The organism is Streptomyces sp. Rer75, assembly GCF_013414305.1.
GTDB classification, from domain to species: domain Bacteria; phylum Actinomycetota; class Actinomycetes; order Streptomycetales; family Streptomycetaceae; genus Streptomyces; species Streptomyces himastatinicus.
Window position 1 is genome coordinate 8,823,223 of the sequence record NZ_CP058693.1, and the last position, 115,343, is coordinate 8,938,565.

General features: G+C 72.5%; 59 protein-coding genes and 7 pseudogenes (2 of these 66 only partly in view). 39 read left to right on the plus strand and 27 right to left on the minus strand.

Annotation, left to right across the window (positions count from 1 at the left end; translation table 11 throughout):
* The 6 genes in view from HYQ63_RS37785 to HYQ63_RS37810 are tightly spaced (at most 35 nt apart) and all read right to left on the minus strand, a layout consistent with a single transcriptional unit that may run on beyond the window.
* Nucleotides 1-483: the 5' portion of an ABC transporter ATP-binding protein gene (locus tag HYQ63_RS37785; protein ID WP_179938181.1), read on the minus strand. It extends 375 nt beyond the left edge of the window; 483 of the gene's 858 nt are visible here — the first part of the coding sequence; it begins with the start codon at nt 481-483; its stop codon lies off the left edge, out of view.
* Nucleotides 480-1,481, minus strand: a complete 1,002-nt coding sequence (locus HYQ63_RS37790) for an ABC transporter ATP-binding protein (protein ID WP_179938182.1) — start codon at nt 1,479-1,481, stop codon at nt 480-482. Before HYQ63_RS37790 ends, HYQ63_RS37785 begins: the two co-directional genes overlap by 4 nt.
* Before the next feature lie 6 nt (nt 1,482-1,487).
* Nucleotides 1,488-2,339, minus strand: a complete 852-nt coding sequence (locus HYQ63_RS37795) for an ABC transporter permease (protein ID WP_179938183.1) — start codon at nt 2,337-2,339, stop codon at nt 1,488-1,490.
* Entirely contained in the window at nt 2,336-3,310 is a 975-nt protein-coding gene (locus tag HYQ63_RS37800) for an ABC transporter permease (protein WP_179938184.1), read from the minus strand. The genes HYQ63_RS37795 and HYQ63_RS37800 overlap by 4 nt, the downstream gene beginning before the upstream one ends.
* Before the next feature lie 4 nt (nt 3,311-3,314).
* Complete coding sequence (locus tag HYQ63_RS37805; RefSeq protein WP_179938185.1) at nt 3,315-4,964, minus strand: ABC transporter substrate-binding protein; 1,650 nt, start codon at nt 4,962-4,964, stop codon at nt 3,315-3,317.
* Between the two features lie 35 nt (nt 4,965-4,999).
* Complete coding sequence (locus HYQ63_RS37810) at nt 5,000-6,175, minus strand: C45 family peptidase (RefSeq protein ID WP_179938186.1); 1,176 nt, start codon at nt 6,173-6,175, stop codon at nt 5,000-5,002.
* A 114-nt stretch (nt 6,176-6,289) separates the two neighbouring features.
* On the opposite strand from HYQ63_RS37810, the gene HYQ63_RS37815 reads away from it, so the two are divergent.
* The 8 genes from HYQ63_RS37815 (at nt 6,290) to HYQ63_RS37850 (ending at nt 13,949) form a co-directional block, all read left to right on the plus strand.
* Nucleotides 6,290-7,192: a MurR/RpiR family transcriptional regulator gene (locus HYQ63_RS37815; protein WP_179938187.1), complete on the plus strand. Its 903-nt coding sequence runs from the start codon at nt 6,290-6,292 to the stop codon at nt 7,190-7,192.
* A 24-nt stretch (nt 7,193-7,216) separates the two neighbouring features.
* The gene (locus HYQ63_RS37820; protein ID WP_179938188.1) at nt 7,217-8,065 is read left to right on the plus strand and encodes a polysaccharide deacetylase; all 849 of its coding nucleotides are present in this window, start codon (nt 7,217-7,219) and stop codon (nt 8,063-8,065) included.
* Between the two features lies 1 nt (nt 8,066).
* Complete coding sequence (locus HYQ63_RS44085) at nt 8,067-9,143, plus strand: polysaccharide deacetylase family protein (RefSeq protein ID WP_218929611.1); 1,077 nt, start codon at nt 8,067-8,069, stop codon at nt 9,141-9,143.
* A gap of 10 nt (nt 9,144-9,153) precedes the next feature.
* Nucleotides 9,154-9,756: a TetR/AcrR family transcriptional regulator gene (locus tag HYQ63_RS37830; protein ID WP_257232402.1), complete on the plus strand. Its 603-nt coding sequence runs from the start codon at nt 9,154-9,156 to the stop codon at nt 9,754-9,756.
* Nucleotides 9,757-10,058: 302 nt separating this feature from the next.
* Complete coding sequence (locus HYQ63_RS37835) at nt 10,059-11,444, plus strand: MFS transporter (RefSeq protein WP_179938189.1); 1,386 nt, start codon at nt 10,059-10,061, stop codon at nt 11,442-11,444.
* A 39-nt stretch (nt 11,445-11,483) separates the two neighbouring features.
* Nucleotides 11,484-12,578 carry a Gfo/Idh/MocA family protein gene (locus HYQ63_RS37840; protein WP_179938190.1) on the plus strand — a complete coding sequence of 365 codons (1,095 nt, stop codon included), beginning with the start codon at nt 11,484-11,486 and terminating at the stop codon, nt 12,576-12,578.
* Between the two features lie 14 nt (nt 12,579-12,592).
* Nucleotides 12,593-13,399, plus strand: a complete 807-nt coding sequence (locus HYQ63_RS37845; RefSeq protein WP_179938191.1) for a sugar phosphate isomerase/epimerase — start codon at nt 12,593-12,595, stop codon at nt 13,397-13,399.
* 49 nt (nt 13,400-13,448) lie between these two features.
* Entirely contained in the window at nt 13,449-13,949 is a 501-nt protein-coding gene (locus HYQ63_RS37850; protein WP_179938192.1) for a type II 3-dehydroquinate dehydratase, read from the plus strand.
* Here HYQ63_RS37850 and HYQ63_RS37855 read toward each other — a convergent pair.
* Complete coding sequence (locus tag HYQ63_RS37855) at nt 13,899-14,300, minus strand: hypothetical protein (RefSeq protein ID WP_179938193.1); 402 nt, start codon at nt 14,298-14,300, stop codon at nt 13,899-13,901. The genes HYQ63_RS37850 and HYQ63_RS37855 overlap by 51 nt on opposite strands.
* A 140-nt stretch (nt 14,301-14,440) precedes the next feature.
* On the opposite strand from HYQ63_RS37855, the gene HYQ63_RS37860 reads away from it, so the two are divergent.
* Nucleotides 14,441-15,046 carry a dihydrofolate reductase family protein gene (locus HYQ63_RS37860; protein ID WP_179938194.1) on the plus strand — a complete coding sequence of 202 codons (606 nt, stop codon included), beginning with the start codon at nt 14,441-14,443 and terminating at the stop codon, nt 15,044-15,046.
* A 70-nt stretch (nt 15,047-15,116) separates the two neighbouring features.
* Here HYQ63_RS37860 and HYQ63_RS37865 read toward each other — a convergent pair whose 3' ends face one another.
* Entirely contained in the window at nt 15,117-15,617 is a 501-nt protein-coding gene (locus tag HYQ63_RS37865; RefSeq protein WP_179938195.1) for a hypothetical protein, read from the minus strand.
* A 121-nt stretch (nt 15,618-15,738) separates the two neighbouring features.
* Here HYQ63_RS37865 and HYQ63_RS46205 point away from each other — a divergent pair.
* Nucleotides 15,739-15,816, plus strand: a pseudogene (locus HYQ63_RS46205) (cupin); the annotation flags it as partial.
* Here the strand turns inward: HYQ63_RS46205 and HYQ63_RS37870 are convergent.
* From HYQ63_RS37870 to HYQ63_RS37880, 4 genes and pseudogenes are all read right to left on the minus strand, one after another.
* Nucleotides 15,786-16,799 carry an MsnO8 family LLM class oxidoreductase gene (locus HYQ63_RS37870; RefSeq protein WP_179938196.1) on the minus strand — a complete coding sequence of 338 codons (1,014 nt, stop codon included), beginning with the start codon at nt 16,797-16,799 and terminating at the stop codon, nt 15,786-15,788. The pseudogene HYQ63_RS46205 and the gene HYQ63_RS37870 sit on opposite strands and share 31 nt — an antisense overlap.
* Before the next feature lie 80 nt (nt 16,800-16,879).
* Nucleotides 16,880-17,002 (minus strand): annotated as a pseudogene (locus HYQ63_RS45265) (short-chain dehydrogenase); the annotation flags it as partial.
* 8 nt (nt 17,003-17,010) lie between these two features.
* Entirely contained in the window at nt 17,011-19,797 is a 2,787-nt protein-coding gene (locus HYQ63_RS37875) for an ABC transporter substrate-binding protein (RefSeq protein ID WP_179938197.1), read from the minus strand.
* A 2-nt stretch (nt 19,798-19,799) separates the two neighbouring features.
* Nucleotides 19,800-20,210, minus strand: coding sequence for a hypothetical protein (locus HYQ63_RS37880; protein ID WP_179938198.1), 411 nt, complete (start codon nt 20,208-20,210; stop codon nt 19,800-19,802).
* 290 nt (nt 20,211-20,500) lie between these two features.
* Here HYQ63_RS37880 and helR point away from each other — a divergent pair, with 290 nt between their 5' ends.
* On the plus strand, nt 20,501-22,684 hold the full coding sequence (gene helR / locus HYQ63_RS37885) for an RNA polymerase recycling motor ATPase HelR (protein WP_179938199.1): 2,184 nt from the start codon (nt 20,501-20,503) through the stop codon (nt 22,682-22,684).
* Here helR and HYQ63_RS37890 read toward each other — a convergent pair.
* On the minus strand, nt 22,674-23,462 hold the full coding sequence (locus HYQ63_RS37890) for a helix-turn-helix transcriptional regulator (RefSeq protein WP_179938200.1): 789 nt from the start codon (nt 23,460-23,462) through the stop codon (nt 22,674-22,676). The two genes, helR and HYQ63_RS37890, sit on opposite strands and share 11 nt — an antisense overlap.
* A 54-nt stretch (nt 23,463-23,516) precedes the next feature.
* On the opposite strand from HYQ63_RS37890, the gene HYQ63_RS37895 reads away from it, so the two are divergent.
* Nucleotides 23,517-24,746 (plus strand): MFS transporter, encoded by a 1,230-nt coding sequence (locus HYQ63_RS37895; protein WP_179938201.1) that lies wholly within the window; start codon nt 23,517-23,519, stop codon nt 24,744-24,746.
* On the opposite strand, the gene HYQ63_RS37900 is transcribed toward HYQ63_RS37895, so the two are convergent.
* Nucleotides 24,661-24,909, minus strand: a complete 249-nt coding sequence (locus tag HYQ63_RS37900; RefSeq protein WP_179938202.1) for a helix-turn-helix transcriptional regulator — start codon at nt 24,907-24,909, stop codon at nt 24,661-24,663. The genes HYQ63_RS37895 and HYQ63_RS37900 overlap by 86 nt on opposite strands.
* Entirely contained in the window at nt 24,909-25,406 is a 498-nt protein-coding gene (locus tag HYQ63_RS37905) for a DUF2975 domain-containing protein (RefSeq protein ID WP_179938203.1), read from the minus strand. The genes HYQ63_RS37900 and HYQ63_RS37905 overlap by 1 nt, the downstream gene beginning before the upstream one ends.
* Nucleotides 25,407-25,580: 174 nt before the next feature.
* On the opposite strand from HYQ63_RS37905, the gene HYQ63_RS37910 reads away from it, so the two are divergent.
* From HYQ63_RS37910 to HYQ63_RS37950, 9 genes are all read left to right on the plus strand, one after another.
* Entirely contained in the window at nt 25,581-26,972 is a 1,392-nt protein-coding gene (locus HYQ63_RS37910) for an APC family permease (protein WP_179938204.1), read from the plus strand.
* Complete coding sequence (locus tag HYQ63_RS37915; protein WP_179938205.1) at nt 26,969-27,571, plus strand: TetR/AcrR family transcriptional regulator; 603 nt, start codon at nt 26,969-26,971, stop codon at nt 27,569-27,571. The genes HYQ63_RS37910 and HYQ63_RS37915 overlap by 4 nt, the downstream gene beginning before the upstream one ends.
* A gap of 50 nt (nt 27,572-27,621) precedes the next feature.
* Nucleotides 27,622-29,439: an NAD(P)/FAD-dependent oxidoreductase gene (locus tag HYQ63_RS37920; protein WP_179938206.1), complete on the plus strand. Its 1,818-nt coding sequence runs from the start codon at nt 27,622-27,624 to the stop codon at nt 29,437-29,439.
* On the plus strand, nt 29,436-31,073 hold the full coding sequence (locus HYQ63_RS37925) for an SMP-30/gluconolactonase/LRE family protein (RefSeq protein ID WP_179938207.1): 1,638 nt from the start codon (nt 29,436-29,438) through the stop codon (nt 31,071-31,073). Before HYQ63_RS37920 ends, HYQ63_RS37925 begins: the two co-directional genes overlap by 4 nt.
* 33 nt (nt 31,074-31,106) lie before the next feature.
* Nucleotides 31,107-31,874 (plus strand): SDR family NAD(P)-dependent oxidoreductase, encoded by a 768-nt coding sequence (locus tag HYQ63_RS37930; protein WP_179938208.1) that lies wholly within the window; start codon nt 31,107-31,109, stop codon nt 31,872-31,874.
* 159 nt (nt 31,875-32,033) lie between these two features.
* Nucleotides 32,034-32,681, plus strand: a complete 648-nt coding sequence (locus tag HYQ63_RS37935) for a TetR/AcrR family transcriptional regulator (protein ID WP_179938209.1) — start codon at nt 32,034-32,036, stop codon at nt 32,679-32,681.
* A 254-nt stretch (nt 32,682-32,935) separates the two neighbouring features.
* Entirely contained in the window at nt 32,936-33,136 is a 201-nt protein-coding gene (locus tag HYQ63_RS37940; protein WP_179938210.1) for a ferredoxin, read from the plus strand.
* Complete coding sequence (locus HYQ63_RS37945; RefSeq protein WP_257232403.1) at nt 33,133-34,338, plus strand: NAD(P)/FAD-dependent oxidoreductase; 1,206 nt, start codon at nt 33,133-33,135, stop codon at nt 34,336-34,338. The genes HYQ63_RS37940 and HYQ63_RS37945 overlap by 4 nt, the downstream gene beginning before the upstream one ends.
* The gene (locus HYQ63_RS37950; protein WP_179938211.1) at nt 34,335-35,609 is read left to right on the plus strand and encodes a cytochrome P450; all 1,275 of its coding nucleotides are present in this window, start codon (nt 34,335-34,337) and stop codon (nt 35,607-35,609) included. Before HYQ63_RS37945 ends, HYQ63_RS37950 begins: the two co-directional genes overlap by 4 nt.
* A gap of 16 nt (nt 35,610-35,625) precedes the next feature.
* Here the strand turns inward: HYQ63_RS37950 and HYQ63_RS37955 are convergent, their stop codons facing one another.
* The gene (locus HYQ63_RS37955; RefSeq protein ID WP_179938212.1) at nt 35,626-36,495 is read right to left on the minus strand and encodes a glycoside hydrolase family 16 protein; all 870 of its coding nucleotides are present in this window, start codon (nt 36,493-36,495) and stop codon (nt 35,626-35,628) included.
* 347 nt (nt 36,496-36,842) lie between these two features.
* Here HYQ63_RS37955 and HYQ63_RS37960 point away from each other — a divergent pair, with 347 nt between their 5' ends.
* Nucleotides 36,843-40,670, plus strand: a complete 3,828-nt coding sequence (locus HYQ63_RS37960; RefSeq protein ID WP_179938213.1) for a WD40 repeat domain-containing protein — start codon at nt 36,843-36,845, stop codon at nt 40,668-40,670.
* Between the two features lie 16 nt (nt 40,671-40,686).
* Here the strand turns inward: HYQ63_RS37960 and HYQ63_RS37965 are convergent, their stop codons facing one another.
* On the minus strand, nt 40,687-41,589 hold the full coding sequence (locus HYQ63_RS37965) for a hypothetical protein (RefSeq protein WP_179938214.1): 903 nt from the start codon (nt 41,587-41,589) through the stop codon (nt 40,687-40,689).
* Nucleotides 41,590-41,834: 245 nt separating this feature from the next.
* Here HYQ63_RS37965 and HYQ63_RS37970 point away from each other — a divergent pair, with 245 nt between their 5' ends.
* Nucleotides 41,835-43,085 carry an amidohydrolase gene (locus HYQ63_RS37970; RefSeq protein WP_179938215.1) on the plus strand — a complete coding sequence of 417 codons (1,251 nt, stop codon included), beginning with the start codon at nt 41,835-41,837 and terminating at the stop codon, nt 43,083-43,085.
* Between the two features lie 20 nt (nt 43,086-43,105).
* On the opposite strand, the gene HYQ63_RS45270 is transcribed toward HYQ63_RS37970, so the two are convergent.
* Both HYQ63_RS45270 and HYQ63_RS45275 read right to left on the minus strand, forming a co-directional pair.
* Nucleotides 43,106-43,642, minus strand: coding sequence for an amidase family protein (locus tag HYQ63_RS45270; RefSeq protein WP_257232404.1), 537 nt, complete (start codon nt 43,640-43,642; stop codon nt 43,106-43,108).
* Nucleotides 43,600-44,253 carry an amidase gene (locus tag HYQ63_RS45275; RefSeq protein ID WP_257232405.1) on the minus strand — a complete coding sequence of 218 codons (654 nt, stop codon included), beginning with the start codon at nt 44,251-44,253 and terminating at the stop codon, nt 43,600-43,602. The genes HYQ63_RS45270 and HYQ63_RS45275 overlap by 43 nt, the downstream gene beginning before the upstream one ends.
* A gap of 786 nt (nt 44,254-45,039) precedes the next feature.
* Here HYQ63_RS45275 and HYQ63_RS37985 point away from each other — a divergent pair.
* Nucleotides 45,040-46,311 carry a PHB depolymerase family esterase gene (locus HYQ63_RS37985; RefSeq protein ID WP_373689235.1) on the plus strand — a complete coding sequence of 424 codons (1,272 nt, stop codon included), beginning with the start codon at nt 45,040-45,042 and terminating at the stop codon, nt 46,309-46,311.
* Between the two features lie 180 nt (nt 46,312-46,491).
* Nucleotides 46,492-47,280 (plus strand): 2-keto-4-pentenoate hydratase, encoded by a 789-nt coding sequence (locus HYQ63_RS37990; RefSeq protein ID WP_179938216.1) that lies wholly within the window; start codon nt 46,492-46,494, stop codon nt 47,278-47,280.
* A 195-nt stretch (nt 47,281-47,475) separates the two neighbouring features.
* On the opposite strand, the gene HYQ63_RS37995 is transcribed toward HYQ63_RS37990, so the two are convergent.
* Nucleotides 47,476-48,063 carry a tellurite resistance TerB family protein gene (locus HYQ63_RS37995; protein WP_179940946.1) on the minus strand — a complete coding sequence of 196 codons (588 nt, stop codon included), beginning with the start codon at nt 48,061-48,063 and terminating at the stop codon, nt 47,476-47,478.
* A 164-nt stretch (nt 48,064-48,227) separates the two neighbouring features.
* On the opposite strand from HYQ63_RS37995, the gene HYQ63_RS38000 reads away from it, so the two are divergent.
* The 7 genes and pseudogenes from HYQ63_RS38000 (at nt 48,228) to HYQ63_RS38030 (ending at nt 82,530) form a co-directional block, all read left to right on the plus strand.
* Nucleotides 48,228-48,668, plus strand: coding sequence for a GNAT family N-acetyltransferase (locus HYQ63_RS38000; protein ID WP_179938217.1), 441 nt, complete (start codon nt 48,228-48,230; stop codon nt 48,666-48,668).
* 49 nt (nt 48,669-48,717) lie between these two features.
* Nucleotides 48,718-53,730: an SDR family NAD(P)-dependent oxidoreductase gene (locus tag HYQ63_RS38005; RefSeq protein WP_373689179.1), complete on the plus strand. Its 5,013-nt coding sequence runs from the start codon at nt 48,718-48,720 to the stop codon at nt 53,728-53,730.
* 40 nt (nt 53,731-53,770) lie between these two features.
* Nucleotides 53,771-64,042 carry a type I polyketide synthase gene (locus HYQ63_RS38010; protein WP_257232407.1) on the plus strand — a complete coding sequence of 3,424 codons (10,272 nt, stop codon included), beginning with the start codon at nt 53,771-53,773 and terminating at the stop codon, nt 64,040-64,042.
* A gap of 34 nt (nt 64,043-64,076) precedes the next feature.
* Nucleotides 64,077-70,025, plus strand: a pseudogene (locus tag HYQ63_RS38015) (type I polyketide synthase); the annotation flags it as partial.
* Nucleotides 70,026-70,126: 101 nt separating this feature from the next.
* Entirely contained in the window at nt 70,127-71,062 is a 936-nt protein-coding gene (locus tag HYQ63_RS38020) for a proline iminopeptidase-family hydrolase (protein ID WP_179938220.1), read from the plus strand.
* 7 nt (nt 71,063-71,069) lie between these two features.
* Nucleotides 71,070-81,206, plus strand: a pseudogene (locus HYQ63_RS38025) (SDR family NAD(P)-dependent oxidoreductase); the annotation flags it as partial.
* Between the two features lie 85 nt (nt 81,207-81,291).
* A complete protein-coding gene (locus HYQ63_RS38030; RefSeq protein WP_257232408.1) occupies nt 81,292-82,530 on the plus strand; it encodes a cytochrome P450 in 1,239 nt (412 codons plus the stop codon).
* 117 nt (nt 82,531-82,647) lie between these two features.
* Here the strand turns inward: HYQ63_RS38030 and HYQ63_RS38035 are convergent, their stop codons facing one another.
* A complete protein-coding gene (locus tag HYQ63_RS38035) occupies nt 82,648-84,228 on the minus strand; it encodes an MFS transporter (RefSeq protein ID WP_179938222.1) in 1,581 nt (526 codons plus the stop codon).
* 86 nt (nt 84,229-84,314) lie between these two features.
* Here HYQ63_RS38035 and HYQ63_RS38040 point away from each other — a divergent pair, with 86 nt between their 5' ends.
* On the plus strand, nt 84,315-84,911 hold the full coding sequence (locus HYQ63_RS38040) for a TetR/AcrR family transcriptional regulator (RefSeq protein WP_179938223.1): 597 nt from the start codon (nt 84,315-84,317) through the stop codon (nt 84,909-84,911).
* 37 nt (nt 84,912-84,948) lie between these two features.
* Here the strand turns inward: HYQ63_RS38040 and HYQ63_RS38045 are convergent, their stop codons facing one another.
* Nucleotides 84,949-86,466 (minus strand): AMP-binding protein, encoded by a 1,518-nt coding sequence (locus tag HYQ63_RS38045; RefSeq protein ID WP_179938224.1) that lies wholly within the window; start codon nt 86,464-86,466, stop codon nt 84,949-84,951.
* A gap of 133 nt (nt 86,467-86,599) precedes the next feature.
* On the opposite strand from HYQ63_RS38045, the gene HYQ63_RS38050 reads away from it, so the two are divergent.
* Complete coding sequence (locus tag HYQ63_RS38050; RefSeq protein ID WP_123107321.1) at nt 86,600-86,836, plus strand: acyl carrier protein; 237 nt, start codon at nt 86,600-86,602, stop codon at nt 86,834-86,836.
* Between the two features lie 35 nt (nt 86,837-86,871).
* On the opposite strand, the gene HYQ63_RS38055 is transcribed toward HYQ63_RS38050, so the two are convergent.
* Entirely contained in the window at nt 86,872-87,813 is a 942-nt protein-coding gene (locus tag HYQ63_RS38055) for an ACP S-malonyltransferase (RefSeq protein ID WP_179938225.1), read from the minus strand.
* Between the two features lie 222 nt (nt 87,814-88,035).
* Here HYQ63_RS38055 and HYQ63_RS38060 point away from each other — a divergent pair, with 222 nt between their 5' ends.
* The 5 genes from HYQ63_RS38060 to thiO all read left to right on the plus strand — a co-directional run bounded on the left by HYQ63_RS38060 (nt 88,036) and on the right by thiO (nt 104,089).
* The gene (locus HYQ63_RS38060) at nt 88,036-89,634 is read left to right on the plus strand and encodes an AMP-binding protein (RefSeq protein WP_179938226.1); all 1,599 of its coding nucleotides are present in this window, start codon (nt 88,036-88,038) and stop codon (nt 89,632-89,634) included.
* Nucleotides 89,635-89,699: 65 nt separating this feature from the next.
* Nucleotides 89,700-100,313, plus strand: coding sequence for a type I polyketide synthase (locus tag HYQ63_RS45280; protein WP_257232409.1), 10,614 nt, complete (start codon nt 89,700-89,702; stop codon nt 100,311-100,313).
* The gene (locus tag HYQ63_RS38105) at nt 100,310-100,873 is read left to right on the plus strand and encodes an FcoT family thioesterase (RefSeq protein WP_179938227.1); all 564 of its coding nucleotides are present in this window, start codon (nt 100,310-100,312) and stop codon (nt 100,871-100,873) included. Before HYQ63_RS45280 ends, HYQ63_RS38105 begins: the two co-directional genes overlap by 4 nt.
* 28 nt (nt 100,874-100,901) lie before the next feature.
* Nucleotides 100,902-102,995, plus strand: coding sequence for a type I polyketide synthase (locus HYQ63_RS38110; RefSeq protein ID WP_179938228.1), 2,094 nt, complete (start codon nt 100,902-100,904; stop codon nt 102,993-102,995).
* On the plus strand, nt 102,992-104,089 hold the full coding sequence (thiO, locus tag HYQ63_RS38115) for a glycine oxidase ThiO (RefSeq protein ID WP_179938229.1): 1,098 nt from the start codon (nt 102,992-102,994) through the stop codon (nt 104,087-104,089). Before HYQ63_RS38110 ends, thiO begins: the two co-directional genes overlap by 4 nt.
* Nucleotides 104,090-104,159: 70 nt before the next feature.
* On the opposite strand, the pseudogene HYQ63_RS38120 reads toward thiO, so the two are convergent.
* The 4 genes and pseudogenes from HYQ63_RS38120 to HYQ63_RS38125 form a co-directional block, all read right to left on the minus strand.
* Nucleotides 104,160-107,237 (minus strand): annotated as a pseudogene (locus HYQ63_RS38120) (type I polyketide synthase); the annotation flags it as partial.
* A gap of 29 nt (nt 107,238-107,266) precedes the next feature.
* Complete coding sequence (locus HYQ63_RS45290; protein WP_373689236.1) at nt 107,267-111,247, minus strand: SDR family NAD(P)-dependent oxidoreductase; 3,981 nt, start codon at nt 111,245-111,247, stop codon at nt 107,267-107,269.
* Nucleotides 111,248-111,565, minus strand: a pseudogene (locus tag HYQ63_RS46210) (hypothetical protein); the annotation flags it as partial.
* Nucleotides 111,466-115,343: pseudogene (locus tag HYQ63_RS38125) on the minus strand (type I polyketide synthase); its annotated part runs 11,053 nt beyond the window's last position; the annotation flags it as partial. The pseudogenes HYQ63_RS46210 and HYQ63_RS38125, both read right to left, overlap by 100 nt.

The window sequence follows — 115,343 nt, forward strand, 5'->3', positions numbered from 1 at the left end:
CCCCCGCGGCCGGGCGTCGGCCTCCCGTCGGCCCAGGCCCACCTGGTCGAGGAGTTCGTCGACCCGCGTGGTGGCGGCCTGGCCCTGGTGCCGCCCGTGCAGCCGCAGCGCCCCGTGCAGACACTGGCGCGCCGTCAGGCGCGGGTCGAGGGACACATACGGGTCCTGGAACACGATCTGGATCTCGCGGGCGCGCCGCAGCCGTTCCGCCCTGCGCCCGGCCGGGCCGCGCGGCCTTCCGCCGCCGCGTCCGCCGGGGGTCCGCTCCCGCCCGTTCACGGTGATCGTGCCCGCGTCCGGCCGTACGAGGTCCACCAGCATGCGGGCGACCGTGGTCTTGCCGGAGCCGGACTCACCGACGATGCCCAGGGAGCCGCCCGCGGGGACGGTGAACGAGACCGTGTCCACGGCCGTCGTCCGGCCGCCGTCCGGGAGGGCGTAGCTCTTGCACAGGCCCTCGACGACGAGTGCGGGGGTGGTCATGTGCTGCTCCTCGTGACGAGTTCCAGTCGGCGGCACGCCGCGAACTCCTGCTCGGCGGACGCCCCGCCGCCGAACGGGATCGCCACCGGGGCCCAGGTGTCGCACTCCGGCTCGGCCTCCGGGCAGCGCGGGGAGAAGGGGCAGCCGGTGAGGGCGTCGGACAGGGATGACGGTCGGCCGGGGATGGGGCGCGGTTCGCGGTCCCTGCCCAGGGTGGGCGAGCACTCCAGCAGGCCGCGGGTGTAGGGGTGCCGCGGGTCGGCGAACAGCCCCCGGGCGGGCTGGTGTTCCACCACGTGGCCCGCGTACATCACGTACACGCGGTCGCAGTAGGCGGCCGCGAGCGGCAGGTCGTGGGTGATGAACAGGGTCCCGAGGCCGCTGCCGGACTCCCGCCGCTCGGCCTGGATGCCGCGCAGCAGCGCCAGCACCTCCGCCTGGGTGGTGGCGTCCAGCGCGCTCGTCGCCTCGTCGGCGAGGAGGAGGTCGGGTTCGGTGCACAGCGCGGCGGCGATCACGACGCGCTGGAGCATGCCGCCGGACAGCTCGTGCGGGCGCTGCCGCATCCGGCGTTCCGGGTCGGGCAGGCCCACGGCGGCGAGCAGCTCCGTCGCCTTCGCCACCGCCGCGCGCTTCGGCAGGCCCAGGACCCGGGTGAGCGGTTCGGTGAGGAAGTCGCCGATCCGGCGCACCGGGTTCATCGCGGAACGCGGGTCCTGGAAGATCATGGAGACGGTGCGGGACCGGTGCGCGCGCAGCCGCGCGGGGTCCATGGCGAGCACGTCCTCGCCGTCCACCCGCACGGAGCCGGAGGCGTGCGCGTGCTCGGGGAGCAGGCGCAGCACGGCCCGTGCCGTGGTGGACTTGCCGGAGCCCGACTCGCCGACCAGGCCGACCACTTCACCCCGGTCGATCCGCAGCGACACCCCGCTGAGCAGTGGCCGGGCGGCGGCACCGGCGGGCAGCCGGAGGGTGAGATCTTCGATGTCCAGCAGCATGGCCGGCTACCTCCCGTGGCCGAGGCGGTCCGAGACCCAGACCCCGACGATGTTGAAGGCCACCACGACGGCGGCGATGGCCGTGCCCGGTACGAGGGCGGGCAGCAGCGCTCCCTGCACCACGGCGTCCTGCCCTTCCTGCACCATCAGCCCCCAGTCGATCGAGGGCGATCCGGCGCCGAAGCCCAGATAGCTGAGGGCGGCCAGGCTCATCAGCCCCTCGCCGAAGAGCACCACGAGGTACCCGATGAGCGCACCGGACAGATTGGGCACGAGGTGCCGTACGCAGATCCGCGCCCCGCTCATGCCCTGGACCCGGTAGGCGTCGATGTACGGCTGGGAGCGCTCGGCGAGGGCGACACTGCGGGTGTAGCGCGCGATCGTGGGCGCGTACGCGAGCCCCAGGGCGAGGATCGACGTGGTGAGCCCGTCGCCGAAGACCGCGATCACCAGGACGACGAACAGCAGGCCCGGGAAGGCGTACATCACATCGGTCACGCGCGAGAGCAAGGTGTCCACCCAGCCGCCCCGCCAGGCCGCCACCGTGCCCATCGTGACGCCGAGCACCGCGGCCAGGGCGAGCAGCGCCAGCGGGGCCAGCAGGCTCGACCGTGCGCCGTACAGGACCCGGGACAGCAGATCCTGTCCCGAGGCGTCGGTGCCCAGCGGGTGCTGTGACGTCGTCCCCGCGAGCGAGGCCGACAGGTCGACCGCGTCGGGCGCGTGGGGTGCGAGCAGGGGTGCGCACACCGCCGCCACCACGACCAGGGCGAGGAAGCCGCCCGCGACGACCACCTGGAGCGGGCGGCGGGCCCGTATCGTCACCGGGACCAGGGCCCCGGCCGTCACCGTCGTCATGCGGTCTTCACCCTCTTTGTCGTGCTCCGCTTGGTACCCCGTGAGACCCGGGGGTCGATCAGGGGATGGACCAGGTCGACCAGCGTCGTCACCACCACATAGCCGATGACCATCAGCAGCAGCACCGCCTGGGTCACCGGGAAGTCATGCGTACTGATCGCGCTCACCAGCAGCGAGCCGACCCCGCTGAGGCCGAAGGCCGTCTCGACCACGACCGTTCCGGCGAGCATGCCCGCCATGACCAGCCCGCACATGGTGACGATCGGGCCGAGCGCGTTGCGCAGCACATGCCGGACGACGATCTGCCGCTCCGCCATCCCGGAGGCCCGGGCGGCCTCCACGTGGTCGGAGGCGTACGCCTCGGCCATCGCCTGCCGGGTGACCCGGCTGATCACCGCGAGCGCTCCGAGGGCCAGGGCGAACGCGGGGAGCGTCAAGTGGTGCAGCCGGCCGGTGAACCCCTCGCCCTGGCCGGTCACCGGGAACCAGCCCAGCCGCACCCCGAACAGCGACACCAGCGCGATGGCCGCGACGAACGAGGGGACCGACGCGGCGAGCGTGGTGCCCCCGACGACGGCCGAGTCCACCCAGCCGCGGCGCAGCGCCGCCAGGACACCGGAGCCGACGCCCAGGATCACGAAGAACACCGTGGCGTAGGCGACGAGTTCCAGGGTGGTGGGCAGCCGCGCGCCGATCAGGTCCGCGACGTGGTCGCGGTACTGGAACGACCGGCCCAGGTCACCCTGGGCGCTGTCCCACAGCCACCGTCCGTACTGCACGACGAGCGGCTCGTCGAGGTGGTATTGCGCGCGGACCGCCGCGAGCTTCTCCGGGGTGAGTTCCTGACGGCTGCCGGAGAGGAGGACGGCGGGGTCTCCCGGGGCGGCGTAGGCGGCGGCGAAGATGACGAACGACGCGGCGAACAGCGTGGCGAGCAGGCCGGCGAGCCGGCGCGGCAGTCCGCGGAGCATGGCGTCAGCCCCTCTTCGTACCGAGGTCGGCGGCCCACGGGTAGTACAGCGACACCATGGACGCCGGGGGACCGGTGTACTTCTCGCCGAGCACCATCACCGACGGCACCTGCACCAGCGGGATCCACACCGCGTTGTCCGCGAACTTCTTCTGCGCGTCGATGATGAGGTCCGCGCGCTCGCGGTCGTCGAGCGTCTGCTGCGCCTTGGCGACGAGCGCGTCGTAGCCGCGGTCCGCGTAGCCGAGCCAGTTGTTGGCGTTGCCGCTCATGCCGTTGTCGTAGAAGCCCACCGGGTCGGCCTTGGAGATGTACCAGTCGACCGGAATCAGATCGAAGCCCTTGCGCGCCTTCGGGTCGGAGAAGAACTCCCCGTACTGGCTCGGCGGGATGGTCTTGACGGTCACCTTCAGCCCGATCTTCTGGGCCGCGCCGCGCACCGCGTTGGTGATGACCGTCTGGATGTCGGTGCCGTCGTTGGACACCACGACCGGCTCCCCGGGCTCACCCGCCTGCTCGACCAGCTTCTTCGCCCGCGCGATGTCGTCCCCGGACGGCGACGCCGCGTACGCGGTGGACTTCTCCAGGTCCTTCTGCGCTTGTCGGAACGCGGCCTTCTGGTACCCCCACGCACCCGGGCCCACCGGGGTGGCCCATGGCTCGGCGAGGCCGCTGAAGCCGGACGTGGAGATCCCCTTGCGGTCCATGGCCAGCGACAGCGCCTCGCGCAGCCGGGCGTCCTTCAGCGCACCGCCGTCGGTGGGGACCAGCGACCAGGCGGTGGTGGACTGCCCGTAGTAGGCGCGCACGCCCTTCTTCTCGGCCAGCACGGCGGCGGGGCCGGTGGCCGTCAGATAGGCGCCGTCCGCGGCTCCGGTGGACAGGGCGTTGACCAGCGCGCTGCCGGAGGCCCAGCGGAAGACGACCTGCTGGGTGAGCGGGCGGACCTTGGTGTCCCAGTAGTTCGCGGCGCGCTCGATGGTGAGGGAGGAGCCGGAGTCCCACTTCTTCACCCGGTACGGCCCGGTGCAGGCGTCGGGGTGGCCGGGGGTGCCGAAGTCGTCGCCCTGCCGCTCGACCACCGTGCGCTCCATGATGATCCCGGCGTCACCGGCCAGGGCCTTCATGAACAGCGCGCTGGGCTTCTTGAACGTGATGGTGACCTGGGACGGGCCGGTCTTGGCGATCGTGTCGACGTCCTCGTACTCGTCCGACTCGGACATCTCCGGCCGGGCGTGCCGCTTGAGGCTCCACACCACGTCGTCGGCCGTCATCCGGGCGCCGTCGTGGAAGGTGACGTCGTCGCGGAGGGTGAGGACGAGCTTCTTGCCGCCCGCGTACTCGGCCTTCTTCGCGAGGTGCGGTGCGGTGGTGAGGTCCGGCCGCAGCTGGAGCAGCCGCTCGCACACATTGGCCAGCACGGTGCGGGTGCTGCTGCCGCCCTGGCTGTCCATGTCGAGCGTGCCGGGCTCGTTCTCCACGAGCCAGTTCACGGTGGCGGCGGAGCCGGACGCCTTGGCGGTGGTGTCGGTGAGTTCGATCTCGGCGACGTCGGCGGTGGCGCCGCCGCCCCCGGAGGGCGCCCCGGAGCACCCGGCGGTGAACAGCAGCGCCCCCGCGACGCCGGCTGCGATGGTGAGTTGCGTGGTTCTCATGGCAGGCCCTCCGGTGGTTCGGAAGATGAGGGGAGTCAGCGCGGCGCGTGCGGGCCGTCGTAGAGGTTCCAGGGCAGGTGCTGGTATGCGCGGTCGCAGGGCGTGCCGGGGGTCACGTAGTAATCACCGGTGGTCAGGTCCACGCAGGAGGACAGCAGCGTCATCCACTGTTTGACCTCGGGCTGCCGGGGGTCGGGGTGGGTGCACAGCCCCTCGGGGTGGCCGAGGTGGTCGGACATGGCCTGGTGGATGAGCTTGCGGGACTGGTCCGGCGCGGTGGCCCCGCGCAGCTGGCGCAACCCCGCCTCGGCCCGGGGCACCCGGATCAGGGAGTCGGAGGACCCGGGACGGTATCCGGCGGCGAGCTGGACCGGGACGGTGGCCTGGTAGTGGTTGCCGTGGACGAGCAGCCCGTCGTCCGGATACAGCCAGCCGTGTGCGCCCGGTGTGGTCTCCAGGTCGACGGCGAAGCCTTCGCGGCAGGTCAGCAGGGCGTTGCTGGCGATGTGGCCGCGGGTGCGGCACAGCACGTCGACCGCCGCGCTGATCGACTCGCTGTCCAGCACCCGGCGGCGGATCACGGTCTGCGGCAGACCGATGGCGTCGTCGAACCGGCCGCCCAGGCCGTTGGCGTTGAGGGCGACGCCCGCGGAGTTGGCGCCCTGGCGGCCGATCTGGCCCGCCTCGACCTGCATGATCACGGTGGGCCGCGGGGGCTGGACGATCCGCAGCATCAGGAGGGTGTCCGAGGTGCCCGCCCGCCAGTCCCAGTTCTGGCCGCAGTACACATGGCCGTCGCCGCTCGCCTCGCCCAGGACGGCGAAGGAGGTGCATCCGTCGGCCGCCGCTTCCTTCGCCTCCGCCACGTCTCCCGGGGTGCCCTCGCTGCCGCGCATCCGGGCGAAGGTCTGGTCGTAGAGGATCTCGCCGCGGGCGTTCAGCGCGAGGACGTCCAGCAGCCCGACTCCCGCACCCTCGGCGATCCCGCGCATCTCCTCGACCAGATCGGGCGCGTAGCCGCGCACCGGCTCCAGCCAGCGCTCGGCGCGCGCGGTGACCTGGTCCCAGGTCAGCCCCGACGATTCGCCGAAGGCCTCCTCGTAGTAGGTGAGCGCCGCGCCGAGCCGCGTCCGCGCCGCCTCGCCGTACTGGCGGCCACGCTCGGCGGGCGGACCGGAGATCTCGATGATCGGGATGGTGCCGGCTGTCATGGCGCTCCTGTGTGCCGAGGACTCATGAGGCTGTAATGTTCGTTTCAGAAATTCCGGTTTCTGGAATGATGAGACCAGATGGTAATGACCACTACAGGGAAGTCAATAGCTGTAATGAGCGAATCGGATGAGGCGACCGGGGTGACGCGCCTGCACACCGCGGTCCGCGACATGTGGGGGGAGCTGTCCGCCTCGGAGCGCGAGGTGGCCCAGTACCTGGTGAGCGCCCCGCCGGAAAACCTGCTCTTCGCGAGCGCCCAGGAGCTGGGCGCGGCCAGCGGCACCAGCAACGCCACCGTCGTCCGCGCCCTCCAGCGCCTCGGCTACGCGGGCCTGCCCGCCCTCAAGCGGGAACTCGCCTCCGGCTTCACCTCCGCCACCGCCCCCGAGGAGCGGCTGAAGCAGCGCATCGCCCATGTCGGCCACGACCTGGAGCAGATCAAGGACCGGGTCTTCGACGAGGCCGTGGAGCGTCTCGACCAGTGCCGCCGCCTGCTGGAGTCCGAGGTGTTCGAGCAGGCGGTCCGGATGCTGGCCGACGCGCGCGAAGTGGTCGCGTACGGCGTCGGCGCCTCCGAACTCGCCGCCCGCCACGTGGTGCTGAAGCTGCGCCGGGCCGGGCGCCGGGCGCGCTTCATCGGCGCCACCGGCTTCACCATGGCCGACGAACTGCTCGACCTCGGCCGCGGGGACGCCGTGGTGATCCTCCACCCCGGCCGCCGGCTGCGGGAGTTCACCGTGCTCACCGAGCGGGCGCGGGCCGTCGGCGCGAGAGTCCTGCTGGTGACCGACGTGCCCAAGGGCCCCCTCGCCCGCCACGCCGACGTGGTGATCAGCGCCCCGCACACCCCCACCGGCATCACCGCCGAGTCCCTGCCGGGCATCGTCGTGATGGACACCCTCGTCCTGGCCCTCGCCTCGCTGGACGAGCCCCGCGCCGTCGAAGCCTCCCACCAGCTCACCGTGTTGCGCGGGCAGCTCATCGACCGGGCCGAGCCCAAACAGCGCAAGGGCTGATCACCTCACGGATCGGAACCGCGAATGTCTGACGAATCGCCGCCCGTCTGGCCGGGCGGGGCGCGCTGCGCCGTCATGCTCAGCTTCGACGTGGACGGCCCCACCCTGTGGGTGGACGACCGCGCCACCGGGCGGTGCGACGACGCGCGGGGCTTCTCCATCGGTGCGTACGGGCCCTGGCGGGGCACCCCGCGCCTGCTGGACCTGCTGGACGACCGTGCCTTGCCCGCCACCTTCTTCGTCCCGGGCAAGATCGTGGAACACTGGCCCGCCGTGGCGAAGGACATCGCCGCGTCCGGCCATGAGATCGGCCACCACGGCTGGATGCACGAGACCTTCTACGACCATCCCCGCTCGGCCCAGCGTGACATCATCGCCCGCAGCCAGGACCTGCTGGAACGCACCACCGGGGGCCGTGCGGTGGGGTTCCGCAGCCCGAGCGGCGACATCGCCGCCGACACCCCGGCGCTCCTGGCGGAGCTGGGGTTCTCGTACTCCAGCTCCATGCGCGGCGACGACCGCCCGTACCGCTGGGAGATCGACGGCCGTCCCACCGACCTGATCGAGATCCCCGCGCACTGGGAGCTGGACGACTACCAGCAGTTCGTCTACAACGAGTCCCCGCCCGAGCCGCAGGGACTGGACCGCATCGCCAGCACCCTCGCCACCTTCGACAACTGGCGCCGCGAGTTCGACGGCTACCACCGTTGGGGGCTGTGCTACGTGCTGATGCTGCACCCCCAGGTCATCGGCAAACCCCAACGGGTGCGCGCCCTGGGCCGCCTGCTGGATCACATGGGACGCCAGGGGGACGTCTGGTTCGCCACCGGTGCCCAGATCGCCGACTGGTGGCGATCGCGGAGCGTGGTCTGACATGACGACGGACAAGCCGGTCATGGCGACGGACACGCCCGCACCCGGCATCGGCGGCCCCCGGCGGCGGCAACCGCGCCCCCGCTGGCCGGAGGGCGCACGCTGCGCGGTGGTGCTGACGTTCACCCTCGACGCCGAGCTGTTCTGGCTCCGGCTCCACCCGTCCGCCCGGCAGCGGCCCAAGACGCTGTCCCTGGGGACGTACGGGATACGCCGCGGCGTCCCGCGGCTGCTCGACCTGCTGGACGCCTACGCCCTGCCCGCCACCTGGTTCGTCCCCGAACACACCGCCACGCACCACCGCCTAGCGGTCAGGCGGATAGCCGCCGCGGGGCACGAGATCGCGGCCGCGGCACCCCCGGTCCCCGGCCGGACACCGGACGGGGGCGTCCGGGGCACGTGGTCGCGCACGGCCGCCTCGCTGGAGGCGGTGACCGGGGTCCGGCCGACCGGACTGCGCGCCGCGCCCGGGGTGTTGGGCGACGGGCATGCGGCGCTCCTCGACGAGCTGGGCTTCCGCTGGTCCTCGTCCACCCACGGCGACGACCGCCCCCACCTGCTGTGGTCCGGCGGACGGCCCACATCGGTCCTGGAGGTGCCGTGGCAGTGGGAGTACGCCGACCACCCGTACTTCCTCTACAACGGCGCACCCGTGGCGTTCCCGCCCGGCGAATCCCGCATCGCGGCCTACCGGGATGTCCTGGAGGACTGGAAGGACTCCTTCGACGCGTACCGGGACCACGGCCTGTGCTGGGTCCTGGCCCTCGGCCCGCAGTCCGTCGGCAAGCCGGGGCGGGCGCTGATGCTCGTGGAACTGCTGGACCACATCCGGGCGTACGGGGACGTCTGGTTCGCCACCGCGGGCCAGGTGGCCGAGCACTGGCGGCGGACAGCCGACCCGGGCCCGGAACCGGCGGGCCACCCGGAGCGGGTGAGGGCGGGCTGGCCGTCCCCGCCCGGCACCGAGGGTAGGCTCGACCCCGGTCACATGGGCGCGCGGACCGAGCGCACGGATGGCGAGGAGCGGGATGGCTGTCACCGAACCGGGCGGGCAGAACCGGGCCCGGGGTCGACGTAATCCTGAGCAGGTGAAGGCGGACATCCTCGCCGTGGCCACGGCGGAGTTCGCGGAGCGCGGTCTCGGGGCCGCGAGCGTGAACGAGATCGCCGCCAAGACCGCCACGACCAAGCGGATGATCTACTACTACTTCACCAGCAAGGAAGGTCTGTACACGGCCGTGCTGGAGCGGTCGTACCGGCAGATGGCCGAGACGCTGCTGCGCGAAGTGGGGCCCGCGGACCTCGACCCCGTCGCGGCCCTGCGGCGGCTCGCGGAGAAGACCTTCGACCACCACGACACGCATCGCGAGTACGTCCGTCTCGTGGTCGGCGAGAACATGCTGCACGGGGCCTACATCCGCCGCTCCGGGGAACTGCGGAAGCTCTGGGCGCCGCTGCTCGACATCGTTGCCGACATCCTGCGCCGCGGGCAGGAGCAGGGAAGCATCCGCGCCGACGCCGATCCCATCGACGTACAGGTCCTCGTCAACAGCTTCTCGCTGTTCCACATCACGAACCAGTACACCTTCGACGCCCTGTACGACTACGCGCTCGACGGGCCCGAGGCCCGCGCGCACTTCCGCCGCATGATCGGCGATGTGGTGACCCGCGCCTTCGCCGTCACCTCCTAAACCCGGGATCCGCAGGACAAGGGCCCGCCGCGCCGTATCGCGCGGCGGGCCCGGCGTCCGTGTGCCGCTTTTTGATCCAGGGGGGTTTGGTCCAGGGGGTTAACGAGACTTTGGTCCAGGTGGTACAAAGTCGGTGTGCGGGCCGCTCACGCAAGCGGTCCCGATCGCGCCTCGCCGCGCTCCCGCCTGGCCGGTACCGGGTCGATCACCCGCGCCACCAGCTTCCTCAGCCACGCCTTACGCACACTGCCCCCTCCCCACGGAGCCGCACTGGGGGCACACGCACCCCGAAAGGCCCAGCCATGCCCCTGACGACCCCTTCCGTTCCCCCCGACGAGGCCACGTGGAACGAGGCCAAGGCCCGCCGGGCCGCCCGTGCCAGCTTCCTCGGCAGCATGCTCGAGTACTACGACTTCTACGTGTACGGGTCCGCCGCGGCGCTGATCTTCAACGAAGTGTTCTTCACCCGCGCCCACGGAGCCATCGGCACGCTGGCCTCGCTCGCCACCTTCGGCGTCGGCTATGTCGCGCGCCCGGTCGGAGGCGTGGTGCTCGGCCACTTCGGGGACCGGGTCGGGCGCAAGAAGGTCATGCTGTTCACCCTCGTCCTCATGGGGGCGTCCACGTTCCTCATCGGGTGCCTGCCGTCCTACAGCAGCATCGGCATCCTCGCCCCCGCCCTGCTGGTACTGCTCCGGCTCGCCCAGGGATTCTCCGCCGGTGGCGAGCAGGCCGGTGCCAATTCGCTCACCCTGGAACACGCGCCACCGAACCGCCGTGCCTTCTACACCAGCTGGACCCTCACCGGGACCCAGGCCGGGTTCATCCTCGCGAGCCTGATGTTCCTGGCGGTGTCCACGCTGCCCGACCGGCAGCTGTTCGCGTGGGGGTGGCGCATCCCGTTCTGGTCCAGCGCCGTGGTGGTCGTGGTGGCCTACTGGGTGCGGCGGCGCCTGGAGGAGCCCCGGGAGTTCACGGAGAAGAAGGACCACGACCGCACCGCGCGCCTGCCAGGGGTCGCCGTCCTGAGGTCGCAGCCGTGGGATGTGCTGCGCGTGGCGCTGTGCCAGTTCAACTCCGTCGGCGGCAGCATCTTCTCCGTCTTCGCCCTCGCCTACGCGACCGGGGACGACGTCGGATTGTCGCGGACCACCATGCTGTGGGTGGCCATCTTCGCCAATGTCTTCGCCCTGGTGATGCAGCCCCTCGCCGCGCTGCTGGCGGACCGGATCGGCCGCAAACCGGTGTTCATCGGCGGGGCGCTCGGCTTCGCGGCGACCATGTTCCTGTATCTCCACGCGCTGTCCACCGCGAACCTCGGGTACATCTTCTTCGGCGCGTTCCTCGTCACCTCGTGCTTCTACAGCTGCCTCAACGCCACCTGGCCCTCGATGTACGGGGAGTGGTTCAGCACCCCCGTGCGCTACTCGGGAACGGCGATCGGCACCCAGGTCGGCATCGGCTTCGCGGGCTTCGCACCCACCATCGCCTACGCGATCCTCGGCGACGGCCCCGGCGGCTGGATCCCGGTCGCCCTCCTCGTCGCCTTCGCCATGGCCGTCGCCGCCACCTCGTGTGCGACCGGCAGGGAGACCTACCGGACCCCCATGTCCCAGCTCGGCAAGCAGCCCGTCCCCACGGCCGCGCCGACCCCGCCGCAACCCCAGCGGCCGACCGTCACCCGATAGAGCCGTCCGTCACCCGACAGACAAGGACCGAGACCAACCATGACCCGGACACTCCGCGTGGGAATCATCGGATGCGGCAAGATCGCGCTGAATCACGCGAAGGCACTGCTCGCCAACCACAACGCCGAGCTGTACGCCTGCTGCGACATCGACGGCGCACGGGCCGCGGAGTTCGCCACCAGGTTCGGCATCCCCCACGCCTACGACAACTCCGCCGACCTCATGCGCTCCGGCGTCGACACCGTCACCGTCTGCACCCCCCACCCCTCCCACGAGGCCACCGTCGTCGCCGCGGCCCGCCACGGCCTCGACGTGCTGTGCGAGAAGCCGATCTCCATCTCGCTCGCCGAAGCGGACAACATGATCGACGCCACGGAATCCGCCGGTGTGACCTTCGGGGGCCTCTTCCAGCGGCGCTTCTGGGAAGCGTCGCAACGCGCCCATGAGGCCATCCGGAACGGCCGCATCGGCACACCCGTCTTCGCGAGCGTCGCCCTGCGCCTGGGGCGCGACGCCGCGTACTTCACCTCCGATCCCTGGCGCGGGACGTGGGACGCCGACGGCGGCGGCGTCCTCATCAACCAGGCCATCCACTACATCGACCTCATGCAGTGGTGCGTGGGATCGCCCGTGGTGCGGGTGAGCGGAAACATCGCGACCCTCAAGCACGGAGACCACATCGAGGTCGAGGACACCGCCGTGGCCACCCTCGAATTCGCGAACGGCGCCCTCGGCGTCATCCAGGCCGGTACGACCTTCGCCCCCGGCCTCGGCACCCAGGTGCTGGTCACCGGGAACAACGGCGCCACCGTCAGCATCACCGAATTCCCCGAGGGCGAACCGGCGTTCAACGACATCTGGACCGTCGCCGGAGAGGAGAGCTACCGGCCCGTCCACTCCACCGAGATCGACTCCGATCCGTCCCTCGCCACGATCCACGAGGGACTCACGCCCTACCACGCCCTACAGATCGACGACTTCATCGACGCCGTCGCCCACCACCGCGAACCGCTCGTCACCGGGCGCGAGGCCAGGAAGGCCCTGGAGATCGTCCTCGCGATCTACGAATCCGCCCGGACCGGCGGGCCCGTGGACCTCGGCGCGGCCCGCCCGGCACAGCTGACGCACCGGTGAAAGGCGGCCGCACCATGACACCTGACCAACTCGCCCTGGGGGCCATGACCTTCCGCGGACGGGACTTCGAAGCCTCTCTGGACGCGGCGCGGCGCAGCGGATTCCCCGCGGTCGGCATCTCGGTGGCCCAGTGCGTGGCGTGCCTGGAGCGCGGCATCCCGCCCGAAGCCATGGCCGAGGCCCTCCGTGACCACGGGCTGCGGGTCGCGGAACTCGAACTGATCCGCCTCGGCGAACGCGGCATCGCCCGGCACCTCAACGCCCTCGTCATCGACCTGATCGGCATCCTGAACCCGGACCGGGTCCATGTGGCCGCGTTCTCGGGGACGCTGGAGGACGCGCAACGGGAGTTCGCCACCCTGTGCGAGGAGATCACCACCGCCGACGTGGCCTTCGAGTTCATGCCGTACGGCACCGTCCGCGACCTGCCCACCGCCGTGGACCTCGTACGCGCCGCAGGCTCCCCGAGGGCGAAACTGGTGCTCGACGTCGTGCACTTCTTCCGCTCGGGCGCGGACATCGCCGACCTCACGCCCGACGTCCTCGCCCTCACCGCGGGCCTCCAACTGTCCGATCTCGTCCCCAGGCCGGGCAAAAGCCTGGCCGAGGAATCCCGCCACCTGAGGGCGTTCCCGGGCGACGGCGTCCTCCCGCTGGCCGACTTCCTCCGCGCGGCTCTCGCGGCGAGTGGCGACACGCCACCGCCCGTCACGGTCGAACCCGTTTCGGACGCGCTGGAGACCCTGCCCGTGGCGTGGGTCGCCGAGCGCGCGATGCAGTCGACCGCGCGCCTGCTCACCGCGGCGAACCGGCCGCGGTAGGCGACCGGCGACCCACGCCCGACCATCCCCCCCGACGACGGAGAACCCGATGATGCGAGCCGCAGTACTCCACGGCCCGAACCTGAACCGGCTCGGCAAGCGCCGCCCCGACAAATACGGGCACGCCACCCTGGCCGACATCGAGCGTGACATCGATGACACCGCCGCCCGTATCGGTGTCGCCGTGCAGCACTTCCAGTCGAACCACGAGGGCTCACTGATCGACTGGCTCCATGAGCGTCAGGACGCCCTCGACCTCATCGTCGTGAACCCCGCCGGACTCACGCCCTACGGCTACTCGCTGCTGGACGCCCTCAACGACACCGGCCTGCCCTTCGCCGTCGTCCACATCTCTCCGTTCGCCGCCGTGGACGGCAGGACGCGCGAGGACATCTTCGCCGCGTCCGCCACCGTCTACGCCTCGGGAATGGGGTGGCGCGGCTACGCCCACGCCCTCGAGGCGCTCACCGCCAAGGTCACGCGAACGCCCGCTCCCGGGTCAGACGGGCTCCGGGAGCGGCCCCAGGCGCTCGATGACACGCTCACGTAGCAGCAGGTACTCCGCCCAGCGGCGCCGCAGCGGACCCGGCGGACGCGGGACGACACGGGCGGCCGTGATGGTCTGCCCGTTCCGGAACTGCTCGCGGGTCAGGTCGAGTTCGACGCCGCTGGGCAGCCGGTTCCACCAGTGAAAGCCACGCTGGGGCCCATCTTCAAGGTGCACCTCGCCGACCACGAGATCGCCGCCGAAGACATCGGTGACGACCAGGGACGTGATGTCGCAGTGCCCCCGGGCCGGGTTGCCGGGCTGCCAGTCGGCCAGGTCATCGGGTGAGCAGGTGTCGGCGGCCCAGCTTTCCCGCAGCGCCTTGTCGAGGTCGAGCAGATTCCAAGGGGTCATGACGGCAGCATCGCAGTCGGCACTGACACCCGCGGACCGCGCACGCACCTATCCGGCCGACCGCACCGTGATGGTCGGCCGATGAGTTCTGTCGTCGGGACCGGTCTGATCGGGTGCAGTGATGACTGGAAGGAGACGAGATGAGTCGCGAGGCGGCGTCTGATGACCGGCAGCGGCAGGTGTTCGCGTTCCTGTTCTGTTCCCTGGACGGCTACCACGAGGGCCCCGACGGGGAATTGCAGTGGGGACTCTACGACGAGGAGTTCTTCGACTGGAACCTGCGCCAGACCCGAGAAGTGGGCGCCCTGCTGCTAGGGCGGCGTACCTATGAGCACTTCGCCGACGTGTGGACCACGGACCATGCCGCCGAGCGGATGCCAGAGGTCACGGCGTTCATGAACGCCGTTCCCAAGACCGTGGTGACGGGGAGCGGCCAGGTCGCCCCCTGGGAGAACACCCGCATCATCGACGGTAGCGGTCTGGACGCCGAGCTTGCCCGGCTCCGGGTCGAATCCGCCGGTGACATCGCGGTCTTCGGGAGTTCGGCCCTCACCGTCACACTGCTGGAGCAGGGGCTGGTGGACGAACTGCGGATCCTGGTGCATCCGGTGCTGCTGGGCCGGGGCCGGAGCCTGTACGCCGGGCTGAGGGACCGCGTCGACCTGACGACCGGGGCGGTGACCGTCTTCCGATCGGGCAACGTCCTCCTGCGGTATCGGCCACCCGGCCGCGCCGGGAACCCATAGGACCGGTTCCCGGCGAAGGGTGGTGCGGTGTGAACGGCCCACGCCGTTCACACCGCCTGGCGGAGCTTCTTCAGGAAGAGATGACGGGGCCGTTGGGGACGGCGTCCAGTACGACGGCGCTCACGGTGACGATCTTGTCCCAGTCGAAGGAGTACTTGTCGAACACCGCGGCGCTGGCGATCCCGCGCTTGACGCCGTTGCTGACAAGGTAAACCGTGGCGGACGAGGGGGACTTGGCCAGCATGGCTCCGTCCGAGAGGTTGCCGCCGTCATCGATGCGGTCGATGTCGATCACGTTCTGAATTCCGTCCCAGCTGCGGAACAGATTGAAGTACGTGGCCTCGTTGGGGATCCCGCGGCGCTTGCCGTCGAGGACCAGGTAGACGGCGGCGCTGGTCACCGTCTTGATGCGGTAGCCGTTCAGCTCCGGATGTTCGCCCTGGATCTGCGCGGACGAGCCCTTCGCGGTGGCCTGTGCTCCGGCGGCGGTCGCCGCGGGGGAGGCGGCGAGTCCGAGCAGAGCGGCCACCAGCAGGCTGACCGCGCCGAGTAAGGCGCGTCTTCGGGCCATGTTTCCTCCAACGGTCGGTGAACGATGGTCGGGGATCCGGCCGACCATCCTCACGCGTCGGGCACCAAGAGGGAAGGCCCCAGGGCCTCACGCCGCACGCGAACGTCTTCGAGGCGGGAGCCGGCGCGGTGGCGAGGAACTCAAGCGGTTCCGCATCCGGCACGACAGCTACTTCGTGGTGGACTTCGAGTCCGGCGCGGAGTGGTCCGTTGCGGTGGCGTGCTGCATGACGAGTTCGTACGACCGCAGGCGGGCCGCCAGTGCGTAGACGGGCGTGACGAGCATCAGTTCGTCCGCTCCGGTCGCCTCCGCCACCTGCGCCAGGCGGCCTACGGCGGTCTCGGGCGTGCCGTGCGCCTGATGCGCCAGGAACGCCGCCAGCGCCTGCCGCTCCTCCGCCGTGAAGGGGTGGGCGGATGCCTCGGCGGGTGAGGGGAAGGGGACCTCGCTGTGGCCCTTGAGGAGCCCGGCCTTGACGACGTTCATCGGGCCGGCCAGCCGCTCCGCCTCCTCCCGCGTCTCGGCGCAGATCGTTTCCACGCACACCAGCACCCGGGGGTGTTCACACCACGCGGAGGGGGAGAAGTGGGCCCGGTAGCGGTCCAGCGCGGCGAGGGTGTTGTCGGGGCGGATGTGGTGGGCGAAGGCGAGGGGCAGGCCGAGTTCCGCGGCGAGCGCGGCACCGGCGGTGCTGGAGGCCAGCAGCCACGGTTCGGGGAGCGTACCGAGCGCCACTTCGTCCACCAGGAACCGCAGCGTCGCCGCCACATCGACCCGGTACTCGTCGTCCGTCGTCGGACCGGCGCCGCGCCGCAGCGCCCGGGCGGTGGACTCGTCGAAGGTGCCGGGCCCGCGGCCGATGCCCAGGTCGATCCGGTCGGGGTGCAGCGCGGCGAGGGTACCGAACTGTTCGGCCAGCATGATGGGGGCGTGGTTGGGGGCGAGCACGCCCCCGGAGCCGAGACGGATGGCCGACGTCGACGCGGCGGCATGGGCGGTCAGGACGACGGGCGGGAAGGCGCCGATGGCGGGGGAGTGGTGGTGTTCGGCGTACCAGAGCCGCCGGTAGCCGAGGGCGTCGAGACGCTGGGCGAAGGCGGTGGTGTCACGTAACGTGTCCACGGCCCGCGTACCGGTCTGGACCATGGCGACTTCCAGCGCGGAGAGCGGCAGGGTGATCATGCGGCCAGCATAGGGAGTTTCCGGCGGCCTCGGACGGCTGTTCTGTCCGCCGGTCCGTCGCTTCCCCACGGCCCGCGGTCCGTCAGCGCGTTGAGCGCGGTCCTTGACGACCGGTAGGCGGCGGCGCCACCGCTGCCGGGGGTGAACTGCGGATTGTCGTTCGTGCTCCAGGTCAACGACCCGGAACCAGGCTGCCGGGAGCGCGGGCGGCCTATCCGGAGACGCCCAGCGAGGCGTAGTCGTAGCCGCCTCCCCAGGGCTCGCTGGTGTGGACGTTGGTCAGCCGGGAGCCGCGCCAGATCGCGGTCCGCTGGAACAGGATGGGCAGATAGGCGGCGGAGTCGGAGATCTTCTCGTTGATCCGCGCGTAGTCCCTCCCGGCCTTCGCCGGGTCCTGTTCCGCGATCGCCGCGTCGAAGAGGTCGTCGACCGTGGGATCGTCCAGCTCCGCGACATTCACGTTGCCGGAGCTCTGGATGAAACGGCTGTCGGCGAGCGGCTGGAGAAATCCCTGGCCGGTCGGGAAATCGGCGAGCCATCTCTGGACGACGATACCGTAGCCCTTCTTCTTCACGGTCGCGGGTGAGCTTATCGTCGCGAAGAAGTCCCGGTAGTCGATCCGCTCGATCTGGGTACGGACACCGACCTTCTTCAGCGACTCCGAGAGTGACGTGGCGATTTCCACGTCGACGGGCTGGTCACGCACCGCGATGGTGGTCGTGAACCCGCCCGACTTTCCGCACGCCTGCAATTCCTTCTCCGCCTGGGAGACGTTCGGCTTGCCCTTCTCCTTGACGGTCTCGTACGGGTCGTAGGAGGAGGCGGAGCCCTCGATGGTCGGCGGAAGGATATGGGGCGCGATGTCGCCACTCTGCGGACCGCCTGCCGCGGTCCGCATGTTCTCCCTGTCCGCCGCGTAGAGGACGGCCTTGCGGCAGTGGACGTTGTCCAGGGGTTTGACGGAGCGAGGGAGGGCCGCGAACAGAAGCCCTCCGGTGTACGGATTGTCCAGCCGGGCCCTGGAGTCGGAGTCGCCCCGGGCCTTGCTGAGGGCAGTCCTGGTGAGTCCGGAATATCCCAGGTCGAGGTCGTACCGGCCCGAGATCAGGGCCTGCGCGTTCGCCTCCTCATTGTCATTGATCTGCACCGTGATCCGGTTGGGGAGAGCGGTGCGGATCGGGTCGGACGACCGGTTCCACTGCGTATTGCGGACCAGCTCCAGTGACTTTTTCGGCGTGTAGGACTTGAACTTGTACGGCCCGGAAGAGAACGGATCATTCTGATACCAGGCTTTGGTGTCCTTCTCCCGCTTGACGGGCGACGCGGTCGGCATCGCGAGCATCTGCTCGAAGTCGCCGTTGGGCTCGGGCAGCCTGAAGACGATGGTCTTGTGGTCCGGGGTCTCGATGGCCTTCAGGCCCAGCTTGTCCTTGGAGGTGTCCTTGTACGGCCCCTTGTAGGTGTGTTCGGGGTCCAGCACCTGCTGGAGATAGACCGGGCCGCCGGTCATCACCTCCGGGGCCCAGATCCGCTCGATGCCGTATTTGATGTCCTTGGAGGTGATTGCCGTGCCGTCCTCCCAGGTGAGGCCGTCGCGCAGGGTGTAGGTGTACGTCTTGCCGCCGTCCGTCACCTCGGCCCTCTTCTCGGCGAGGTCGCCGACCAGTTCGGTGCCCTTCTTGCCGGGTTCCGGGGCGTAGGTGACCAGTTGACGGGCGTAGTAGCGGGAGAAGTTCCAGACGAAGCCGAAATAGCTGCGCTGCGGGTCCCATGAGTCCGCGTCGAGGCTGCTGACGAATTTCAGCGTGCCGCCGGGCTCTTTCGAGGCGTTGACCGTGCCCTTGGTCGCGGCGTTGTACCCGGATGTGGGGCCCGTCTTCGGCGTGCTGGACGACTTCGGTTTCCGCTGTCCGGAGCCGTCCGTGGAGGCGTCGGAATCCTTCATCCAGGACAGCACCAGGGGGATGCCCGCGGCCATCAGGGCAACGGCGAGCGCTCCCACCAGTCCGTAACGGACGCTCCGGCGGAGGCCCGGCGAGGCACCGCGGCGGGAGGGGGCCGGGGCGGGTGACGACAGGGTTGTCGGCGACCAGGCGGGTTTCGGCGGCACGTCGGACAACGGCCGGGGTGCCGGGGCCGGGTCGGGGTCGTACGCCGATGGCGCGGGCGCGGGCGGCGGTTCGTGCGGCGGCGTCGCGGGCTCGGGCACGGGTGTCGGCCCTGGCTCGTGGTCGTACGGCGGCGGGCCGAAGCCGGGCGGCGCCCAGGCCACGTTGCGGGCCAGGGCCAGGCCGCCCGCCGTGTTGCGGTCGCGCTTCTGCGGCAGGGGCCGCCCCTTCGCCCGCAGCGCCGTGTACACCTGTGCGTAGACCGTGTCCAGGTCCAGCAGCTCCGGCCCGCCCGGCGCCCCGTCGCGCAGGAGCCGCAGCAGCTCACCGGTGAAGGCGGTGTGGGGCTCACCCGGCGGGGCGAGGGCGAAGCTGGTGTCGGGGACGGAGGCCAGCAGATAGGTGCCCTCGACTTCCACCTGGTCGATCACCGCCTCGGTGCCCGGCGCGCTCATGAAGCCGAGCACCCGTCCGCTGAAGCAGCAGTCGAGCAGCATCACTTGGCGGCCGGTCCGCCCGTCGAGCACGACGTCGCGCAGCGTGCCGTAGGGGAGCCCGGTGTAGGAGCGGTGCGGTATCGATCCGGTCAGCCCCAGGAAGAGTTCGCCGCGGCGCGGCTCCACGAGGCCGTGTCCGGCGAAGTACACCAGCAGGGTGTCCGTGGCTTCCTCGGCCGCGGTCCGCACGGCGTCGAGGACCTCGACCGCGGTGGCGGGATCCTCGATCACCGTGCAGTGCTCGGGCGCCAGCCCCCATGAATGCGGGGCGCATAAGGCCGCGGCCAGCGCGCTCAGGTTGTTCGCCACCGCCGGGATCTGTTCCAGATGGGCATACCGGCTGGTGCCGATGAGCACCGCGCGGGTGGCGGCGGGGTCGGGCAGGACGGCCACGGCTACCGCCCTTCCCCGGCGTCTTCCCCCGCATCGGCCTCCCGGTCCCGTTCCCCGTCCCCCTCCGGTGCGGGTTCGGCCGGGGGCTCCAGCGCATCGATCAGACGCCGCAACTCCTCGTCGCCGCCGCCGTCGAGGGAGACCGTGAGGTCACCGCGGCGCACGGTGATGCGGCGGGCATGCGGCCGTGTCTGCCGCCAGGTGGACAGCGCCAGCGCGAAGGAGGCCGCGCTCCAGGCGTTGTCGGTGACCAACTGCAACACATCGGTGAGCAGGCCCATCTGGCCCGGCGACGGCGGGGCTTGGACCAGCTCCACACGGGCGCCGCGGCGCATGGCCGGATCCCGTCCCAGCCAGTCGTGGAGCGATCGCAGCTCCTCCTCGCCGCCACTCACCGCTACGTCGATCCGCACCAAGCCCCCTTGTGACGACAGTCTTCTCAATTCTGTCGTACTCGGGGGCGTCTGCGCAGGATGAATGCGGGGCAGGATGAACGCGGGGAAGGATCAACGATCGGACGGCGCCGGGGACGGCTGCGGAACGTTCCGGGCAGCCGGGCAATCACCCACTCCTCGCCACTCTCAACGTATAGCGCACCGGGGGCCTTGCGGCAAGGCCCCCCTCGTGCCGCAGAATTCCCGGCCGAAGCCAGGACCTGCCGAAACGGAGTCGCGACGTGCGTGTGTTGTTGTCGGAGCATGGGGTGAGCGGGCCCACTGGCGCGTTCGATCTTCCCGACCGCCTCTCCCCCAAGGCCGACCCGGCGCTGATCGCCGGGGACGAGCGGCACTTCGCGGCCATCGCGGAGTGCCTCGAACAGTCGATCGCCGATCTGTCCGACAGCCTCGAAGCCGCGCGCAAGGCGCCCGGTGGCGTCGGCAGGCAGGCGATGGACCGGGACACCGAGATCCACCGGCTGACCGCCCGCCTGCGCGCGCTGCGCCGCTTCGGCCTGGACCTGTGCCTCGGGCGCATGGTCGGCGAGGACGGCGCTGAGCCCGTGTACGTCGGACGGCTCGGCCTCAAGGACAGCACGGGCCGTCAGCTGCTGCTGGACTGGCGTTCCCCCGCGGCCGAGCCGTTCTTCGGGGCCACCCACGCCAACCCGATGGGGCTGGCGAGCCGCCGCAGATACCGCTGGACCCTCGGCCGGATCAGCGACTACTGGGACGAGGTGTTCACCTCGGACGGGTTCGCCGGGCACGCCGCGCTGGACGACCAGTCCGCCTTCATCGCCAGCCTGGGCAGCAACCGGTCGCCACGGATGCGCGACGTGCTCGGCACCATCCAGGCCGACCAGGACGCCATCATCCGGGCGGGCTCCCGGGGCGCCCTCGTCGTGGACGGCGGTCCGGGCACGGGGAAGACCGTCGTCGCCCTGCACCGCTCCGCCTACCTCCTCTACTCCGACCCGCGCCTCGCGCACCGCCGGGGCGGTGTGCTGTTCGTCGGCCCGCACCAGCCCTATCTGGCCTACGTCGCCGACGTCCTGCCCAGCCTCGGGGAGGAGGGCGTGCAGACCTGCACGCTGCGGGACCTTGTCGCCGAGGGGGCCGGAGCGGCGATCGAGGCCGACCCGGAGGTGGCCCGTCTGAAGTCGTCCGCGGACATGGTGGCGGCGATCGAGAAGGCCGTCAGGTTCTACGAGGAGCCGCCCGCCGAGGGCATGACGGTCACGACCGACTGGGCCGACGTCTGGCTGGGTGCCGACGACTGGGCGGAGGCGTTCGACGCACCGGAGCCGGGCACTCCGCACAACGAGGCGCGCGAGCAGATCTGGGCGGAGCTGGCCGCGATCCTGCTGGACAAGCTCGGCGAGCTCGGCGAGGAGATCTCGCCCGATGTCTTCCGGAGGTCGCTGCTGCACGACGAGGAGCTGGTCACGACGCTCAACCGCGCGTGGCCGCTGATCGACGCGGCCGACCTCGTGGGCGACCTGTGGTCGGTGCCCGCCTACCTGCGGATGTGCGCCCCCTGGCTCGGCCCCGACGAGGTGCGGAAGCTGCGCCGCAAGGAGGCTCCCCAGGCGTGGGCGGTGTCCGACCTGCCGCTGCTGGACGCGGCGCGGCAGCGGCTCGGCGATCCGGAGACGGCCCGGCGCACGCTCCGGCACCAGGCCGCCGTCGACGCCGAACGCCGCCGCATGGCCGACGTCATCGACAACGTGCTCGCGGCCGATGACGACGGGGAAGGCGCGGTGACGATGCTGCGCGGACGGGACCTCCAGGACAGCCTGATCGACGAGAGCGCACTGCCCGGCGCCGACCCGGACCTGCTCGCCGGTCCGTTCGCGCACATCGTCGTGGACGAGGCTCAGGAACTGACCGACGCGGAGTGGCAGATGCTGCTGCTGCGGTGCCCGTCCCGGAGCTTCACCATCGTCGGGGACCGCGCCCAGGCCAGGCACGGGTTCACGGAGTCGTGGCAGGAACGGCTGGAGCGGGTCGGGCTCGACCGGATCAACCTGGCCTCGCTGAGCATCAACTACCGGACGCCGGAAGAGATCATGGCGGAAGCCGAGCCGGTCATCCGGGCCGAACTCCCGGACGCCAACGTGCCGACCTCCATCCGCAGCGGCAACGTCCCCGTCGAACACGGCTCCGTCGCGGACCTGAACACGATCCTCGACACCTGGCTCGCCGCACACGACGAGGGGACCGCCTGCGTCATCAGCACGGGTGACATCGGGACGGGTGACATCGGAGCCGACGCCTTCCGGGCGACGTCCCGCGTCCGGTCGCTGACCCCGGAGCTGTCGAAGGGGCTCGAATTCGACCTGGTCGTCCTCGTCGACCCGGAGGAGTTCGGCGAGGGCATCGAGGGAGCGGTCGACCGCTACGTGGCGATGACCCGGGCGACGCAGCAGCTCGTCATCCTCACGACCTAGCCATCGGCTGGTGTGTTCCCGGCGTGTGTCCGAACGTACGGCGGAACACATCGATGAACGCGCTGGCGGACGACCAGCCGCACCGGTGCGCCACGGTGGTCACCGGAAGGTTCTCCGCCAGCAGGATCAGCGCGTGGTACAGGCGCAGTTGGGTGCGCCACTGCGGGAAGGTCATGCCGAGGTCGGCCTTGAAGTGGCGGGAGAGCGTGCGGTCGCTGGCGCCGACCTCCCTGCCCAGCGCGGCCAGGGTGCGGCCGTCGGCCGGGTCGTCGCGCAGGATCTCGCACACCGCCTTCAGCGGAGGGGCGGTGGGCGTGGGCAGGTGCAGCGGCTGCTGGGGTGAGGCCCGCAACTGGTCGAGCAGTACGGCCCGCAGCCGCCCGCGCTCGGGGCTGTCGTCGTGCGGGGTGTGCGTGTAGACGAGGATCAGTTCGCGGAGGAGGGGGCCGACCGCCAGCACGGTCGGCTCGTCCAGCCCGAGCGGGTTGTCGCTCGCGTCCAGCCCGATCAGGTGCAGTTCCAGTTCGCCGTGGGCCTGGTGGGCGTGCACGGTGCCGGCCGGCACCCAGATGGCGCGCGTGCCCGGGGCGATCCAGGTGCCGGTGCCGGTCGTCACGGCCAGCACTCCGCGGCCCGCGTAGACGATCTGGTGGTCGTCGTGGCGGTGTGCGTCGATGGCGGCTCCGGGCGCCAGCCACTGGGTGCGGGTCGGCGCCACGGGTTCATGGCGGGCCACCGGCTCATGGCGGGCCACCGGCTCATGGCGGACTTTCGGCATGGGTTGGCAGTTTATCGGAAGCCCGACAGGGTGCCCGGTGATGACGATGGCGGTGTGCCCAGGAACAAATCCATCATCATGCTGTCGGTCGGCCACGCCTGCGTGGACGTCTACCAAGGCGCCGTCGCGTCGCTCGTCCCGTTCTTCGTGGCCGAGCGCGCCTACAGCTACGCCGCGGTCTCGGGCATCGTGCTCGCCGCGTCCCTGCTGTCCTCGGTGGCACAGCCGGCGTTCGGCGCGCTCACCGACCGCTGGGCGATGCCCTGGCTGCTGCCGGTGAGTACGGTCCTCGGCGGGCTGGGGATCGCCCTGAGCGGTGTGAGTGGTTCGTACGCCTGGACGCTGGCGTTCGTGGCCGTGTCCGGTATCGGGGTCGCCGCCTACCATCCCGAGTCCGCGCGCGTCGCGCGGCGCGTCAGCGAGGGCAGCCACAGCGCGATGGCCTGGTTCTCCCTCGGTGGCAACCTCGGCTTCGCCACCGCGCCGCTCATGGTCGGCGCCGTCGTGGCCACCGGCGGTCTGCGCCTGTCGCCGCTGCTCGTCGTACCGGCGCTCGTCGGCAGTGTGCTGTGCCTGCCCGTCCTGCGCGCACTGGGCGGCCCGGTGCGCGGCGACTCCGGTGCGGCGGTGGTGACGGGCACCGACGATGTCGCCTCGTTCGTGAAGCTGTCGCTGGCCGTGGTCTGCCGGTCCATCGTCTTCACCGGCCTGAGCACGTTCATCTCGCTGTACGCGCAAGCGCGCCCGGGCGGCAGCACGGCCGCGGGCACGGCGGCGCTGTTCGTCCTCTACCTCGGCGGCGCGGTGGGCTCCGTGCTGGGCGGCCATCTGGCCAACCGCTGGGACCGGGTCACCGTCGCCCGCTGGTCGTACCTCGTCACGGTCGCCGCGGTCGCGGGGATCGTGTTCGTGCCCGGACCGGCGATCCATGTGTTCGTGGCGCTGACCTCCGTCGGCCTGTACGTCCCCTTCTCCCTCCAGGTCACCCTCGGCCAGGACTATCTGCCCACCCGCACCGGCACCGCCGGCGGGATCACCCTCGGGCTCACCGTCAGCATCGGCGGCCTGGTCACCCCGCTCATCGGCAGCGTGGCCCACGCGACCTCCCTGCGCACGGCCCTGACCCCGCTGATCCTGATGCCCGCCCTGAGCTGGCTGCTGTTCCGCGCGCTGCCCGAACCCACCGCGCCGGACGCCGCTAGCCGTCGTCCGGCGCCTCGTCCGGAGCCTCGCCCGGGCCGTCGTCGGGTACGTAGCGCAGCACGTCGCCGGGCTGACAGTTGAGGGTGCGGCAGATCGCGTCGAGCGTCGTGAACCGCACCGCCTTCGCGCGGCCGTTCTTCAGCACGGCGATGTTGGCGGGCGTGATGCCGACGGCGGCGGCGAACTCGCCGACGGACATGTTGCGTTGGGCGAGCTGGACGTCGAGGTCGACGATGATCGCCATCAGACGACCTCGGCCATCTCGGTCTCCAGGTCGGTCGCCTTGCGCAAGAGGCTGCGCATGATGACGATGAGCATCGCGAACGAGGCCCCCACACCGGCGCTCGCGGTCGCGGCGAACAACGCGCTGATGACGTCCATGCCGTCGCCGGGAGAGGGGATGGACGCCAGGGCCAGATGTGCGGTGACGCCGATCGCCAGCAGCGTCGCCACGATCGAGGACCCGATGATCACGTCGACCCATCGGAAGGCCCGCGGCGTGAAGATCGCACCGCGCCGGACCATGTCGAGCAGCATCCACGTGGCGACGAGCGCGACTTGGACGCACGCGACGCCGAGGATCGCCACCGTCACATAGGGCGTGGCGAAGGGGGCGTACGGGGGGAAGTTGTCGACCTCATCGGCCGCCATCGTCGGTATGACGACGATCTGCCCGAAAAGACCCATCAGGATCGCGGCGACGATTCCGGCCCGCAGCGCGGCGATGAAGAGACGATGCATATATCGATTGTCGATCGATATCTATCGAAAGTCAATCGATCCCGTCCGCGGTGAGTGCCGCGGCGTCACCCTTTCGCCCCACGTGCCTCTCATTGCAGTACGCCGAGGCATCATCCACCGGCCCGCCGGGAAGGAATCACCTTATTCAGCGCAGAACGCCCCAGGGGAGCCGTCGTGCCCGCAGCCAGAAGCGATGCCACCGATGCGCCGGGGAGCGGGGAGGAGACCCCGCTGAAGCGGGCCATCGGCCCCGGACTGCTGGTCCTCTTCGTGATCGGCGACATCCTCGGCACCGGGATCTACGCCACCACCGGTCAGGTCGCGGGCAAGGTCGGCGGGGCGCTGTGGCTGCCGTTCGTCATCGGGTTCGTCGTGGCCATCCTGACGGCGGCCTCGTACGTCGAGCTGGTCGGCAAGTACCCGCAGGCGGCCGGTGCCGCGCTGTACACCCAGAAGGCGTTCGGGGTCCCGTTCGTGACGTTCATCGTCGCCTTCATGGTCATGTGCTCGGGCCTGTCCTCGGCGAGTGCGGCGGCCCGAGCCTTCAGCGGCGACTACCTCGCCGAGTTCACGGACGCCCTCCCGCCCACCTTCGTCGCGATCCTGTTCATCCTCGCCCTGGCCGCGCTCAACCTGCGGGGTGTGTCGGAGTCCGTGAAGACCAACGTGGTGCTCACGCTCGTCGAGCTGACCGGCCTGCTCATCATCCTCGTGACCGGCGCCTGGGCGGTGCTGTCCGGGGAGGGTGACCCGTCGCGGCTCGGCGAGTTCCGGGCGGAGGGCAGCGGTTACGCACTGCTCACCAGCGTGCTGGGGGCGACGGCCCTCGGCTTCTTCGCCTTCGTCGGCTTCGAGGACTCCGTCAACATGGCCGAGGAGACCAAGGACCCCCGGCGCACCTTCCCGCGCGCCATCTTCACCGGTGTCGCCGTCACCGGCACCGTCTACGTCCTCGTCGCCCTGGTGTCCTCCCTGCTCGTGGACTACCGGGTGCTGGAGGGGTCGAGCGGCCCCCTGCTGGAGGTCGTCGAGGTCGGCGGGCTCGACTTCCCGCCCAAGCTGTTCGCGCTGATCGCCCTGTTCGCGGTCACCAACTCGGCCCTGATCAACATCATGATGGCGTCCCGCCTCTGCTACGGCATGGCGAACGAACGCATCCTGCCGCGCGCCATGGGGCGCGTTCTCGCCGGGCGCCGCACCCCGGTCGTCGGGATCGTGTTCGTCTCCCTCCTCGCCATCGGTCTGGTGTCCACCGGGGAGATCGCAGGGCTCGGCGACACCACGGCGTTCCTGCTCCTGTGCGTGTTCGTCGTCGTCAACGTCGCCGTGCTCGTGCTGCGCCGTGACCGCGTCGAACACCGGCACTTCCGCACCCCGACCCCGCTGCCGGTGCTGGGCGCGATCACGGCCCTGGTGCTGGCCAGCCCGCTGGCCGACCGGCCCGCACACGTGTACATCAGGGCGGGGGTGCTGCTGGCCATCGGCATCGGGCTGTGGGTGCTCAACAAGGTGGTGATGACGGTTCGCGGCGAGGCGGGAGCCGGTGAAGTACGGTCTGCGGAGTGACGAACCAGCGAAAGCCACGGGGTCCGTACCGCAAGAGCGCGGAACGGCGGGAACAGATCCTCCAGGCCGCCTACGAGGCCATCGACGAGCACGGAGAGCGAGCCTCCCTCCAGGACATCGCCGCCCGGGTCGGGGTGACGCAGCCCGCGCTGACGTACTACTTCCCCACGCGCGACGACCTGCTCCTCGCGGTCCTGGAGCGGCGCGATGTGCTGGGCAAGGCGTTCGCCCGAGCCGCCGGAGACGGCGAATCCGTGATCGACAGCATGGTGGCGGGCACGCGATTGATCACCGACCACCCCGGGGTGGCCAAGCTGGGCGTCGCGCTCTCGGCGGCGGCCACCGACCCGGAGAGCCCCGTGCACAGCCACTTCGCCGAGCGCTACCGGGGTCTCGCGGCCGAGGCCGCGCAGGACTTCGAGGAGGGGCAGCGGACCGGTGAGATCCGGGCCGACGCACCGGCCGACCACCTGGCCAGGGCGGTGCTGGCGGTGATGGACGGCCTTCAGCTCCAGTGGATGCACGACCCCACGGTGGACATCGCCGCGATCGCCGAGACGTTCGCGCGGATGCTCACGCCTCCGGCCGCCGACGAATAAATTTTTGGGGTGATAGATTTTCGACGTCCGCTACCGGAAGGGGGACGTCGATGTCCGCCACCCCGCCCCGTCCGCCGCAGGACCTCGATTTCGATCCGGAGGTCTTGCGCGCCCGTTACCGCGCCGAGCGCGAGCGCCGCATCCGACCCGATGGCAGTGCCCAATACCGGGGCGTCGGGGGAGAGTTCGGGTACTACGCCGACGATCCCTACGCCGACCCCGCGTTCACGCGAGAGCCCTTACACGACCGCGTGGAGGTGGTGATCGTCGGCGGTGGCTTCGGCGGTCTGCTCGCCGCCGCCCGGCTGCGGCAGGCGGGCGTCGTGGAGCCGATCCGGGTGATCGACAAGGGCGGGGACTTCGGCGGCACCTGGTACTGGAACCGCTACCCCGGCATCCACTGCGACATCGAGTCGTACATCTACCTGCCGCTGCTGGAGGAGGTCGGCTACGTCCCCAAGTGGCGCTATGCGCCGGGGGAGGAGATCCGGCAGCACGCGCGGGCCATCGCGCGCCACTTCGGTCTGTACGACGACGCCTGCTTCCAGACCCAGGTGACCGAACTCCGGTGGGACGACGGCCAGAGGGAGTGGATCGTCGCCACCGACCGCGGCGACCGCATACGGGCCCGCTACGTCATCACCTCCACCGGCACCCTGAGCCAGGCCAAACTGCCCGGCATCCCCGGCATCGAGACCTACCGGGGCCACACCTTCCACACCAGCCGCTGGGACTACGACTACACCGGCGGCGACGCGAACGGCGGGCTGCACAAGCTGGCCGACAAGCGCGTCGCCCTCATCGGCACCGGCGCCACCGCCATCCAGGTCGTGCCCCACCTCGGGGAGGACGCCCGGCACCTCTACGTGTTCCAGCGCACGCCCTCCTCCGTCGACCTGCGCGACAACCGCCCCACCGACCCCGCGTGGGCCGAGTCGCTCAAGCCGGGCTGGCAGAGGCGCCGCATGGAGAACTTCCTGAAGGTCGTCACCGGGGTGCGCACGGACGAGGACCTGGTGAACGACTCCTGGACCAGCAGCGCCCGGCTCCAGGAGAAGCTGATCCCGACCAACGCGTACGCGGACGTCCCGCCCGAGGACCGGGAACGGCTCTACGAGATCGCCGACTTCCAGAAGATGAACGAGATCCGCGCCCGCGTCGAAGCCGTGGTCGAGGACCCCGAGACGGCCGAGAAGCTCAAGCCCTGGTACCGCTACATGTGCAAGCGGCCCACGTTCAGCGACCACTACCTCCAGACCTTCAACCGGCCGGACGTCACCCTGGTCGACACCGCCGACACCCACGGCGTGGAGCGGATGACGGAGACCGCCGTCGTGGTCGGCGACACCGCGTACGAGGTGGACTGCGTCATCTTCGCCACCGGCTTCGAGGTGGGGGTCTCCGGGATCCTCTCCGGACAGCTTCCGGTGTACGGCCGGGGCGGCATCCCGCTCTCCGAGGCCTGGGCGGGCGGCCCCAAGACGCTCCACGGCTTCTCCAGCCACGGCTTTCCCAACCTGTTCCAGCTGGGCCCGCTCCAGAACGCGTCCTCCGTGAACTTCGTCCACGTCCTCGACGAACAGGCCCAGCACGTCGCCGAGATGGTCACCGAGGCCCGTAAGCGCCGGGCCCGGTACGTCGAACCCACCTCCGCGGCGCAGGACGCATGGCTGGCCGCCCTCCGGGACAACGCACCCGACCTGCACACCTTCCAGGCGGAGTGCACCCCCGGCTACTACAACAACGAGGGCATGCCCCAGAAGCGCAACGCGTACGCCGACGGGCCGGTGGCCTTCCACGACCTGCTCCGCCGCTGGCGCGCGAACGGCGGCATGGACGACGTACTGGTGGAGGCGGAGGAAGCGTGAACACACGGGGCCACAACCGGTTCGGCGGCGACACGGCCGTCTCCGGCTCACGCCTGCGTGCGCGGCGCCTCAACCACCCGAGTCCGCTGTGGGGTTCGAACGGTGTCGCCTTCGGCCCGGACGGGCGGCTGTACGTCGCCCAGTTCCTCGCCGGGCAGATCAGCGCCGTCGACCCCGCCACCGGGGACGTCGAGGTGGTCGTACCGATGGACGGCCCGGTGCAGTCGCCGGACGACCTCGCCTTCGGCGCGGACGGCTCGATGTACATCGCCGACCTCATCCCCGGCCGGGTGTGGCGGCGCAGCCCGCAGGGCGCGTACACCCTGGTCTCGGACGAGGTGAAGGTGGTCAACGGCATCACCTGCGTCGGGGACCGGCTCTTCGTCAACGAGATGCGGCCCGGCGGCCGGCTGCTGGAGCTGTTCCCGGACGGCGGCGAGGCCGCGGTGCTCACCGAAGGGCTCGCCCTGGGCAACGCCATGCAACTCGGCCCGGACGGCTATCTGTACTACCCGCACATGATGACGAACCAGGTGTGGCGGATCCCGCCGGACGGCGGTGTGCCCGAGGTGGTCGCCGAGGAGGTGCACGAGCCGGTCGCGGTCCGCTTCGACCGGGGCGGGGTGCTGCACGTCCTGTCGCGCGGGGCGGAGGGCATCGTCACCCGGATCGACCTGCACGGCAGCGGCTCCCGCACGCTCGTCGCCAGCGGCCTGGTCGGCCTGGACAACGCGGCGTTCGACGCGGAGAACCGCATGTTCGTCTCCAGCTACGCCAGCGGCGGCATCACCGAACTGCACCCCGACGGCCGCACCCGGGAGATCGTCCCCCGCGGCCTCGACGGCCCCTACGGGGTGACGGTCGACCTCGGCGGCACGGTGTACGTGGCCGACCACTACCGGCTGGCGAGCCCGGCGCCCGCCGACGAGGGCGAGCCGGTCGCCGCCGACGGGGCGGGCGAGGACGGCGGCGTCACCTCGCTCACCCTGATGCCCTTCGTACACGGCGTGACCAACGCGGGCGGACTCGTCCACTTCACGTCCCAGTACGGCGACGTCCACACCCACGACCCCGACCGGCGGACCACGCGGCGGCGGGTGACCGGCCTGAACGAGCCGGTCGGCATCACCGTGGCACCGGACGGCTCCCTCGTCGTCGCGGAGGCGGGCGCCGCCCGCGTCGTGTCCATCGACGACGGCGACACCGTCACCGTCCTCGCCGAAGGGCTCGGCCACCCGGTGGACGTGGCCTTCGACGCCCAGGGACGGTGCCATGTGAGCGACGACCGGCTCGGGGCCGTCCTGCGGATCGGCGACGACGGGACGACGACGGTGGTCGCGGACGGGCTCGGGGCGCCCCAGGGGCTGGCGGTCCTCGGCGACACGCTGTTCACGGTGGAGACCGGGCCGCGCAGGCTGACGGCGATCTCGCTGAGCACGGGGGAGCGGCGGACCGAGGCCGAGGACCTGCCGGTCGGACAGCCCCCGGGCACCGCTCCCCGGACCGCGCCCGCGCTGTTCACCCACGGCATGGTCGGCGCTCCCCGCCCGTTCGCCGGACTCGCCACCGGCCCGGACGGCTCGCTGCTCCTCGCGGCCAATGGCGAGGGCACCGTGTGGCAGCTGAAGACATGACACAGCCATGGCACAGAGAAGAAGGGGCGTCACATGAGCGGTACGGGTCTTGAGGGCCGAGGCGTCGTCGTCACCGGCGCCGCGTCCGGGATCGGCAGGGCCACGGCCCTGAAGTTCGCGCAGGAAGGCGCGAAGGTGCTGGTGGCCGATGTCGACCGGGCGGGCGCCGAGGAGATCGTGGGGGAGATCGAGGCCGCCGGGGGAGCCGCCGTGGCGGTCGTCGGCGACCTGAGCGACCAGCGGGTGGTGGACACGGTCGTCGAGCGGGCCGTCGACGCGTTCGGCGGCGTGGACGTTCTGGTGAACAACGCCGGGATCATGGACCGCATGTCCGCGCTCGGCGAGACCGACGACGCCGAGTGGGAGCGGGTCATCCGGATCAACCTGACGGCGCCGTTCCTGCTGACCCGTGCGGTCCTGCCGCACATGCTGGCCGCCGGATACGGCTCGATCGTCTTCACCGCGTCCGAGGCCAGCCTGCGCGGCAGCACGGCGGGCGCCGCGTACACCGCCTCCAAGCACGGCATCGTCGGCCTGGTGAAGAGCCTGGCCGTCATGTACCGGGGACAGGGCATACGCGCCAACGCCATCGCCCCCGGCCCCACCGCGACCAGCATCCGGGTGGATGCCGCGAAGGAGGCCCACGGACCCGCCGTCGTGGGTCAGCTGATCGGCGCCACCATGGGCCGGTACGGATCGGCGGAGGAGCAGGCCGCCGCCATCGTCTTCCTGGCCTCCGACGCCGCCTCCTTCGTCAATGGCGCCGTCCTCCCGGTCGACGACGCCTGGGCCGCCGTCTGACCGGCCTCAAATAAATGGGTTGATTTACGATTGTCCGGGTCGGCCGTGTGATTGCGTACGCTTTCCTCGTTCGACCTCGCCGACCCGGTCGAGGATCCGCGGTGGCCTGGGGGACGGGCCCCCGCGGACCAGTGTGATGTCCCGAAGTGGTGGTTGACGATGGCCGGCAGGGTGCGGCGGGACGAGCAGGTCAGCGCGACACGGGAAGCGCTCCTGGACGCGGCGGAGCGGCTGTTCGCCGAGCACGGGGTGCACGCCGTCGCCAACCGCCAGATCAGCCTGGCCGCCGGGCAGGGCAACAACGCCGCCGTCAGCTATCACTTCGGCACCAAGACCGACCTGGTGCGCGCCATCGCCCGCAGGCACGCCGAGGCGATGGAGACCGGCCGTCTGGCCATGATGGCCGACATCGGCGACTCCACCGACCTGCGGGACTGGGTGGCCTGTGCGGTCCGCCCGGTCACCGGGCATCTGGAGGCCCTGGGCACCCCCAGCTGGTACGCCCGGTTCATCGCCCAGGTCACGGCCGACCCCGCCCTGCGCGCGGTCACGGTCGAGGAGTTCGCGGCCGGATCGCCGTCCATGCAGAAGCTTCAGGAGGGGCTGGAACGCTGTCTGCCCGACCTCCCGGCCGAGGTGCACGCCGAGCGCGCCGCCATGACACGTCACCTGATCACGCAGATGTCCGCGGAGCGGGAGCGCGCTCTCGCGGACAACGCGCCCACGTCCAGGGCCAGTTGGCGGGAGACGGCGAACGGTCTGATCGACGTCATCGTCGCCCTCTGGCTGGCACCGGTCACCCTCTAGCCCTACCAGGTCACGGGTAGTTCGTAGACGCCGTAGACGACACCGTCGTCGAGCAGTTCGCAGATCACCAGGGACGGCAGGGGCAGCGCGAGGGCCCGCACCAGGTCGGCGAGTGGCTTGATCGAGGGGGTTGTCCAAGGTCATTTAAACCACCCGCTTGACTTGATTAAATCATCGGGTTTACTTGTCCGCGGCTGTGCGAGTCAGCGAGTCAACGAGTCACGGGTCAACGAATCGACGAAGGAGTATCCGCGATGAAGGTCACGGTGGACGACGAGAAGTGCTGCGCCGCGGGCACCTGCGTGATGGTCGCGCCGGAGGTGTTCGACCAGCGCGAAGAGGACGGCATCGTGGTCCTGCTCGACGCGACACCCTCCGCGGAGCTGCACGACGCGGTGCGTGAATGCGTGCAGGTGTGCCCCGCGGGTGCGATTCAGGTGAGCGAGGACGCGTGAGCGCAGGGTGTAGCGCTCCCTCCGGCGTTCTGGTGGTCGGGGCCTCCGCGGCCGGGCTCTCCACCGCGGAGGCCCTGCGGCGCAAGGGATTCCGGGGCGGCCTGACCCTGCTGGGCGCCGAGCCGCACCAGCCCTACGACCGGCCGCCGCTGTCCAAGCAGGTCCTCGCCGGTGCCTGGGAGCCGGACCGGGCCCTGCTGCGCCGCCCTGACCAACTGTCCTCGCTGGACGCCTCGTTCGTCCTGGGCGATGCGGCGGTCAGCCTCGACGCGGAGGCGCGTACCGTCCACACCGCGTCGGGGCGTGTGCTGCGGGCCGACGCGATCGTCGTGGCGACCGGTCTGCGACCCCGCACCTTCGCCGGACAGGACGGTCTGGCCGGGGTCCATGTGCTGCGCACGGTCGATGACGCGTCGGCACTGCGGGCCGCCCTGATGGCCGCCTCGCGCGTCGTGGTGGTGGGGGACGGGGTGCTCGGCACGGAAATCGCCGCCACCGCACGGACCATGGGGGCATCGGTCACCCTGGCCGGGCCTCAGCCCGCGCCGCTGGAGAGCCAGTTCGGCCCGCTCATAGCGAGGCAGCTCACCGCACTGCACGCCGACCGCGGCGTCGAACTGCGGCTCGGCGCCGCGGTGACCGGGCTGGACGAACAGAGCGGACGTGTCACGGGAGTGCACCTGGCCACCGGCGAGGTGCTGCCCGGCGATGTGGTCGTGGTGGCCTTCGGTTCCGCCCCGGCGACGGACTGGCTGGCGGGCAGCGGCCTCAAGGTCGACAACGGGGTGGTGTGCGACTCCTCGTGCCGTGCCGCCGACGGCATCTACGCGGTCGGGGACGTGGCCCGCTGGCACCACGACGGCCTGGGCGCCCTGCTGCGCCTGGAGAACCGGACCAACGCCACCGAGCAGGCGGGCCACGTGGCCGCCGCCATCCTCGGCGAGAACCGTCCGTACACCCCGGTTCCGTACTTCTGGACCGACCAGTTCGACGTCAAGATCCAGGTGTACGGCGTGCTGCCGGCCGACGCCGAAGTGACCGCCGTGGAGGGGGACATGGCACAGGGCCGGTTCGTCGCGCGGTACCGCAGGAACGGCGTCACGAGCGGAGTGCTCGGCTGGCGCATGCCCAAGCAGACCCGTCTGCGTCGGCAGGAAGTCGTCGACGCGTTCCAGGATTCCCGCAGTGGAGGTACGTCATGACCCAGCCGGTGGACGCGGCCGCGGCCCACGCCGAACTCCCCGAATTCCCCATGCCCCGGGCGCGAGGATGCCCCTTCGACCCGCCCCCGGCGTTCCACGCGCTGCGCGAGGAGGGGCCGCTCACCCGGGTCCGGCTCCAGGACGGCAGCACCCCGTGGGTGGTGACCCGGTACGCCGAGCAGCGGACCCTGCTGGCGGACCCGAGGCTCAGCGTCGTCCCCGCCCTGCCCGGCTTCCCGCGCCCGGAGCGGCCGCACGCCGACGCCGACGGGGACACCGCCCATGGGGAAGGCGATGAGGCGTCCGCCGAGGCCCACGGCCTCAGTTTCATCAACATGGACGACCCCGAGCACGCCCGGCTGCGCCGGATGGTCACCGGACCGTTCGCCATCAAGCGGATGGAGGCCATGCGCCCGGCGGTCCAGAAGATCGTCGACGACATGATCGACGACCTGCTGGCCGGGCCGAACCCGACGGATCTGGTCGAGTCCTTCGCCCTGCCGGTGCCCTCCCTGGTGATCTGCGAACTGCTCGGCGTCCCCTACGACGACCACGCGTTCTTCCAGGCCAACAGCAAAGCCATCATCACCCGCACCTCGACGCCCGAGCAGCGCGCCGAAGCCCAAGGCCGACTGGGCGAGTACCTCGGCAGCCTGCTGGACGCCAAGCTCGGCAACCCAGGCGAGGACGTGCTGTCCGACCTGGCCGCGAAGGTCGAGGACGGCGCGCTGACGCGCCGGGAGGCGACCTCGATGGCCGTGCTCCTGCTGTTCGCCGGGCACGAGACCACCGCCAACATGATCGCCCTGGGCACCCTGGCCCTGCTCGAACACCCCGACCAGCTGGCCCGCCTCCGGGACGGCGACGACCCGAAGTTCGTAGCGGGCGCGGTCGAGGAGCTGCTGCGCTACCTGCACATCCCACACCTGGGGATGCGCCGCGTCGCCCTGGAGGACATCGAGGTCGCCGGTCGGACCATCCGCGCCGGCGAGGGGCTGCTGCTGCTCAACGAGATGGGCAACCGCGACCCCGACGTCTTCCCCGAGGGCGACCGGCTGGACCTCGACCGCGACGCCCGCCGCCACATCACCTTCAGCTTCGGCGTGCACCAGTGCCTGGGCCAGCCGCTGGCCCGCATGGAACTCCAGGTCGTCTACGGCACCCTCTACCGGCGCATCCCCACCCTCCGCCTGGCCACCGGCCTGGACCAAATCCCCTTCAAACACGACTCGTTCGTCTACGGCGTCCACGAACTGCCCGTGGCCTGGTGAGGCCGCGCGTCACGGATCACCTCACGCTTTCGGCCGGGTTCCCCGGCAGGTCGTAGACCCGGGCCCAGTCCACTTCGTAGACGGCGCTCTGTATGTCGTCCCCGTGGAAGTTGTCGAGCTGGATGGTCTGGTGCATGGACGGTGCGCACTGGATGCAGTCGCGGTCCGCGTTCGCGCCACCGGCGAAGCGGAACCACTCCTTGCCGTCGATGAACCCGCGCAGCCGGTCCGGGGTCCACTCGATGGCGACGTTGTGCCACTGCGACAGGTCCACGCCGCACTTCTGCGCGAACTCCTGCTGCACCGGCACCCCCTCCGGGTGCGGGTAGTGCAGGAACGCCTCGGCGCACTGCTCGCCCGGGGCGCCGTTCTCCAGGTAGTCGTACTCGCCGTCCCGCGGGTGCTCGTCCGAGTCCGGCCACAGGATCAGCAGCGGGTGGTACGGCCGCCCGTTGTCGGGGTCGGTGGCGCGGGAGCGTACGCGGGCCTCCCACCGGCCGTACCGCTGGCCGTACGGCGAGGCGAGCCAGCCGGTGTCGCCGTCCGTCTCGCCCGTCATGCGCAGGACGCCGCCGATGACCCGGGTGTTGGCGTCGCAGCGGCGGCCGTTGTCGCCGTGGCCGGGCCAGCACTTGCCGGGGCCACCGCCCGCCAGGCTCCACTTGTCGCGGTCCGGCACGGCGGGGTCGGCCTCGGAGCCGTAGTCGAACTCGTCCGACCACGCGGGCAGCGGGTCGCCCCAGCCGTACCGTTCGGCGGCGGTCGCCGGGGCAGGAGCGGGGGCGGCGCTCACCGTGGTCGCCGTGAGCGTCGCGGTGAGCGTCACCACGAGTGCCGCCACGCGCCACCCCACGGCGGGATGCCGGGCGCGTTGTCGTCCGTCCATGGCTCTCCTTCGGCCTGTCGCGCGGATGCGGGGACCCGGGGGCGGTCCGAACCCTCCCCTCGCGGGGTTCGGACCGCGCCATGGCCGTCCTGGCCGCGTCCCTCGGGTATTCGACCGCCGTACGGGGTTGTTCAGCAGGCCCACGCCCCGCACCGAACAACCCCGGGGCGCGAGCCGGAGGAACGCGCCGGGGCAAGCGTGAAGATCGGGTGAACGCCCCTTGCCCCGCCAGCCGGTCCACCGGTAGTTCGATTGCGGCCACCCCCGCGACTACCTACCGTGGGCGCCCGGGTGGACGCGCTGGGTGATGGCCCGGCGGTGGCAAGGCGAGCGGGGAGGGCGGGCACGTGGCGGGACGACCAGGGCCGGGACGAGCGGGGCCGGGGCGCACCGAGGGCGAACTGGACCCGGAGGCCGGGACGGTGCCGCGGTTCGCCGCCGAGCTGCGCGAGCTGCGCGAGTCCGCGGGGAAGCCCACGTACCGGGCGATGGCCCAGCGGACGCGGTACGGGGTGACCACGCTCTCGCAGGCCGCGGCCGGGAAGCAGCTGCCCACCCGCGCGGTGGCGCTCGCCTATGTGAAGGCGTGCGGCGGCGACGTGATCGAGTGGGAACGGCGCTGGACAGCGGCGTCGGCCGAGCTGGCCGCCGAGGCCGCCGCCGACGACACCTCCCGCCCGCCGTACCGCGGACTCACCCGGTTCGAACCGGGCGACGCCGAACTGTTCTTCGGCCGCGACCGGCTCGTCGAGCGGCTGGCCGAGCTGAACCACAAGCATCGCTTCACCGCCGTCTTCGGCCCCTCCGGCAGCGGCAAGTCCTCGCTGCTGCGCGCCGGACTGATCCCCCTGCTGCGGGCGGCCTCCGACGACGAGGTGCCGCCCGCGGCCGTACGCATCCTCACGCCCGGCGCGGACCCGCTGCGCACCCACGCCGACCGGATCCTGCCCGTCCCCGGCACCGACGCCGACACCTGGCTGATCGTCGACCAGTTCGAGGAGCTGTACACCCTCGGCGCCGACCCGGTCGACCGGGACACCTTCATCGACAGCCTCGTCGCCGCCACCGCCCCCGACAGCAGGCTGCGCGTCGTCATCGCGGTGCGGGCCGACTTCCTCGGCCGCTGCGCAGAACACCCCGGCCTCACCGCCGCCCTCCAGGACGCCACGCTGCTCGCCGGGCCGATGAGCCGCGCGGAGTTGCGGGAGGCCATCGTCCGCCCGGCCGCCGCGGACGGCCTGATCGTGGAACGCACCCTGACCGAACGCCTCCTGGACGAGGTCGAGGGCGCCCCGGGCGGACTGCCGATGATGTCGCACGCCCTGCTGGAGACCTGGCGCCACCGCAGCGGCCGCGCCCTGACCGAAACCGCGTACGAGGCCGCCGGCGGGCTGCACGGCTCGGTCGTCCGTACGGCCGAGCAGGTGTACGGCGAACTCACCGCGCCGCAGGCCGAGTTGGCCCGCCGTATCCTGCTCAGACTCGTCGCGCCCGGAGACGGTACGCGGCCGGACACGCGGCGCCCCACCGATCATGCGGAACTCGACTTCGGCAGCCCCGCAGACACCCGCGTGGTCCTGGAACGCCTGGTCCGGGCCCGGCTCATCACCTTCGACGACGGCACGGTCGACCTCGCCCACGAAGCCCTCATCACCGCCTGGCCCCGTCTGCGCGCCTGGATCGACGCCGAACGCGACCGGCTGCGTGTGCACCGCTCGCTGTCCGAGGCGGCCCGCACATGGCAGGGGCTCGGCCGGGAGAACGCCGCGCTCTACGCGGGCTCCCGGCTGTCCGCCGCCCGCGATGCCTTCAGTACCGCACACAAGGACGGCGACGGGCACCGCGGCGATGAACTCACCGCGCTGGAGCGGCAGTTCCTCACCGCATCGCTCCGGCGTCGGCACCGCGCCGTACGACTGCGCCGTACGGTGGTGGCCGTCCTCGCCGCGCTCGTGCTGCTCGCCACCGGCACCGCCGTCGTCGCGCTCCAGGCGCGCGCCACCGCGCAGGACGAACGGGACGACGCCGTGTTCGGCCGCCTCACCGCCGAGGCCGACGGCGTCCGCGAGACCGACTCCGGCCTGGCCGCCCGGCTCGATGTCGCCGCGTACCGCATGCGCACCACCCCCGACCTGCGGACCCGGCTGGCCTCGGACGCGGGCCGGGTGCTGGCCACCCGGCTGCCCGGACACCGCGGTCTCGGCAGCTCCGTGGCGTACGCGCCCGACGGCCGCACCCTCGCCAGCGGCGGCCACGACGGCACGGTCCGGCTGTGGGACACGCACCGGGACAGACCGCTGGGCGCACCGCTGCGCCTGCGGACGGGCCGGGTCGGCGCGGTGGCCTTCTCCCCGAGGGGCGGCGATCTGGTGGTGGCCACCGGGAAGGGCGGCGGCATCCAACTGTGGGACGTGACGGACCGGTTGCGGCCCCGCGCCCTCGGCCGACCGCTGGTGAGCCACGACGAGGAGAACGTCGTCTCCGTCGCGTTCGCCCCCGACGGCCGACGGCTCGCCACCGCGGGCGACGACGGCACCGTACGGCTGTGGGACCTGAGCGACCCGGCCCGCCCCGCGCCGCTCGGCGAGCCCGCCGAGGCCGACGGCTCCGAGGCACGCAGCGTCCGCGCCGTCGCGTTCGCCCCGGACGGGGACACCCTGGCCACGGGCGGCTACGACGGGACCGTACGGATGTGGCGGATCGGCGGGGACGACGGGCTCGCACCGCTCGGCAAGCCGTTGCGCCAACACACCTCCTCCGTCTGGACGGTGGCCTTCTCCCCGGACGGGGACACCCTGGCCACGGCCGGTTTCGACGAGACCGTACGGCTGTGGGACGCGTCCGACCCGGGCCTCGTCCAGCCGCTGGGCGAACCGCTCACCGCACACACCGCGCCCGTGCTGTCGGTGGCCTTCAGCCCCGACAGCGAGACCCTGGTGACCGCGGGCGAGGACGACTCGCCCCTTCTGTGGAACGTGGCCAACCCCGCCTATCCGCAAGCGCTCGGGGAGCCGCTGACCGGCCACACGGAGGCCGTGTGGGAGGTGGCCTTCAGCCCCGACGGCCACACCCTCGCCAGCACCGGCGCCGACGGCAGTGTCCGCCTCTGGCACCGGCCGCCGACCGTCCTCACCGACTTCACCAACCCGCTGACCGCCGTCGCCTACAGCCCCGACGGCCGCCTGCTCGCCACCGCCAGCACCGAGGACGGGCTGATCCGCCTGTGGGACGTGCGCAGGCCGGACCGCCCGCGCCGGATCCCGCGGACGCTCGGCCACGAGGACGCGGTGCTGGCCGTCGCGTTCTCCCCGGACGGCCGTACGGTGGCAGGCGGTTCGAGGGACGGCACCGTACGGCTGTGGGACGTGTCCGCGCCTGAACATCCCGCCCCGCTGGGCAAACCGCTGGACGCGCACGACGGCGGTGTCCCCGCCGTCGCGTTCGCCCCGGACGGCCGCAGGCTCGCCACCGGCGGAGACGACGGCACGGTGCGGCTGTGGGACGTACGGCGCCGGGACCACGTACGGCCGCTCGGCGCACCGCTGCGCGGCCACAGCGACGCCGTGACCTCGGTGGCCTTCGCCCTGGGCGGCCGCCTCCTGGCCACCGGCAGCGAGGACGGCACGGCGCGCCTGTGGCACGTGGGCGCCGGGGCGCGGGCACGGCCCGCGGGGGACGCCCTCACCGGGCACGACGAGCAGGTCAACACGGTGGCCTTCGCCCCGGACGGAAAGACCTTGGCCACGGGCAGCGACGACCGCACGGTGCGGCTGTGGGACGTGGCACACCCGGACCGCGTACGTCCGGTGGGGGAGGAGCTGACCGGGCACCGCGGGCCGGTCAGGTCCGTGGCCTTCGCCCCGGACGGAAAGACCCTGGCGACGGGCAGCGGCGACCATACGGTGCGGCTGTGGGACGTGGCCGACCCTGCCCATGCCGAGATGGCCGGGCAGGAGCTCACCGGCCATCTCGACTCCGTCACCTCCGTCGTGTTCAGCCCGAAGGGCGATGCCCTCGCCTCCGTCGGCTACGACCTGACGGCCCGGGTGTGGCCCCTGGACACCGACCGCGCGGCGGACTCCGTCTGCGCCCGCACCGGCGGCGTCCTCACCCGCGCCGCCTGGGAGGAGCGCCTGCCGCAACTCGGCTACAAGGAGGTGTGCGAGGAGCGCTAGAGGGTGTCCGCCACCTCTAGGGGATGGTGAACCTCAGTACGGCACCGTCTTCGTTCTGCGCGACGACGGTCGCCTCCAGCGCGTCGCCGAACGTGGCCACGCCGCCCTGGCCGCCGAGGTTCATGACGGTGCTCGGCGTCTGGAGGGTGACGGAGTCGTCCCCCGCGGTGACATGCACGCTCAGCCCGTTCGCCGTGATGTCCGCCGCGGAGGTGATCAGAACCTCGCACTTGCCGTCCGAACAGGCGGCGGTGTTCTTGCCGTCCGCCGCCTTGGGCAGCGGGCCGGTGGGCGTGGGGTCGGGCGAGGGCGAGTCCGTCTCCTCGGCGGGATTCCAGCCCGGAGCGCACTGCTCGGCGCGTTGGTGGGCGGCCGCGAGCTGCGGGTTCTTCTTCGTCAGCGCGCGCAGGTCGGGCTTGGGCGGGGTGAGGGACTGGATGAGCTTGTCGGCGTCCGCGACGCTGCCCTCGGCGTCGTCGAAGGCCGCGGTCGGGGACATCTCGTCGAGCTGCGGCACGACGCGCTTCAGTTTCTTCTGCCAGGCGTCGAGGAGCCGGTCGGCCGCGGGCACGCCCGACGGGCCGAGGTCCTTGAGATCACGGTCCACGTCGACCACGTCCGACGGTGTCCCGGCGAGGTAGCTGACCGCGCGGGACTGGGCGGTCAGATCACCTTCGTCCATGGTCCGGATCTCCTTCAGGTCCGCCGCGCTGTCCGTCCGCAGGTTCTTGAGCGCGCGTGACGACTCGCACATGCCGCCGACCCACGTCACCAGTGCCTTGGACGGCGGCCGGGGCGGCGTCGGCTCGGCCGACCTCTTGTCCGACGCGTCGGCCTTCTCGCCCGTACCGCCTCCGCAGCCGCCGAGGGCCAGTACCAGCCCGGCCGCCATCACGGCGACGCTCCCCCTCGTGAACATCCGACAACCTCTCTCCGTGCTGGGATCACGCTGCTGTGATGCCGATTGCGCGGCCCGGACACCGGCGCCGCGGGCCCAGTTCAACGCGGCCCGCGATTGTTCGGTCACCCCCTCCGCAGCCGTGAACAACGCCTGCCTTCCGGTGGGCGGTACGCGGCCGTCGATCGTGGCGACCAGGGCGTCTAACCTCGGCACCAGGCGGCCACGATCGGGCGGCCGCGCACCGAGGGAAAGAGAGGCCACTCGTGGACGTCGAGCAGCTCGTCGCGTTCCGCCGGGAACTGCACCGGAACCCGGAGCCCGCGTTCGTGGAGATCGGCACGGCTGCCCGGATCGAGCAAGCCCTCGAGGGGCTGCCGATACGCGTCCTCACGGGGAAGGCCGCCCAGGATCTCTCCGCCGTCGTCAACTTCCCGTCCCCGGAGACCCTGGACGAATGGGCGGCCCGCGCCACCGCTTCGGGTGCTCCGGAGGAAAGGGTCCGGTACTTCCGGGAGAACGGCACCGCGCTGGTCGTCGACCTGGTGGGCACCCGTCCCGGGCCGCGCTGGGGGCTGCGCGTCGATATCGACGCACTGCCGATGCGCGAATCGTCCGATGCCGCGCATTTCCCGGTGGCGAACGGCTTCGCCTCGACGAACGGCGCCATGCACGCGTGCGGCCACGACGCCCACGCCACCATCGGCGTCGGCCTGCTGCACCGGCTGGCGGACCGCGACTTCGCGGGCTCCCTGCGGATCCTGTTCCAGCCCGCCGAAGAGGGGGTCCGGGGAGCGCAGACGATGATCGACGCCGGGGTGGCCGACGAGATCGACCACATGCTCGCCGTGCACATGGCCGGGGACATGGCCGTCGGCGGGGTCGTGGGGAGCTTCACCGGTGGCCTGGCCACCCGCAAGCTGAAGGTCGACTTCGAGGGCAAGGCATCCCATGCGGCCGGTGCGCCGGAGTCCGGACGCAACGCGCTGCTCGCGGCGGCCACGGCCACGCTGGGCATCATGGGGATCCCGCGCTTCAGCGCCGCGGACACCCGGCTCAACGTCGGCACGCTCGTCGCCGGTGACGGAGTGAACATCGTGCCCTCCTCCGCGGAGATGACGTGCGAGGTCCGGGCGACCGACGACGACATCGTCGACGAGCTGGTCGACCGGGTCCGCTCGATCGTGGAGGGCGCGGGCCTGGCACAGGGGGTGCGGACGAACGTGGCGGTGATGGGCCAGTCCGCCACCGTCGCACCGGACGACGAAATGATCGACCGCATCGTGGAGGTGGCTACCGCCCACGACGATGTCACCGAGGTCATCCGGACCCGGGCGTTCGCGGGCAGCGACGACGCCAACCTTCTCATCAGGCATGTTCAGCAGCGCGAGGGCAAGGGCGCCTATCTGATGGTCGGAGCGGGCAGCCCGGGCCCCCACCACAGCGAGACCTTCGACGTCGCGGAGGCGGCGATCCCGACCGGGATCGACATCCTGGAATCGCTGGTACGCGGATAGCCGCACGCCGGAAAGGGGCGTCAGGGCCGGGATGCGGCGGCGAAGACCGGTGGGCGGTGCGGCGCCCAGGGGCGTTCCGCCTCCAGCTGCGCCGCCACCCGGACCAGCAGATCCTCCCGTCCGTATGCCGCGGCCAACTGGATGCCGATGGGTGTGCCGGACTCGGTCAGGGCCGCCGGTACCGCGATCGCGGGCTGACCGGTGGTGTTGAACGGCGCGGTGAAGGTGAGCACGTCCACCGACTTCCGGAGGCCGTCCTGATCCCGCCACGGCCACCCCACCGGCAGGGGCGGGGTGGCGAACACCGGGCTCAGCAGCAGGTCGAACTCCTGCCACCACCGGGCCATGCCCGCCCGGAGCCCGTTCTGCCAGGCCAGGGCGTCGGCGAGTTCCAGGCCCGTGATCTCCCGGCCGCGCCGCACCCAGAACCGGGTCACGGGGTCGAGGTCGCCGGGCCCCGGCCCCTCGCCGAGTTCCCTGGTCAGCGCCTCGACGCTCTGCGCCGCGGTCACGCTCAGCGCGTCGAAGAACGCCGTGAGGCACCGGGGATCCAGCATGGGGGCGGGATGCGCCTCCTCGACCCGGTGCCCGAGCCGTTCGGGATCCGGGCCGTGTCGAGTACGGCGTCCCGCACCGCGTCCACGACCTGAGGCGCGTGGTCGGGTGCGTGGGCGAGGACACCGACCCTGAGCCGCCCCGGAGCCGACGCGCCACCCGACGAACCGCCCGGGGTCACATCGGTGCGCCACGGGTTGCGGGTCACGCCGTGGAGTCGGCTCTCGCTGACCGAGAGCAGGCCGAATTCCGGGGCCGAGGTCTGGCCGACGACGATGAAACCCGCCTCCTTGAGCCGCTGGTTGATCACGGAGTCCTCCCGGGCGACCCGGCCGTGCCGGGCCACCCACGCGCACCCGAAGGTGGCCGGGTCGCCTTCGCTGTCGCTGAGCGACTTCGTCAGGGTGGGCACTCCCGCGAACGGGGCGTCCCGGCGCACCCGGTCCGCCTCCGCGAGCGCCCGTTCGTACCGCCGGTGTGTGACCGCGTTGATCCGGGGATCGGTCGCCTCGATGCGCTCGATGGCGGCCTCGACCAGTTCGCGCGGGGAGGTCTCGCCCCGCCGTACCAGGTCCGCCTGGTCGTAAGCGTCCATCGTGGCCGGTGTGGTCATGTGGCTCTCTCTCCTGATCTGCCCTGATCTGCGGGGTGCGGGAACGGCGGAAGGCCGGTCAAGCGGACCGGTTCACTGAGCGGACCGGATGCATGGCCGCCGGTCGGTTGTTCGGGGGCATAGCTTCCCCGCAACGACCGACGACGGAGGCGCCATGTCCCACACCCGGAGGGTGCGGTCGGCCGGTCGTGTCGCGGAGTCACCTCGGGTCGTGGCGTTACGTCAGGTCGCGGCGTTACTTCAGGCCGATGTGCGCACCGGGTCCCAGCGGCATCCCGAACCCGTAGAACACGCCCAGGATCGTCAGCGAGCCGTGTGCTGTCCGGCTTCCGTGAGGTTCGCGCGTGCGCGATCATGGCGGGTCCGCACAATCTGGTGATCGACGTCTGGCTGCGCGCCCTGGGCGACGTCCACGCCTTCGAAGCGCATCTGGCCGGCGGCTTCCCCGTCTGACCATTGACGACCGTTCGCTGGTCCTGCGCACGGTCAAGCACATGGGGCGGCTGCTCGACGACGACGGCCGCGCCGTGGGCATCGTCCCGCTGCCCTGCGGGGTGCCACCTGTCGTGGGAGCGCTTCCATGACGGTCGTGTTCATGCCACGATGCTGCGCGGGCAGGCCGCGCACGGGGGCGCTCTTCGGCGGCATGTCCTGGTCACGATTGATCCGCAACCGCGATCAGGAAGGGATGAGGACGTGTCCCCATCGACCCGCACCACCCCGCGCGGACCACGGCGTTCGGTGCTCGTCGCCCTCGTCGGAGCGCTGGTCTCGTTACTCGCGGTCATGCTGCTGGGCGCGCCCGCGGCCTCGGCCCGCACGGCGACCACCGAGGCCCCCGCCGCTCCCGTGGCGGCCAAGGCTCCCGCGGCGGCCAAGGCTCCCACCGCGACCCTGACCGAGATCAAGAACTTCGGCACCAACCCCAGCAACCTCCAGATGTACCTGTACGTTCCGGACAACGTCGCCCCGAACCCGGCCGTGGTGGTGGTCGTGCACTACTGCACGGGATCCGGGCCCGCGATGTACTCCGGCACCGAGTTCGCCTCCCTGGCCGACCGGTACGGCTTCATCGCCGTGTACCCGTCCGTCACCCGCAGCAGCAAGTGCTTCGACGTCTCCTCACCGCAGGCGCTGCGCCGCGGCGGGGGAAGCGACCCGGTGGGCATCAAGTCCATGGTCGACTGGGTGACCCGTACCTATTCCGCCGACACCAGCAGGGTCTTCGCCACCGGCACCTCCTCCGGCGCGATGATGACCAACGTCCTGCTGGGGGACTACCCCGATGTGTTCGCGGCCGGCTCCGCGTTCGCGGGCGTGCCGTTCGCCTGCTTCGCCACCACCAACGGGTCGGAGTGGAACAGCGACTGCGCCAACGGCGCCATCACCCGCACCCCGCAGCAGTGGGGCGACCTGGTCCGCGGCGCCTACCCGGGGTACAGCGGGCCCCGGCCGCGTATGCAGCTCTGGCACGGAACGCAGGACGACATCCTGCGCTACCCCAACTTCGGGGAGGAGATCAAGCAGTGGACGAACGTGCACGGAGTCAGTCAGACCCCAGCCCGCACCGACTCCCCCCAGTCCGGCTGGACCCGCACCCGGTACGGATCCACCGGTGACCGGGCCCCCGTCGAGGCCATCAGCCTCCAGGGCGTCGGCCACAACCTGGTCACCAGCGGCATGGCGGCCCGTGTGATCACGTTCTTCGGCCTGGACGCCAACGGCCCCGCGCCCCAGCCCCAGCCGGGCGCCTGCCGGGTGTCGGCCACCACCAGCGCCTGGAGCACCGGCCTGACCGCCTCCGTGGCCGTCACCAACACCGGCACGACCACGCTGAACGGCTGGCAGCTGGGCTTCACCCTGCCCTCCGGCCAGGCCATCACCGGCGGCTGGGGCGCCACGTACAGCCCCGCGAGCGGAGCCGTGACCGCCACCAACGCCGCCTACAACGGCACGCTCGCCCCGGGCGCGAGCGTCACCATCGGCTATCAGGCCAACCACACCGGGACGACAAGCGCTCCGGGTGCCTTCACCCTCAACGGAAAGACCTGTACCTGACGTCTTCGGGGCGGACGAGCGAACGGGCCGCGGCCCGCTCGCGTCGTCCAGCCGTACCCGTGTCGCCGCAGGCCACCTCGCTGTCGTCCCCTGCCGGGGCGCCATCACGTTGCTGTAGTGTTCTGGAGTCGCGTCAGCGGATCCTCGACGCCACGGTGCGGATCGCGGGAGGAGCAAGGGATGACCCTGACGGACGCACAGCGCGAGGAAGCCGGACGGCTGCTGCGGGAGGCCGAGCGCGCCGTGGCGCCGATCGACCCGCTGTCGGAGCTGACGCCCGGTCTGGAAGTGGCTGACGCCTACGCCGTCCAGCGGGACAACATCGCCCGGCGCCTGGCCGCCGGTGCCACGGTCGTCGGCTACAAGGTCGGGCTCACCGCGGCCGCCATGCAGCAGCTCCTCGGCGTGGACGAGCCGGACTTCGGCCATCTGCTGGACGACATGGTCCACCGCGACGGCGGTTCCGTGCCCGCGGCGCGCTACTGCGCCCCGCGCATCGAACCGGAGATCTGCTTCCGGCTCGCCGATCCGCTGCGCGGGCCGGGCGTCACCGTCGACGACGTCCTCGCGGCTACCGAGGCGGTCGCTCCCGCCCTGGAGATCGTCGACAGCCGGATTCGCGACTGGAAGATCACCCTGGCCGATACGGTGGCCGACAACGCCAGCTCGGCCGGTCTGGTCTGCGGCGCCTGGACACCGCTGGCCGGGGCGCCCGATCTGGCCGCCGTCGTGGCCGACCTGGTGGTCGACGGCGAGCGGGTCGCCTCGGGCAGCGGCAGCGAGGTGCTGGGCCACCCCGCGGCCGCGGTCGCCTGGCTGGCCAACACCCTCGCCGAGTTCGGCATCGCCTTGGAACCCGGGCACCTGGTGCTGCCCGGGACCATGACCGGCGCCCCGTTCGTCAGCGCCGGCCAGCGGATCGAGGCACGCTTCAGCGACCTCGGGCCGGTGTCGGTGACCTTCACCTGAGGCCACCGGGGCGACCCCGCCCTCCCCGCACACCGCCACCGCCCCGTCGCCCGGCCCGGGCACGCCTGCGCCAGGCCGCGCAGCGCACCGCCGCCCGCCCGGCCTTCCGGCTCATTCAACCCGGCACCCGGTGACGTACGGCCCACGCAGGGGCGCGGGCCGCAGGCCCCGGGTAGCCCGGGGCCTGCGTGCGGCTCAGATTCCGAATTCGGTGGCCGGGATCCCGAGGGCGGCGCACGCCTCGTGGATGACCTGCTGCTCGGACGGCTCGATGTAACCGTCGGCCCCGGCGATGACGATGCCGGTCTGGATGACCGCGCGGGCCTCCGTCGGCTTCTTGGCCGCCTTGGCGATCTCCTGCATCACCTCGGTCTTGCCCAGCTGGAAGTTGGCCATGAGCCGGTCCAGGTTCTTGTTGAACCGCTGGCGGAGCTGGTCCGCCGGGAAGTTCTGGAGGACGTCGTTGGTGGTGATCAGCTCCTCGACGCGCTGCCGCTCCGCCGGTTCGACGTGCCCATCCGCCGCGGCCACCAGCGCGCACATCGCCATCGAGGCATCGCGGTAGGCGCCGCTCTTCAGCTCGGTCTTCACCGACGCGAGCTGGGACTTGAGCAGCCCGACCAGCTGGGCCTTGGAGCCGCCGGAGGACGAGCCGGACCCGTGGCCGCCGTGCTGCCCCTGCCCGAAGGATCCGTGCCCCTGCCCGGGCCCGCCCCTTCCCCGGCCGCTCTGGGCCTGCTGGAGGTTCTTGGCCTGGTCCTTGAGCCGGTCCCACATTGCCATTGGTGCCACCTCGGCTTCTTGTTGCTGCTTGTCCGGTTCTGCTCGTCGGTCACGTTGTTTCGCGGTCTGTTCAAGGTGAACGCGCCCGACGGCGACCGGGTTCCCGAAAAGCAAAGCACACGTAAAAGGAGACGGCACACGCGCCGGTCGGCGACGCTGGCAGGATGAGTGGAGCGATCTCGTACGCATGGCGTGACCCCATCACCGACGAGGAGATGGCCGACCTCGTCCGCTCTCACGGCGGCAGAGCCGTCGCCGGTTGGTGGAGCAGGGTCAAGGAGCACAGTCTCGGCTGGGTGGGGGCCCGCGATGGTGATGGAGCTCTGGTCGGCTTCGTGAACGTGGCGTGGGACGGCGGCGCCCACGCCTTCTTGATCGATACGAAGACCCGGGGCACGCACCAGCACCGCGGTATCGGAACGGCTGTCGTCCGTTTGGCGGTGGCCCATGCGCGCGCCGCGGGCTGCGAGTGGCTGCACGTCGACTTCGAGCCCGGGTTGCGCGACTTCTATGTCGACGCCTGTGGCTTCCGCCCCACGGACGCGGGACTGATCCACCTGCCGCCCCCGGCAGCCGAACGGGGTCCGGAACAGGCGTCGGCGTAGCCGCGAGCGGCGGGCGGAGAGGCGTTACGAGGTTAGGGGCGATCAGGGGTTGGGGGGGCTTTTCGCCCTGCGTAGCGTTCCCGGCAAGCGCGCGTCGCAGTGTCGGGCGCCTTTTCGACCCGGGGTGGCTGTGGTGGGCAACCAGGAGAAGCTTCTCGACTACCTCAAGCGCGCGACCACGGATCTGCGCGCTGCCCGCAAACGCATCGCGGAGATCGAACACCGCGACCGGGAGCCGATCGCCATCGTCGGGATGGCGTGCCGCTATCCGGGTGGGGTGGACTCGCCCGAGGGGTTGTGGCGGCTGGTGGACGAGGGCGTGGACGCGATCTCGGAGTTTCCGGCCGACCGCGGCTGGGGCGTCGAGGACATCTACGACCCCGAGCCCGGCAAGCCGGGGAAGACCGCCGCTCGCGAGGGCGGGTTCCTCCATGACGCGGGCGAGTTCGACGCCCAGCTCTTCGGGATCAGCCCGCGCGAGGCGACCGAAACCGACCCCCAGCAGCGATTACTCCTCGAGGTGTCGTGGGAGGTGCTGGAGCGGGCCGGGATCGATCCGCTGTCGCTGAAGGGCAGCCCGACGGGCGTGTTCGCCGGGGTCATGTACCACGACTACGCGCGGGGCAGCAACGGAGGCAGCATCGTCTCGGGCCGGGTCTCCTACACCCTCGGGCTCGAAGGCCCCGCGGTGACCCTGGACACGGCGTGCTCATCGTCACTGGTGGCGATGCACATGGCGATGCAGTCGCTGCGTTCGGGAGAGTGCACGCTCGCCCTCGCGGGCGGCGTGACGGTGATGTCCACGCCCGAGATGTTCATCTACTTCAGCGAACAACGCGGTCTGGCGACGGACGGCCGCTGCAAGTCCTTCGGCGCGGGCGCGCATGGCGTCGGCTGCTCCGAGGGTGCCGGGATTCTCCTGCTGGAACGCCTGTCGGACGCCCGCCGCAACGGGCATCCGGTGCTGGCCGTCGTACGGGGGAGCGCCCTCAATCAGGACGGCGCCAGCAACGGCATGTCGGCCCCGAACGGCCCGTCACAGCGGCACGTGATCCGCCAGGCGCTGGCGAACGCGGGGTTGTCGACGGGTGATGTGGACGCGGTCGAGGCGCATGGCACGGGGACGACGCTGGGCGATCCGATCGAGGCGCAGGCGCTGCTGGCGACGTACGGCCAGGACCGCGCGGAGCCGTTGTGGCTGGGGTCGATCAAGTCCAACATGGGCCACGCCCAAGCCGCTTCGGGCGTGGCCGGGATCATCAAAGTGGTGCAGGCGATGCGGCACGGTGTGTTGCCGAGAACGCTGCATGCGGACGAGCCGACGCCGCAGGTGGACTGGTCGGAGGGCAACGTCCGGCTGCTGACCGAGCCGAGGAAGTGGCCGCGCGGCGAGCGTCCGCGCCGCGCGGGCGTCTCGTCGTTCGGCATGAGCGGGACGAACGCCCATGTGATCGTCGAAGAGGCGCCACCGGTCGAGGACGAGCCCGAGGAACGCCGCGAGCTGCCCGTGGCCCCCATCGTCGTCTCGGCCGGAACCGCCGAGGCGCTTCAGGCACAGGTCGAGCGGATCCGTGCGTTCGCCGACGACCACGACCAGCTTGATGTGGGCTTTTCGGCGGCGACGGGGCGTGCCGCGCTGGAGCATCGTGCGGTGCTGGTGGGGTCGGAGACGATCAGCGATGTGGTGGCGGGCGTCGGCGGCAAGGTGGCGTTTCTGTTCACCGGGCAGGGGAGTCAACGCCTGGGGATGGGACGGGAGTTGTATGACACCTTCCCGGTCTTCGCGGCGGCCTTCGATGCGGTGTGTGAGGCGTCGGGGCCGGCGTTGAAGGAGGTGGTGTGGGGTGGTGATGAGGCGGCCCTGGACCGCACGGAGTTCACTCAGCCTGCGATCTTCGCGCTGGAAGTGGCGTTGTATCGGCTCCTCGAGTCCTGGGGTCTTCGTCCGGACTTTCTGGCCGGTCACTCCATTGGTGAGGTGGCGGCGGCGCATGTGGCGGGTGTGCTGACCCTGGAGGATGCGGCGCGGCTGGTGGTGGCGCGTGGGCGGTTGATGCAGGAATTGCCGTCGGGCGGGGCGATGGTGGCGATCCAGGCCACGGAGGATGAGGTCGCGCCACTGCTGGACGGTGCGGTGGGGATCGCGGCGGTCAATGGCCCGTCGTCGGTGGTGGTGTCCGGTGCCGAGGATGCGGTGGCGGCGGTGGCCGGGCGGTTCAAGGACCGTAAGACGAGCCGTTTGTCGGTCTCGCATGCGTTCCATTCGCCGTTGATGGAACCGATGCTGGAGGACTTCCGGAAGGTGGCCGAGGCCGTCACCTACGGTCGGCCGGCCATCCGTCTGACGAAGGACGTGGCGTCGGCGGAGTACTGGGTGCGGCATGTGCGGGATGCGGTGCGGTTCGCCGATGACGTGCGTGCGTTGCGGGACGAGGGTGTGACGCGGTTCCTGGAGGTGGGGCCGGATGGTGTGCTGACGGCGATGGCGCAGCAGTCCGTCGAGGGCACGATGGCGGCCACGCTGCGCCGGGATCGTCCCGAGGTGGAGGGCGTGTTCGCGGGTGTGGGGCGGTTGTATGCGGTGGGTGTGCCGGTGGACTGGGCCGCGGTGTTCGCGGGGCGCGGTGCCCGGCGCGTCGAGTTGCCCACGTACGCCTTTCAACGCACACGCTACTGGCTGATCGAGCAGCCCACGGCCCTCGCCGGGGCCGACTCCGTCGACCATCCGCTGCTGACCTCGATGGTGGAGCTTCCCGAGGACGGCGGGGCGGTGTTCACCGGGCGGCTCTCCCTCGACTCCCACCCCTGGCTCGCCGACCACGACGCCTTCGGCGCGGTGGTGGTGCCCGGGCAGGTGTTCCTGGAACTGGCCCTGTTCGCCGCCGACCACACGGGCCGGGGCCGGGTCGAGGAGCTCGACCTCCATGCGCCGCTGGTCATGGCCGATCCCGAGGACGTCATGACGCTGCGCGTGCTGGTCGGTGAGGCGGGCGCCGTCAGCGTGCACGCGCGGCGTGACGGCCGGACGGCCTGGGTGAAGCACGCCACGGGCGTCCTGGCCGCCGAGGCCGACGGCCCCTCCTGGGCGCGCGATGAGGCGACGTACGCCACGGTGCTCGACGCCGCCGCAGAGGCCGCGGGCGTGCGCGCCGACGGCGAACCGACCCTCGCCCACGCGTGGCGCGGGGCCTCGGTGCGTGTCGGTGAGGAAGGGCGCCCGGTCCTGTCGGTGGAGTCGGCGGAGACACGTGCGATCTCCACGGAGGAGGTGCGGGCGCACACCGGAGGCCGTGAATCACTCTTCCACGTGGAGTGGATCGCCCCACCGGCGCCTCCCGCGGACTCCGAGATCGGCACCCACGTGGTCTATGCGTGCCCGCCGGTCGAGGACACCACGCCCGAGGGATTCCGTGCGCTGACCCGTCAGGTGCTGTCCGCCGTCCAGAAGTGGCTGACCGATGAGCAGACGGAGTCCGCGAGGCTCGTGGTCGTCACACGGGGCGCGACCGACGGCACCGACCTGGGGCATGCGGCGGTGTGGGGGCTGGTGCGCGCGGCGGAGGGGGAGTATCCGGGCCGGTTCGTCCTGGTCGACCTGGACGCCGAGGCCGACCCCGGCGCCGAACTGCCCGCGGAGGCGTTGCGCCTGCCCGACGAGCCCGAGATGGCCGTTCGCGACGGTGAGATCCGGGTGCCGAGGCTGGCCCGCGTCCCGGCGCTGGACGGCGCCCCGTCGTGGGGACCGGACGGTACGGTCCTGATCACCGGTGGCACGAGCGGGCTCGGCGCCCTGACCGCCCGCCACCTGGCCGGTGAGCACGGCGTCAAGAGTTTGCTGCTGACCAGCCGCCGCGGCATGGACGCACCGGGGGCGGCCGAACTCATCGCGGAACTCACCGAGTTGGGCGCCGCAGTGGAAGTGGCGGCCTGCGATGTCGCCGACCGGGACGCCGTGGCCGCCCTGGTGGCCGGACGGCGCCTGACGGGCGTCGTGCACTCGGCCGGGATCGTGGACGATGTGCTGCTCGGGGCGTTGACGCCCGAGCGGCTGGACGCTGTCATGAGGCCGAAGGTGGACGCGGCCTGGCATCTGCACGACCTCACCCGCGACCACGACCTCTCCGCGTTTGTGCTCTTCTCGTCCGTCGCGGGCACCCTCGGCGGCGCCGGACAGGGCAACTACGCCGCCGCCAACGCCTGGCTGGACGCGCTCGCCCGGTATCGCGCCGCCCGGGGGCTGCCCGCGCTGTGCCTGGGCTGGGGGCCATGGACCCAGGTCGGGGGCATGGCCGACCGGCTGGACGAGGCCGAGTTGCAGCGGCTCCGGCGCACCGGAATGCCACCGCTGTCCCCCGACGAGGGGCTCGCGCTGCTGGACGCCGCGACCGTGCCCGGGCGGCCGCCCGCGACGCTTCCGGTCCGCTTCGACCTGGCGGTGATGCGCACACAGGCCGAGACGGGGGCACTTCCCGCCCTGTTCGGCGGACTGGTACGCGCCCCGGCCCGCCGGGCATCGTCCGGCAGGGCGTCGCTGGAGCGGCGACTGAGCGGGCTGAGCGAGGCGGAACGCGAACAGCTCCTCGTGGACCTCGTACGTGGCCATGTTGCGCGCATCCTGGGGCACCACGGCGTCGAGGCCGTGCCGCCGGACCGCGCGGTGAACGAGCTGGGCCTCACCTCGCTGGGCGCCGTGGAACTGCGTAACGCGCTCAACGCCGAGACCGGTCTGTCACTGCCTCCGACCCTGGTCTTCGACTACCCGACACCCCTTGCCGTCGCCGGTCTGCTGCACGAGAACTACCGGCCGGTCGACGCCGACCCCGCCGCGCCGCTGCTGGCCGAACTGAGCCGGATGGAGACCGCCCTGACCGCGCTCGCGGCGGACGACGACGCGGCTCACGCCAAGGTCACGACCCGGCTGGAGGCGCTGTCGCGGCGGGCGCGGGACGCCCGGAGCGGCGTGGTGGCGGATGGCGGGCCGGACGGCGCCCCGGCGCCCGCTGCCGATGCTTCCGACGACGAGCTGTTCGAGGCGCTGAACAAGGAACTGGGACTGTCCTGACGGACACCGCGTCTGCTTGTGGACTTTCACGGATGGGTTGATGACGATGTCGAAGGACTCCAACGAGGACCGGCTGCGGGAGTATCTGCGGCTTGCTACCGGTGAGTTGCAGCAAACCCGGCGCCGTCTGCACGAGGTGGAGGACCGGGAGCGGGAGCCGATCGCGATCGTGGGAATGGCGTGCCGTTTCCCCGGTGGCGCGGCCACGCCGGAGGGGCTGTGGGAGCTGGTCGCCGACGGCCGGGACGCGGTGGGCGAGTTCCCCACCGACCGCGGCTGGAACCTGGACGGGCTGTACGACCCGGACGGGACGGGCGAGAACACCAGCTACGTCAGGCACGGCAGTTTCCTCGACGGCGCGGGCGACTTCGACCCGGAGTTCTTCGGGATCAGCCCGCTGGAGGCGCTGGCGATGGATCCGCAGCAGCGGCTGCTGCTGGAGACCTCGTGGGAGGCGGTGGAGCGGGCCGGGATCGACCCCCCGTCGCTGAAGGGCAGCGCCACGGGCGTGTTCGCGGGGCTGGTGTACCACGACTATCCGGGCAGCAGTGTGACGGGCGCGCTGGTGTCCGGCAGGGTGGCGTACACCCTGGGACTCGAGGGCCCGGCGGTGACGGTCGACACCGCCTGCTCGTCGTCGCTGGTCGCGCTCGACATGGCGGTCAAGGCGCTGCGCGGCGGGGAGTGTTCCCTGGCGCTGGCCGGCGGGGTGACGGTCATGTCGACGCCGGTCACCTTCGTGGAGTTCAGCCGCCAGCGGGGCCTGTCGCTGGACGGCCGCTGCAAGGCGTTCGCCGCGGCGGCCGACGGCACCGGGTGGGGCGAAGGCGTCGGCGTGCTGGTGCTGGAGCGGCTGTCGGAGGCGCGCCGCAACGGCCACCGGGTGCTGGCGGTCGTACGCGGCAGCGCCGTCAACCAGGACGGCGCCAGCAACGGCCTGACCGCGCCGAACGGCCCGTCCCAGCGCCGGGTCATCCAGCAGGCGCTGACGAACGCGGGCCTGTCCGCGGCCGACGTGGACGCGGTGGAAGCACACGGCACGGGGACGACGCTGGGCGATCCGATCGAGGCACAGGCGCTGCTGGCCACCTACGGCCAGGAGCGCCCGGACGACCGGCCGCTGTGGCTGGGATCGGTCAAGTCGAACGTCGGCCACACGCAGGCCGCCGCGGGCGTCGCGGGTGTGATCAAGATGGTCCAGGCGATGCGGCACGGAATCCTGCCCAAGACGCTGCACGTGGACGAGCCGACGCCGCAGGTGGACTGGTCGGCGGGGAACGTCAGGCTGCTGACCGAGGCCCGCGCCTGGCCCGAGGGCGACGGCCCGCGCCGCGCCGCCGTCTCGTCGTTCGGCGCCAGTGGGACGAACGCTCACGTCATCGTCGAGGAGGCGGTCGAGGACGCGCCGCCTGAGTCGACCGGCGCGCCCGAGTCGACCGGCGCGGCGGAGCCCACCGTCGCGGCGGAGCCGCAGGGCGGCTCGGAGCGCCCGGTGGTGCCATGGGTGATCTCGGGCAAGTCCGAGGCCGCGGTGCGCGCGTACGCGGCGCGGCTGGCGGACGTGGCGGCGGGGGAGCCGCGCCCGGTCGACGTGGGGTGGTCGCTGGCGACGCGGCGGGCGCCGTTCGCGTACCGGGCCGCGGTGGTCGGCGCCCGGGGGGAGGCGATCGCGCAGGGCCTCGCCGCCGTGGCGCAGGGGCAGGCCCCGGTGGTGTCGGCCCGCTCCGCGACCGGCCCGGTGATGGTGTTCCCGGGACAGGGGTCGCAGTGGGTCGGGATGGCGGTCGAGCTGATCGCGTCGTCCGAGGTGTTCGCGGAGCAGATGGCCGCCTGCGAAGAGGCACTGGCGCCCTTCGTGGACTGGTCGCTCCGCGATGCGCTGGGCGACGAGGCCATGTTGGAACGGGTCGATGTGGTCCAGCCCGTGCTGTGGGCGGTGATGGTGTCGCTCGCGGGGCTGTGGCGGCACTACGGCGTGGAGCCCGTCGCGGTGGTGGGCCACTCCCAGGGGGAGATCGCCGCCGCGAGCGTGGCCGGAGCGCTGTCGTTGCGGGACGGGGCCCGGGTGGTGGCGCTGCGCAGCAAGGCGCTGCCCGCGCTGTCCGGCCAGGGCGGGATGGTGTCGGTGGCGCTGCCCCGGGAGGAGGCGGAACGGCGGCTCTCCCGGTGGGGGGACCGGATGTCCATCGCGGCGGTGAACGGAGGCGCCTCGACGGTGGTCTCGGGCGAGGTGGGCGCCCTGGAGGAACTGCTCGCCGCGTGTGAGGCGGAGGAGGTGCGGGCCCGGCGGATTCCGGTGGACTACGCCTCGCATTCGGCGCAGGTGGAGCGGATCGAGCAGGAGCTGCTGGAGGTGCTGGCGCCGATCCGGCCCCGCGCCGCGCGCATCCCGTTCTACTCCACCGTGACCGGCGACCTCATGGACACCACGGGGCTGGACGCGGGCTACTGGTACCGGAATCTGCGGCAGACCGTGGAGTTCGACCGGGTGATCGGCCTGCTCACCGAGCGGGGCATGGACGTGTTCATCGAGGCCAGTGCGCATCCGGTGCTGGCACCCAGCATGGAACACACCGCGATCGGCACGCTGCGCCGCGACGACGGCGGCCTGGACCGCTTCCTGACCGTCCTGGCCCAGGCCCACACCCACGGCGTGGACGTCGACTGGGAGAAGGTGTTCGCCGGGACCGGGGCCCGGCAGGTGGAGCTGCCGACGTACGCCTTCCAGCACCGCCGGTACTGGCTGACCGATCCGGTGGGAGGCGCCGACGCGGTCTCGATGGGGCTGGGCGCGCTGGGCCACCCGCTGCTCGGAGCGATGGTCATGCTCGCGGACTCGGACGAGGTGGTGCTCACCGGACGGCTGTCGATCGGGGCCCTGCCCTGGCTGGCCGACCATGTCATCGACGGATCGGTCCTCTTCCCCGGCACCGGGTTCGTGGAGCTGGCCGTGCGCGCGGGCGACGAGGTCGGCTGCGGCCGGATCGAGGAACTGACCATCCACGAACCACTGGTCCTCACCGAGCGTGGCGGGGTGGCCGTACAGGTCGTCGTCGGGGCGGAGGACGAGGCGGGTCGCCACGCGGTCACGGTGTACGCGCGTGAGCAGGACGCCTTGGACCTGCCCTGGAACCGGCATGCCACCGGTCTGCTGACCTCGGCCACCTCCGCAGGCGGCGCCGACCTGACCGCCTGGCCGCCACCCGGGGCCGAGCCGATGGACCTGGATGTCGCCACCCTGTACGGGGAGTTGGTCGACCTGGGCCTGGCGTACGGGCCGACCTTCCAGGGACTGCGAGCGGCTTGGCGGTCCGGTGACGAGGTGTTCGCCGAGATCGCCCTGCCGGACGACGCCGAGCCGGATGCCTTCGGTCTGCACCCGGCCCTGCTCGACGCGGGCCTGCACGCGATCGGCCTGTCCCCGGCGGGGGCCGGTGACGCGGCCCTGCTGCCGTTCTCCTGGTCGGGCGTGCAACTGCACGCCTCCGGCGCGGGCGCGCTGCGGGTGCGCATCACCCCGCTCCAGGACGGTGTCGCGGCCCTGACGATCGGCGACGCGACCGGTCAACTCGTCGCCACCATCGACTCCTTGGTGCTGCGGCCGCTCACCGCCGTGCGGACCGCACCCCGCACCGAATCGCTCTTCCACGTCGCCTTGGCCCCGCTCCCCACCGGCGGGGACACGGCCACCGACACGGAGGTGCTGCGCGTCGCCGCCGGGTCCGATGTGCGTACGGCGGTGAACCGGGCGCTGGAGGCGCTCCAGACCGCCGCGTCGCGTCTGGCGGTGGTCACGCGGGGCGCGGTCCCGGTGTCCGGCGAGGACGACCCCGACCTGGCCGCGGCGGCGGTCTGGGGCCTGGTCCGCAGCGCCCAGACCGAGGACCCCGGCCGGTTCGTCCTGGTGGACTTGGACGACGCTGTCGCCGCCGCCGGGGCGGACGACGCGGCCGACGACGCGGCCATCGCGTCGGCGTGCGCGACCGGGGAGCCCCGGATCGTGGTGCGCGGGAACACCCTCTACGCCCCTCGGCTCGCCCGGCTCGCGGAAACAACGCGGACGGAGGACGAACCGGCGCCGGTGTTCGGTGACACGGTGCTGATCACGGGCGGGGTGGGGGTGCTGGGCGGTCTGATGGCCCGGCATCTCGTCACCGAGTACGGCGTACGACGGCTGCTGCTGACCGGTCGCCGGGGCGCGGACACCCCGGGCGCCGCCGAGCTGGTGGCGGAGCTGACCGGCCTGGGGGCCGAGGTGGAGGTGGCCGCGTGTGATGTGGCCGACCGGGAGGCCGTGGCCGCGCTGCTGGCGGGCCGGGAGCTGTCGGGTGTGGTGCACGCGGCGGGTGTGCTGGACGACGGGGTGATCGGGTCGCTGACGCCCGAGCGGGTGGACCGCGTGATGCGTCCGAAGGTGGACGCGGCGCTCCATCTGCACGAGCTGACGCGCGAGATGGAGCTGAGCGCGTTCGTGCTGTTCTCCTCGGCCGCCGGGGTCATCGGCTCACCGGGGCAGGGCAACTACGCGGCGGCCAACGCGTTCCTCGACGCCCTGGCCGCACACCGCCGCGCCCAGGGGTTGCCCGCGCTGTCCCTGGCGTGGGGCGTGTGGCAGACCAGCTCGGGGATGGCTGGGAGCCTGGGCGACGCCGACCGGTCCCGTATGACCCGCGGCGGCATCCTCCCGCTGTCCCACCGCGAGGGCTTGGCACTCTTCGACGCCGCGGTGCGCGCGGACGCCGCGGTGCGTGCGGACGCGGCGGTGCGTGCGGACGCGGCCGTGTCCGCGGACGCCGTACGAGGGAACGCGGCACGTGCGGACGCACCCGCCGCGGTCGTCCCCGTGAAACTGGACCTCGCGGCGGTCCGCGCGAGCGGTTCGGTGCCGGAGCTGCTGCGCGGGCTGGTCCCCGTCGTCACCCGCGGCACCGCCCGGAACCGGGCCGATGCGGACGGGCTCCGCCAGCGGCTGGTGGGCCTGTCCGAGGACCAGCGGCTGGAGACGCTGCTGACCCTGGTCCGCGGCCAGGCCGCCATGACGCTCGGCTACGCCGGGCCGGAGGCCGTCGACCCGGAGCGTGCGTTCCGCGATCTGGGGGTCGACTCGCTGGCCGCGATGGAGCTGCGCAACGCGCTGGGCCAGACGACGGGTCTGCGGCTGCCGGTCACGTTGGTGTTCGACTACCCGACCCCCGCCGTCCTCGCGCGCCATCTGCTGGACGAGGTGTCGGGGACCGTGAACGAGCGCCACGTCCGGCCGGTGGTGACCCCGGCCGACGACGATCCGATCGCCATCATCGGCATGGCCTGCCGCTATCCCGGTGGGGTGGCCTCGCCGGAGGACCTGTGGCGGCTGGTGGACGGCGGGACGGACGCCATCTCGGCCTTCCCGGACAACCGCGGCTGGAACCTGGAGCGGATCTACGACCCCACGGCCACCCGACCGCGGACCACCTACGTCGACCAGGGCGGATTCCTGTACGACGCGGCCGAGTTCGACCCCGGCTTCTTCGGGATCGCGCCGAACGAGGCGATGGTCATGGATCCGCAGCAGCGGTTGCTGCTGGAGACCTCCTGGGAGGTGCTGGAGCGCGCCGGAATCGATCCGACGACGCTGAAGGGCAGCCCGACCGGTGTGTTCGCCGGGATGATGTACCACGACTACAGCCAGAACAGCAGCACGGGCGCCATCGTCTCCGGCCGCGTCGCCTACACCCTCGGTCTCGAGGGCCCGGCCGTCACCGTCGACACCGCCTGCTCGTCCTCCCTGGTCGCCCTGCACCTGGCCGCCCAGGCGCTGCGGTCGGGCGAATGCACACTCGCCCTCGCGGGCGGCGTCACCGTGATGGCCACGCCGGACAACTTCATCGAGTTCAGCGAGCAGCGGGGCCTGTCGCGGGACGGCCGGTGCCGGTCCTTCGCCGCCGCGGCCGACGGCTCCGGCTGGGGTGAGGGCGTGGGCATGCTGCTGGTGGAGCGGCTGTCGGACGCCCGCCGCAACGGCCACCCCGTCCTGGCGGTCGTACGGGGCACCGCGACCAACCAGGACGGCGCCAGCAACGGCCTGACCGCCCCCAACGGCCCCTCCCAGCAGCGGGTGATCCGGCAGGCGCTGGCCAACGCGGGCCTGGCGCCGGCCGAGGTGGACGCGGTCGAGGCGCACGGCACGGCCACCACGCTGGGCGATCCCATCGAGGCGCAGGCGCTGCTCGCCACGTACGGTCAGGGCCGCTCCGGCGACGAGCCGCTGTGGCTGGGGTCGATCAAGTCGAACATCGGCCACACCCAGGCGGCGGCCGGTGTGGCGGGCGTCATCAAGATGGTCCAGGCGATGCGGCACGGCGTCCTGCCGAGGACGCTGCACGTGGACGAGCCGACACCGCAGGTGGACTGGGCGGCGGGCGAGGTCCGGCTGCTCACCGAGGCGCGGGAGTGGCCACGCGGCGACCGCCCGCGCCGCGCGGGCGTGTCCTCCTTCGGCATCAGCGGCACCAACGCCCACGCCATCATCGAAGAAGCCCCGACGGTCGAGGAAACGCCCGTGGAGCGGCGGGAGTTGCCGGTAGTTCCGCTGGTGGTCTCGGCCCGTACACGGGCGGCGCTGGACGCCCAGCTCGACCGGATGACCTCCGTCGGGCAGGATGCGCTGGACGTGGCGTACTCGGCCGCGACGGGCCGGGCCGTGCTGGAGCACCGCGCCGTGCGGGTCGGGTCGTCCGAGACCGTCATCGGTTCGGTCACCGAAGGCAGGCTGGCGTTCCTGTTCACCGGGCAGGGCAGCCAGCGGGTGGGGATGGGCCGGGAGCTGTACGACACGTTCCCGGTGTTCGCGGCGGCGTTCGACGAGGTGTGCGACGCGCTCGACATGCCGTTGCGCGAGGTGATGTGGGGCGACGAAGTCGCCCTGAACCGCACCGAGTTCACCCAGCCCGCCGTCTTCGCGCTCGAAGTGGCGCTGTTCCGGCTGATGGAGGCGTGGGGCATCACGCCGGACGTGCTGACCGGGCACTCCATCGGCGAGGTGGCGGCGGCGCATGTGGCCGGGGTGTTCGGCCTCGCCGACGCGGCCCGGCTGATCACGGCGCGCGGACAGCTGATGCAGGCGCTGCCGCCCGGCGGCGCCATGGTGGCCATCCAGGCCACCGAAGAGGAGATCACCCCGCTCCTCGGCGAGCAGGTGGGGCTCGCGGCCGTCAACGGCCCGGCGGCCGTGGTCGTCTCCGGCGCCGAGGATGCCGTGACCGCGCTCGCCGAGCGGTTCGGTGACCGCAGGACGGCCCGGCTGAAGGTCTCGCACGCGTTCCACTCCCCGCTGATGGACCCGATGCTGGAAGACTTCCGGGAGGTCGCCGAGAGCGTCACCTACCACGAACCGGCCATCCGGCTCACGAAGGACATGGCGTCGGCGGAGTACTGGGTGCGGCATGTGCGGGACACCGTGCGGTTCGCCGACGATGTGCGCTTCCTGCGGGACGAAGGCGTCACCCGGTTCCTGGAGATCGGCCCGGACGCCGTACTGACGGCGATGGCCCAACAGACCGCCGAGGGCACGATGGCGGCGGCGCTGCGCCGCGACCACCCCGAGACGGAAAGCCTGTTCACCGCCGTCGGGCGGCTGTTCACCGCCGGAGTCCGCGTCGACTGGGACGCCGTTCTCGGCGGCCGCGGGGCACGGCGCGTCGATCTGCCGACCTATCCCTTCCAGCGGCAGTCGTACTGGCTGGAGTCGGGGCGCGGGGCGGAGGCGTCCGACCATCCGCTGCTGGACGCGGCGGTCGGGGTCGCGGGCACGGACCAGACCGTGCTGACCGGGCGGCTGTCGCCCGGGACACAGCCGTGGCTCGCCGACCACGTCGTCGGCGGCGGGCTCCTCTTCCCCGGTACGGGCTTCGTCGAGCTGGCCGTCCGCGCGGGCGACGAAGTGGGATGCGGCCGGATCGAGGAACTGACGATCGAGGCGCCGCTGGTCCTCGCGGAGCGCGGCGCCGTGGCCCTTCAGGTGCTGGTCGGGCCGGACGACGGCTCCGGCCACCGGCCGGTCGAGGTGTACTCGCGCGGCGAGGACGAGATCCATCAGCCCTGGGCCCGCCACGCCGCCGGAACTCTGGCCCCGGCCACGGGCGACGGCGCGCAGGAGGGGGCGCAGTGGCCGCCGACCGGGGCGGAGCCCGTGGACGTAACGGGCCTGTACGAGGCGCTCGCGGACGCCGGAGTGGCGTACGGACCGGTCTTCCAGGGGCTGAAGGCCGCCTGGCGGCGCGGCGACGAGGTGTTCGCCGAGGTCGTGCTGCCCGGCGCGGCGGACCGGTTCGGGCTGCACCCGGCGCTGCTGGACGCGGCGCTGCACGCGATCCCGCTGCTGTCGGCCGACGACCGCGTCGTCCTTCCCTTCGCCTGGACGGGCGTGGAGCTGCACGCCTCCGGCGCCGATGTGCTCCGCGTGCGGGTCACCTCATCCGGTCAGGACCAGGTCACCCTGGACGCCGTGGACGGCACGGGCCGACCCGTCATCTCCGTGAACTCCCTGACCCTGCGGCCGATGGCGACACCGTCGCTCGCCCGCGTCGACTCGCTGTTCCGGGTGGAGTGGACACCCGTGGCGCCGGTGGCGGCGGCCGCACAGGACCACGGTGACATCACGGTGTGGCGAGCCGGGGGTGATGATGTCCGGTCCACGCTGCAATCCGCGCTGACGGCGCTCCAGTCGGAGACCGGCACCCTGGCGGTCGTCACCCGCGGCGCGGTGTCGGTGGCCGGTGAGGACGCCACCGACCTGGCCGGTGCGGCGGTGTGGGGGCTGGTGCGCAGCGCCCAGTCGGAGGATCCGGGGCGGTTCGTCCTGATCGACGCGGCCGGTGCGGAGGACGAGGCGGACATCGCTGTGGCGTTGGCGGCGGGGGAGCCGCAGGTGGCGGTCCGGGACGGAAAGGTCTACGTACCGCGGTTGCGGGCCGCCTCGGTGACGGAGTCCGAACCGTCGTCCATCTTCGGCGACGCGGTGCTGGTCACGGGCGCGTCGGGGGCGCTGGGCGGGCTGGTGGCGCGCCATCTGGTGACCGGACACGGCGTGCGGCGGCTGCTGCTCACCAGCCGCCGCGGGATGGACGCACCGGGCGCCGCCGAGCTGGTGGCGGAGCTGACCGGGCTGGGCGCCGAGGTGGAGGTGGCCGCGTGTGACGTGGCCGACCGCGAGGCGCTGGCGGGGCTGCTGTCGGGCCGGGAGCTGTCGGGTGTCGTCCATGCGGCGGGTGTGCTGGACGACGGGGTGATCGCGTCGCTGACGCCGGAGCGGATGGACCGGGTGCTGGGTCCGAAGGTGGACGCGGCGCTGCATCTGCACGAGCTGACGCGCGAGATGGAGCTGAGCGCGTTCGTCCTGTTCTCCTCGGCGGCGGGTGCGATCGGCTCGCCGGGGCAGGGCAACTACGCGGCGGCCAACGCGTTCCTGGACGCCCTGGCCGTACACCGCCGAGCCCAGGGTCTGCCCGCCCAGTCCCTGGCCTGGGGCCTGTGGGCGACCGACGCCGGGATGGCCGGGGAACTGGCGGACCACGACCGGCAGCGGATCGTCCGTACGGGGCTGGCGGGGCTGTCGCCCGCCGAAGGGCTGAAGCTCTTCGACACGGCCGCCGCACTCACCGCCCCCGTACTGGTCCCCATGAGCCTGGACACCAAGGCGCTGAACGCGGCCGAGGCGCCCCCGATGCTGCGCGGCCTGGTACGCGGCTCCTCGCGGCGTGCCGTGTCGGCGCGGCACGACGAGGGCAGGGCGGCCGCGCTGCGGCAGCGGCTCGCCGCACTGCCCGCCGACGAGCGGTACGACGAACTGCTCACGCTCGTCCGCACCCATGCGGCGGCCGTGCTGGGCCACGCGGGCCCGGAGGCCATCGAACCCGGGCGGGCCTTCGGCGACCTCGGATTCGACTCGCTGGGCGCGGTCGAATTCCGCAACGCCGTCAACGCCGCCACCGGGCTGCGGCTGCCCCCCACCCTGATCTTCGACTACCCCAACGCCCGGGTGCTGGCCGAACACCTCGCCACGGAACTGGCGCCCGCCCACGCCGACGGTGACACGGGTGCCGACGAGGACACGGTCCGCCGCCTGCTCGCCTCGATCCCGCTCACCCGGCTGCACGACGCGGGGCTGATGGACACCCTGCTCGAACTCGCCGGTGCCGCCCCCGCCACGGCCGCGCCCGCTGCGGAGCAGCAGGACGCGATCGACGCGATGGACACCGAAACCCTCATCAGCATGGCGCTCCAGGACACCGCCCTGGCCGCCCTGGACGACGACGCGACGCGGGAAGCCTGAGGACACGATGGCCGACACCGACCACAAACTCGTGGCGGCGCTGCGTGCGTCGCTCAAGGAGACCGAGAGTCTGCGCGCCCGCAACCGCGCCCTCCAGGCCGCCTCCCGCGAACCCATCGCGATCGTGGCGATGAGCTGCCGCTACCCCGGCGCGGCCTCGCCCGAGGAGCTGTGGCGGCTGGTCGCCGACGGGACGGACGCCGTCTCACGGTTCCCCGCCGACCGCGGCTGGGACGAGACGGCCATCTACGACCCCGAGCCCGGGCGCCCCGGCAAGACGTACAGCCGGGAAGGGGCGTTCCTGTACGACGCGGCCGAGTTCGACCCTGAGTTCTTCGGGATCGCGCCGAACGAGGCGATGGTCATGGATCCGCAGCAGCGGTTGCTGCTGGAGGCGTCGTGGGAGGTGCTGGAGCGGGCGGGGATCGATCCGACGACGCTGAAGGGCAGCCCGACCGGTGTGTTCGCCGGGATGATGTACCACGACTACACCTACAACAGCAGTACGGGCGCCATCGCCTCCGGCCGCGTCGCCTACGCGCTCGGTCTCGAGGGCCCGGCCGTCACCGTCGACACCGCCTGCTCGTCCTCGCTGGTCGCCCTGCACTGGGCGGTCCAGGCGTTGCGCTCCGGGGAGTGCTCACTCGCGCTCGCGGGCGGTGTCACGGTGATGGCGACGCCCGAGACGTTCATCGAGTTCAGCCATCAGCGCGGGCTGGCGCCCGACGGCCGCTGCAAGTCGTACGCGGCGGCCGCCGACGGCACCGGCTGGGGCGAGGGCGTGGGCATGCTGCTGGTCGAGCGGCTGTCGGACGCGCGCCGCAACGGCCACCCCGTCCTGGCGGTGGTACGGGGGAGCGCCCTCAACCAGGACGGCGCCAGCAACGGCCTGACCGCGCCCAACGGCCCCTCCCAGCAACGTGTGATCAAGCAGGCCCTGGCCCACGCCCGGATATCCGCCGACCAGGTCGATCTCGTCGAGGGGCACGGCACGGGGACGACGCTCGGCGACCCGATCGAGGCGCAGGCCCTGCTCGCCACGTACGGCCAGGACCGCCCGGACGACCGCCCGCTCTGGCTCGGCTCGATCAAGTCGAACATCGGCCACACCCAGGCCGCGGCGGGTGTGGCGGGCATCATCAAGGTCGTTCAGGCGATGCGGCACGGTGTCATGCCGAGGACGCTGCACGTGGACGAGCCGACACCGCAGGTGGACTGGGCGGCGGGCGAGGTCCGGCTGCTCACCGAGGCCCGGGAGTGGCCGGACGAGGGGCGTCCGCGCCGCGCGGGCGTGTCCTCGTTCGGCATCAGCGGGACCAACGCCCACGTCATCATCGAGGAGGCGCCGCCCGTCGAAGCCCAGGAGGAGGCGGCGGCTCCGGCCGTGGCGGGGCCCGTCCTGTGGACGCTGTCCGCCCGGAGCCCGGAGGCGCTGCGCGCACAGGCCGAACGCCTCCACTCCCACCTGGGCGAACGGCCGGACCTGGCCCCCGTGGACGTGGCCTTCTCGCTGGCAACCGGCCGTGCGGCCCTCGAACACCGGGCGGCGATCGTCGCCGACGGCCGTACGGGCCGTACGGACCTCCTCGCGGGCCTCACCGCGCTGGCCCGGGGAACCTCGTCGCACTCCGTCGTCACCGGCAGGGCCCGCGAGGGCAAGGTGGCGTTCCTGTTCACCGGGCAGGGCAGCCAACGCCTAGGCATGGGACGGGAGTTGTATGACACCTTCCCGGTGTTCGCGGCGGCGTTCGACGCGGTGTGCGATGCAACGGAGCTGCCGCTGAAGGAGGTGATGTGGGGCGATGACGAGGAGGCCTTGCACCGCACGGAGTTCACCCAGCCCGCGATCTTCGCCGTGGAAGTGGCGCTGTACCGGTTGGTGGAGTCCTGGGGGCTTCGCCCGGACTTCCTCGTCGGCCACTCGATCGGGGAGCTGGCGGCGGCCCATGTGGCGGGTGTGCTGAGTCTGGAGGACGCCGCGCGGTTGATCACGGCCCGGGGACGGCTGATGGGCGCGCTGCCGCCCGGCGGAGCCATGGTGGCGATCCAGGCGACCGAAGACGAAGTGGCGCCGCTCCTCGGCGAACGGGTGGGGATCGCGGCGGTGAACGGCCCGTCGTCGGTGGTGGTGTCCGGTGCCGAGGACGCGGTGGCGGCGGTGGCCGGGCGGTTCAAGGACCGTAAGACGAGCCGCCTGTCCGTCTCGCATGCGTTCCATTCGCCGTTGATGGACCCGATGCTGGAGGACTTCCGGAAGGTGGCCGAGGCCGTCACCTACGGTCGGCCGGGGATCCGGCTGGTCAAGGACGTGGCGTCGGCCGAGTACTGGGTGCGGCATGTGCGGGAGGCGGTGCGGTTCGCCGATGATGTGAGCCGTCTGGAGAGCGAGGGCGTGACCCGGTTCCTGGAGATCGGGCCGGACGGCATCCTCACGGCCATGGCCCGGCAGACAGTTCCGGACGCCACGACGACGGCCGCCCTGCGCCGCGATCGCCCCGAAGCCGGAACGCTGCTGACGGCGATCGCGCACCTGCACACCACGGGCGCCTCTCCCGACTGGACGGCCCTCTTCGCGGGACGGGGAGCACACCGCGTCGACCTGCCCACCTACGCCTTCCAGCGCGGCCGCTATTGGCTGTCGGCGCCGGTGGCCGGGGAGGGCGGAGACGCGGTGTCCCTGGGCCTCACCACGCTCGACCACCCCCTGCTGACCGCAGAAGTCGCGGTTCCGGGCTCCGAGACCGTGGTGTTCACGGGGCGGCTGTCGACGGACACCCAGCCCTGGCTGGCCGACCACACGGTGCTCGGCACGACGCTGCTGCCCGGGACCGCGTACGTCGACATGGCCGTACGCGCGGGCGACCAGGTCGGCTGCCGCATCCTCGAAGAGCTGACCCTGCACGCGCCGCTGGCCCTGCCCGAGGGCGGCGGTGTGCGGCTCCGGCTGACCGTCGGCGAACCGGCCGACACCACGGGACGACGCCCCCTCACCCTCCACGCGCAGGCCGAGGACACCGACGACGCGGAGGCGGCCTGGACCCTGCACGCGGAAGGTGTGCTGACGCCCGGGGACACCGCCGCGCCGCCGCCCTCCGGCCTGACCGAGTGGCCACCGCCCGAGACGGCGAGAATCGCCACCGACGACGCGTACGACCGATTCCATGACATCGGCTTCGCCTACGGCCCGGCATTCCAGGGGCTCAAGGCGGCCTGGCGCGTCGGCGACGAGACCTTCGCCGAAGTGGCACTCGGCGACGCGGCCGGCGCCGGGCGATTCGTACTGCATCCGGCCCTGCTGGACTCCGCGCTGCACGCGGTGCTGCTCGGCACGGGCGAGGACGACGCGACGGCCTTGCCGTTCGCCTGGAAGGGGGTCCGGTTGCACGCCTCCGGCGCCACGGCCGCGCGCGTCCGGCTCACGCCCAAGGGCGAGGGCGCGACGGAGGTACGGATCGCCGACGCCCAGGGGCGGCCCGTGGCGTCCGTGGAGTCGCTGATGGCGCGGGAGGTGTCGGCCGAACAGCTCGCCCCGGCGTCCGCACGGCCCGGCGACTCCCTCTTCCACGTGGCGTGGACACCCGCCTCCGCCCCCACCGTCGGAACGGACTGGACGGTGGTCGCCGACCTGGCGGAACTCACCGACCCGGTGCCCGCCACGGTCGCGTTGACACTCCCCGGCGGCACGGGTGACCTCGCCGACGACGTCAGAAGGGTCACCGGCGACACACTCCGAACCCTTCAGACCTGGCTCGCGGACGAACGGTTCGCCGACCGCAGGCTCATGGTGGTCACCCGCGGCGACCACCTCGCCCACGCGGCCGCCCGCGGACTGGTCCGCGCCGCCCACGCGGAGGACCCGGAGCGCTTCGCGCTCCTCGACACGGACGGCCGCGGTGACCCGGAGACGATCGGCCGGGCCATCGCGTCCGGCGAACCGGAACTGCGCCTCCAGGACACCGCACTCCTCGCCCCCCGCCTGGCGCGCACCCCCGCGGACCCGGAACACCCACCCGCCTGGGACCGGCTCGGAACCGTGCTGATCACCGGCGGTACGGGCGGCCTCGGCGCGCTCGTCGCCCGCCACCTGGTGGCCGAGCACGGCGTCCGCGACCTGCTGCTGACCAGCCGACGCGGCATGGACGCCGAGGGCGCGGCCGACCTGCGCCAGGAGCTGACCGGCCTCGGCGCGACGGTCGAGATCGCGGCCTGCGACGTGGCGGACCGGGCCGCGCTGAAGGCGCTGCTCGCCGATCGTCCGCTCGGCGCCGTCGTGCACACCGCCGGGGTGCTGGCCGACGGACTGATCGCCAACCTGACACCGCACAGCCTGGACCAGGTGCTGCGTCCCAAGGTGGACGGCGCGCTCAACCTGCACGACCTCACCCGCGGCCACGACCTGGGCGCCTTCGTGCTGTTCTCGTCGTCGGCGGGTGTGCTCGGCGCGCCCGGCCAGGGCAACTACGCCGCCGCCAACACCTTCCTCGACGCGCTCGCCCACCACCGCCACGCCGAAGGGCTGCCCGCGCAGTCCCTCGCCTGGGGGCTGTGGGCGGACACCGGTGGCATGGCGGGCGGCCTGAGCGAGGCCGACCTCCGGCGACTGCGCCGCCAGGGCATGCCCGCGCTGTCGGCGGTCGACGGTCTCGCGCTGTTCGACGCCGCGTCCGCCCGTACCGAACCGGTGCTGGTGCCGATGGGGCTGGACCTGCGGGCGCTGCGCGGCGGGAGCGGTGGCGAACTCCCCGTACTGCTCCGCGGGTTGGTCCCGGCCACGCGGCGCCGTACCGCGGCCGCCGATCCCGCGGTGCTGCGGCGCGAGCTGGCGGCCCTGCCCGCCGAACGGCGGGAGGGAGCGCTGCGCGATCTGGTGCTGAGCCTGGCCGCCACCCTGCTCGGGCACAGCGGCCCCGAGGCGGTCGACCCCGAACGCGACTTCCTGGAGTCCGGGTTCGACTCGCTCACCGCGATGGAGCTGCGCACCGCGCTGAACGCCGCCACCGGGCTGAAACTGCCCGCGATGGCGGTGTTCGACAGCAAGAACCCGTCCCTGCTGGCCCGTCTCCTCGCCGACGAGCTGGCCGGGCTCTCCGCCACCGGGCCACAGCCGCACACGAAGGCACAGCCGCGGACAGAGAAAGAGGCGGAGACGGACGAGAGTGTCACCGACCTGTTCCGGCGGGCCGTCCACGCCGGTGACACCTCCGGCGCGCTGGCGCTGATGTCGGCGGTCGCGGCGCTGCGGCCCCGCTTCGCCACGCCCGGCGACTTCGGCCGCGCCCCGAAGGCGGTGCGGCTGGCCGACGGGCCGCGCCGTACCCGGCTGATCTGCCTGGCCACGCCCATGGCGGCGGGCGGTGTGCACCAGCACGCCCGGCTGGGCGCGGAATTCCGGGACGTCCGCCACGTGTCGGCCCTTCCACTGCCCGGATTCGCCCGCGACGAGCCACTGCCCGGTTCGGCCGAGGCACTGTCGCGCGTCCTGGCCGACGCCGTGCTGGAGGCGGCCGAGGGCGAACCGTTCGCCCTGCTCGGCTACTCCTCCGGCGGCATCATCGGCCACGTCCTCGCCCGACACCTGGAGGAGGTGGCGGAGGTCCCGCCCGCCGGGCTGATCCTGATCGACACCTTCCGCGTCGACGACACGGCGATGAAGTTCGGGTTCGACCAGCTCATGCGGGAGGTGCTGGCGATGGAGTCGGCCTACGGACCGTACGACGCGGCGCGGCTGTCGGCGATGCCGTACTACTTCCAGGTGCTGGGGGACTTCGCCCCCGTGACCCTGGCCGCGCCGACCCTGTTCGTCCAGGCGGCCCAGCCGTTCGTGGAACCGCCCGAGGGCGTCGACCCGGCCGAGATGAGGGCCCGGCCCTGGGACCCGGACCACACGCTGCGCACCGTGCCGGGCGACCACTTCTCGCTCGGGCAGGAGCACGCCCCGACCACCGCCCGGACCATCGACGAGTGGCTGACGACGCTCGACTGAGACGCGACCGACGTACACGTTCCCCCGGGGACGTCCACGCCGCCCACGGGCGACGCGGAACCCCGCTGCTGAGCAGGACCCGAACCGAGGTGGTTTGAGACATGGCGCCCACGCCAACGGCCAAAGGAACCGTCCCCTTCCGGGAGTACCGCACCTGGTACCGCGTCACCGGACAGCCGGGGTCGGGCCGCCCGGCCCTCGTCGTCGTCCACGGCGGCCCCGGGTCCACGCACGACTACCTGATCCGGCTGGCCGACTTCGCCGAACGCGGCTGGCCCGTGGTGCACTACGACCAGATCGGGAACGGGGGCTCCACCCATCTGCCGGACGCCGACCCCGGTTTCTGGAACCCTCAGCTCTTCCGCGACGAGCTGGACAACCTCCTGCACCGGCTCGGCATCGCCGACGACTACATCCTGTTCGGGCAGTCGTGGGGCGGGATGCTCGCCGCCTGGCACGCCTCGGCCCGCCCCGCCGGGCTGCGCGGCCTGGTCGTCGCCAACGCCCCCGCCTCCTACCCGCTGTGGCTGTCGGAGATGGATGTCCTGCGCGCCCAGCTGCCACCCGGCGTGGACGACACGCTGCGGCGCCACGAGGCCGCGGGCACCACCGACAGCGACGAGTACCTGGAGGCGATGCTGGTCTTCTACAGCCGCCACGTCTGCCGCCTCGACCCGTGGCCCGCCGAACTCATGGCCTCGTACCTGGAGGCCGTCACCGACCCGACGGTCTACCGCACCATGAACGGGCCCAACGAGTTCCACGTCATCGGCAGCCTCCGCGACTGGTCGGTGATCGACCACCTGCCCCGCATCAACGTGCCCACCCTGGTCGTCTCCGGCCGCCACGACGAGGCCACTCCGGTCACCGTGCGCCCCTACCAGGACCTCATTCCGAACGCCCGCTGGGAGATCTTCGAAGACTCCAGCCACGCCCCGCACCTCGAAGAACCGGAACGCTTCACCGAGGTGCTCGGCACATTCCTTGACACGGTCGGCGCGACCGGCGCGCGGACCACGACGGTGAGCGGAGGCTGAGACGACGGTGGAAGCCAACGTCGAGGAGATCGTCGAGGCGCTGCGCGGCTCGCTCGTCGAGAACGAGCGGCTGCGGCGGGACAACGAGAGCCTGCGCACCGCCGCGAGTGTCGCCACGGAACCCATCGCGATCATCGGCATGGCCTGCCGTTTCCCCGGTGGTGTCGCCTCCCCGGAGGGGCTGTGGGCGCTGGTCGCCGAGGGCCGCGACGCCATCGGCCCGTTCCCCGGTGACCGTGGCTGGGACCTGAGCACCCTGTACGACCCGGAGCCCGGAAAGCCCGGCAAGAGCTACGTCCGCCACGGCGGTTTCCTGTACGACGCCGCCGACTTCGACCCCGAGTTCTTCGGCATCAGCCCGCGCGAGGCCCTCACCATGGACCCCCAGCAGCGGCTGCTGCTGGAGATCACCTGGGAGGCGGTGGAACGCGCGGGCCTGGACCCGGCATCGCTGCGCGGCAGCCGCACCGGTGTCTTCGCCGGTGCCATGTACCACGACTACGGCATCACCAGCAGCGACGGCAGCCTGGTGTCCGGACGCGTCGCCTACACCCTCGGCTTCGAGGGCCCGGCGGTCACCGTCGACACCGCCTGCTCCTCGTCGCTGGTGGCGTTGCAGTGGGCGGCGCAGGCCCTGCGTACGGGGGAGTGCACCCTGGCGCTGGCCGGGGGCGTCAGCGTGATGGCCACGCCCGAGACGTTCATCGAGTTCAGCGAGCAGCGAGGGCTCTCCCCCGACGGCCGCTGCCGCTCGTTCGCCGCCTCCGCCGACGGCACCGGCTGGGGCGAGGGCGCGGGCGTCCTGCTGCTGGAGAAGCTGTCCGACGCCCGCCGCCACGGCCACCCCGTGCTGGCCGTGGTGCGCGGCTCGGCGGTCAACCAGGACGGCGCGTCCAACGGCTTCAGCGCCCCCAACGGCCCGTCCCAGCGCCGCGTGATCAAGCAGGCGCTGGCCGCGGCCGGGCTGACGCCCGCCGACGTAGACGCCATGGAGGGGCACGGCACCGGGACTTCGCTCGGCGACCCGATCGAGGCGCAGGCCCTGCTCGCCACGTACGGCCGGGAGCGCGATCAGCCACTGTGGCTGGGGTCCATCAAGTCGAACATCGGCCACTCCCAGGCCGCCGCGGGCGTCGCGGGCGTCATCAAGATGGTCGAGGCCATCCGGCACGGCACCCTGCCGAAGACACTGCACATCGACGCCGCGACTCCGGAGGTGGACTGGGACGCCGGGAACGTACGCCTCCTCACCGAGGCCCGCGCCTGGCCCGACACCGGCCGTCCGCGCCGCGCCGCGATCTCCTCGTTCGGAGTCAGCGGCACCAACGCCCACGTGATCATCGAGCAGGCGGACACCGGCCCCGTCTCCGAGCCCCTGCCCGCCGAGCGGCCCGCGGCTCCGGGCGTGCCCGTGCCGCTGCCCCTGTCCGCCCACACCACGGGGGCCCTGCGCGCCCAGGCCCGGCACCTGGCCGACCACCTGCGGGACACACCCGGCCTCGACCCCGTGGACCTGGGCTTCTCCCTCGCCACCAGCCGTGCCGCACTCGCCCGCCGCACTGTCGTGGTCGGCCGCGACCGCGAAGAGATCCTGACCGCGCTGACCGCGCTGGCGGACGACGCGGACGACATGGCCCTCGGTGGCGTTGCCCGGTCCACCGGGCTGACCGCCTTCCTGTTCACCGGGCAGGGCAGCCAGCGCCTCGGCATGGGCCGGGAGCTGCACACGGCGTTCACCGTCTTCGCGCGCGCCTTCGACGAGGTGTGCGCCGCGCTCGACCCGGCGGTGCGCGAGGTGATGTGGGGCGACGAGGAGGCGCTGCACCGCACCGAGTTCACCCAGCCCGCCATCTTCGCCCTCGAAGTGGCGTTGTTCCGGCTGCTGGAATCCTGGGGCGTACGGCCCGACTTCGTCGCCGGCCACTCGATCGGCGAGCTGGCCGCCGCCCATGTGGCCGGGGTGTTCTCGCTGGAGGACGCCGCCGCGCTGGTCACCGCGCGAGCCCGGCTGATGGGGGCGCTGCCGCCCGGCGGCGCGATGGTGGCCGTGGAAGCGACGCGGGACGAGGTGGCGCCGTATCTGACCGAGCGGGTGGACCTCGCCGCCGTCAACGGCCCCACCTCGGTGGTGCTCTCCGGCACCGAGGACGGCGTCGCGGCGGCCGTCGCGGCGGTTGCCGAACGGCTCGGGGCCCGCAGGACGAGGCGCCTGACGGTTTCGCACGCCTTCCACTCGCCCCTGATGGACCCGATGCTGGACGAATTCCGCCGCGTCGCCGAGACCGTCACCTACGCCGAGCCACGCATCCCGGTGATGGCGGACGGCGAGGTGGCCACCGCGGAGCACTGGGTGCGGCACGTCCGTGCCACGGTCCGGTTCGCGGACGCGGTGTCCCGGCTGGAGGCCGAAGGCGTCACCCGATACGTGGAGTTGGGGCCCGACGGCGTACTGACCGCCATGGCCCGGCAGTGCCTCACCACCTCCGCCGACACCGCCGTGCTCGTCCCGGCCCTGCGCCGCCGTGACCCCGAGCCCGTCGCCGTCCTCACGGCCCTCGGCCACCTGCACGGCGCGGGCCTGCGTGTCGACTGGACGGGGGTGTTCGACGGACGGGGCGCCCGGCGCGTCGACCTGCCCACCTACCCCTTCCAGCGCGCCCGCTACTGGCTCGACAAGAGCGGCCGGGGCGGCGACGTCACCTCCGTGGGCCTCGACCGGCCCGATCACCCGCTGCTCGGCGCGATGGTGCGGCTGCCCGGCTCGGACGGCGTGGTGTTCACCGGGCGGCTGGCCACCGGAGCCCACCCCTGGCTGTCCGACCACACCGTGCTCGGCACCGTCCTGCTGCCCGGCACCGCGTACGTGGAACTGGCCGTACGAGCCGGAGACCAGGTGGGATGCCACCGCGTCGAGGAACTCACCCTGGGCGCGCCCCTGATCCTGCCCGAACACGGTGGCGTCCACCTCCAGGTCGCCGTCGACGCGCCCGACGCGTCCGGCCGCCGCCCGGTGGCCGTGTACTCCCGTGCCGACGACGCCCCGATCGACCGCGAATGGATCCGGCACGCCGAAGGGATCCTGGCACCCGACGCCGGTGAACCGTCCGCCGACCTCGCCGCGTGGCCACCGCGCGACGCCGAACCCCTCGCCGCCGAAGGGCTCTACGAACGGCTGGACTACGGGCCCGCGTTCCAGGGACTGCGTACGGCGTGGCGACGCGGCGACGACGTGTTCGCCGACATCGCCCTCCCGGCAGGTGTCGACGCCGGACGCTTCGGCCTCCATCCGGCCCTGCTCGACTCGGCGTTGCACGCGCTCGACCTGGCGGCGGACGACGGTGCGACGGTCCTGCCGTTCTCCTGGTCGGACGTCACCCTGCACACCGAAGGCGCCACCGCCGCCCGGGTCCGCCTGCGCATCCGGGGTGACGACACGGTGTCGCTGGAGCTGGCCGACGCCCTGGGACGGCCCGTCGCCTCGGTCGGCTCGCTGACGCTGCGTCCCGTCACCGCCGACGGGCTCGCCCCGGCCTCGGCCCGGGTCGCGGACGCCCTCTTCCGCGTCGAGTGGGTCCCGGCGACCGGCGGGCGGCCGGTGGGCGACGATGCCGAGGTGGCCGTGCACCACTGCCCGCCGACGACCGGGGACACGCCGTCCGCGGTGCGCGCGGCGGTCGATGGCGCGTTGGAAGCCGTACAGGCGGCGGCCGATCGCGATGCCACCCTCGTCGTGGTCACCAACGGCGCGATCGACGGCTCCGACCTCGGCCACGCCGCCGTCCGGGGGCTGGTGGGCGCCGCCGCGAGCGAGAACCCCGGCCGCGTCGTCCTCGTGGACACCGACACCGTCACCGATATCGATCCCCGCTCCTTCCTGGAGGTGGGCGAGCCCGAACTGAGCGTCCGGGGTGGCGAGGTCCGCGTACCGCGGCTGGCCAGGGTGCCGCTCGGCCCGGACACCCCCGCATGGGACCCGGAACGTACCGTCCTGATCACCGGCGGCACCGGCGCCCTCGGCACCGCCGTCGCCCGCCACCTCGTCACCCGGAACGGGGTCCGGCGCCTGCTGCTGACCAGCCGCCGCGGCCCGGAGGCGCCGGGCGCGGCCGAGCTGATCGAGGAGCTGACCGCGCTGGGCGCCGAGGCCGAGGTGGCGGCGTGCGACGTGGCCGACCGCGACGCCCTGGCCACGCTGCTCGACGGCCGGACCATCGGCGGGGTCGTGCACACGGCGGGCGTGCTGGACGACGGCGTGATCCCGTCGCTGACGCCCGGCCGCGTCGACCACGTGCTGCGCCCGAAGGCGGACGCGGCGTGGCATCTTCACGAACTCACCCGCGACATGGGGTTGACCGCGTTCGTGCTCTTCTCGTCCGTCGCCGGTGTCCTCGGCGCTCCCGGGCAGGGCAACTACGCGGCCGCCAACACGTTCCTGGACGCCCTCGCGCGCCACCGGCACGCGAACGGGCTCCCCGCGCTGTCGCTGGCCTGGGGCCCGTGGGCCGGAGACGGCATGGCGGACGGCCTCGACCAGGGGGGCCTGCGTGCCCTGGCGCAGGAAGAGGGCCTCGCGCTGCTCGATGCCGCAGCCGGTGTGCCGGAACCCGCGCTGGTGTCCGCCCGGTTCGACCCGGCGGCCTTCGACACGCCTCCGCCGCTCCTGCGCGGCCTCGTCCGCGGCCGGTCGCGCCGCGTCGCAAACACCACCGCGTCCGCCACCGAAGCACTACGGCGGCGGCTGGCCGCGCTCACCGACGACGAACGCGCCGCCGAACTCCTCGGACTCGTCCGCTCCCAGGCCGCCACTGTCCTCCGCCTCGCCGGTGCCGAGGCCGTCGACCCCGAACGGGCCTTCCGCGACCTGGGATTCGACTCCCTCACCGCGGTCGAGCTGCGCAACCTCCTGAGCGCCGCCACCGGACTCCGGCTGCCCGCCACTCTCGTCTTCGACTACCCGACCCCCGGCGAGCTGGCCCGGCACCTCCTGGAGGAGCTGTCCGGCGCCGTGGCGAAGGCGGCGGTCGGGCCCGTGGCGACCCGGGCGGACGACGAGCCGATCGCCATCGTCGGGATGGCGTGCCGTTATCCGGGCGGGGTGGACTCGCCCGAGGGGCTGTGGCGGCTGGTGGACGAGGGCGTGGACGCGATCTCGGAGTTTCCGGTCGACCGTGGCTGGGGCGTCGAGGACATCTACGACCCCGAGCCCGGCAAACCGGGCAAGACCTATGTGCGCGACGGCGGGTTCCTGCACGATGCGGCCGAGTTCGACGCGGACTTCTTCGGCATCAGTCCCCGCGAGGCCCGCGACATGGACCCGCAGCAGCGATTGCTGCTGGAGGTGTCGTGGGAGGCGCTGGAGCGCGCAGGGATCGACCCGGGCACGTTGAAGGGCACCCCGACGGGGGTGTTCGCCGGGGTCATGTACCACGACTACTCCGGCGGGACCGGCGGCGGCAGCCTCGTCTCCGGCCGCGTCGCCTACACCCTCGGGCTCGAAGGCCCCGCGGTGACCGTGGACACGGCGTGCTCGTCGTCGCTGGTGGCGATGCACTGGGCGACGCAGGCGCTGCGTTCCGGCGAATGCTCACTCGCCCTCGTCGGCGGCGTGACCGTGATGGGAACGCCGCAGTCCTTCATCGACTTCAGCGAACAACGCGGTCTGGCGACGGACGGCCGTTGCAAGTCCTTCTCGTCCTCCACGGACGGAACCGGATGGGGCGAGGGCGTGGGCATGCTGCTGGTCGAGCGGCTGTCGGACGCCCGCCGCAACGGGCATCCGGTGCTGGCCGTCGTACGGGGGAGCGCCCTCAACCAGGACGGCGCCAGCAACGGCATCTCGGCCCCGAACGGACCCTCCCAACAGCGTGTCATCCGCCAGGCGCTGGCGAACGCGGGCCTGTCGGCGGCCGATGTGGACGCGGTCGAGGCACATGGCACGGGGACGACGCTGGGCGATCCGATCGAGGCGCAGGCGCTGCTGGCGACGTACGGACAGGACCGCCCGGAGCCGCTGTGGCTGGGGTCGATCAAGTCCAACATGGGCCACACCCAGGCCGCGGCCGGGGTGGCGGGCATCATCAAGATGGTGCAGGCGATGCGGCACGGTGTGTTGCCGAGAACCCTGCACGTGGACCAGCCGACGCCGCAGGTGGACTGGTCCGCGGGCAACGTCCGGCTGCTGACCGAGCCGAGGAAGTGGCCGCGCGGCGAGCATCCGCGCCGCGCGGGAGTGTCCTCCTTCGGCATCAGCGGGACGAACGCCCATGTGATCGTGGAGGAAGCCCCGCCGGTCGAGGAGCGCCCCGAGGAGCGCCGTGAACTTCCGGTGGCGCCGATCGTGGTGTCGGCCAAGACGCATGACGCACTCCAAGCCCAGATGGAGCGGATCCGTGCGTTCGCGGAAGACCACGACCAGCTTGATGTGGCGTTTTCGGCGGCGACGGGGCGTGCCGCGCTGGAGCATCGTGCGGTGCTGGTGGGGTCGGAGACGATCAGCGATGTGGCGTCGGGCGGGGGCGGCAAGGTGGCGTTCCTGTTCACCGGGCAGGGGAGTCAACGCCTCGGCATGGGGCGGGAGTTGTATGACACCTTCCCGGTCTTCGCGGCGGCGTTCGACGCGGTGTGTGAGGCGTCGGGGCTGGCGTTGAAGGAGGTGGTGTGGGGTGATGACGAAGCGGCCTTGCAGCGCACGGAGTTCACCCAGCCGGCGATCTTCGCCCTGGAAGTGGCCCTGTTCCGGTTGCTGGAGTCCTGGGGCATCCGCCCGGACTACCTGGCCGGTCACTCCATCGGCGAACTGGCCGCCGCCCATGTCGGGGGAGTGCTGAGTCTGGAAGACGCCGCGCGGTTGATCACGGCGCGAGGACAGCTGATGGGGGCGCTGCCACCCGGTGGGGCCATGGTGGCGATCCAGGCCACGGAGGACGAAGTGGCGCCGCTGCTGGACGGTGCGGTGGGGATCGCCGCGGTCAACGGCCCGTCCTCCGTGGTGATTTCGGGCGCCGAGGACGCCGTGACGGCGGTCGTCGCCCAGTTCAGCGACCGTAAGACGCGCCGCCTCTCCGTCTCGCACGCGTTCCACTCACCCTTGATGGACCCGATGCTGGAGGAGTTCCGCAAGGTCGCGGAGAGCGTGGAGTACCACGCCCCGGCCATCCGTCTGACGAAGGACGTGGCGTCGGCGGAGTACTGGGTGCGGCATGTGCGGGATGCGGTGCGGTTCGCCGATGACGTGCGTGCGTTGCGGGACGAGGGTGTGACGCGGTTCCTGGAGGTGGGGCCGGATGGTGTGCTGACGGCGATGGCGCAGCAGTCCGTCGAGGGCACGATGGCGGCCACGCTGCGCCGGGATCGTCCCGAGGTGGAGGGCGTGTTCGCGGGTGTGGGGCGGTTGTATGCGGTGGGTGTGCCGGTGGACTGGGCCGCGGTGTTCGCGGGGCGCGGTGCCCGGCGCGTCGAGTTGCCCACGTATCCCTTCCAGCGCACACGCTACTGGCTGATCGAGCAGCCCACGGCCCTCGCCGGAGCCGAAACGGTCGACCATCCGCTCCTGGGCGCGAGGGTCGTGCTGCCGGACACCGGCGGGGCCGTGTTCACCGGGCGGCTCTCCCTCGACTCCCACCCCTGGCTCGCCGACCACGATGTGCTGGGCACCCTGCTGCTGCCCGGCACCGGTCTGGTCGAACTCGCGCTGCAAGCCGCCCACGAGACGGGGTGCGAGGCGATCGACGAGCTGACGCTCGAAGCGCCCCTCGTCGTCCCCGAGAAGGGCGGCGTGGCGGTGCGGGTCGTGGTGGGTGGCCCGGACGGCTCCGGCGCGCGCACCCTCGAAATCTACTCGTCCCTCGATGACGAGACGTGGACCCGCAACGCGACCGGTGGCATCGTCGCGTCCGCCACGCCACCGTCGTCCGATCTGAGCGTCTGGCCTCCGGCCGACGCGACGCCGCTACCGGTGGACGGTGCCTATGCCGCCCTGCTCGCCCGCGGCTATGACTACGGTCCGGCCTTCCAGGGGCTCAGGGCGGCCTGGCGGCGTGGCGATGACGTCGTGTTCGCCGAGGTCGCACTTCCGGAAGGGGCGGAGGCGGCCCGGTTCGGTGTGCATCCCGCGCTCCTGGACGCGGCGATGCACGTAGGGCTGATCGAGGACGAGGGTGCCGGGGCGCCGGAGCTGCCGTTCTCCTGGGGCGGCGTCTCGCTCCACCGCGCCGGTGCCTCGGCGCTGCGCGTCCGGCTGTCGCACCGGGACGGGGACGGCGGTACGGAGGTGCTGGTCGCCGACGAGACCGGGGCGCCCGTCCTCTCGGTGGCGAACCTGGCGTCGAGGCCCGTTTCGGCCGAGCAGCTGCGAGCGGGCGGCGACCACCGCGAGTCGCTGTTCGCCCTCACCTGGACCAAGGCGGCCGCCCACCCCGCGCCGGAGACACCCGTCGAGGTGTACGAGGTCCCGCGGGCGGCGGGGGACACCCCCGAGGCCGTACGCGTGGTCCTGGGCGAGGTGCTGGCGCGCCTCCAGGAGTGGCTGGCCGACCACGGCAAGGACGAGGCGAAGCTCGCGGTCGTCACCCGTCGTGCGGTGCCGGTCGAGGGCGAGGACGTCGACCTGGGCCAGGCACCCGTATGGGGTCTGGTCCGGGCGGCCGCGGCGGAGAATCCGGGCCGGTTCCTCCTCCTCGACCTCGATGACGCGGCCACCGTGCCACCCCTGGTCGACGCGCCCGAGATGGCGTTCCGGGGCGGCGAGCTGCTCGTCCCCGAGTTCGCCCGCGTGCCCGCCGCCGCGGTGGACGAGGCCCACGCCCCGTGGGACCGGGCGTCCACGGTGCTGATCACGGGCGGGACCAGTGGCCTCGGCGCCCTGGTGGCCCGCCACCTGGTCACGGCACACGGCGTCCGGCGGCTCGTCCTGACCAGCCGCCGGGGCGAGAACGCGCCGGGCGCGGCGGAACTGCGCGCCGAACTGACCGGCTACGGTGCGCGCGTTGCCATCGAGGCGTGCGATGTGGCCGATCGCTCAGCGCTCGCCGCCGTGCTGGACCGGCATCCGGTCGACGCGGTCGTGCACGCGGCCGGTGTCGTGGACAACGGGCTGGTGCGAGGGCTGACACCGGAGCGCATGGACACGGTCCTGCGGCCCAAGGTGGACGGGGCCTGGAACCTGCACGAGCTGACGGCCGACCGCGATCTGTCGGCGTTCGTGCTGTTCTCCTCGCTCGCCGGGCTCGTGCTGGCCGCCGGGCAGGGCAACTATGCCGCGGCGAACGTGTTCCTGGACGCGCTCGCCCTCCGTCGCCACCAGGCCGGACTGCCGGTGACATCGCTGGCGTTCGGGCTGTGGGAGGCCGACACCGGGCTCGGCGAGCTGGCCGAGGCGGACCGGAAGCGCATGATGCGCATGGGCCTGCCCGCCCTGTCGCAGGAAGAGGGACTGGCGCTGCTGGACGACGCGTTGCGTACGCGGGAGCCGGTGCTGGCGCCGTTCCGCCTGGACACGGCCGCCCTGCGGACACGTCCCGCCGACCGGCTCCCGGGGATGCTGCGCGGCCTGGTGCCCACCTCGCGCCGTCGCGTCGCGGGCCCGGGCGCGGCGGGCGGCGGAGACGGCGGCGCGGGGCTGCGGCGCAGGCTGGCGGCCCTGGCCGACGACGCCGAACGCGACGGCCTGCTGCTGGACCTGGTGCGGACGCAGGTGGCGGCGGTGCTCGGGCACGACGGGGCCGACGCCATCCGGTCCGACCGGGCGTTCAAGGACCTGGGCTTCGACTCGCTCACCGCCGTGGAACTGCGCAACGGCCTGCGCGCGGCGACCGGTCTGAAGCTGCCCGCGACCCTGGTGTTCGACCACCCGACGCCCGCCGCGGTCGCCGACGAGCTGCGCGAACAGCTGGGCGCGGAGCAGGAACCCACCGCATCCCCGCTGGAAGCCGACCTGGCCCGGCTGGAGGCGGCGTTGGCGTCGGCGACACCGGACGAGGAGGCATACGGCCGCGTGGCCGACCGGCTGCGCGCCCTGACGGCCGGATGGCTGGAGACCCACCGGCCGGACGGGGGCGGCGGCGAAGAGACCGAACTCGCCTCGCTCTCGGCCGACGAACTGTTCGACGTCCTCGACGACGAGCTGGACACGAGGTCCGCGCCGTAACCACGCGCCGGACCGGACCATCACCACACCCAGGCACGACACCGAGGCACCACACCGAAGCACCACACTGAGGAGAACGCCCCACATGACCACCGAAACGACCCCGACGGCCCAGCAGGCCGACGAAGCGCTGATCGCGCTGATCTCGCCGCCCTTTCCCGCCGACCCCTTCCCCCTCTACGAGACGCTTCAGTCGGTGAATCGGGTCCACCACGCCGCCGCGCTCGGCGTGTGGGTGATGTCCGGGTACGAGGAGGTCACCGAGTTCTTGCGGCTGCCCGACGTGCAGAGCGGCGCCCGCGCCGCCACCCAGATGCGCGAGGACTGGGCCGACCATCTCTCCCTGCGCATGTACCTGAACTCGATGGTCACCCTCAACCAGCCCGACCACGGCCGTATCCGCGGCCTGGCCGCCCGCGTCTTCACCCCCAACAAGATCAAGAAGATGCAGCCCGCGGTGGAGCGGCTGACGGCCGGACTCATCGACGGACTCATCGAGCGGTCCGACGGCGGCGAGGTGGTCGACCTCGTGGACCTGCTGGCCGTGCCCTTCCCGGTCGCGGTCATCAGCGACATGCTCGGCCTTCCGTACGAGGACGGCAAACACCTCTGGAAGCTGGCCGACGACTGGTCGCACGTCTTCTCCGGCCTCTACACCGAGGAGGACCTGACCCGTGCCGACGCCTCGGCCGAGGAGCTGGCCGGGTACTTCCGTGAGGTGATCAAGAATCGGCGCGCCGCCCCGCGCGACGACCTGATGTCCTCGCTCGTCCAGGAGGCCACCAACGGCCGGCTGGACGAGGACGAGCTGATGGCGCTCATCCTCTTCCTGTTCACCGCGGGCTTCGCGGCCACCACCAACCTCGTCGCCACCGGGGTGCTCGCGCTCCTCGACCACCCCGACGAGCTGAACCGCTGGCGCGCGGACAAGAGCATCACGCCGTCGGCCGTGGAGGAATTACTGCGCCACACCACCCACACCACCGCGGCGAGCCGGGTCACCACACGACCGGTCACCATCGGCGGTGCCGAGATACCCGAGGGGGTTCTCGTCCTGACCCTGCTCGCCGCCGCCAACCGCGACCCGGCCCGGTTCCCGGACCCGCACCGCCTGGACCTGACCCGCGACAACGGCCCCCACCTGAGCTTCAGTGCCGGAGCCCACTACTGCTTCGGCGGCAGCCTCGCGCGCATCGAGGGCGCCGAACTCTTCCCGAAGCTGATCGACACCTTCCCGAAGATCGAGCTGTCCGGCACCCCCGAGCGCCGCGCCGTCATGGGCCTCACCGGCTTCACCACCCTGCCCGTGACCCTCGGCCGCTGAACGGCCCCGGCGCAAGCTGAACGGGCCCCTGCGCAAGCTGAACGCCCCTGAGAAAAGGGTCCCCGCGCGACCATCGCGCGGGGACCCTTTTCCGTGAACGCGGCAGAGCGGCGGCCCTCACTCCGGGCTGGGGGCGGGCGCGGGCCCGGCCTTCGCGGGGGCGGCCGCCGCCGGAGCGGCGGCGGGAGTCGCGACGTGGCGCATGAGCCATGCGGCGCCCGCCGCGCCCGCCAGCATGACGGCCCCGGCAACCACGGCGCTGATGTTCATGCCGCGGGTGAACGCCTCCCCGGCGACCTGGAGGAGCGGTTCGCTCGCGCGGTCGGGCAGATGCTTCGCCACCTCCGCGGCGCCACCGAGCGAGCCCTCGGCGGCCTCGGCGGCCTCGTGCGGAAGTCCTGACGTCGCGTCGGACACATCGCGGGTGTAGATGGCGGAACCGATGCTGCCCAGGATCGCCACCCCCAGCGCCCCGCCGAGCTGGTTGCTGGTCTCCGGCAGTGCCGAGGCCGCACCCACGCGCTCCGGTGGCGCCGCGGAGACGATCAGGTCGGCGGTCAGGGGGATCGCCATGCCCACCCCGCCCGAGATGATCGTCGCACCGATCACCGCGACGGCCAGGCTCGAATCGGCGCGCAGCTGTGTCATGACGGCGAATCCGGCCGTGGCGATGACCAAGCCGGCACCGATGATGTAGCCGGGGCGGATCGACTTGGCCAGCACGGCGGCCACCGATGTCGTCACCGCCACCGCCAGCGGGGCGGGCAGGGTCCACAATCCGGCCTTCAACGGGCTCAGCCCGTAGACCAGTTGGATCCACTGGGTGGAGAACAGCAGGAAGCCGACCATCGCGAACAGGGCCACCAGATTGACGCCGATGGACGCGCTGAACCCCCGGTCGCGGAACAGGCTCAGGTCGATCAGCGGATTGGCGGCCGAGCGCTGGCGGAGGAAGAACAGCACGCCGACGACGACCCCGGCGGCCGTGATGGCCGCGTACTTCCAGGCGAAGCCGTCGTCGGCGAGTTCCTTGATGCCGTAGATGACGGGAAGCACGGTGCCCAGCGACAGCGCGGCGCCGAGAAGGTCGAAGCGGCCCGGCCGCGGCGCGCGGTACTCCGGCAGCAGCAGCGGGCCCAGCAGCAGGATCACGGCCATGACCGGGATGTTGATCAGGAAGACCGAGCCCCACCAGAACTTCTCCAGCAGGAGCCCCGACACGATCGGCCCCAGCGCGGCACCGCCGGAGAGGCCCGCCGTCCAGATCGCGATCGCGGTACGGCGCTCGGTGGGATCGTGGAACATGTTGCGGATCAGCGCGAGCGTGGACGGCGCGAGCACGGCCCCGGCGATGCCCAGGACGGCCCGTGCGGCGATCAGGAGTTCGGCGCTGCCCGCGTAGGCGGCGGCCAGGGACGAGGCGCCGAACACCACGGCGCCCAGCATGAGCAGCAGCCGGCGGCCGATGTGGTCGCCGAGGGTGCCCATGGTGATGAGCAGCCCGGCGAGCATGAACGCGTAGATGTCCACGATCCATAACTGCTGCGTGGCGCTCGGTTCCAGGGACGCGCTGAGGAACGGCAGCGCGAAGTACAGGACGGTCATGTCCATCGACATCAGAAGGACCGGGATGACGAGGACGGCGAGGCCGATCCAGTCCTTCCGGCTTGCTCGTTGGGGGCTCAGGGGCTCACTCATGGCCGCGACTATAGATTTGTATAAGTAAACTGTCTAGGACGCTTGTCTAAGACAGATCTCAGGGCGGTGCGATTAGACTTCTTCGCATGGGACACCGAGAGGACCTGCTGGTCGGGGCGAAGCGCTGCCTGTACGAGAAGGGGTACGCCCGTACCACCGCGCGGGACATCGTCGAGGCGTCCGGCACCAACCTGGCCTCGATCGGCTACCACTACGGCACCAAGGAAGCCCTGCTCAACGCCGCGATCATGGAGGCGCTGGAGGAGTGGGCCCAGGAGCTGAAGCGGGCCGTGGCCGATGTGGGGGACCTGCCCGACGATCCGATCGGGCGGTTCGAGCGCGCCTGGACGCGCGTGATCGAGCTGTTCGAGCGGCACCGCCCGGTGTGGGCCGCCCAGTTCGAGGCGATCTCCCAGATCGAGCACGTGCCCGAGGTCCGCAGCTTCATCGTCGACGCGCAGCAGCAGGCCCAGAAGGGGCTGGTCGAACTCCTCCTGGGCGACGAGGAGTTGCCCCCGCACACCCGGGACGCGGTCGGGCAGTTCTACCACGCGCTGCTCAGCGGCGTGATGATGCAATGGGTGATCGACCCCGAGCACGCCTCGACGGGCGCGTCGCTCGCCGAGGCGCTGCGGACGGTCGTGGAGGACGCCCGCCGCTTCGGGTCGGGGATGGCCGTCTGAGCACGGATCAGCCCGGACCAGCTCGGATGAGCCCGGATCAGGGGCGGCCGTCCGACATCGCGGCCGCCTCGCGGGCCAGCAGCCCCCGGTCGACCTTGTGGTTGGCGTTCAGCGGGAACTCCGCCACGTGCCGGAACACCTTGGGCACCATGGGCTCGGGCAGATGCGCGGACAGCTCGCGGCGCAGCGCCACCGGGTGCACACGGTCGCCGGTGTAGTAGAGGACGAGTTCCAGCCCGCCGTCCGGCGCCGGGCGGGTCACGGTGGCGGCGTTCTGCACGCCCGCACACCGCCGTACGACATGGTCCACCTCGGCCAGTTCGACCCGGAAGCCCTGGATCTGCACCTGGTTGTCCAGGCGGCCGAGGTACACCAGCTCGCCGTCGTCCAGCCGCCGCACCCGGTCGCCCGTCCGGTACCAGCGGCGGCCGTCGCGCTCCAGGAACCGGCCCTCGTTGTCCGCGGGGTCCAGATAGCCGGGGGTCATCTGCGGCCCGGTGATGCACAGTTCGCCCTCGACCGCGGACTCGGTGTCCCCGTCGAGCAGCACGTGGTCATGGCCGGGGTGCACCGCGCCGATCGGGACGACGCCGTTCACCGCCCGGCTCGGTGAGGTGTCCGGCGACCAGCGGTGGCCGGTGATGGTGACGGTCAGCTCGGTCGGCCCGTAGAGGTTCTCGATCCGCGAGTTCGGCGCGGCGGCCTGCCAGGCGGCGGCGTCGTCGCACAGCAGCGCCTCGCCCGCGAAGAAGCTCCACCGCAGCGTGGGCATGGCCCCGGGCGTCAGCCCGCCCATCCGCCGGATGAACGACGTGCCGCTCGGGGTGGAGAACCACACGGTCATCCGCCGCTCGGCGAGGAACCCCGGCAAGTCCCGGTGGGCCGCGGGCGGAATGGCGTGCACCGGTGCCCCGCGGCCCCAGGCGCAGAACAGCTCGAACATCGCGCAGTCGAAGTTGAGGCCCACGTTCTGGCAGAACACATCGCCGGGCCCGAAGTCGTAGCGCCGGTCCAGCAGGGTGAAGTAGTGGTCGTTGGCGCCGTGGGTCATCGGTACGCCCTTGGGGCGGCCCGTCGATCCCGAGGTGAACAGGACGTACGCGATGTCGGACGGCCGGACGGCCACCGGCGCGTCCAGCGGGGGAGCGGTGGCGGCGTCGTCCAGGACGGGCAGGTCGTCCAGTTCGGTTTCGGCGAGCGCGGCCCGGCCGATGGGATCGGCGATGACCGTCGAGACACCTGCCGCGGTGAGCATGCGCCGGGTGCGCTCGGCGGGGAACCGCGGATTGAGCGGCACGATGGTGGCGCCCGAGTACAGCGCCGCCAGGATTCCCACGTACGCGGTCAGACTCTTGTCCGCCAGCACGGCGACGGTGTGCGGCCCCTCCGGGGACCGGGCGCGCAGCGCCCCCGCCCGGCGCAGCGCCAGTTCGTGCATCGCCTCGTACGTCAGGATCTCGTCGTCCACACGGATCGCGGCGCGGCCGGGCGACAGCGCCAGACCGCGCAGAAACCGTTCGTGCAGACCGTGTCCGGGGACCGGTGTCTCGATCATTTCCTTCCTCCGGGAAGAGAAAAGGGGTGGATAGGGGTGACGGCCCGCGGGACGCAGGGCTTAGGTTGGCGGCGACGCCGACTATTCGGCAGTCGACTATTCGGTAAGGGCCGGGAAAAACAGGGGAGCGCGCATGTGGGACGAGTCTTTCGGGGAACTGCTCCGCAAACACCTTCCTTTGCTGGAATCGGGGGACGAACTCACCGCGGACCTGAGCCTGCGTGACTTCGGCCTCGATTCCATGGGAATGGTCTCGCTGCTGTCGTCGCTGGAGGACATGTACGGCGTCCGTTTCGTCGACGACGCGCTCAACGACGACAACTTCGCCACCCCCGAGACGCTGTGGAAAGCCCTGGCGGCCATGCGCTGACCCGCCTTCCGTCCGCTGCTGCGCCGTCCGTCCGCTTATGCGATCGCGCTGCGTCGGCGCGGTCGCATGGCCGTCTCCGGCCGCACCGCCACCACCTCGAACGCCTCGGTCATGACGTCCACCCGGCCCCACAGCCCGTCCTGCCCGGTGACGTGCACCCGCCGGGCGCCCAGCCCCTTCAGCGTGTCGACGACGGACGGCCAGCGCACCGTGCGGGTCACCGCGTCCAGCAGCAGCGTCCGCACCCCCGCGCCCGTCCGCACCAGCGACCCGTCGTGGTCGGACACCACGGGGATCTCGGGGTCGCGGAACGGGACGGCCGCGGCGACCTCCGCCTCGATCTCCTCCCGCAGCGCGCCGAACAGGGCCGAGTGCATCGGCGGCCGCATGACGTACAGCGGCAGGCCGCCCACCGCCTTGAGCCGCCGCTGGAGCCAGTCCACCATCTCCTCGCGCACCGACAGCATGTGGAAGTCGCGGTCGACGTGGCAGGCCACCTCGTTCCACTCGCCGCGCGCGTCCAGCTCGGCGCGGATCTCGGCCAGCTGGTCGGGCGGGACGCGGGCGAACGACTGGGCGACGAGGTCGCGGTGCTCGCGCGCGAAGTACGCGTCCACCAGGCGGCCCTGCTCCGCGGTCATCGCCACGGCCTCGGCGAACGGCAGCGCCCCGGCGAACACCGCCGCCGCCGTGCCGCCGAAGCTGGCCCCGGCGCACGCCACCGGCGTCACCTCGTGCTCGGCGACCGTCCATTCGGCCAGCGCCAGACAGGAGACGAGGAAGGCGATCCGGGCCGGTTCGGGGAACGCGCCCTGGTCGCCGCGGGCCTCGGCCTCCCGGTACCGGTCGATCAGCGAATAGCCAAGGGCCCGGTCCGCCTCGGCGACGAGCCGGCGCGCCACCGGATGGACCGCCAGGAACCGCGCCGAGTCGGCGAACCGCGTCGGGCCGATTCCAGGAAAGACAATCGCCGACATATTCTCGCTCTCCCTTTTGTCACGCTCGTCGCGTGTGCATTCTGAAAGCCCAAAGATTCGATCTATTGTTTCCGGCCAGTCTTGTTGGCCCCCGGTACCGGCATAACCCCTAACGCCCCCTAGTTCAGGGGTGGGTGGGCGAGAGTTCTTGTGGGCCGTAAAAGCGCCCTGTTAGAAACAGCCTGGCATTTGCTGAGAAGGCCCGAATCGGAAGGGTGGCGCATGAGCCCGAATGGAGCGCGTCCAGCCCGGGCGCACGCATCGGTGGACAACCTGCGGACCTATCTGCTGGCCGCCGCCCGGAAGGGCCCCGACCGGCCCGCCGTGATCCAGGCCGCGGCGGACGGCGGTCTGGAGACGGTCAGCTACGGCGAACTCCAGGAGCGCACCGACCGCTGCGCCGAGGCGCTCGACGCGCTCGGCCTCGACGTCGGCGACCGCGTCATCCTGGAGTCCGACACCGATGCGGACGCCATCGCCACCCTGCTCGCCTGCGCCACGCTGGGGCTGCCGTTCACCCCGGTCAGCCCCGAGACCCCGGACGAACGGCTCCTGACGATCATCGACAGCGCCGAGCCCGCGCTGTACCTCCAGTCCACGGGCGGACAGCGCACCGGCATCCCCGAGACGGTCGGCACCGCCCGGTTCGGCCCGGACGGACTCACCGTGGAGCGGCCGCCCGCGCCGCGCGTCCGCCGCCGCCGCGTCGTCACGCCCCTCGACACCGCGTACATCACCTTCACCTCGGGCACGACGGGCCGGCCCAAGGGCGTGGTCATGAGCCACCGCGGGGTCATCGCGTTCCTGCGCGGTGCGGAGGCCGCCGAGCTGATCACGTCCGAGGACCGCGTGGCGGGCACCGCGCCGCTCCAGTTCGACTTCGCGCTGTTCGACATCGGGTTCGCCCTCAGCCACGGCGCCGCGCTGGTGCCCGTACCGCGCGACCGGCTCAACTGGCCCCGCCGCTTCCTGTCGTTCCTGCGCGACACCGGGACCACCCAGGTCGACGCCGTCCCCTCGGCGTGGCGTCCGGTGCTGCGCCACGAGCCGGAGCTGCTGGCCGAGCTGGGTGAGCACGGTGTGCTGCGGCGCATCGCGTTCTCCGGGGAGGACTTCCCCCTGGAGGAGCTGCGCGCCCTCCAGGAGCTGTTGCCGAAGGTCCGCTTCACCAACGGCTACGGCGCCACCGAGACCATGGCCGCGTCCATCACCGAAGTGCCCAACCCGCTGCCGCCCGGCACCGAATGCCTGTCGATCGGCTACGCGGTGGCGGGCGCGGAGATGATGCTCATCGGGCCCGACGGCCGTCCCGTGGACGAGCCCGGAGTGCTCGGCGAGATCTATCTGCGCAGCCCGTCGCTGTTCTCCGGGTACTGGAACGACCCGGAGGCCACCCGCGCCGTCGTCGTCCCCGACCCGCTCGACCCCAGGTCGGGGCAGCGGGTGTTCAAGACCGGCGACCTGGCCACCATGGGGGCCGACGGCGAGCTGTACTTCCACGGCCGCGCCGACTCCCAGGTGCAGATCCGCGGCAACCGCGTCGAACTGGGCGAGGTGGAGCGCCGCATCGGCCAGTTCACCGGCGTCACCGGCGCGGTCGCGATGCTCCTGCCGCGCGCGGACGGCGACCCGGTGCTGCACGCGTTCGTCACCCGCGCGCCCGGCGGCCCCGCGCCGGACGCCAAGGAGGTGGTCGCGTTCTGCCGCGCCGCCCTGCCCGCCTACATGATCCCGCAGGGCGTGCACGTGGTGGACGAGTTCCCGCTGACCGTCAACGGCAAGGTCGACCGCGCCGCCCTGACCGCCCTCGCGGCGTCCTGACCGCCCCTGACCGCCCTGATCGTCCTGATCGCCTCCCTGCCTCTTCTTCGTTGCGGAGTATGCACATGACCGAGCAGTCACAGGCCGCGATGCTGGAACTGGTGCTGGCGCAGGCCGCTGCCGTGCTGCGGGCCGCCGACCCCGACGCCTACGGGGACGGGCCCACCGACGTGGCGGCCGACCGCCCGTTCCTGGCGGAGGGCCTGGACTCGCTCGGCCTGGTCCAGCTGCACCGGCGGCTCACTGCCGAACTGGGGGTGGAACTGCCGGTCACCATCGGCTTCGACCACCCGACGCCCGCCGCCCTCGCCCGCCACCTGGTGGCCGTGGTGCACGGCACCACCGAGCCGGAACACCACCACGAGCCCGCGGCACCCACCCCACCCGGGGTGTCCGACGAGCCGATCGCCATCGTCGGGATCGGCTGCCGCTACCCCGGCGGGGTGACCTCGCCCGAGGATCTGTGGCGGATCCTGGCCGACGGCACCCACGTGCTCACCGACTTCCCCGCCGACCGCGGCTGGGACCTCGACCGCCTCTACGACCCGGACCCGTCCGCCACCGGCACCAGCTATGTGCGGCGCGGCGGATTCCTGCCGGACGCCGCCGACTTCGACGCGGACTTCTTCCAGATCAACCCCAAAGAGGCGCTCGCCATGGACCCCCAGCAGCGGCTGCTGCTGGAGACCTCCTGGGAGGCGCTGGAGCGCGCGGGCATCGACCCGGGGCGGCTGCGCGGCACCTCGTCGGGCGTGTTCATCGGCGTGGAGCCGCACGAGTACGGGCCCCGGACCCACGAGGCCCCGGACGGACTCGACGGCTATGTGCTGGGCGGCAGCCTGCCCAGCGTCGTGTCCGGCCGCGTGGCCTACACGCTCGGCCTCGAAGGGCCCACGCTCACCGTCGACACCGCGTGCTCGGGCTCGCTCACCGCCCTCCACCTGGCCGTACGCTCCCTCCAGCGCGCGGAGTGCGGGCTGGCGCTGGCGGGTGGCGTCACCGTCATCTCCAGCCCCGGAACGTTCACCACGTTCAGCCGTCAGCGCGGGCTGGCCCCGGACGGACGCATCAAGGCGTTCGGCGCGGCCGCGGACGGCACCTCCTTCGCCGAGGGCGCGGGCGTGTTCGTCCTGGCCCGCCTCACGGACGCGCTGCGCGACGGACACCCGGTGCTGGCCGTGATCCGCGGCACCGCCATCAACCAGGACGGCGCGAGCAACGGCCTCGCCGCACCCAACGGCCTCGCCCAGCAGCGCGTCATCCGCCAGGCGCTCGCCGACGCGGGCCTCGCACCCGGCGAGGTCGACGCGGTCGAGGCGCACGGCACCGGCACCACCCTCGGCGACCCCATCGAGGGCCGGGCCCTGGTCGCCGCCTACGGAAGCGGACGCTCGGCCGACCACCCCCTGTGGCTGGGGTCGGTGAAGTCCAACATCGGGCACACCGGCGCGGCGGCGGGGGCCGCCGGGGTCATCAAGATGGTCCAGGCGATGCGGAACCGTACGCTGCCCCGCACCCTGCACGTGGACGAGCCGACCCCGCACGTCGACTGGTCGGACGGCACCGTCCGGCTCCTCACCGAGCCCGTCCCGTGGGAGACCGCGGACACCCCGCGCCGGGCCGGGATCTCCTCGTTCGGCGCGAGCGGCACCAACGCCCACGTCATCATCGAAGAGCCGCCGGCACCCGCCCGGGACACCCCCGAGCCCCCCGCGGCCGACCGCCCCGTCCCCGTCGTCCTCTCCGCTCAGGGAGAGGACGCCCTGCGCGCCCAGGCCACCCGCCTCCTGACGGTCGTGGACGGGACATCGCCGCTGGACATCGCGTACTCGACCGCCACCACACGTGCCGCGCTGCGCCACCGCGCCACCGTCGTCGCCACCGACCGCGACCATCTGCGCCGCGCCCTGACCGCCCTCGCCGAGGGCACGACCGCGCCCGGACTGCTCACCGGAACGACACGGGCGACGGGCCGGACCGCGTTCCTGTTCACCGGGCAGGGCAGCCAGCGCGTCGGCATGGGACGCGAACTGGTGCGGGCCTTCCCGGTGTTCGCGCAGGCGCTTCAGGAGGCCGCCGACCACCTCGACCTCCACCTCGACGAACCCCTGGGCGAGGTGCTGTTCGCCGAGTCCGGCTCGCCGCTGGCCGAACTCCTCCACCACACCCGGTACGCGCAGGCCGCGCTCTTCGCCGTCGAGACCGCCCTGTTCCGGCTGCTGGAGTCGTGGGGCGTCACCCCCGGTCTCGTCGCCGGACACTCCATCGGCGAGATCGCCGCCGCGCACGCCGCCGGGGCCATGACGCTGGCGGACGCGGCCCTGCTGGTCGGGGCGCGCGGCACGCTGATGGACGAACTTCCCCGCGGCGGCGCGATGGTGGCCGTCCAGGCGGAAGAGGCGGAGGTGGTCCCGTATCTGACCGAGCGGGTGGGCCTCGCCGCCGTCAACGGCCCGGCCGCGGTGGTGCTGTCCGGTGAGGCCGACGCCGTCCTGGCGGTGGCCGCCCGCTTCGCCGAGCAGGGCCGCAAGACGCGACGGCTGCGCGTCTCGCACGCGTTCCACTCGCCGCTGATGGACCCGATGCTGGAGGACTTCCGCCGGGTCGCCGAGACCCTGACGTACGCGCCGCCGAGCATCCCCCTGGTGTCCACCCTGACCGGGGAGGCCGTCACCGCGTTCGACGCCGACTACTGGGTGCGCCACGTGCGCGAGCCCGTGCGGTTCGCCAACGGCATGCACCGGCTGGAGGCGAACGGTGTCACCACCTACCTGGAGCTGGGCCCCGATGCCGTGCTGTCGGCGATGGGGCGCGACTGCCTCGCCGACGGCGGCCCCGACACCGCGTTCGTCGCGCTGCTGCGCGACGGGCACGACGAGGAGCGCCAGGCCGTCACCGCGCTCGGTACGGCGCATGCGCACGGCGTCGCCGTCGACTGGGACCGCTTCTTCGCGGGCCGCGGCGCCCGCCGGACCGCGCTGCCCACCTACGCGTTCCAGCGCAAGCGGTACTGGCTCGACGCCGGGAGCGGCCCGGGCACCATCGGGCATCCGCTGCTGGACACCGCCGTCAGCCTCGCGGGCGTCGACGGGCTGGTCCTGACGGGCCTGCTGTCCACCCGGTCGCAGCCCTGGCTGGCCGACCACGTCATCGCCGGTGTCGTCCTCGTCCCCGGCACCGCCCTGGTCGAGCTGGCCGTGCGCGCCGGGGACGAGGCGGGCTGCGGCGTGGTGGAGGAACTCACCCTGGAGACGCCGCTGTCGCTGACCGGGGATGCGGCGGCGGAGGTCCAGGTCGTCGTCGGCGCCCCCGACGCGGCGGGCCGCCGTACCGTCGAGATCTACTCGCGCCCCGCGCGCAGCGAGGAGAGCTGGACCCGGCACGCCAGCGGCGTGCTGGCCGAACACGGCGGGGGCCCGGCCGCCGACGGCGCCGTGTTCGCCCAGTGGCCACCGGCCGACGCCGAGCCCATCGACGTCGACGGTCTCTACGAGCGGCAGGCCGCGCAGGGGTACGGCTACGGGCCCGCGTTCCAGGGCGTGCGCGCCGCGTGGCGGCGCGGGGACGAGGTGTTCGCCGAAGTCGCCATCGACGAAGCGGGCGCCGACCGGTTCGGGCTGCATCCGGCGCTGCTGGACGCCAGCCTGCACGCCGCAGAAGGGCCGGAGGACGACGGCCAGGTGCGGCTCCCGTTCGCCTGGCTCGGCCTCGAACTGCATGCCGCCGGCGCCACCGCCGTACGTGTCCACCTTGTCCGCACGGCGGCGGACGAGGTCGCGGTCGAGCTGGCCGACACCACCGGCGCCCCGGTGGCCACCGTCCGGTCGCTCGTCCAGCGGCCCGTGCCGCTGAACGGGGTGCTGTCCGCGACGCGGGACGGCGCGCTGCTGCGCGTCGAATGGACCGAGATCCAGGCCCCGCCGGAGCCGGACGCCGCGGCCGGGGAATTCCACTTGGCGCATGTGCCCGCCACCTTCCCCGGCGCCCCCGCCGAGGCCGCGCGGGAAGCCACGCTGTACGCCCTGAAGCTCATCGAGGACGCGCTGCGCGACGACACCCGGCTGGCGATCGTCACCCGTGAGGCGCCGGGCGATCTGACGCTCGCGCCCCTGTGGGCACTGGTGCGCTCCGCCCAGGCCGAGAACCCCGGACGGTTCGTCCTCGTTGGCACCGACCGCGACGTACCCGAACGCGAGATACGCGCCGCCCTGGCCGCCGGGGAACCCCAACTCGCCCTGCGCGATGGCACGTTGCTCGTACCGCGCCTGGCGCGTACGCCGCTGCCGGACGCCCCGTGCCCCGTCGCCTGGGACCTGGGCGGCACGGTGCTGATCACCGGCGGCACCGGAGGGCTGGGCGGCCTGGTCGCCCGCCACCTCGTCCGCCGGTACGGGGTGAAGCACCTGCTGCTCACCGGGCGGCGCGGCCCGGACGGCCCCGGCGCGGCCGAACTCGCCGCCGAACTGGTCGCGTTGGGCGCAGAGGTGACCGTGGCCGCGTGCGATGTGGCCGACCGCGCCGCCCTGGCGGCACTGCTGGAGGCGATCCCCGACGAGCATCCGCTGACGGCCGTCGTCCACACCGCCGGGGTCATCGACGACGGGCTGGCCGGATCGCTCACCCCCGAGCAGGTCCGCACCGTCTTCCACGGCAAGGCGGACGGCGCCTGGCATCTGCACGAGCTGACCCGGGACCGTCCGCTGGCCGCGTTCGTGCTGTTCTCGTCCGCGGCCGGGACCCTGGAGTCCGCCGGGCAGGGCAACTACGCCGCCGCCAACGCCTTCCTCGACGCGCTCGCCGAACACCGGGCCGCCCATGGCCTCCCGGCCACGTCCCTGGCGTGGAACCTCTGGGCGGGCGACGCGGGCATGGGCGCCCGGCTGGACGAGGTGACCCTCCGCCGCGCCGCACGGTCCGGCCTTCCCGCCCTCGGCTCCGAGGAGAACCTCGCCCTCTTCGACCAGGCCCTCACCTCCGGCGTACCGGCCCTGGTGCCGCTGCGCCTCGACGTCCCCGCGCTCCGGGCCCGCCCCGACGGCATCCCGCCCATGCTGCGCGGCCTGGTCCGCACCCCCGCCCGGCGTGCCGCCGCCACCACGGTCGGCGGCGCTCCCGGCGGGGCGCTGGCCGACCGGCTGGCCGGGAAACCCGACGCCGAACGGGCCCGCATCGTCCTCGACCTGGTCCGCGCGCAGATCGCCGCCGTCCTCGGCCACGACAGCGGCACCGCCATCGACCCCCGCCGCGCCTTCACCGAGCTGGGCTTCGACTCCCTGGCCGCCGTCGAGCTGCGCAACGCGCTCGGCGAGGCCACCGGACTCCGGCTCACCTCCACCCTGATCTTCGACCACCCGACCCCGAGCGCCCTGGCCGACCACGTGCTCGACAAGGTGCGCGGCGCCGCACCCGCCACCGCGCCGGCGCGGACCACCGTACGGGCCGCGGCGGACGAGCCCATCGCGATCGTGGCGATGGCCTGCCGCTATCCCGGCGGCGTCACCTCCCCCGAGGAGCTGTGGCGGCTCGTCGCCGACGGCACCGACGCGATCGCCGAATTCCCCGAGGACCGGGGCTGGAACATCGAGGAGATCTACCACCCCGAGCCCGGCAGACACGGCACCACCTCCACCCGCGAGGGCGGCTTCCTCTACGACGCCGCCGAGTTCGACCCCGCGTTCTTCGGCATCAGTCCGAAGGAGGCCCAGGCGATGGACCCGCAGCACCGCCTGCTGCTGGAAACCGCGTGGGAGACGCTGGAGCGCGGCGGCATCGACCCGCTGTCCCTGAAGGGCAGCGCCACCGGTGTGTTCGCCGGGGTCATGTACCACGACTGGGCGCCCCCTTCCGGCTCCGTTCCCGAAGACCTCGCGGGCTTCACCGCGGGCGGCGGCCTCGGCAGCGTCGCGTCCGGCCGCATCGCGTACACCCTCGGACTCCAGGGCCCGGCGGTCACCATCGACACCGCCTGCTCCTCCTCCCTGGTGGCGATGCACTGGGCGATGCAGGCGCTGCGGCAGGGCGAGTGCACGCTCGCGCTGGCCGGTGGCGTCACCGTGATGGCCACGCCCGAGACGTTCATCGGGATGAGCCTTCAGCGGGGACTCGCCGCCGACGGCCGCTGCAAGGCGTACGGCGCGTCCGCCGACGGCACCGGCTGGGGCGAGGGCGCCGGACTGCTGCTGCTGGAACGCCTGTCGGACGCGCGCCGCGCCGGACACCCGGTGCTCGCGGTGGTCCGCGGTTCCGCCGTCAACCAGGACGGCGCGTCCAACGGCCTGTCCGCGCCCAACGGCCCCGCGCAAGCGCGGGTGATCCGGCAGGCCGTGGCCTCCGCGGGCCTGACCCCCGCCGACATCGACGCCGTCGAGGGCCACGGCACCGGCACCACCCTCGGCGACCCGATCGAGGCCCAGGCGCTGATGGCCACGTACGGGCAGGAGCGGGGCGCGGACGGCGAACCGCTGTGGCTGGGGTCGGTCAAGTCCAACCTGGGACACACCCAGGCCGCCGCCGGGGTCGCCGGTGTGATCAAGATGGTGATGGCGATGCGGCACGGGGTGCTGCCCCGCACCCTGCACGCCGACACCCCCTCCCCGCACATCGACTGGACCGAGGGTGCCGTCGAACTGCTCACCGAGGCGAGGGAGTGGCAGGTGGCCGGCCGCCCGCGGCGCGCCGCGGTGTCCTCGTTCGGCGTCAGCGGCACCAACGCCCATGTGGTGCTGGAGGAGGCGCCGCCGCCCGGCCCCCGCGAACCGCGCGGCGAGCGGCCCGCGGCCGTGCCGCTGACCGTGTCGGGGGCGTCCGCGGAGGCCCTGCGCGCCCAGGCCGCGCGGATCGCCGCCCACCTGCGCGACCACGGCGACATCGACCACGACGCCACCGGTGATGTACTCGACGTCGCCGCCTCGCTCGCCCGTGGCCGCGCCGCCCTGGAACACCGGGCCGTGATCGTGGACGGCGACCGCGACGGACTGCTCGCCGGGCTCGACGCGCTGGCGGCGGGGAAGACCCCCGCCTCCGTCGTCCAGGGCGTGCAGCGCGGCGACCCGCGCGCCGTGTTCGTCTTCCCCGGGCAGGGCTCGCAGTGGCCCGGCATGGGCGTGGAACTGCTGGAGCACTCACCGGCCTTCGCGACCCGCCTCGGCGAATGCGCCAAGGCCCTCGAACCGTACGTCGAGTGGGATCTGCTCGACGTGCTGCGCGGCGCGCCCGGCGCACCGCCCCTGGAGGCCGTCGACGTCGTCCAGCCCGCGCTGTGGGCGGTGATGGTGTCGCTGGCCGAGGCGTGGCGCGCCGCGGGGGTCGAACCGGCCGCCGTCGTCGGCCACTCCCAGGGCGAGATCGCCGCCGCCTGCGTCGCCGGTGCGCTGTCGCTGGAGGACGGCGCGCGCGTGGTCGCCCTGCGCAGCCGCATCATCCGCCAGGACCTGGCGGGCCGGGGCGGCATGATGTCGGTGGCCCTGTCCGCCGACCGTACGTCCGGGCACCTGGCCGACTGGGACGGCCGCCTCCAGCTCGCGGTCATCAACGGGCCCGGCTCCGTCGTCGTGTGCGGCGATCCGCAGGCCCTGGACGAGCTGCGGGACCGGATGGACGCCGAGGGCGTCCAGACCCGCCGTATCCGCGTGGACTACGCGTCCCACTCGGTGTTCGTGGAGGAGATCCGCGACCGGCTGCTCACCGAGCTGACCGGCCTGACCCCGCGCACCTCGGACGTCCCGTTCTACTCCACCGTCACCGCGGGGCAGTTGGACACCGCGGGCCTGGACGCCGCGTACTGGTACACCAATCTGCGGCAGACCGTCCGCTTCGAGGAGACGACGCGGGCGCTGCTCGCCGACGGCTTCGAGATCTTCGTGGAGGCCAGCCCGCACCCGGGCCTGCTGGCCGGGCTCGGTGAGACCGCCGATTCGGCCGGGGTGGCCGCCACCCTCGTCGGCACCCTGCGCCGCGACGCGGGCGGCCCGCGCGAGTTCCTCACCTCGCTGGCCGAGGCGTACGTACGGGGCGCCACCGTCGACTGGGAGACCCAGTTCGCCGGAACCGGAGCCCGCCGCGTCGACCTGCCCACCTACCCCTTCCAGCGCAAGCGGTACTGGCTGCCCCCGCAAGCCGATCACACCGGCGACGCGCGGGGCGTCGGCCAGCTGCCCGCCGACCACCCGCTGCTGGGCGCGGCGGTGCCGGTAGCCGGGGCTGGGGGAGTGCTGCTCACCGGGCGGCTGTCGCGCTCCGCCCAGCCGTGGCTCGCCGACCACGCCGTCGGCGACACCGTCCTGTTCCCCGGCTCCGGCTTCGTCGAACTGGCCGTCCGCGCCGGTGACGAGGTGGGCCGGGGACGCGTGGAGGAGCTGACGATCGAGACGCCCCTCGCCCTCCCGGCGCGCGGTGGCGTGGCGATCCAGGTCGTCGTCGGCGCCGACCTTCGTAGCGTGTCGATCCACTCCCGGCCCGATGACGCCCCCGCCGACACCGCCTGGACCCGCCACGCGCAGGGCACGCTCGCCGACGCCGCACCGGAACCGGCGCCCGACCCCGCGCCGTGGCCGCCACCGGGCGCCGAACCCGTCGACCTCACCGGCTTCTACGAGCCGCCCTCCGCCGACGGCCCGGTCTACGGGCCTACGTTCCAGGGCATGCGCGCCGCCTGGCGGTCCGGCGACGAGGTGTACGCGGACATCGCGCTGCCCGAGCAGGCTGCCGCCGAGGCCGCGCGGTTCGGGCTGCACCCGGCCGCGCTCGACGCCGCGTTGCACGCCACCGCCCTGCTCGCCACCGACGACGGGCGGGTCACCCTCCCGTTCGCCTGGACGCGGGTCGACCTGCACGCCTCGGGAGCCGCAGCGCTCAGGCTGCGGATGACCCGGCTGGGCGAGGACGAGGTGGCGCTGCGCCTCACCGACACCGCGGGCCGCGCCATCGCGTCCGTCGACTCGCTCGTCCTGCGGCCGATGGCCACCGGCCACCAGCTGGGCGCGTCCCATGACGCGCTGTACGAACTCGCCTGGGCGCCCGCCGCGTTGGGCGAGTCCGCCCCTTCGCGGACGGTCGTGCACCGCTGCGCGGGCGGCACGACCGCCGAGGCCGTGCACACCGAGACCGCGGCGACGCTGGGCGTCCTCCGGTCCTGGCTGGAGGCGGAACGGGACGACGACGCCACGCTGGTGGTCGTCACCCGGGGCGCCGTGTCGATGGACGGCGAGGACGTCACCGATCTCGCCGGGGCCGCGGTCTGGGGGCTGGTCCGCAGCGCCCAGACGGAGAACCCGGGCCGCATCGTCCTCCTCGACCTGGACCCCACCGACCCCTCCGACTCCTTGGACACCGAGCCCGATCTCGGTGCGGCGGTGGCCACCGGCGAAGCGCAGCTCGCCCTGCGCTCCGGCACCCTCCACCGGCCGCGCCTGGCCCGCGTGGCCGCCGACCAACGCGGCGCCCCCGCCACCGTCTTCGGCGACCGGCCCGGCACCGTGCTGATCACCGGCGGCACCGGCACCCTGGGCGGTCTGGTCGCCCGCCACCTGGTCACCGCCCACGGCGTCACCGACCTGCTGCTCACCAGCCGCCGCGGCCCCGCCGCACCCGGCGCCGACGCTCTGGCCGCCGACCTCACCGCGCTCGGTGCCCGCGTCGAGGTGGCCGCCTGCGACGCCGCCGACCGCGACGCCCTGGCGGCCGTGCTGGCGGGCCGTACCCTCGCCGGAGTCGTGCACACCGCGGGCGTCCTCGACGACGGGATCATCTCCTCGCTGACACCGGAGAAGATGGCCACGGTCCTGCGCCCCAAGGTCGACGCGGCGCTCAACCTCCACGAACTCACCGCCGGCCAGGACCTCTCGGCGTTCGTACTGTTCTCGTCCGCCGCGGGCGTCACCGGAGGCGCCGGGCAGGGCAACTACGCCGCCGCCAACACCTTCCTCGACGGCCTCGCCGCACACCGCCGTGCCCGCGGGCTTCCCGCACAGTCGCTGGCCTGGGGGCTGTGGGAGGAGGCCAGCGGCATGACCGGCGCGCTGGACACCGCCGACCTGGCGGGCATGCGCCGCGACGGCGTCCTGCCCATCGCCTCCGACGAGGGCATGGCGCTGCTGGACGCCGCCGGGGCGCTCGACCGGGCGTTCCTGGCGCCCGTACGGCTCGACCTGACCGGGCAGCGCCGCTCCGATGTGCCGTATCTGATGCGTGACCTGGTACGCGGCCCGGCCCGCCGCGCCGTCGACCCCGCCGCGTCCCCCACCGAACCCGCCGAGAACCTGCGCGACCGGCTGGCCCGGCTGACGGCCGCCCGCCGGGAACAGGCGCTGCTCGACGTCGTCCGCACCCAGGCCGCCGCCACCCTCGGCTTCGCCGACGCCGACGAGGTCGACGCCGAACGGTCGTTCCGCGACATGGGCTTCGACTCCCTCGCCGCCGTGCGGTTCCGCAACGCCCTCGGCGAGGCCGTCGGGGAACGCCTGTCCGCGACGCTCGTCTTCGACCACCCGACCGCGCTCGTCCTCACCCGCCACCTGCTGGACGAACTGGGCCTGAGCGAGCCGGAATCCACACCGGAATCCACCCCGGAGGCGGAGCCGGGCCAGGGCGCGCAGGATCTGGAGGACCGCACCGCGGCCATCCAGAACATGAGCCTGGCCGAACTCCTCCGCACCGCGCAACGATCAGGAGATCCGACATGACCCGGTTGCTCGACGACATCGACCAGCGCGTCTACCCCACCGACGAGGAACTGCTGCACCGCGTGCTCAACCCCTACCGGGCCAAGCGGTGCGAATACCTCACCTCGGCCGCGGTCACGGTGGCGGGCGACCCCCTCGACGGCGGACGGCTCGGCGCCACCTGCACCTTCCTGATCCCCGAGTCCTGCTACATCGACGACACCGGACACTTCAACTCGGTCGAGTTCAACATCTGCTTCAACCAGATGGCCTACTACCTGATGGCCAAGTCGGTGAAGGAATCGCTGGTCGAACCCTTCTCCCGGTGGACGCTGGAGCAGTTCTGGACCCGGCAGCTCGCGGACGTGTTCATCACCGACTTCAAGAGCACCTTCCGCACCGCCATGCGCGGCCGCCACTTCCGCGGTGAGATCGAGATCGCCGACATCGCCGAATGGGACGCCACCGATCTGCGCGACGCCCTGGTGATCCTGCGCAGCCGCTGCCGCTACTGGGACGAGCAGGGCGGCGAAAGCCACGGCGAGATCGCCGCCGCCATCACCAACCCGCCCGAAAACTGACCCGCCCGGCCCCGCGGAGGAAGCGACCATGAGCAACCCGGAACGGCCAGAGCTTCCCGAGGAAGCCCGGCAGGTCGACATCGCACACATCTACCGCCGTCTCGCCGACCGCGGCCTCCCGTACGGGCCCGCCTTCCGGGGCCTGCGCGCCGTGTGGTCGGACGGCGAGGAGGTCTACGCGGAGGCCCGGCTCGACGGCGCCGCGTCCGGCGGCGAGGGCGACTACCACCTGCACCCGGCGCTGTTCGACGCCGCCTTGCAGGCCGCACTCGTACCGGACCTCGACCGCGACGACAGCACCTTCCTGCCCTTCGCCCTGCGCGGAGTGCGCCTCCACAAGGCGGGCGCGCGGCGCCTTGGCGTACACACCCGGCCCGGTGAGGGCGGTGTCTCCCTGGACCTCACCTGCGGCGACGGCGAACCGGTCGTCACGGTCAAGAGCCTCGTCCGACGCCCCGTCACCGTCGACCAGCTCGACGCCGCGGCGCAGCGCACCCAACTCCTGCGCGTCGCGTGGAAGGCCGTCGAACAGCCACCGGCCGCCGCCGACCAGCGGCGCTGGGCGTTCCTCGGCACCGACCACATCGGCGTCACCGGCGCCCTGAAGTCCATCCGCCGCTCGTTCGACTCCTATCCCTCGCTGGCCGCCCTCGACTCCGCGCTCCGCGACGGCGCGTCCGCACCCGACGTGGTCGTGGTCTCCTGCACGGACCAGGACTCCCCGGTGCGCTCGGCCGCCCAGCGCGCCCTGATGCTCGTCCAGGAGTGGTCGGCCGACGAACGCCTGGCCGACGCCCGTCTCGTCCTGGTCAGCAGCGGCGCCCTCGCGACCCGCCCCCAGGAGGACCCGTCCGACCTGCCGGGAGCGGCCGTGTGGGGGCTGCTGCGCAGCGCCCAGTCGGAGCATCCCGGCCGCTTCGTCCTGGTCGACGTGGACGACCCCGAGGACTCGGGTCGCGCCCTCCTCGCCGCTGTCGCCTCCGGCGAACCGCAACTCGCCGTGCGCCACGGCGCCCTGTTCCGGCCGCGCCTCGTCCGCTGCCCGCCACCCCCGGGCCGTACGAGCCTCACGGGCACCGTCGTCATCACCGGCGGCACCGGTGCGCTGGGCCGTCTGATCGCCCGGCACCTGGTCACCCGCCACACCGTCCGCCACCTCGTGCTGCTCAGCCGCCGCGGCCCGGACGCACCCGGCGCCGACGCCCTGGCCGCCGACCTCACCGCGCTCGGCGCCCGCGTCGACATCGTCGCCTGCGACACCGCCGACCGCCCGTCACTCGAGAGCGCCCTCGCGGACATCCCCGCACCCTCCGCCGTCATCCACACCGCGGGCGTGCTGTCGGACGCCACGGTCGACACCCTGACGCCGCGCAGGCTGGACGCGGTCCTGCGCCCCAAGGCCGACGCCGCGCTCCATCTGCACGACCTGATCCGCGACCCGGACTGCGCGTTCGTGGTGTTCTCGTCCGTCGCCGGGCTCACCGGCAACGCGGGACAGGGCAACTACGCCGCCGCCAACGCCGTCCTCGACGCGCTCGCCCACCACCGCCGCACCCTCGGGCTGCGCGGTGTCTCCCTCGCCTGGGGCCTGTGGGAGAGCGAGGACGGCATGGGTTCCGAGCTGTCCACCGCCGACCTCACCCGCATCAAGCGCTCCGGCTTCGCCCCGCTCGGCCACGACCAGGGCCTGACCCTCTTCGACGCCGCCCTCGCCGGGGACGAGGCCGTTCTCGCGCCCGTAATGCTGAACGAGTCGGCCCTCACCGGGGACGTCCCGCCCGTCCTGGCCGACCTGGCGCCCGCCGCGACACCCCGGCACACCGCAACCGACACCCTGCGGGCCCGCCTGGCGAACCTGCCCGAGGCCGAACACGACGGCGCCGTGCTGGAGTGCGTCCGTAACGCGGCCGCCACCGTCCTCGGCTACGACAGCCCCGACGACATCGACCCCGACCGGGAGTTCCACACCGTCGGCCTGGACTCCATCGGCAACCTCGAACTCAGCCGCCACCTGTCCGCCGCCACCGGACTGCGGCTGCCCGCGACCCTCACCTTCGACCATCCGACGCCCGCAGACCTCGCCTCCCACCTGCGGCGACTTCTCCAGGAGAGCGAATCATGAACACCGTTGTCGTCGGCGGAGGCGTCATCGGCCTCGCCACCGCCTGGCGGGCCCTGCGCCACGGCGTCACCGTCACCGTGATCGACCCGGCCCCGGCCACCAAGGCATCCCACGCGTCGGCGGGCATGCTTCCGCCGAGCAGTGAGCAGATCGACGGCGTGAACGACCTGCTGCGCCTGTGCCTGGCCTCCCGCGACCTCTACCCGTCCTTCGTCGCCGAGCTGGAGGAGTTCGCCCCCGCGGGCTACCGGCGCGACGGCGTCCTGGACGCGGCCTTCGACGAGGACGCCCTGCGCAACCTCGACCAAGAGCAGTCCTTCCGGGAATCGCTCGGCATCCGCAGCGAACGTCTCACACCCGAAGAGTGCGCCAAGCTCCAGCCCGCCTTCGCCCCCGCCCTCGGCGGCCTGCTGGGACCCGACGACGGCGCGGTCGACCCGCGCACCCTCAACGCGGCGCTGCTCACGGCCATCGAAGCCCTCGGCGGCACCGTCATCCGCAGGCAGGCCATCCGGGTCGCGCACCACACCGTCACCCTCGACAACGGCGACGCGGTGCCCTTCGACCGCGTCGTCCTGGCCGCCGGCTGCTGGACGCACCACATCGGGGGCCTTCCCGAGGACGCCATCCCGGAGATCCGTCCCGTCAAGGGCCAGATCCTCCGGCTGCACTCCGATCCGCCGCTGCTGGGCGTGACGTCCCGCGCCCTCTCCAAGGGCTCGTCCCTCTACCTGGTGCCGCGGCTGGACGGCGAACTCGTCATCGGCGCCACCTACGAGGAGCGCGGCTACGACGAGACGGTCACCGCCGACGGCACCCGGGACCTGCTGGCCCGCGCCGCCGAGGTCATCCCCGGCGTCGGCGCCCTGCGCTTCGCCGAGATCAGCGCGGGCCTGCGCCCCGCGTCGCCCGACGAACTCCCGCTCATCGGCCCGACCGCCGTCCCCGACGTCTACTTGGCCGCCGGCCACTTCCGCATGGGCGTCCAGCTCGCCCCCATCACCGCCGACGCCATGGCCGCCTACCTCACCGACACCACCCCGCACGCCTCGGCCGTGCCGTTCACCCCGCTCCGTATGGGAGGCGCCGCCTGACCTGGCCACACCACAACAGGGCCGGACACCATCCATGGTGTCCGGCCCTGTTGGTGCGTCCGCGGGACGGTCAGGAGACCGGCACGGGGGCGCTCAGATGGCCGGTGGCGTTCTCGGTCCAGGAGTGGTCCTCCTCCGAGCGGGACCTGATGGTCAGGGTGCGGCCCGTGGACGGATCCTCGGGCCCGACGATGACCTGGAGCAGCGCGGCGCCCCGGGCGCCGAAGGTGACGGGGGCGTTCAGGACGAGTTCCGCTATCTCGTCGGTGCCCACCGTATGGGCGGCGTGGAACGCCAGCTCCACGAAGGCGGTGCCGGGGAGGATGACGGTCCCCATGACGATGTGGTCGCCCAGCCACGCGTGGTCGGCCAGCGTCACGCGGCCCGTGAACAGGCGGCTGCCGTCGGGGAGTTCGGTGGCCGTGGCCAGCAGCGGGTGCGAGGCGGGCTCCAGGCCCAGGCCCGCGGGCGAACCGGCGGGGTCGGGGGTGTCGAGCCAGTAGCGGCGGCGCTGGAAGGGGTACGGGGGAAGAGGCACGCTTCGGCCGCCGTGCCCTGCGAGAAACCCCTTCCAGTCCACGGCGACGCCGCAGGCGTGGGCCTGGGCCAGGCCGGTGACCAGGCTGGTCGGCTCGTGGTGGCGGGGGCGCAGCAGCGGTACGGCGGCGGCCTCGGGCAGCGCCTCGCGGGTGAGCGCGGTGAGCACGGCGTCGGGACCGATTTCGAGGTAGGTGGTGACGCCGAGGTCGTGGAGCGCGGTGAGGCCGTCGTGGAAGCGGGTGGTGTTGCGGATGTGCTCGGTCCAGTAGGTGGCGTCGAATGCGGTGCCGACCTCCCCGGTCAGGGTGGACACCAGGGGGATGCGCGGCGCGTCGTACGTCAGGGTCCCGGCGACCTGGTGGAAGTCGTCGAGGACGGGGTCCATATGGGGTGAGTGGAAGGCGTGGCTCACGGTGAGCCGGCGGGTGCGCCGCCCCTGACCGGAGAACTCCTCGGCGATGGCGGTGACATCGGTGTCGTCTCCGGAGACGACGACCGAGCGGGGTCCGTTGACGGCCGCGATGCCGACGCGTTCGGTGAGGTACGGGGTGACCTCGTCCTCGCTCGCCTCGACGGCGATCATGGCGCCACCGGGAGGCAGGGCCTGCATGAGGGTGCCGCGGGCGGCGATCAGGCGGCACGCGTCGTCCGGCGAGAGGATCCCGGCGATGTGGGCGGCGGCGATCTCACCGATGGAGTGGCCGATGAGATGGCTGGGCGTGATGCCGAAGTCCTCGGTGAGGAGCCGGGTGAGCGCGGTCTGGAGTGCGAACAGGCCGGGCTGGGTGTAGCGGGTCTGGTTCAGGAGGGTGGGGTCGTCCGCGAAGACGACGTCCTTGAGCGGGCGTTCGGCGCCGAGGTGGCGGTCGAGGGTCGCGCAGACCGTGTCGAACGCGCCGCGGAAGGTGGGGTAGGCGTCATAGAGCCCGCGGCCCATGCCCGCGTGCTGGGCGCCCTGGCCGGTGAAGAGGAAGGCGACCTTCTTGGTGCGGGGCCGGGCGGGGAGAACAGCGGGGGCGGGGTCCTGGGCGAGGGTGTGGAGCTGGGCGAGGAGTTCGTCGCGCGTGGCACCGACAACGGCGGCGTGGTGGTCGAAGGTGGTGCGGGTGGTGGCGAGGGTGTGGGCGATGTCGGTGGGGTGGAGGGTGGGGTGTTCGGTGGTGTGGTCGAGGAGTCGTTGGGCTTGGTCGCGGAGGGCTTGTTCGGTCTTGGCGGAGAGGAGCCAGGGGACGGTGGTGGTGGCGGGTTGGGGGTGTGTGGGGGTGGTGGGGGCTTGTTCGAGGATGAGGTGGGCGTTGGTGCCGCTGATGCCGAAGGAGGAGATGGCGGCGCGGCGGGGGTGGTCGGTTTCGGGCCAGGCGCGGGCTTCGGTGAGCAGCTGCACGTTGCCCGAGGTCCAGTCGATGTGCGGGCTGGGCTGGTCGACGTGGAGGGTTTGGGGCAGGGTGCCGTGGCGCATGGCCTGGATCATTTTGATGACGCCGCCGATGCCCGCGGCTGCTTGGGCGTGGCCGATGTTGGACTTGAACGACCCGAGCCACAGGGGTTCGTCGCGGTTCTGTCCGTAGGTGGCGAGGAGGGCCTGTGCCTCGATGGGGTCGCCGAGGGTGGTGCCGGTGCCGTGGCCTTCGACGGCGTCCACCTGGTCCGGGGTGAGCCCGGCGCTCGCGAGGGCGGCGTGGATGACCCGCTGCTGAGCGGGGCCGTTGGGCGCGCTCAGCTGGCTGCTCTTGCCGTCCTGGTTGACCGCCGAGCCGCGGATGACGGCCAGGATGGGATGTCCGTTGGCCTGGGCGTCGGAGAGCCGTTCGAGCAGGATCGTGCCCGCGCCCTCGGCCCAGGTGGTGCCGTCGGCGGCGGCCGCGAACGACTTGCACCGGCCGTCGGGCGCCAGCCCGCGCTGCCGGCTGAACTCCACGAACATTCCCGGTGTCGGCATCACCGCGGCGCCACCGGCCAGCGCCATGGTCGACTCGTCGTTCCGCAGCGACTGGCAGGCCATGTGGAGAGCGACCAGTGAGGAGGAGCACGCGGTGTCCACGGTCACCGCCGGGCCCTCCAGACCGAGCGTGTACGCGATCCGGCCGGACGCCACGCTGAGGGTGGTACCGGTCAGCAGATGGCCCTCGACATCCTCCGGGCCGCGGTGGATGAGCGAGGCGTACTCGTGCCCGGACACCCCGCTGAACACCCCGGTACGGCTGCCGCGCAGCTCACCCGGGGACAGCCCCGCGCTCTCCACGCACTCCCAGCTGGTTTCGAGGAGCAGCCGCTGCTGGGGGTCGAGCGCGAGGGCCTCGCGGGGACTGATGCCGAAGAACTCGGGGTCGAAGCGGTCGGCGTCGTAGAGGAAGCCGCCCTGGCGGGCGTAGGTCTTCCCGGTGGCATTGGGGTCCGGGTCGTACAGGCCGTCCAGGTCCCAGCCCCGGTTGTCCGGGAACGGGCCCACCGCATCACGCCCCTCGGACACCAGCTCCCACAGCCCCTCGGGCGTGGTGGCCCCGCCGGGGAACCGGCAGGCCATGCCCACGACCGCGATCGGCTCGCGGCTCCGTGACTCCGCCTCGGCCAGCCGCTGGCGGGTGCGCTGGAGGTCGGCGGTCACCCGCTTGAGATAGTCGCGCAGCTTGTCCTCGTTCATGAGAGCCCCAGCTCGTTGTCGATGAAGTCGAAGATCTCGTCGTCCGTCGCGGATTCGATCGTCACGCCCTCCGGCCCCGGCTGCTCCGGTTCTGCGCCCTCCGGGCCCGTGCCGTCCAGCTTCAGCAGGAGGGCCTGCATGCGCGCGGCCACCGCGGTACGGACACCGGGAACGGCGGTCCGCAGACTGCTCTCCAGCCGGTCCAACTCGGCGACCAGCGCTTGCGGAACCTCCTCGGGGGCCCGGACCGGGGCCAGTTCGGCACGCAGCATGGAGGCCAGCTGAACCGGCGTGGGGTAGTCGAACAGGGTGGTGGGCGGCAGCCGGAGGCCGGTGGCGTGGTTGAGGTTGTTGCGGAACTCGACGGTGGTGAGCGAGTCGAGCCCCATCTCCAGGAACCCGCTGTCGGCGTCGATGGCGTCCGGAGAACCATGGCCGAGGACCGCGGCGACCTGCCCGCGGATATAGGTGAGGAGGATGTCCAGCTGCGTGGCCTCGTCATGCGGGGCGATCCGCTGCCGCAGCGTGTCCGGGGCCGCCGCACCACCCGAGGCGGCAGTCCGCCGGGCCCGGGAGCGGACCAGCCCCTGCAACACCGGGGGCACCGGGGCATCGCCCTCGCCCAGCCGGGCCAGGTCCAGTTTCGCGGGCACCAGGAGCGCCTGCGGTGAGCCCAGGGCGAGGTCGAGCAGGCCGAGCGCCTGGGCCGTGCGCATCGCGCCGATGCCACCGCGGCCCAGCCGCGCCCGCCCGACCGGATCCAGCCCCGAGGTCAGTTCGCTGGTCTGCGCCCACAGGCCCCACGCCAGCGAGAGACCCGGCAAGCCGCGCCCTCGGCGGTGGGCGGCGAGCCCGTCCAGGAAGGTGTTCGCGGCCGCGTAGTTGGCCTGTCCCGCATTGCCGATCGCCCCCGCCGCGGAGGAGAACAGCACGAACGCGGCCAGGTCCAGGTGTTCCGTCAGCCGGTGCAGATGCCAGGCGGCATCGACCTTGGGCCGCAGCACCCGCGCGAGCCGTTCCGGGGTCAGCGAGGCGACGGCGGCGTCGTCCAGCACCCCGGCCGTGTGGAACACGCCGGTCAGCGGGTGCGCGTCGGGAATCGACCGCAGCAGTCCGGACACCGCCTCGGCGTCCGCGGTGTCGCAGGCCGCGAGGGACACGTCGGCGCCCAGCGCCTTCAGCTCCGCGGCCAGCTCGGCCGCCCCGTCCGCCGCCGGGCCGCGCCGGCTGGCCAGCAGCAGATGCCGTACGCCGTGCCGTTCCACGAGGTGCCGGGCCAGCAGGCCGCCGAGGGTGCCCGTGCCGCCGGTGATGAGCACGGTCCCCTCGGAGTCGAGCCCGTTGCCGTTCACTCCGCCGTCGGTCTCCGGAGTTCCTGTTGTTTCTGCTGCGGGCAGCGTCGCGCGCACCAGCCGGGGCACGCGCAGCTCACCGCCGCGGATGGCGAGCTGGGGTTCTCCCGTGGCGAGCGCCGCCGGGAGCGCGCGGTACGAGGCGTCCGACTCGTCCAGGTCGACGAGCACGAACCGGCCGGGATACTCCGCGTCCGCGGTGCGCATCAGTCCCCACACCGTGGCCGCCGCCGGATCCGGCACCCGCTCACCGTCCTCCGTGGCCACCGCCCCTCGGGTCAGCACCACCAACCGCGCGTCGGCGAGGGGCTCGTGGGCGACGAAGTCCTGGACCAGGGCGAGGAGTTCGGTGGTCGCGGTGTGTGCGTCCGCCGCCAGGTCGCCGCCGTCGGAGCGGGCAGGGCCGGCCACCACGATCTGCGGTGGCTTGGCGCCCTCTCCGCCGAGCGTGGCGAGGGTGGAGTGGTCCACCGCGTCGATCCCGGCGGTACGGAGCGCGGCGGCCACCTCCGTCACGCCGACCACCGCCCACGGGCCGCCGGTCTGCGACGCGGGCGCGGGCACGGGGAGCCAGCTCGGCTCGTAGAGGGCATCGCTCTGCCGGGCGCGGGCGGCGGCCAGCTGATCCGGCGCCACCTCGCGCATGGCCAGCCCGGCGATGGTGAGTACGGGAGCGCCCGTGGCGTCGGCCACCGCCAGCGACATCACGTCCCGCTCCGAACGGGACAGCCGCACCCGCAACCGGGACGGGCCGACGGCGTGCAATGCCGCACCGCTCCACGAGAAGGGCAGCCGTACGCGCTCCGACTCGTACCAGAACAGCATCAGCGGGTGCAGCGCCGAGTCCAGCAGGGCCGGGTGAACGCCGTACGCCTCGGGGTCCGTACCGTCCGGGAGCGCGATCTCCGCGTAGAGGGTGTCACCGACCCGCCAGCCCGCCCGGAAGCCCCGGAACAGCGGCCCGTACTCGTATCCGCGTCCGATGAACCCGCGGTAGAACTCCTCGACGTCGACGGACTCGCCCTCGGCGGGCGGCCACGCCGTGAGGTCGAACGCGGGCTCTGGCGCGGAATCCGCGAGGAAACCACTGGCGTGGCGGGTCCACTCGGCCGTCTCCTCGGCCGCCCCGCTCTCCGACGAGAACAGCGCGAACGACCGCCGCCCGGCCTCGTCCGCGGCCCCCACGGTGAGCCGCAGCTGCCGAGCGCCCCGCTCCGGCACGGCCAGGAAGGCATGGTGCGTCAGCTCTTCGATCTGATCGCAGCCGACGTATCCGGCCGCGTGCAGCAGCAGATCCACGAAGGCCACGCCCGGCAGCACCACCGTTCCGTGGACGACGTGATCGCTCAGCCACGGCTGGGCCTTGAGCGACACCTCGCCGGTGAACACGGCGCCTTCCCCGTCGGGCAGGGTGATCGCCGCGGTGAGGAGGGGGTGGGTGGAGGTGTTCGGGGCGCTGGTGGTGGGCTTCGCTGACTCCAGCCAGTAGCGCTGGCGTTGGAAGGGGTAGGTGGGAAGGGCTGTGGGTGTGCTGGTCTCGCCGATCAGGGGAGTCCAGTCGACGTGGACGCCGTGGGTGTGCGCGGTGGCGAGTGCGATGAGGAGGGTGTGGTCCTCGTCCCGGTCGCGGTGGAGGGTGGGGATGAAGGTGGCGCCCTCCGGTAGGGCGTCCTGGGCCATGGTGGTGAGGGTGGCGTCGGGGCCGAGTTCGAGGTAGTGGCGGACGCCGTGGGTGTGGAGGGTGGTGATGCCGTCGGCGAAGCGGACGGCTTCGCGGACGTGGCGGACCCAGTAGGCGGGGGTGGTGATCTCGTCGGGGTCGGCGAGTTCGCCGGTGAGGTTGGAGACGAGGGGGATGGTGGGGGAGTGGTAGGTGAGTTCTCCGGCGACGCGTGCGAATTCCTCCAGCATGGGGTCCATGTGGGGGGAGTGGAAGGCGTGGGAGACGGTGAGGCGTCGGGTCTTGATGCCGCGTTCGGCCAGGGCAGCGGCGATGTCGGTGGTGGCTTGTTCGTCGCCGGAGATGACCAGGGAGGTGGGCCCGTTGATGGCGGCGATGGCCACGTCGTCTTCGCGGCCTTCGAGCAGGGGCCTGACGTCGTCTTCGGCGGCGCGCACCGAGATCATGGCTCCGGTGCTGGGAAGCGCCTGCATCAGGGTGCCGCGGGCGGCGACCAGGCGGCAGGCGTCGTCCAGGGTGAGGATTCCGGCGATGTGGGCGGCGGTGAGTTCGCCGATGGAGTGGCCGGTGACGTAGTCGGGTGTGACGCCGAAGGATTCCACGAGACGGTAGAGCGCGGTCTCCAGGGCGAAGAGTGCGGCTTGGGTGGAGCGGGTTTGGTTCAGCGGGCCCTGTTCGTCGGCGAAGATGACGTCCTTCAGGGGCTGTTCGGCTTCCAGGTACTGGTCCAGGGCGGTGCAGACCTCGTCGAAGGCGTCCCGGAAGACGGGGTGGGCGTCGTAGAGCTGGCGGCCCATGCCTGCTCGTTGGGCGCCCTGGCCGGTGAAGAGGAACGCGGTCTTGCCCGGGTGCGGGGTGCCGTGGACCACGGCCGGGGACGGTTCGCCGCGGGTGAGGGCTTCCAGTGCGCGGTCGAACGCCTCGCGCTCATCCGCCACCACCACGGCCCGATGGTCGAAGGTGGTGCGGGTGGTGGCGAGGGTGTGGGCGATGTCGGTGGGGTGGAGGGTGGGGTGTTCGGTGGTGTGGTCGAGGAGTCGTTGGGCTTGGTCGCGGAGGGCTTGTTCGGTCTTGGCGGAGAGGAGCCAGGGGACGGTGGTGGTGGCGGGTTGGGGGTGTGTGGGGGTGGTGGGGCTTGTTCGAGGATGAGGTGGGCGTTGGTGCCGCTGATGCCGAAGGAGGAGATGGCGGCGCGGCGGGGGTGGTCGGTTTCGGGCCAGGCGCGGGCTTCGGTGAGCAGCTGCACGTTGCCCGAGGTCCAGTCGATGTGCGGGCTGGGCTGGTCGACGTGGAGGGTTTGGGGCAGGGTGCCGTGGCGCATGGCCTGGATCATTTTGATGACGCCGCCGATGCCCGCGGCTGCTTGGGCGTGGCCGATGTTGGACTTGAACGACCCGAGCCACAGGGGTTCGTCGCGGTTCTGTCCGTAGGTGGCGAGGAGGGCCTGTGCCTCGATGGGGTCGCCGAGGGTGGTGCCGGTGCCGTGGCCTTCGACGGCGTCCACCTGGTCGGGGCTGAGCCCGGCGTTGGCCAGCGCGGCGTTGATGACGCGTTGCTGGGATGGTCCGTTGGGGGCGGTGAGGCCGTTGGACGCGCCGTCCTGGTTGACCGCCGAGCCACGTACGACGGCCAGGACGGTGTGTCCGTTGGCCTGGGCGTCGGAGAGCCGTTCGAGCAGGACCATGCCCGCGCCCTCGGCCCAGATCGTGCCGTCGGCGGCCGCGGAGTAGGACTTGGCCCGGCCGTCGGGCGCCAGCCCGCGCTGCCGGCTGAACTCCAGGAACATCCCGGCATTCGCCATGATCGTCGCGCCACCGGCCAGCGCCATGGAGCACTCGCCACTCCGCAGGGACTGGCACGCCAAGTGGAGCGCCACCAGCGAGGAGGAGCACGCGGTGTCGACCGTGACCGCAGGGCCCTCGAAACCGAAGGTGTACGACACCCGCCCGGACGCCACACTCGCCGTCGTACCCGTCAGCAGGTAGCCCTCGACAGGTTCGCCGCCGTGATGGGTCAGCGAGACGTACTCCTGGGCCGCCACTCCCGCGAAGACACCGGTGTCGCTGCCGCGCAGGGTGTCCGGGCGTATGCCCGCGTCCTCGAACGTCTCCCAAGCGGTCTCCAGCAGGAAGCGCTGCTGGGGGTCGAGCGCGAGGGCTTCACGCGGGGTGATGCCGAAGAACTCGGGGTCGAAGCGGTCGGCGTCGTAGAGGAAGCCGCCCTTCTGGACATAGGTCTTGCCGCGCACATCGGGGTCGGGGTCGTAGAGGTTCTCGACGTCCCAGCCGCGGTTGTCCGGGAACGCCCCGACCGCGTCGCGGCCCTCGGCCACCAGCCGCCACAGCTCCTCCGGTGTGCTCGCGCCACCGGGGAAACGGCACCCCATGCCCACGATCGCGATCGGCTCGGCCGTGTCGGTCGCGGCCGGTGCGGTACGGGCGGTGCGCCGGGCCACGTGAGCGCCGGTCGCCTCCGCCTGCCCACTGCCCACCAGCTCGCCACGGATGTAGCTCGCCAGCACCGCGGGGGTGGGGTAGTCGAACAACAGGGTGGAGGGGAGGCGCATCCCGGACGCCTTGTTGAGCGAGTTGCGCAGCTCCACCGAGCTGAGCGAGTCGAAGCCGAGGTCCTTGAACGAGTGCGCGGGGTCGATCGCGTCGGGCGAGCCGTGTCCGAGGACGGTTGCCACGTGACCGCGCAGGAAGTCCAGCACGATCCGGTCCTGCTCGGGCTCGGGGTGACCCGCGAGCGACTGCCGCAGGCCGCCCGCATTTCCTCCGGCCGCGGCCGACTGGGCCGCGCTGCGCAGGGGCGTGCGGACCAGGCCACGGAAGATCGGCGCCACGGGGGCGGACGTGGCGCGGGCGCGCAGGCCCGCGAGGTCGAGCTTGGCCGGGACGACGACGGCCGGGGCCGCCGCCAGCGCCGCGTCGAAGTGTGCGAGCGCCTGGTCGGCGGGCATCGGCAGCAGCCCGTTGCGGCTCATGCGCGCCCGGTCCTGCTCATCGAGGGTTCCGGCCATGCCGCCGCCCTGATCCCACAGCCCCCAGGCGAGTGACGTCGCGGGCAGCCCGCACGCACGGCGATGCTGGGCGAGTCCGTCCAGGAAGCTGTTGGCGGCCGCGTAGTTGGCCTGCCCGGGAGAGCCGAGGACACCGACCGCCGACGAGAACAGGACGAACGCGTCCAGGTCCAGGTCCCGGGTCAGCAGATGGAGATTCCACGCGGCGTCCACCTTCGGGTGGAGCACCCCGTCGAACCGCTCAGGACTGAGCGCCGTCACGATGCCGTCGTCCAGCGTCCCGGCGCAGTGCACCACCGCGCCGAGCGGATGCTCCTCCGGCAGGCTCCCGAGCAGGGTTTCCAGGGACTGCCGGTCGGCGGCGTCGCAGGCCGCGATCGTGACCTCGGCGCCGAGTTCGGCGAGTTCCGCGGCGATGCCGCTGTCGGCCCGCGGGCCGCTCCGGCTGATGAGCAGCAGCCTCCTGACGCCGTACGTGCCGACCAGGTGGCGGGCGAGGAGCGTGCCCAGGGCGCCGGTGCCGCCGGTGATGAGCACCGTCTTGTCCGGGGCGAACGGCGCCGGAGAGGTGCCAGACGTGTCGGGCGCGGTGTCGGTGTCGGTGTCCGCGGCGGTACGGGCGAGGCGAGGGGCGAGGAGCGCGCCGTCGCGTACGGCGAGTTGGGGTTCTGTCGTGGCGACGGCGGCGGGGACGGCCCTCAGCGAGGCATCCGAACCGTCGAGGTCGATCAGTGTGAACCGGTCCGGGTGCTCCGACTGAGCGGTGCGGACCAGTCCCCAGACCGCCGCTCCGGCCAGGTCGGTCGGCTCGTCGCCCGCCCCGGTGGACATCGCGCCCCTGGTGAGGATCACCAGACGAGAGTCCGGCCGGTCGTCGGACACGACTGCCTGGACGAGGCCGAGCACGCGATGCGTCAGGGCACGGGTGGACCGTGCCGGGTCGGCGCCGTTGTCGGAGTTCTCGACGTTCTCGGAGTTCTCGGAGACACACCACGTGACGAACACATCGGGCCCGGTGGTGCCGTCGGCCCGCTGCGCCGTGGGCAGTGCCACCGCGTCCTGCGGGACCTCGACCGTGCCCTGTATCTCCTCCTCGGGCGTCGGGACGGCGAGCCAGTCGACCTCGTACAGCTCACCGGCGTCGGCGGCGCGCGCGGCGGCGAGCTGGTCGGGGCCGACCGACCGCATGATGAGGGCGTCGATCGTCATCACCGGCGCACCCGTTTGATCCGCGATGACCAGCGACACCGTGTCCGGTGCGGGCCACATGAGACGGATCCGCAGGGCGCTCGCCCCCGTCGCGTGGAGGGATACGCCGCTCCACGAGAACGGCACCCGGATGGTGTCCTCCGCCGCCTCGCGCCCCGCGACGAGCGCCGCAGGCTGGAGCGCCGAGTCGAGCAGACCGGGATGGATGCCGTACGCACCGGGATCGGCGTCCGTGGGGAGGGACACTTCCGCGTACGTGGTGTCCCCGTCCCGCCAGGCCGCGCGCATCCCCCGGAACAGCGGTCCGTAGCCGAAGCCCGCATCGGTGACCCGCCGGTAGAACTCCTCCGTGTCCATGGGGGTCGAGGCGGCCGGGGGCCAGACATCGTCCGTCAGCACGCCGGCCGTGGTCGGAGCTTCCCGCTCCTGGGCCGCGAGCACTCCCGTGGCATGGCAGGTCCACTCGTTCTCGGCCGGGGCGTCCTCCGGCCGGGAGTAGACCGCGAGGGAACGCCGCCCGGAGTCGTCCGCCGGTTCGACGAGCACGCGCAGCTGGAGGGCGCCGCGCTCCGGCACGGCGAGGAACACGTGGTGAGTGAGTTCCTCGATGTGGTCGCAGTCCACGTGGCGTGCCGCGTGGAGGAGGAGATCGACGAAGGCCACACCGGGCACGATCATCGCGCCGAAGATGGCGTGCTCGGCCACCCAAGCGGGGGCCGATCCGGAGACGCGGCCGGTGAAGAGGTGTCCGCCGCCATTGGGCAGTTCGGCCAAGGTGGTCAGCACCGGGTGGCCCGTCGCCGTCAGCC

Excerpts from the sequence above, each read along its gene's own strand:
- HYQ63_RS37890 (WP_179938200.1), bottom strand. The coding sequence starts at position 23,462 with ATGCCGAAAGTCCGCCATGAGCCGGTGGCCCGCCATGAGCCGGTGGCC.
- thiO (WP_179938229.1), top strand. The coding sequence starts at position 102,992 with ATGAACACCGTTGTCGTCGGCGGAGGCGTCATCGGCCTCGCCACCGCC.
- HYQ63_RS37860 (WP_179938194.1), top strand. The coding sequence starts at position 14,441 with ATGAGTCGCGAGGCGGCGTCTGATGACCGGCAGCGGCAGGTGTTCGCG.
- HYQ63_RS38030 (WP_257232408.1), top strand. The coding sequence starts at position 81,292 with ATGACCACCGAAACGACCCCGACGGCCCAGCAGGCCGACGAAGCGCTG.
- HYQ63_RS37790 (WP_179938182.1), bottom strand. The coding sequence starts at position 1,481 with ATGCTGCTGGACATCGAAGATCTCACCCTCCGGCTGCCCGCCGGTGCC.
- HYQ63_RS37850 (WP_179938192.1), top strand. The coding sequence starts at position 13,449 with ATGATGCGAGCCGCAGTACTCCACGGCCCGAACCTGAACCGGCTCGGC.
- HYQ63_RS38045 (WP_179938224.1), bottom strand. The coding sequence starts at position 86,466 with ATGATCGAGACACCGGTCCCCGGACACGGTCTGCACGAACGGTTTCTG.
- HYQ63_RS37955 (WP_179938212.1), bottom strand. The coding sequence starts at position 36,495 with ATGGACGGACGACAACGCGCCCGGCATCCCGCCGTGGGGTGGCGCGTG.
- HYQ63_RS37950 (WP_179938211.1), top strand. The coding sequence starts at position 34,335 with ATGACCCAGCCGGTGGACGCGGCCGCGGCCCACGCCGAACTCCCCGAA.
- HYQ63_RS37900 (WP_179938202.1), bottom strand. The coding sequence starts at position 24,909 with ATGGCGATCATCGTCGACCTCGACGTCCAGCTCGCCCAACGCAACATG.
- HYQ63_RS37935 (WP_179938209.1), top strand. The coding sequence starts at position 32,034 with ATGGCCGGCAGGGTGCGGCGGGACGAGCAGGTCAGCGCGACACGGGAA.
- HYQ63_RS38010 (WP_257232407.1), top strand. The coding sequence starts at position 53,771 with ATGACGATGTCGAAGGACTCCAACGAGGACCGGCTGCGGGAGTATCTG.
- HYQ63_RS38035 (WP_179938222.1), bottom strand. The coding sequence starts at position 84,228 with ATGAGTGAGCCCCTGAGCCCCCAACGAGCAAGCCGGAAGGACTGGATC.
- HYQ63_RS38055 (WP_179938225.1), bottom strand. The coding sequence starts at position 87,813 with ATGTCGGCGATTGTCTTTCCTGGAATCGGCCCGACGCGGTTCGCCGAC.
- HYQ63_RS37795 (WP_179938183.1), bottom strand. The coding sequence starts at position 2,339 with ATGACGACGGTGACGGCCGGGGCCCTGGTCCCGGTGACGATACGGGCC.
- HYQ63_RS37855 (WP_179938193.1), bottom strand. The coding sequence starts at position 14,300 with ATGACCCCTTGGAATCTGCTCGACCTCGACAAGGCGCTGCGGGAAAGC.
- HYQ63_RS37865 (WP_179938195.1), bottom strand. The coding sequence starts at position 15,617 with ATGGCCCGAAGACGCGCCTTACTCGGCGCGGTCAGCCTGCTGGTGGCC.
- HYQ63_RS37930 (WP_179938208.1), top strand. The coding sequence starts at position 31,107 with ATGAGCGGTACGGGTCTTGAGGGCCGAGGCGTCGTCGTCACCGGCGCC.
- HYQ63_RS37820 (WP_179938188.1), top strand. The coding sequence starts at position 7,217 with ATGTCTGACGAATCGCCGCCCGTCTGGCCGGGCGGGGCGCGCTGCGCC.
- HYQ63_RS38020 (WP_179938220.1), top strand. The coding sequence starts at position 70,127 with ATGGCGCCCACGCCAACGGCCAAAGGAACCGTCCCCTTCCGGGAGTAC.
- HYQ63_RS44085 (WP_218929611.1), top strand. The coding sequence starts at position 8,067 with ATGACGACGGACAAGCCGGTCATGGCGACGGACACGCCCGCACCCGGC.
- HYQ63_RS37940 (WP_179938210.1), top strand. The coding sequence starts at position 32,936 with ATGAAGGTCACGGTGGACGACGAGAAGTGCTGCGCCGCGGGCACCTGC.
- HYQ63_RS37840 (WP_179938190.1), top strand. The coding sequence starts at position 11,484 with ATGACCCGGACACTCCGCGTGGGAATCATCGGATGCGGCAAGATCGCG.
- HYQ63_RS38040 (WP_179938223.1), top strand. The coding sequence starts at position 84,315 with ATGGGACACCGAGAGGACCTGCTGGTCGGGGCGAAGCGCTGCCTGTAC.
- HYQ63_RS37985 (WP_373689235.1), top strand. The coding sequence starts at position 45,040 with ATGCTGCTGGGCGCGCCCGCGGCCTCGGCCCGCACGGCGACCACCGAG.
- HYQ63_RS37810 (WP_179938186.1), bottom strand. The coding sequence starts at position 6,175 with ATGACAGCCGGCACCATCCCGATCATCGAGATCTCCGGTCCGCCCGCC.
- HYQ63_RS37845 (WP_179938191.1), top strand. The coding sequence starts at position 12,593 with ATGACACCTGACCAACTCGCCCTGGGGGCCATGACCTTCCGCGGACGG.
- HYQ63_RS45275 (WP_257232405.1), bottom strand. The coding sequence starts at position 44,253 with ATGACCACACCGGCCACGATGGACGCTTACGACCAGGCGGACCTGGTA.
- HYQ63_RS38105 (WP_179938227.1), top strand. The coding sequence starts at position 100,310 with ATGACCCGGTTGCTCGACGACATCGACCAGCGCGTCTACCCCACCGAC.
- HYQ63_RS38000 (WP_179938217.1), top strand. The coding sequence starts at position 48,228 with ATGAGTGGAGCGATCTCGTACGCATGGCGTGACCCCATCACCGACGAG.
- HYQ63_RS38050 (WP_123107321.1), top strand. The coding sequence starts at position 86,600 with ATGTGGGACGAGTCTTTCGGGGAACTGCTCCGCAAACACCTTCCTTTG.
- HYQ63_RS37990 (WP_179938216.1), top strand. The coding sequence starts at position 46,492 with ATGACCCTGACGGACGCACAGCGCGAGGAAGCCGGACGGCTGCTGCGG.
- HYQ63_RS38060 (WP_179938226.1), top strand. The coding sequence starts at position 88,036 with ATGAGCCCGAATGGAGCGCGTCCAGCCCGGGCGCACGCATCGGTGGAC.
- HYQ63_RS37995 (WP_179940946.1), bottom strand. The coding sequence starts at position 48,063 with ATGGCAATGTGGGACCGGCTCAAGGACCAGGCCAAGAACCTCCAGCAG.
- HYQ63_RS37815 (WP_179938187.1), top strand. The coding sequence starts at position 6,290 with ATGAGCGAATCGGATGAGGCGACCGGGGTGACGCGCCTGCACACCGCG.
- HYQ63_RS37965 (WP_179938214.1), bottom strand. The coding sequence starts at position 41,589 with ATGTTCACGAGGGGGAGCGTCGCCGTGATGGCGGCCGGGCTGGTACTG.
- HYQ63_RS37870 (WP_179938196.1), bottom strand. The coding sequence starts at position 16,799 with ATGATCACCCTGCCGCTCTCCGCGCTGGAAGTCGCCATGGTCCAGACC.
- HYQ63_RS38110 (WP_179938228.1), top strand. The coding sequence starts at position 100,902 with ATGAGCAACCCGGAACGGCCAGAGCTTCCCGAGGAAGCCCGGCAGGTC.
- HYQ63_RS45270 (WP_257232404.1), bottom strand. The coding sequence starts at position 43,642 with ATGCTGGATCCCCGGTGCCTCACGGCGTTCTTCGACGCGCTGAGCGTG.
- HYQ63_RS37805 (WP_179938185.1), bottom strand. The coding sequence starts at position 4,964 with ATGAGAACCACGCAACTCACCATCGCAGCCGGCGTCGCGGGGGCGCTG.
- HYQ63_RS37905 (WP_179938203.1), bottom strand. The coding sequence starts at position 25,406 with ATGCATCGTCTCTTCATCGCCGCGCTGCGGGCCGGAATCGTCGCCGCG.
- HYQ63_RS37800 (WP_179938184.1), bottom strand. The coding sequence starts at position 3,310 with ATGCTCCGCGGACTGCCGCGCCGGCTCGCCGGCCTGCTCGCCACGCTG.
- HYQ63_RS45280 (WP_257232409.1), top strand. The coding sequence starts at position 89,700 with ATGACCGAGCAGTCACAGGCCGCGATGCTGGAACTGGTGCTGGCGCAG.
- HYQ63_RS37835 (WP_179938189.1), top strand. The coding sequence starts at position 10,059 with ATGCCCCTGACGACCCCTTCCGTTCCCCCCGACGAGGCCACGTGGAAC.
- HYQ63_RS37920 (WP_179938206.1), top strand. The coding sequence starts at position 27,622 with ATGTCCGCCACCCCGCCCCGTCCGCCGCAGGACCTCGATTTCGATCCG.